This window comes from Streptomyces sp. NBC_01803, assembly GCF_035917415.1.
Classification (GTDB): domain Bacteria; phylum Actinomycetota; class Actinomycetes; order Streptomycetales; family Streptomycetaceae; genus Streptomyces.
In genome coordinates this window covers 111,464-225,890 of sequence record NZ_CP109073.1, presented here as the reverse complement: position 1 = coordinate 225,890, position 114,427 = coordinate 111,464, and the positions used below count along the sequence as shown (strand labels likewise).

The window sequence follows — 114,427 nt, the reverse complement described above, 5'->3', positions numbered from 1 at the left end:
CGCCGCCGAGCGCGTCATCGAGCTGCTGCCGGACATCGGAGCGGCGGCACGGGAGAACCGCGGCTTCCTGCGCCGCGCCACCGCCGCCGTCGCCCGGCGCGGGATACGCCAGATCATCGACATCGGCACCGGGATACCGACCTCGCCCAACACCCACGAGGTGGCCCGGTCGGTCGACCCCGATGTGCGGGTGACGTACGTCGACAACGACCCGATCGTCAGCGCCTACGCCGGCGCCAAGCTGGTCAACGACGGCGGCGCGGCGTTCGCCCTCGCCGATCTGCGCGATCCCGCGTCGATTCTCGGCCACCCCGCCGTCACGCGGCTGATCGACTTCGGCGAGCCGGTGGCGCTGATGCTCGTGGCCACCCTGCACTTCATCGAGGACGCCGACGACCCGGCGGGCCTCGTCGCCGCCCTCACCAAGCCGCTGTCGCCCGGGAGCTGTCTGGTGCTCAGCCACGGCACTCCGGACTTCCACGACGCCGCCCAGTTGCGCGCCGTCAGCGACGTGTACCGGGACGCCACCGCCTCGCTCACGCTGCGACCGCGTGCCCAGGTGCTGGAGTTCTTCACCGGGTTCGACCTCATCGACCCGCCCGGTCTGGTGCAGCCGCCGTTCTGGCAGCCGGAGACGCCCGTGCCGGACGACCCGGTGCTGCGCGGGCTCGGGTTCTACTGCGGGGTCGGGGTGAAGCGCTGACCTTCGGACAGCCCATGGGACAAGTGGGGCGAACGGGTGCGCCCGGGATGGCGGCGTCACCTCGGGCGGCGCGGGTCGTTGCGGTTCATGACCGTCCCCCCGCTGACCCTCCCTGGGAGGTGCCATGAAAGTGCGCCGTTCGCTGGCGGTGGCCGCCACCGCGGCCGTCGCGGTCGGCGTGTCCGCCCTCGGACCCACCCCGGCCTCGGCACAGGAGACCTCCGGCGCCGCCGTCGAGTACGTCGCCCTGGGCGATTCGTACTCGGCCGGTGTCGGCGCCGGCGGCTACGACAGCGCCAGCGGTGACTGCAAGCGCAGCGCCGCCGCGTACCCGGAGCTGTGGGCCGAGGCCAACGCCCCCGCGTCCTTCGACTTCACCGCCTGCTTCGCCGCCCGGACCACCGATGTCATCGACAGCCAGCTCGGCCCGCTGGACGCGGACACCACTCTCGTCACCCTCAGCGTCGGCGGCAACGACATCGGCTTCGCCGACACCATGGAGACCTGCGTGCTCCAGGGCACCAGCGCCTGCCTGTCGGCCGTCGCCGCCGCCGACTCGGCCGTCACCGACACCCTGCCCGGCCGGCTCGACACCGTCTACGACGCCATCCGGGCCGAGGCCCCCGCCGCCCGTGTCGTGGTGTTCGGCTACCCCCGCCTGTACGAGCTGGGCGGAAGCTGCTCGACGGGCCTCAGCGAGGAGTCCCGGGCCGCCCTCAACGACGCCTCGGACCACCTCAACGACGTCACCGCCCAGCGGGCCGCCGACCACGGCTTCACCTATGCGGACGTGCGGCCGACGTTCACCGGGCACGAGATCTGCTCGGGCGACGAGTGGCTGCACAGCGTCAACTGGCTCTCCCCCTCCGAGTCCTACCACCCGACCGCCGAGGGCCAGTCCGGCGGCTACTACCCGGTGCTGGCGGACCTGGTCTGACGGTCAGTCCCCCTCCGCGCCACCGTTCCCGGCGGCCCGGCCGTCGCTCCGTCGCCCCGCGCGGCGGCCAGGGCGGCGGCCGGGTCCGTCTCCGCGGGACCCGCCGGCCACCACCGTCCGCCCGTCCTGCGGAAGGGCCACCAGCGGCCGTCCGCGTCGCAGCGGAGCTGGACCGCCTCGCCCACGACCGTCCAGCGGGCGCCGGAGCGACGCAGCACCGGCCGGGACTCCTCGCCGGACCAGGCCGTGGCGAGCAGGTCGGCGGCCCGCGCGGGCGCGTCCCCGGCCGTGTCCTCCAGCGCGGCCAGCGCTGCCCGGCCGCCGCACTCCCAGGCCCGCACGGCGACACGCAGATCGCGCGCGGGGCGCCCGCAGCCCTCGGCCAGCCGCCCGGCCACACGCTCCGGGGGACGGCCGGCGGCCATCCGCACCGCGTCTTCCCACCGGCCGAGCGGGACAGGCACCGGGGCGGTGGCGTGGCCCGGGGCGAGGGCCTCGGCGAGCAGCCGCCTGGCCCGGAGGGCGGTGTCCGCGACCAGGAACTCCAGCGCCGCGGTGTCCAGTCCGTCCGCCGGTCCGGCGCCGCCGGACAGCGCGGGCCCGGTGCCCGGCTCGGCCACGGCGGGCGGCGGGAACGGCAGCGGCGGGAGCGTCCCGGCGCGTGCGTAGGCGTCGACAGCGCGCACTCCGGCGGGCAGTGGTGGGTGCCCGGGGCGCTCACGCCCCGGCTCCGCGCGGGCGGCGCTGCGCCGTTGCAGCTCGTCGGTCAGCTCGCGCTCCGCGCGCCCGCGCAGCAGCAGCAACAAGAACGGATCGGCGTCCAGCAGCCGGGCCACCTGGTAGCACAGCGCGGCGGTGTGCGCGCAGTGGTCCCACTCGCCGCACTCGCAGGACGGCTCCAGGTCGCCGATGCCCGGCAGCAGGTCGACGCCGGCCGCCGCCGCGTCCTCGACCAGACGCGCGGGCATGTCCCGGTCCAGCAGCGCCGCGAGGTGCCCGGCCTCGCCGGCGACGGTGTTCAGCAGCCGGTCCCACTCCGGCCCGGTCAGCCGCCGCAGCAGCACGTCGGCGCGGTGCCCCGTGCCGTCGGCGGCCCGGACCACGGCGGTGAGCCGCCCCGGCCGGACGGAGACGGCGCCGACCGCTCCCGCCCGGGCGTGCCGCCGCCCCTGCCGGATCCGGTCGCCGTCCAGCGCGGCGTCCTCCAGCGCCTTCAGCCACCGCTGTCCCCACCAGGTGGCCGCGAACCCGCGCCCGCGCGCGGGTGGCAGGGCGGCGAGGACCAGCTCATCGTTCCCCGTTGCACGGTTCATCGCTCGCTCCCCGGACGGTCGGCGCCGCGCAGGGCCACGAGGTCGGCGAGCTCGGTGTCGGACAGCTCGCTCAGGGCGGCCTCGCCGGCGCCGAGCACCGACTCGGCCAGGGCGCGTTTCCGCTCCAGCAGGGCGGCGACGCGGTCCTCGATCGTGCCCTCGGCGATCAGTCGGTGCACCTGCACGGGCCGGTCCTGGCCAATCCGGTAGGCGCGGTCGGTGGCCTGCGCCTCGACGGCCGGGTTCCACCAGCGGTCGAAGTGCACGACGTGCTCGGCGCGGGTGAGGTTGAGACCGGTGCCCGCCGCCTTGAGCGACAGCAGGAAGACCGGGACCTCACCGGCCGAGAAGCTCCGGACCATCTCCTCCCGGCGCGGCACCGGCGTGCCGCCGTGCAGCAGCAGGCCGGGCACCCCGCGCGCGGTCAGATGCCGCTCCAGCAGGCGGGCCATCCGGACGTACTGGGTGAAGACCAGCACGCTCGCGCCCTCGGCCAGGATCGAGTCCAGCAGCTCGTCGAACAGCTCCAGCTTCCCCGAACGCCCCGGCAGCCGGGGATCGTCCTCCTTGAGGAACTGCGCCGGGTGGTTGCAGATCTGCTTCAGCGAGGTCAGCAGCTTGACCACCAGGCCACGCCGGGCGAAGCCGGCGGTGCCCGAGACGGCGTCGAGACCCTCGCGGACCACCGCTTCGTAGAGCCCGGCCTGCTCGGCGGTCAGGGCGACGGGGCGGTCGGTCTCGGTCTTCGGCGGCAGCTCGGGCGCGATGCCCGGATCGGATTTGCGGCGGCGCAGCAGGAACGGCCGGATCAGGCGCGCGAGCCGCTCGGCGGCGCCGGGGTCGGCACCGGACTCGACGGCGTCCGCGAAGCGGGAGCGGAACGTGCCGAGGCGGCCCAGCAGGCCGGGGGTGGTCCAGTCGAGGATGGCCCACAGCTCGGAGAGGTTGTTCTCCACCGGGGTACCGGTCAGGGCGACCCGGGCGCGGCCGGGGATGGCGCGCAGCCGCCGGGCCGTCGCGGAGAAGGGGTTCTTGACGTGCTGCGCCTCGTCGGCCACGACCAGGGACCAGGCGGCGGCCCCGGCGAGGCGGTCGGCGTCGACGCGCATCGTGCCGTAGGTGGTGACCACGACCTCGTCGCCGGCCAGGCCGGTCAGGTCGCGGGCCGCGCCGTGGTAGCGGCGTACGGGCGTGCCGGGGGCGAACGCGGCGAACTCCCGTTGCCAGTTGCCCAGGAGTGATGCCGGGCAGACGACCAGCGTGGGTCCGGCGGTGGCGGGGTCGAGCTGCCGGTGCAGGTGGAGGGCGATGAGCGTGATGGTCTTGCCCAGGCCCATGTCGTCGGCGAGGCAGCCGCCGAGTCCGAGCGAGGTCATGCGGTGCAGCCAGTTCAGTCCGCGCAGCTGGTAGTCGCGCAGGGTAGCGGTGAGCGCGGCGGGCTGCGGCACGGGCTCAGGGCCGGCCTGTTCGGGATCGGTGAGCCGGTCGCGCAACGCGCGCAGCCGGCCGGAGACGGCCACCTCCACCAGTTCGCCGTCCACCTCGGCGGTGCCGGTGAGGGCGGCGCCGAGCCCGTCCAGGGCGCCGATTCGGCGGTCCCGCCGGTCGAGGGCGCGGCGCACCTCCTCGGGCGCCACCAGCACCCACTGGTCGCGCAGCCGCACCACGGGCCGTCCGGCCTCGGCGAGCCGGTCGAGCTCCTCGCGGGTGAGCTCCGTGTCGCCCACCGCGAAGCGCCAGTCGAACGCGAACAGCGCGCCGGGGGTCAGGAGGGACGGCAACGCGGACTCCGGCCGGGCCCCGGGAGCCTCTCCGTCCGGTGTCCCGTCCCCGCCGACGACCGCGCGGGCGGTGAGGCCGCGGACCAGGTGGCGCGGCCAGTGCACCTGGACGCCGGCCGCCGCCAGCGCCCGGGTGACCGGTGCGCCGAGGAGACTGGAGACGTCCTCGTCGGCGAGGTCGACGGCGTCCGGCACGGCGGCCGACAGCAGCGGCGTCAGCGGCTCCCAGGCGGCGGCGGCGCGGCGCAGCGTCAGCAGCGCGTCGGTGCGGGCGCGCGGCCCGAACGCGCCGACCGCCGGCGAGGTGCCCGCCCACACCTCGGCGGCGTCCGCGACGGCGGTCGGGTCGCTGAGGCTGTGGAGCTGGACCACCGCGCGGAACCTCGGTCCCGTCGCCCCGGTGACGCCGTCCGTCCCGGGCCCGGCCGGGTCCGCCTCGACGCGCAGCGACAGACGGACGCCCGCGTCGTGCCCGGCGGCCACCCCCTCGGCCCAGGGGCGCTGCGCGGGCAGGCGGCGCGGGGCCCGGTCGGCCCAGGCCGGGCCGCCCGCGGCGAGCGCGGCGGCGGGGGTGCGCGGCAGCGTGTCGGCGACCGCGTCGAGGAACGCGCGCAGCAGCGTCTCGGGCCGGGGGAGCAACAGACCGCCGTCGTCGGCCGGTTCGGGCAGCGGAACGGCGTGGGCGTGCGGCGGCATCGCGGCGGCCAGCTCCCGCAGCCGTCCGGCGTCGGCGGCGTCCAGCGGGCCGAGCCGCCAGGCGTCGTGGTCGGTCGTGGTCAGGCCCGGCAACAGCCGTCCGCGAGCTGCCAGTTGAAGGGCGAGCACGGCGGCGGCGCCCCAGCAGGCCGCCGCGCCCCCGGCGTCCGCGGCACGGGCCCTGGTCAGCACGGGCAGGGCGTCGCGCATCGGCAGTACGACGGCCGGGACCGTGCGGGCCCGTACCGAGCCGTCCGGCTCGGGGAGCGCCACGGTCAGCTCCTCGCCGGGCAGTTGGCCCGCCGCCGGCCGGGAGCCGTCGGGGTGCCAGAAGGCGACCCGGGAGGCGCGGGGCGGATCGGCGGGCAGGAAGACGGCGGCGCAGCCGGTGAGGGCGGATGTCTGGGCGGGGGTGGCCGGGCTCGCTGTCACGCGCTGACCGTCTCCTCAAATTTGACTAGCGGCGGTGCGACGGCCGAGGGTACCTCACGCTCCCGCGATCCGGAAACGGCCGCCGGGGACCGGGGCGGTCCCCGGCCCGACAGGGGGGCTGGGTACACCCCCGGGCCGGGTGCTGCGGCCATGGTGCGGGCGGGGCTGCCGTTCCTACGGTGGACGGGCGCCGCCCACCGACGATTCCCGGAGACGAGATGCCCTCAGCCGCCACCGCGCCCGCCGCCCCACCGCGCCCCCCGACCGGGCCGGGTGACGAGTTCGCCCCGCTGCTGCGGCAGGTCAAGGGGCAGGACCTGCTCGCCCGGCGCACCGGCTGGTACGCCGCGGGCCTCACCGTCAACGCCCTGGTCCTGGCGGCCCTCGCGCTCGCCGTGCTCGTGGTCGGCGATTCCTGGTGGACCGTGGCGCTCGCCGCGCCGCTCGCGCTCTTCTCCACCCGCACCGCGTTCTTCGGGCACGACGCCGGCCACGCGCAGATAGCCGCGACGCGCCGGACCAACCGCCTGATCGGGCTGGCGCACGGCAACCTGCTGCTCGGCATGAGCTCCGCCTGGTGGAACGACAAGCACAACCGGCACCACGCCAACCCCAACCACCTGGACAAGGACCCGGACGTCGGGGAGGGCGTCATGGTGTGGACCCAGGCACAGGCGGCGAAGCGCGCCGGTCTCGCCCGTCTGCTCACGCGCCATCAGGCGTGGCTGTTCTTCCCGCTGCTGCTCCTGGAGGGCTTCGCACTGAAGGTCGCCAGCGCGCGGATGGTGCTCTCGCCCTCGGGCTGGGAGCGGAACGGGCGGGCGCGGCTCGTGGAGGGGCTGCTGATCGCGGCGCACTTCTCGGGGTACGCGCTGCTGCTGGGCACGGCCATGAGTCCCGGGAAGGCCGTGGTGTTCGCGCTCGTCCACCATGCCCTGTTCGGGCTCCACCTCGGATCCGTCTTCGCCCCCAACCACAAGGGGATGGAGATGCCGGACGCGGCCGGGACGCGCTGGGGACACCTCAGGCGCCAGGTGCTGACCTCGCGCAACGTGCGCGGCGGCCCGGTCACCGACTGGTTGATGGGCGGGCTCAACTACCAGATAGAGCACCACCTCTTCCCGAGCATGCCGCGCCCGCACCTGCGGCTGGCCCGCCCGCTGGTCCGGCAGTACCTGCGCGAGGCGGGGCTGCCCTACACCGAGACCGGGCTGGTGGACTCCTACCGGCAGGCCCTGCGCCACATGCATGAGGTGGGCGCCCCGCTGCGGAAGCCCGTCGGAGCCGGCGCCGGGGTCAGCCCGCCGCGGTCCTGAGCGTCAGCTCCTCCAGCCCGGCCAGCAGGCCGGGCAGTTCGGGCCCGCGGCCCACCGGCAGGATCTCCCGGGGCGCGTCGTCCAGCAGCACGAACGCGATGTCGTCGGCGCGGGCCACCAGGCTCCAGCCGGGGCCGTCCACCCGCAGCGTGCGCGCATCGCCCGCGGTCGAGGCGACGGCCGCCCGGACCCGGCCGGGCGGGGGTGGGGAGGCCAGATAGCCGCGCAGCTCCTCCAGGACGTGGCGGACGCCGTCGTTCGGTCGCTCGCCGGGAGCGACGAACGTCACCTCGTCGGCGACCTGTTCCCGCCAGCGCGTCCACTGCCGCGCTATCTCGTCCGCCCCCAGGCGTCGTTGGGCCGGGCCCCACTGCCGGGGGTCGGGCGGGGCGAGCGGGGCGGGCCCGGCGCCGCCGGGCTCCGCCTCGGGGTCGTGCGGGGCGGGCAGTCCGGGCGCGGCCACGGCGAGGGCCAGCGGCCAGCCGGGCAGCACGGCGGCGATGGTCCGTTCGTCCGGGCACACGTCGTAGGTCATGCCGCAGTCCCAGGCGGCTATCGCGCAGGCGGTCAGGGCCACGTCCTCGGTCGCCACCGTCCAGCGGGCGCCGGTGTCGTCCTGGCCGAAGAGAAGACCGTAGCCCTCGGGACCGGGCGGGAGTGAGAGGGCCTCGCAGGCCGCCGGATAGTCGTCGCCCAGCACCCCGGGGAAACGTTCCGGCGTGAGCAACACGGCTGTGAGTACGAAGAGTTCGTCCTCCGTGCCGGCCTCTTCCGCCTCCGTCGTGCTCAACGAGAGCCTCCCTGCTCGACCCGGTGCCATGGCTGACCAGAGCAAAAGGTACCGTCCCTTCGGGATAGCGGTACCGCACAGGTGGTTGCCGACAGCCTCTTACTGGGGAAGGCTGACACAGCAGTCGCCTTACGAGAAGGGGGAGCTGGGGATGGCACTGAGCACCACGCTGGACTGGCTGCTGGACGATCTGGCGCAACGGCTGCCGCGTGTGCGGCACGTTCTGCTGCTGTCCAGCGACGGGCTGGTCACCTCCGTGAGCCGGGGCCTGAAGCGGAGCAGCGCCGAGCACCTGGCGGCGGTCTCCTCCGGCCTGCACAGTCTCGCCAAGGGAGTGGGGGAGCACTTCCAGTGCGGCGATGTCCGGCAGACGATGATCGAGTTCGACGACGGCGTGCTGTTCGTCACGGCCGCCGGGGACGGTAGCTGTCTGTGCGTCCTGGCGGGACCGGACGCGGACATCGGGCAGGTGGGCTACGAGATGACCCTGCTGGTGAACAAGGTGGGCGAACATATGGGGCTCGCCGCGCGGGAGAACACGTCCTGAGCGGGCGGCCGGGCGCTCCCGGACGCGTTCCGTAGGGCTGTTGATCACAGAGGGTTGCCATGGGTGACGTTCCGTGGCTATGCTGATTACGCAAAGTGATCGCATCATCACGGAAGGAAGCCGTCATGCCTGTGCGCGACACCGCGGACCGACTGACCACCACCCTCGCCGTCACCGCCACCGGCGCCACGACCGCCGCCACCGGCGCCACCGGCCCCACCGGCGCCACGACCGCCGTCACCGCCACGGACGCCACGGACGCCATCACGTCGGACACCGCTGCCGTGCCCGTGCGCCGTGCGGCCAAGGAGCTGGGCCTCGGGCCCCGGGAGTTCGGCGACGCCGTGCGGCTGGACCACATCCCCACGGTCGCCACTGGCGTCCCGTGGCAGCGGAGTGTTCCGCGCGCCGCGCTCGACCGACTGCGCGCGGATCGGCGCTTCCCGGAGCAGGTGCGCGACCTGGCCCTGATGGTCAACGCGACCGGCGGCGCCGAGCTGTTGGGCATCGCGCCCTCGCGCTTCTCCCGGCTCGCGCGCGGCGGGCTGCTGGCCCCGGTCGACCTCCATGTGAACCGTCACCGGGTGGTCGTCTGGCGGTATGCCGCCGCCGAGCTGCGCGCGTTCGCGGCGGAGAGAGCCGAGCTGCTCACCGGCCCGGCGCCGGAGGGGCTGCGCCGGGCGCTGCGCGGCGGGGAGGACTGGCGCCCGCGCCGCTGGCGCAGGCGCCGCGCCGACCTGCTGACCCGTCAGGCCGAGGGCCCCTGGCAGCGGGCCGCGGCGCTCGCCGCCGTCCTGGAGCCGCCGACGCTTGCCGCCGACGTGCCGGACGCGCGGGAGCGGGCCCTTTTGCTCCGGCTGCGCCCGCCGCTGGCCGGCGTCCGCTCCGGCGGCCCGCGATGGGACATCGTCGCGCCGCTGCTGACGGCGACCGACCCCGACGAGGCCCGGTGGTATCGCGCCGAGCTGTCCACCGCCCTGATCCGGGCACGGGCCGCCGCGCCGGTGGCCGAGGGGTGAGCGCGGCCTTCAGAGCTGGCCCACGTCCATGACCTTGATCACCGCGCGGCCCTCCGCGTCCGAGGCGGTCAGGTCCACCTCGGCCGAGATGCCCCAGTCGTGGTCGCCCGCCGGATCGGCGAAGGTCTGCCGGACCCGCCACAGCCCGTCCTCGGGCCGCTCCTCGATGGACAGCAGCCGCGGGCCCCTGGCGTCGGGCCCGGTGCCCAGCTCGTCGTATTCCTCCCAGTAGGCGTCGAGGGCGGCGGCCCAGGCGTCGGCGTCCCAGCCGGACTCGCCGTCCAGCTCGCCGAGCTCGCCGGTCCGGTCCAGCGCCGCCAGCTCCACCCGGCGGAAGAGCGCGTTGCGCACCAGCACCCGGAAGGCCCGGGCGTTGGCGGTGACGGGGCGCACCTGGTCGGCGCGGTCCTGAGCCTCGGTGGCGTCCTCGGTCTCGGGGTTGGCCAGCTGCTCCCACTCGTCGAGCAGGCTGGAGTCCACCTGCCGCACCAGCTCGCCGAGCCAGGCGGTGATGTCCTGGAAGTCCTCGGACTTCAGGTCGTCCGGCACGGTGTGCTCCAGCGCCTTGTAGGCGCCCGCCAGATAGCGCAGCACGATGCCCTCGGTGCGGGCGAGCTCGTAGTGGGAGACGAGCTCGGAGAAGGTCATCGCGCGTTCGTACATGTCGCGGACGACGGATTTGGGGGAGAGCGGATGATCACCCACCCAGGGGTGGCTCTTGCGGTAGACACCGAAGGCGTGGAAGAGGAGGTCGTCCAGCGGGCGCGGATAGGTGATGTCCATCAGCCGCTCCATCCGCTCCTCGTACTCGACGCCTTCGGCCTTCATCGCCGCCACGGCCTCGCCGCGAGCCTTGTTCTGCTGGGCGGCCAGGATCTGCCGCGGGTCGTCCAGCGTGGACTCCACCACGGAGACCATGTCCAGCGCGTAGGAAGGGGACTCGGGATCGAGCAGCTCGAACGCGGCCAGGGCGAACGTGGACAGCGGCTGGTTGAGCGCGAAGTCGGCCTGGAGGTCCACCGTCAGCCGCACGGTGCGGCCCTGCGGGTCGGGGGTGTCCAGCCGCTCGACGATCCCGCCGTCCAGCAGCGAGCGGTAGATCGCGATGGCGCGCCGGATGTGCCGGAGCTGCTGCCTGCGCGGCTCGTGGTTGTCCTCCAGCAGCCGCCGCATGGCCCGGAACGGGTCGCCGGGCCGGGCGATGACGGCCAGCAGCATCGCGTGGGTGACGCGGAAGCGGGAGGTCAGCGGCTCCGGCTCGGCGGCGATCAGCCGCTGGAAGGTCTCCTCGCCCCAGTTGACGAAGCCCTCCGGCGGCTTCTTGCGGACCACCTTCCGGCGCTTCTTGGGGTCCTCCCCGGCCTTCGCCAGCGCCTTCTCGTTCTCCACCACGTGCTCGGGCGCCTGCGCCACCACGAAGCCGGACGTGTCGTACCCGGCCCGCCCGGCCCGCCCGGCGATCTGGTGGAACTCGCGGGCCCGCAGCACCCGCACCCGGCTCCCGTCGTACTTGGTGAGGGCGGTGAACAGCACGGTCCTGATCGGGACGTTCACCCCCACGCCGAGCGTGTCGGTCCCGCAGATGACCTTCAGCAGCCCGGCCTGGGCCAGCTTCTCCACCAGCCGGCGGTACTTGGGCAGCATCCCGGCGTGGTGCACCCCGATGCCGTGCCGGACGTAGCGGGAGAGACTCCGGCCGAACTTGGTGGTGAAGCGGAAGTTGCCGATCAGGGCGGCGATCTCGTCCTTCTCGGCGCGGCTGCACATGTTGATGCTCATCAGCGCCTGCGCCCGCTCCACCGCCTGCGCCTGGGTGAAGTGGACGATGTACACGGGCGACTGACGGGTCTCCAGCAGCTCGGCCAGGGTCTCGGTGAGCGCGCTCGTGCGGTATTCATAGCTCAGCGGCACCGGACGGGTGGCCGAGCGCACCACCGCGGTCGTCCGCCCGGTGCGCCGCGTCAGGTCCTCCTGGAACCGCGTCATGTCGCCGAGCGTCGCGGACATGAGGACGAACTGCGCTCGGGGCAGCTCCAGCAGCGGGATCTGCCATGCCCAGCCCCGGTCGGGCTCGGCGTAGAAATGGAACTCGTCCATGACGACCTGGCCGATGTCGGCGTCCGCGCCGTCCCGCAGCGCGATCGAGGCGAGCACCTCGGCGGTGCAGCAGATGACCGGCGCGTCCGCGTTGACCGAGGCGTCCCCGGTCAGCATGCCGACGTTCTCGGTGCCGAGGAGCTTGCACAGGTCGAAGAACTTCTCGGACACCAGGGCCTTGATCGGCGCGGTGTAGAAGGTGACCTCGTCCCGGGCCAGCGCGGCGAAGTGGGCGCCCGCCGCCACCAGCGACTTGCCGGAGCCGGTCGGCGTGGACAGGATGACGTTCGCCCCCGAGACCACCTCGATCAGGGCCTCTTCCTGCGCGGGGTAGAGGGAGATCCCCCGCTCGCCGGCCCACGACGAGAAAGCGTCGAAAAGGGCGTCGGGATCACTGGTCGCAGGCATCTGATCGATAAGGGTCACTGGTCCATACTGCCCGCATCCGCGCTCCCGGGGGGAACCGGCCGCCCGGCCGAAGATCACGGGGCACTACGCTGTGCCGCCGACGGGGAGCACGACATGAGAAGAAGGGGCGGGGGCCATGATGGGACCGGCGCACTCACTGTCCGGGGCGATGGCATGGCTGGGGGTGGGCGCGGCGACCGCCGCGGCGGGCCACGGAATGCCCTGGCCGGTGCTCGTGGTGGGCACGTTGATCTGTGCGGGGGCCGCGCTCGCTCCCGATCTCGACCAGAAGTCCGCGACGATCTCCCGGGCCTTCGGCCCGGTGTCCAAGCTGCTGGCCGCGGTGATCGACAAGCTGTCGGAGTTCGTCTACAACGCGACGCGGGCCAAGGGGGAGCGGCGCCGCACCGGCGGTCACCGCACCCTGACCCACACGTGGATATGGGCGGTGCTGCTCGGGGCGGGCTTCTCGTTCGCCGCGATCACCTGGGGCCGGTGGGCGGTGCTCGTCACGCTCTTCGTGCACGTGGTCCTCGCCGTGGAGGGGCTGCTGTGGCGGATGGCGCGGGTCTCCAGCGACGTCCTGGTGTGGCTGCTGGGCGCGACGAGCGCCTGGCTGCTGGCGGCGGTGCTGGACGAGCCGGGGAACGGCTCGGACTGGCTCTTCGACGGCGAGCCCTACCTGTGGCTGGGGCTGCCGATCGTGCTGGGCTCCATCGTCCACACGCTCGGCGACGCGCTGACCGTCTCCGGCTGTCCGATGCTGTGGCCGCTGCCGATCGCGGGCAAGCGCTGGTATCCGATCGGCACCCCGGAGTTCATGCGGTTCCGGGCCGGTGCCTGGGTGGAGAACAAGGTGTTGATGCCGGCCTTCATGGTGATCGGCGCGGCCAGCGGCGTGGGGGCCGTCGTCCTGACGGCCTGACGGCCCCCGCCGCCCCGGCCGGGTCAGCCGTGCCAGGAGCGCCACAGCGCCGCGTAGGCGCCGTCGGCCGCCACCAGCTCGTCGTGGCTGCCGAGTTCGCTGATGCGGCCGTCCTCGACGACCGCGATCACGTCGGCGTCGTGCGCGGTGTGCAGCCGGTGCGCGATCGCTATCACGGTGCGGCCCTCCAGCACCCGCGCCAGCGAGCGCTCCAGGTGCCGGGCGGCCCTGGGGTCCAGCAGCGAGGTCGCCTCGTCGAGCACGAGCGTGTGCGGATCGGCCAGCACCAGACGGGCCAGCGCGATCTGCTGCGCCTGCGCGGGGGAGACGCTCAGCCCGCCCGAGCCGACCTCGCTGTCGAGGCCGTCCGGCAGCTCGCGCGCCCACCCGTCGGCGTCCACGGCCGCCAGCGCCGCCCACAGTTCGGCGTCCGTGGCGTCGGCGCGGGCCAGCAGCAGGTTGTCGCGGAGCGGTCCGACGAACACGTGATGCTCCTGGTTGACCAGGGCCACCTGCTCCCGGATCCGCTCGGCCGTCATCCCGGCCAGCCGGGCCCCGCCGAGCGTCACCTCACCGGTGCGCGGGGCGTAGATCCCGGCCAGCAGGCGGCCGAGCGTGGACTTGCCCGCTCCCGAGGGCCCGACCAGCGCCACCCTGGTGCCCGGCGGCACGTCGAGGGACACCCCGTGCAGCACGTCCGTGCCGGGCCGGTAGCCGAAGCGCACCCGCTCGGCGGTCAGTTCGCGGCCGTCCGGGGACACGGACTCGTCGCCCCCGCCGTCCTCGACCTCGCGCACCCCGACCAGCCGGGCCAGCGACACCTGGGCGACCTGGAGCTCGTCCATCCAGCGCAGGATCATGCCGACCGGCTCGATCATCATCTGGGCCAGCACGGCGCCCGTGGTCAGCCGGCCGATGTCGAGCCAGCCCTCCAGCACGAAGACGCCGCCCAGGAGCAGCACGCCGCTGACGATCATCGCGTGGTACACGTTGATCGCCGGGATGAGCACCGAGCGCAGCCACAGCGTGTAGCGCTCCCAGACCGTCCACTCCTTCACCCGGCGCTCGGAGAGCTCGATGCGGTGGCGCTGGAGGCGGTGGGCCTCGATGGTCCGGCCGGCGTCCACCGTCTCGGCCAGCGCGGCGGCGACCGCGGCGTACCCGGCGGACTCCGAGCGGTACCCGGCGGGCGCCCGCCGGAAGTACCACACGCACACCACCAGCAGCAGGGGCGACGAGAGCAGCACGGCGAGGCCCAGCGGCGGCGCCGTCACCACGATGCCGCCCAGCAGCAGCCCCGCCCACACCACGGCGATGGACATTTCCGGCACGGCTTCGCGCATCGCCTTGGACAGTCGGTCGACGTCCGTGTTGATCCGGGCCAGCAGGTCGCCGGTGCCCGCCCGCTCCAGCACGCCCGGCGGCAGCCCGACCGACCTGACCAGGAAGTCCTCCCGCAGGTCCGCCAGCATCCGCTCGCCCAGCACGGCGCCGCGCAGCCGGACCAGGCGCACGAAGACCGCCTGCACGGCGAGTGCCGCGGCGAACAGGGCGACGGTCCGTCCCAGCGCCGGGTCCCGGTCGCCGTCGGCGAGGTCCTGGACGACCCCGCCGAGCAGGTAGGGCCCCACCATGGAGGCCACGACGGCGACGGTGTTGACCGCCACGAGCCCGATCAGCGCGCGTTGGTGACGGCGCAGCAGGTCCCGCACATAGGTCCGGACGGTGGTGCGGCCGGCCACCGGCAGCGTGGTCGCGTGCTCGTCGGAGGCCGGGTCGTACTCGGGGGGACTGACGCCGATCATGCGTTCTCCTCGGCAAGCGGTGCGGGTTCGGTCTCGCGGGTGACGACCGCCCGGTACGCGGGGGTGGTGCGCAGCAGTTCGCGGTGCGTCCCAGTGGCGGTCACCGCGCCGTCGCGCACGAAGGCCACCTGGTCCGCGCGGTCGAGCAGCAGGGGGCTGGAGGTGAAGACCACGGTGGTGCGTCCGGAGCGCAGGGCGCGCAGCCCCTCCGCGATCCGGGCCTCGGTGTGCGAGTCGACCGCGGACGTCGGCTCGTCCAGCACCAGCACCTCCGGGTCGGTGATCAGCGAGCGGGCCAGCGCCAGCCGCTGCCGCTGCCCGCCCGAGAGCGAGCGGCCCCGCTCGGTGATCCGGGTGCGCATCGGGTCGCCGCTGCCGTCGGCGGACGCCAGCGCCAGCGCCGCCAGCACGTCGTAGCACTGGGCGGTCCGCAGTGCCTCGTCGGCCGGGACCCGGTTCGAGGCGGGCACGTCCAGCAGCTCCCGCAGCGTGCCGGACAGCAGCACCGGGTCCTTGTCCTGCACCAGCACCGCCGTGCGGGCGGCGGCCAGCGGGACCTCGTTCAGCGGGATGCCGCCGAGCCGGGCCGAGGGCTCGTCCCCGCCGCGCAGGGGGTGCCCGCCGAGCCGGTCGGCCAGCCGCTCGGCGACGTTGGGGTTGCCGCACACCACCGCTGTCAGCCGCCCCGCCGGGGCGTGCAGTCCGGTCGCCGGATCCCGCAGGTCGCCGGCGAGCGGCTCGTCCAGCGCGGTCACGGTCGGCCGGTCCGGGCCCTCGCGGCGCAGCCCCAGCACCCGGACGGCCCGTTTGGCCGAGGGCCGCGAGAAGGTGAACGCCATGGCCGTCTCCTGGAACAGCCGCAGCGGGAACATCAGGAAGCTCACCGCGCCGTAGACGGTGACCAGTTCACCGGCCGAGAGCTCGCCGTCGAGGGCCAGGCCGACCCCCTGCCAGACCACCGCGATCAGCAGCAGCCCCGGCATCACCACCTGGAGGGCGTCGATCAGCGACCACATCCGGGCGTTGTGCACGGACGCGGCGCGCACCTCCTGGGAGGCGCGCCGGTACCGGTCGAGGAACAGCTCCTCGCCGCCGATGCCGCGCAGCACCCGCAGTCCGGCGACGGTGTCGGAGGCCAGCTCGGTGGCCCGCCCGGACTTGGCGCGCTCCACGTCGGCCCGCCGGGTCGCGGCGGGTAGCAGGGGCCAGACGCTCAGCGCGACGGCGACGATCCCGGCGAGCACGATCAGGCCCAGCCGGGGTTCGTAGACGATCAGTCCGGTGCAGACGCCGAGCGTGACCACGACGGCGGCGGCGAACCGGGAGAACGACTCGACGAACCAGCCGATCTTCTCCACATCACCGGTGGAGACCTTGACCACCTCGCCGGCGGCCACCCGCTGGGTGAGGACGCCGCCGAGTTCGGCGGTGCGGCGCGCGAGGAGCTGCTGCACGCGGGCGGCGGCGAGGATCCAGTTGGTCACCGCCGCGCGGTGCAGCATCGTGTCGGCGACGGCCATGACGACGGTGATGGCGAGCATGAGCAGGCCGGTGAGGGCCAGCCGTCGGCCGGAGCCGTCGGTCACGGCGTCGATGGACAGTCCCATGGTGACCGGCAGCCCCGCCATCGCGGCCATGTGCAGGGTGCCCCAGCTCATCGCCTTGATCTGGCCGCCGAGCTGCCGGCGGAAGAGCCAGATCAGGAATCGGAATCCGGACCGTACGTCGGGGTCGCCGGGGTCGGAATGCGGAAGGTCGCGAATCTGCATGACATCCCAGAGTCGGTGCGGTGGGAATCGGGCAACCTCGCAAGAGTCACGGTCAGTAGAGTCGAATATCAACAGATTTTCGGCTCGCTCGAACGGAATCCGTCACCCCGCGCCCGCGCCCGCGCCGCACGGGCCCGGCGGTTCGCGTCAGGACTCCCGGGCCGCCGCGCCGATCCGGGCGGCCTCCCCGGGCGCCAGCCCGGCCAGCCGCAGCGCTCCGTCCGCGACGGCCTCCGACAGCGCGGGGACGCTCGGCCCGACGCCCTCCCGCCGGGCCAGGATGACGCTCTCCACCAGGCCGAACACCAGGCCGGCGCGCGTTACCAGCTCCTCCTCGCCCAGCGCGGCGCCGGGTCCAGTGGCCGCGAGCAGCAGCCGGTAGGCGTCCTTGAGCGCGGTCCGCATCCGGTGGAACCCGGCGAACCGCGCGTCACCGGCCTCCGGCAGCAGATAGAGCGCGCCGAGGTTGTACGGCCCCGAGGCGAGCAGGGCCGCGTCGGCGCGGCACAGCAGCCACAGGCGCGCCTCCGCCGAAGGCTCCCCCCGCGCCAGGATCGCCGTCGCCATGTCGAGCGACGGTGCCACCGTGCTCTCCAGCAGCGCCGCGAGCAGGTCCTCCTTGCTGCCGAAGTAGTGATACATCGACGCCTGTCGCATACCCGCGCGCTCCGCGATGGCCCGCGTCGAGGTGGCCGCGTATCCCCGGGAGACGAAGAGCTCGGACGCGGCCTGGAGCAGCTCCTCACGCGGGGTCAGACCGGTCTCGGGGCGGCGGTCGGCGCGGGGGCGGCCCACGCGGCGCTTGGTGGTCGGCACGCCTGCGATCGTCGCACAGACCCGGCATGGCCGGCCCCGGACCGGGGTGAGCACACCGTAACGGCCGGGAAATGGCCGGGATATGCCGTAGAACCCGCCCGCACCTAATTTCTGCCGCCTGACAGAAATGGACCTCTGGGGAAGGCAGCGCAATGATCATCTTCGGGGTGGGCCTCAGCGTCCTCGTCGTCATGCTCATCGGACTGATCGCGTCACGCAAGGTCGAAGGGGACAGCGCCCGTTACCTGGTGGCCGGGCGCACCCTCGGCATACCGCTCGTCGCCGCGGGCCTGATGGGCCAGGCGGTCGACAGCAACGCGACACTGGGGAACACCGACCTCACCTTCGGCGGAGGCTTCTGGGCCGGTGCCACCCTGCCGCTGGGCCTGGCCCTGTGCCTCCTGCTCACCGGCGCGTTCTTCGCGAAGCCGATGCACCGCGCGAAGCTGACCACCCTGCCCGACTTCTACCGGCGCCGGTTCGGCCGGGGCGTCGAGGTCACCTCCTCCTACCTGATGATCGGGGCCTACGTCATCCTGCTGGCCGGGAACCTGGTCGCCGGCGGATTCCTCTTCGAGCGGTTCCTCGGCACGTCCTTCACGGCGGGCGTGCTGCTGATCGTGGGGATCGTGCTGACCTACACCATCACCGGCGGCATGTTCGCCGACGCCTACACGGCCGTCGTCCAGCTCGCCATCACCCTGACCGGCACCGCCGCCCTGTTCCTGTGGGTCGCCGTGCGCTACGGCATCAGCATTCCGGACGGCATGGGCCCCTTCGACTGGGCGCAGCTCACCTCCGCCGACAGCGGCGCCACGATCAACTGGGCCACGCTGGTCGCTCTCGGCATCGGCGACATCGTGGCCATCGACTTCATGCAGCGCATCTTCTCCGCCCGCTCGCCGGAGATCGCCCAGCGGGCCTGCTACCTCGGGGCCGCGGGCACCGTGCTCGTCGGCGTCCCGTTCTCCCTCGTCGCGCTCTCGTCGATCGACATCCTCGGCGCCTCCGCGGGTGACGGCCCCGCCCTGTTCACCCTCCTGGACGACGTCGCGCCCACCGGCCTGGCCGTCCTGGTGCTCTCCGCGATCGTCGCCGCCTCGTGCAACACGGCCAACGGCGCCATCCTGGGCACCGGCGCGGTCGCCGCCCGCAACATCGCCGGCATCCGCGCCACCGAGCCGCTCACCCCCGGCGGCCCCGACCCGCTGCTGCGCGCCACCCGGCTGGCCACGCTGCCGGTGGTCGCGCTCGCCGTGCTCCTCGCGCTGCGCGTCCCGCAGACCGGCATCCTGCTGACCCTGGCCTTCGACGTGATGCTGGCCGGCCTCGTCGTGCCGTTCGTGCTCGGCCTGTTCTGGAGACGCGGCACGGCCGCCGCCGCGACAGCCGCCATCGTCGTCGGCAGCGCCGTCCGGCTGACGCTCTTCGTCCTCACCCCGACCATCTACGGCGCCGACAACAACCTGCTGCATGTCTCCAACGATGTGTTCACCGCCGAGTTCGACGGCTGGCCCACCTTCCTGGCCGCCGCCGCGTCCCTGCTCGCCTACCTCGTGGTGGCCCTCCTGCGCCGCCCCGGGCCCCTGGCCGCCCCGGCCCCCGAGGAGCGCGGCACCCGGCCCGAGCCCGCCGCGCTCTGACCTCGGCCGGGGTCCGTGGGGCTCCGGCAACACCGGCGAAACCACGGCGCAATCTCCCCGACCTCCTCCCATCCTAATTTCTGTCGTGCGACAGAAATCTGCCACGCGACGACCCGCTGGAGGACCCCATGACCACACCGGCACCCGCATCCGGCCCGCCCGGCGCCGCGTCCCCCGCCGGGTCCGCCACCGCCACCACCTACGCCGCCCGCGACCACGCCCGCACCCAGGCCGGCACCCGCGTCACCGCCATGCCGACCGTGCCCGCCACCGACTGGCCCACCCCGCCGCCCGGCGTCCCCACCGCCGACGTGCGCTGGGCCGAGACCATCGGCGGCGGCAACCACAGCCAGCGCGTCCTGGCCCGCGGCACCGCCCTGCGCCTCACCGACCCGGACGGCGACGCCTGCGCCAACCTGCTGCTCCACGTCGCGGACCGGCCCTGGGAACGGCTCAACGTCGCGGACACCGTCAAGGTGCAGTGGAACGCCTACCTCGGCGCCCACCAGCTGCTCCTCTCCGACCAGGGCCGCGTCCTCGCCTCCGTCACCGCCGACAGCTCCCGGACCCACGACGCGCTGTGCGGCGCCTCCACCCTCGCCCGCAACACCGCCCGCTACGGCGACGGCGCCGCCCACGGCCCCAGCCCGGCCGGCCGTGAGCTCCTCAAACTCGCCGCCGCCCGCCACGACCTCGGCCCGCGCGACCTGCCGCCCGCCCTCACCCTGTTCAAGGGCGTCCGCGTCCGCCCGGACGGCTCGCTGGAGTGGACCGGCTCGGCCGGCCCCGGCGCCTTTGTCACGCTGCGCGCCGAGCTGCCCCTCATCGTGCTGATCGCCAACGCCGCCCACCCCCTCGACCCGCGTCCCGCCTACACCTGTGCTCCGTTGGAGGTGCTCGCCTGGCGCGACCGCCCCACCGCCCCCGGCGACCCGCTGTGGGAGGCCACGCCCGAGGGCCGCCGCGCGTTCCTCAACACCGCCGACCACCTCGCCGCCAGGGGAGCCGCATGACCGCGCCCGCGCCCAGCACAGCGACCGCCACGGCTACCGTCACCGTCACCGACGTCACCGTGCCCGCCCGCGCGCCCTGGTCCGCCGTCCTGCGCCGGGGCCAGTCGCTGACCATCACCGACCTCGGCGGCAACCAGGCCGTCGACTTCCTCGTCTACGACGCCCACGACACCGCCGTCCGCTACAGCGCGCCCGACACCATCCAGGCCCAGGGCAACCTCTTCCTCACCACCGGCACCGTCCTGATGTCCAGCGAGCACACCCCGCTCATGACCATCACCGACGACACCTGTGGCCGGCACGACACCGTCGGCGGCGCCTGCAGCCGCGAGTCCAACACCCTCCGCTACGGCCACCACACCTGGGGCCAGCACGCCTGCGTCGACAACTTCCTCGCCGAGGGCGCCCGCCACGGCCTCGGCAAGCGGGACCTGGTCAGCAACATCAACTGGTTCATGAACGTGCCCGTCGAGCCCGACGGCACCCTCGGCATCGTGGACGGCATCTCCGCCCCCGGCCTGCGCGTCACTCTCCGCGCCGAGACCGACGTCCTGGTCCTCGTCTCCAACTGCCCGCAGATCAACAACCCCTGTAACGGCTTCGACCCCACCCCCGTTCGGATGGTCATCACCGAGGGCGGGCGCGGATGACGTTCGACACCCTGCTGGTCGCCAACCGCGGTGAGATAGCCGTCCGCGTCATCTCCACCGCCAAGGCCCTCGGTCTGCGCACCGTCGCCGTCCACTCCGAGGCCGACCGCCCCGCCCCCCACGTCCGCCTGGCCGACACCGCCCACCTCATCGGCCCGGCCCCCGCCGCCGACAGCTATCTGCGCGCCGACCGCATCCTCGCCGCCGCGGCCGCCACCGGCGCCGGAGCCGTCCACCCCGGCTACGGATTCCTCTCCGAGGACGCCGCGTTCGCCCGTGCCGTCACCGACGCCGGCCTGACGTTCATCGGCCCCGCCCCCGAGCATCTGGAGCTCTTCGGCACCAAGCACACCGCTCGCGCCGCCGCCAAGGCCGCCGGGGTGCCGCTGCTGCCCGGCACCGGCCTCCTCCCCGACGTCGCCGCCGCTCTCGCCGCCGCCGACACCATCGGCTACCCGGTCATGCTCAAGGCGACCGGAGGCGGTGGCGGCATCGGCATGCGCGCCTGCCACACCCCCGCCGAGCTGACCGGCGCCTGGGACGCCGTGCTGCGCACCGCCACCACCGGCTTCGGCAACGGCGGCCTCTTCCTCGAACGGCTCGTGACCAGTGCCCGCCACCTGGAGGTCCAGGTCTTCGGCGACGGCCGGGGCGAGGTCGTCGCCCTCGGAGACCGCGACTGCACCCTCCAGCGGCGCAACCAGAAGGTCGTCGAGGAGGCCCCCGCCCCCGGCCTGCCCGACGATGTCCGCGCCACGATCCGCGACGCCGCCGTCCGCCTGTGCTCCTCGGTCGGCTACCGCTCGGCCGGCACCGTCGAGTTCATCCACGACACCGTCCGCGGCGACGTGTCATTCCTGGAGGTCAATACCCGCCTCCAGGTCGAACACCCGGTCACCGAGGCGGTGTACGGCGTCGACCTCGTCGCCTGGATGATCCGGCTCGCCCAGGGCGACACCTCGATGACGCGCACCCCGCCCGCACCCGCCGGCCACGCCGTCGAGGCCCGCGTCTACGCCGAGGACCCCGCGCACGGCCACCGGCCCAGCTCCGGCCTCCTCACCCGCGTCGACCTGCCCGCCGGCGCCCGCGTCGACACCTGGATCGAGACCGGCACCGAAGTCACCGCCCACTACGACCCCCTGCTCGCCAAGGTCGTCACCCACGGCCGCGACCGCGAAGAAGCCCTCGAACGCCTCGCCGACGCGCTGCGCGAGATCCGCGTGGACGGCATCGAGACCAACCTCGGGCTGCTCCGCGCCGCCGTCGCCCACCCGCCCTTCCGGAAGACCGGCCACACCACCGCGACCCTCGCGGACATCACCGACCCCACCCCCCGCGTCGACGTGCTGCGCGCCGGCACCCTGACCACCGTGCAGGACTGGCCCGGCCGCACCGGACACTGGAGCGTCGGCGTGCCACCGTCCGGACCGATGGACGACCTGTCCTTCCGCCTCGGCAACAGCGCCGTGGGCAACACCGAGGGCGCCCCCGGCCTGGAGTGCACCGCGGAGGGCCCGGCGCTGCGCTTCACCGGCGCCGCCACCGTCTGCGTCACCGGCGCGCCCGCCGAGGTCACCGTGGACGGCGCGGCCGTTCCGCAGTGGGAGCCGCTCCACCTCGCCGACGGCGCCGTGCTCGCCGTCGGCGCGCCGCGCGCGGCCGGCCTGCGCACCTACGTCCTGGTCCGCGGCGGACTCGACGTCCCCGGTTTCCTGGGCAGCGCCGCCACCTTCACCCTCGGCCGGTTCGGCGGCCATGGCGGACGCGCCCTGCGGACCGGCGACGTCCTGCGCCCCCGGCCCCTGCCGCCCGGCGACCGGCCCGGGCCCGCGCCCGTCCCGGCCGCGTCCCGGCCGGGGTTCACCCGGGCCTGGCGGATCGGCGTGACCGAAGGGCCGCACGCGGCACCGGAGTTCTTCACACCCGAGGACATCGAGGAGTTCTACGCCGCCTCCTGGGAGGTCCACTTCAACTCCGCCCGCACCGGCGTCCGGCTCACCGGCCCCAAGCCCCGCTGGGCCCGCACCGACGGCGGCGAGGCCGGCCTGCACCCCTCCAACATCCACGACACTCCCTACTCGGTCGGCGCCGTCGACTACACCGGGGACCTGCCCATCCTGCTCGGCCCCGACGGCCCCAGCCTGGGCGGCTTCGTCTGCCCCGCCACCGTCGTCGTCGGGCAGCGCTGGAAGCTCGGCCAGCTCCGCCCCGGCGACACCGTCCGCTTCGTGCCGCTGGCCCCGGGCGACGCCCCCGCCCTGCGCCGCGCCCCGGCCGCCGCGCCGCGCGCCTCCCGGCCCCAGGTGACCGACGGCGGCGTGCTCGCCCGCCGCCCCGGCGACGCCGCCGCCCCGGCCGTCACCTACCGGCGCTCCGGCGACGACAACGTGCTCGTGGAGTATGGCGAGATGCGGCTCGACCTCGGCCTGCGGATGCGCGTGCACGCGCTGGGCGAACGCCTCGCCGCCGCGTGCGTCCCCGGCGTCGCGGACCTCACCCCCGGCATCCGCTCCCTGCAGATCCGCACCGACCCCGATGTGCTGCCCACCACCCGCCTGCTGGACGTGCTGGCCGGGATCGAGGCCGACCTGCCCGCCACCACCGACCTGGCCGTCCCCAGCCGCACCGTCCGGCTCCCGCTCTCCTGGGACGACCCGGCCACCCGCGAGGCGATCGAACGGTATGTCAACGGCGTGCGCGACGACGCCCCCTGGTGCCCGTGGAACATCGAGTTCATCCGCCGGATCAACGGCCTCGACTCGGTGGACGACGTCCACCGCACCGTGTTCGACGCCGACTACATGGTCCTCGGACTGGGCGACGTCTACCTCGGCGCCCCCGTGGCCACCCCGCTCGACCCCAGGCACCGGCTCGTCACCACCAAGTACAACCCGGCCAGGACCTGGACCCCCGAGAACGCGGTCGGCATCGGCGGCGCCTACCTGTGCGTCTACGGTATGGAGGGCCCCGGCGGCTACCAGTTCGTCGGCCGCACCGTGCAGGTGTGGAGCGGCTGGCAGCAGCGCGGCCCGTTCGCCGCCGGAACGCCCTGGCTGCTGCGCTTCTTCGACCGCGTCCGCTGGTACCCGGTGAGCGCCGGGGAACTGCTGGAGATGCGGGCCGACATGGCCGCCGGACGGCTGGAACTCGACATCGAGGACGGTGAGTTCCGCTATGCCGATCACCAGCGTTTCCTCGCCCGCGAGGCGGCCTCGATCGAGGACTTCCAACGCCGCCAGACCGCCGCGTTCGACGCCGAGCGCCGCGCCTGGCAGGTGGCGGGCGAGTTCGACCGGCCGACCGCCGAACCCGCCGCCCCGGCCCCGCCCGTCACCGTCACCGCGCCCCCCGGCGGCGCGGTGGTCGAGGCACCGTGCACGGCCGCCGTCTGGCGGGTGGACACCCGCCCCGGCGACCGCGTGACGGAGGGCCAGCCGCTGCTGGCCCTGGAGGCCATGAAGATGGAGACCACCGTGCACGCCCCCATGGCCGGGGAGATCCTGAAGATCCTGGTCGCCCCCGGCGACCTGGTGGAAGCGGGCACCCCGATCGCCGTTCTCGCCGCCGGGAGCGGCGGCCGGGCCTGAACGGGAGCGGCGGCGGGCGGGGCCGCCACTCGGAGCCGACCCGTGCGGTGCGGCCGGGGTCGGCGACCCGGGGGCAGCGGCCCCGGGTCAGCGGCCCAGGGCCGCCATCGCCGCGTTGTGGCCGGCGACGCCGCTCACCCCGCCGCCGCGCACCGCGCCCGCGCCGCACAGCAGGACGTTCGCGTGCCCGGTCGCCACGCCCCACCGGTCCGCCGCCGCGTCGTCGCCGTCCGTGAACGGGAAGGCCAGATCCCGGTGGAAGATGTGACCGCCGGGCAGCCGCAGCTCCCGCTCCAGGTCCAGCGGCGTCTTCGCCTCCACGCACGGTCGGCCGTCCGCGTCCAGCGCGAGGCAGTCGGCGATGGGCTCCGCCAGATGCGCGTCCAGCGCCGCGAGCGTGGACTCCAGCAGCGCGCCGCGCGCCGCGTCGTTGTCGCGGGCGAACAGCCGGGCGGGGGTGTGGAGCCCGAAGAGGGTGAGCGTCTGGTACCCGCGCGCGGCCAGCCCGGGGGAGAGGATCGAGGCGTCGGTGAGCGAATGGCAGTAGACCTCGCTCGGCGGCGTGCGCGGCGGCTCCCCGGCCGCCGCCTGCCGGTAGGCGTCCTCCAACTGGCCGTATCCCTCCGCGATGTGGAACGTCCCGGCGAACGCCTCACGCGGGTCGGTGTCCGGATCGCGCAGCGCCGGCAGCCGCCGCAGGAGCATGTTCACCTTGAACTGCGCCCCCTCCGCCGGCGTCGGCGCCGGCTCGCCGAGCAGCTCGGCCAGCGCCTGCGGCGAGGCGTTCACCAGCACCTGCCCGGCCTCGACCACCCCCTCCGCGTCGGCCGTGCGGAAGGACACCTCGGCCCACCGCCCGTCCGTGGCCACGGACATCACCTCGTGTCCGGTGGCGATCTCCGCGCCGGCCGCGCGCGCCGCGTCCGCCAGCGCGCCGGTCACCGCGCCCATGCCGCCGACCGGCACGTCCCAGTCACCGGTGCACTGGCCGATGACGTGGTAGAGGAAGCAGCGGTTCTGCCGCAGGGACGGGTCGTGGGCGGCGGCGAAGGTGCCGATGAGCCCGTCCGTGAGGACCACCCCGCGCACCAGGTCGTCGTCGAACGCGGCCTCCACCGCCTCGCCCAGCGGCCGTTCGAACAGCGCCTCCCAGGCCGCGTCCTCACCGATCCGGTCCCGCAGCGCGGCCCGCGTCGGCAGCGGCTCGGTGAGGGTCGGGAAGACGCGGCCCGCCACCCGCCGCGTCATCGCGTAGAACTGGAGCCACGCCGCGTACTCCCGGTCCGAGCCGGTGAGCCGCGCGAACGCCGCCCGCGTTCGGCTCTCCCCGCCGCCGACGAGCAGCCCGGTCGGCCGCCCGCCGCGCTCGACGGGCGTGTAGGAGGAGAACAGCCGCTTGCGCAGCGACAGCCGCAGCCCCAGATCCTCGACGATCCGCTCCGGCAGCAGGCTGACGAGATAGGCGTACCGGGAGAGCCGGGCCGGCACCCCGGGGAACGCGGCGTCGGACACGGCCGCGCCGCCCGTGCGGCCCAGGCGCTCCAGGACGAGGGTCCGGCGACCGGCGCGGGCGAGGTAGGCGGCGGCGACCAGACCGTTGTGGCCGCCGCCGACGATCACGGCGTCGTACGAGGCGAGGGCGGGCATTCTCCCTTCGTAACACGCCCGTCCGCTCCCGGCCAGTGCGCCACCGCCCGGGCCGGTTCCCCGGCCCCCGCCGAGCCGGTGGCGAGCCGGTCCGGCGCCGATCGGCGCCGATCGGCGCCGGACCGGCTCGCCGTAAGCTGGTCGGTTGTCAGCCCTCACCGGGTCTTACGCCCCATCGAAGGAGCCCATGCCGTACGACATATCCCGCTGGACCCCGCGTCCCGACGATCCGGCCACCGAACGGCAGCCCGCCGAGATCCGCCGCATCCTCCGCCTCTTCCGCCCCTACCGCGGCCGGCTCGCCCTCGTCGGCCTGCTGGTCGGCGCCTCCTCCCTGGTCGCGGTCGCCTCCCCGTTCCTGCTCCGCGAGATCATCGACGTGGCGCTGCCCGAGGAGCGCACCGGACTGCTGGCGCTGCTCGCGCTCGGCATGGTCGTCACCGCCGTCACCAGCAGTGTCTTCGGGGTGCTGCAGACCCTGATCTCCACCACGGTCGGCCAGCAGGTGATGCACGACCTGCGGACGGCCGTCTACGGCAAGCTCCAGCAGATGCCGCTGGCGTTCTTCACCAGGACCCGCACCGGCGAGGTCCAGTCCCGCATCGCCAACGACATCGGCGGCATGCAGGCCACCGTCACCTCGACCGCCACCTCGCTGGTCTCCAACCTCACCGCCGTCGTCGCGACCATGGTGGCGATGCTCGCCCTAGACTGGCGGCTCACCCTCGTCTCGCTCGCGCTCCTGCCGTTCTTCGTCTGGATCGCCCGCCGGGTCGGCCGGGAGCGCAAGCGGATCACCACCCAGCGGCAGAAGCAGATGGCCGTGATGGCCGCCATGGTCACCGAATCACTGTCCGTCAGCGGCATCCTGCTGGGCCGCACGATGGGCCGGGCCGAGGCACTCACCCGCGAGTTCGCCGCCGAATCCGAGCAGTTGGTCGGCCTTGAGGTGCGCGCCAGCATGGCGGGCCGGTGGCGGATGGCCACCATCGGCATGATCATGGCCGCGATCCCGTCGCTGCTCTACTGGTCGGCCGGATTCATGCTCGAACTCGGCGGGACGCCGCCGTCGATCGGCACGCTCGTCGCGTTCGTCAGCCTCCAGCAGGGGCTGCTGCGCCCCGCTGTGTCGCTGCTGTCGACCGGCGTGGACATCCAGGCGTCGCTCGCGCTCTTCCAGCGCATCTTCGAGTACCTCGACCTGCGGGTCGACATCACCGAGCGCCCCGACCCGGTCGAGCTGGACCGGGCGCGCGGGGAAATCCGGTTCGAGACGGTCTCCTTCACCTACGACCCGGCCGCCACGCCGACCCTGACCGGCATCGACCTGACGATCCCGGCGGGCGGCTCGCTCGCCGTCGTGGGATCGACCGGCGCCGGCAAGAGCACGCTCGGCTATCTGGTGCCACGCCTCTACGACGTTACCGAGGGTCGCGTCACGCTCGACGGCGTCGACGTCCGCGACCTCGGCTTCGCCTCCCTCGCCAGGGCGATCGGCGTGGTCTCCCAGGAGACCTACCTCTTCCACGCCTCGGTCGCCGACAACCTGCGTTTCGCCAAGCCGGAGGCCACCCGGGCGGAGATCGAGGCGGCTGCCAGGACCGCGCAGATCCACGACCACATCGCCTCCCTGCCCGATGGCTACGACACGGTGGTGGGGGAGCGGGGCTACCGCTTCTCGGGCGGCGAGAAGCAGCGGCTGGCCATCGCCCGGACGATCCTGCGCGATCCGCCCGTCCTCGTGCTCGACGAGGCCACCAGCGCCCTGGACACCCGGACCGAACGGGCCGTGCAGCGGGCGATCGACGCGCTGGCGGCCGGGCGGACCACCCTCACCATCGCCCACCGGCTCTCCACCATCCGCGACGCCGACCAGATCGTCGTCCTGGAGGGGGGCCGCATCGCGGAGCGCGGCAGTCACGACGAGCTCATGGCCCTCGACGGCCGGTACGCCGCCCTCGTGCGGCGCGACGCCGAGGTCCAGGAAGCGGTGGAAGCGGCCCCCTGACCCGCTCACGCGGGCGGCGCGGGGGCGCCCTTCCGGCCTAAAAACTGTCCGAACGATCGTGCTATCATCTCGCCACGTCACCGACGACCGAGAGAGAGCCGGACATGGACCTCAAGGCTGGACTCGTCCGCACCGCACTCAACGGCACCGCCCGCGTCGCGCCCCGGCTGGCCGGCCGGTGGGCGATCGACCTCTTCTCGAACCCCAGGTCAAGAGTCGCCGTCAAGCCCGCCGAGGAGCCGGTCATGCGGCGGGCCGAGCGCGGGGAGCTCACGGTCAACGGCAAGACCGTCGCCGTCTACCGGTGGGGCACCGGCGAGCGGCCCGTGCTGCTCATGCACGGCTGGATGTCCCGCGCCTCCCGGTGGAGCCCGCTGGTCCACGCGCTCACCGAGCGCGGCTACAGCCCGGTGGCCTTCGACGGCCCCGGCCACGGGGAGTCGGGCGGCCGGGGCAGCGACGTGGTCGAGTTCCGGGACATCGCCCGGCGGCTCCAGGCCGAGCACGGCACGTTCACCGCGCTGATCGGCCACTCGATCGGCGGCCTGTCCGCGTTCTTCGCGCTGCACGGCGGGGTCGCCGCGGACCGGCTGGTCTCCCTCGCGGCCCCCGCCGACTTCGACTACCTCGTCCAGGGCTTCCGGGCCGGGGCCGGCCTCGGGCCGTGGGCCGCCGCCGAGCTCCGGCGCCGCATCGAGCACGAGCTGTTCCCCGGGGAGACGGACGCGTGGGCCCGCCTGTCCGCCACCTACCGGCCGACCCGGCTCACCCTGCCGATCATGATCGTCCACGACGAGAGCGACGACGTGATCGGCCGCGACCAGTCCGACCGCGTGATCGCCGCCTTCGGCGGGCAGGCCGACCTGCTCGTCACCAAGGGCCTGGGACACCGCCGCGTCCTCGCCGACCCCCAGGTCATCGAGGCGGTCCTGGACTTCGCCTCAGCCACCGACCCGGTCGGCTAGGGCCGGCGGCTCGGCCGCCGTCGCCCGCAGCCGGGCGGCGATCGCGACCGCCGCCCGGTCGTAGCCGGCGTCGTCCCGGTGCAGCGTCGAGTCGGCGTTGGCGGTCTCCATGAGGGCCTTGAGCTCGAAGGCGAGCTGCGGCACGTCCAGGTCGGCGCGCAGGTCGCCGGCGCTCCTGGCCTCGTCCAGCACCTGGCAGATGTAGGTGAGCCACTCGGTGCGGGCGAGGGCGACCGCGTCGTGCACCGGCCCGCCGCGCCCGCCGAACTCCGCGGCGACCACCGTGAAGAAGCACCCGCCCGGGAACACCCGCGAGCGCGAGTACGCCAGGAAGCCTTCGCACAGCCGCCGCACGCGCCCGAGGCCGGGTGGGATCCGCTCGGCGGGCCGGATGACGTGCTCCCGGAAGACGGCCTTGGCGGCCCGGATGGTCGCGAGCTGCATCTGCTCCTTGGAGCCGAAGAGCGCGAACACCCCGCTCTTGCTCAGCCCCAGCTCGGTCGCGACGCGGCCGATCGACAGGCCCTCCAGTCCCTCGACCGAGGCGATGGCCATGGTCCGGCCCAGCACCAGCCGCCGGGTCTGGTTCCCCCGCTCGACCCGTCCGTCCGTCCGCGCTCCGGCCACCTCGCCGCCCTTCCGCCAGCAGGCCCCCATCGTACTGAAGCCCGAACCGGCCGGCCCCGTCCGCGCGGACCGCCCAACGGCGGCGGCTCGACGGAGCTCGCTCAACGAAGCCGGCCGGCGCTCGCCAGCTCGTCGAAGACCGCGTGGTCCACGGGCGCCGTCCGGTGCCGGTCGGCCAGCGACAGCCAGGCGATCTCCTCGATCTCGCTGCTGGCGACCGGCGTTCCCCGGTGCCGCGCCGTATAGCAGGCCATCCGCACCAGGGTGCCCTCGGGATGCCCGTCGGCCCGCGCGGTGTAGGTGCCCAGATGCGCCACCGTCTCCGGGAGCAGCGTCACCGCCAGTTCCTCCCGCACCTCGCGCAGCAGGGCCTCCAGGTCGCTCTCGCCCTCGTTCCGCTTGCCGCCGGGGATGTAGAACAGGTCCCGGCCCCGGGAGCGCGCCGCGAGGATCCGCCCGCCGTCCAGATGCACCCACGCCACGGTGTCGATGAGCCGCGTCATGTCGTCGCCTTCCTCCCCAGCCCGCCGGTCGCGGGGGTGACCTCTCGCCCCCGGAACCGGACGATGATGTCATGGGTGTCAGGGAGGGTGCGATGGAGAACCCGGAGGATCCCGGCCGGTGGCGCGCGGGCCGCGGCCCGTTGTGGCTGCATCCGGACGACGACCTGGCGCCGAACCGGCCGGGCGAGACCCTGCTCGGCGAGCTGGCCGCCCGCCCGGTCGGCCGGCTGTGGCGCGTCCGTGACCGGCTGCTGCTGAGATCGGCCGAGGCCGCCGCGCTGCGGGCCGCCCTGGACGCCGAGGAACGCGTCGGCGACCGGCTCGATCTGCTGGCCGGCGTGGGCTGGCGGGTGCTGCACTCGGTCCCGCTGCCCGGCGAGGCGGCGGATCTCTCGCACCTGGCGATCGGCCCGGCGGGCGTGCTCTGTCTGCGCTCCGTGGGCCACCGCCGGGCGCGGCTGGAGGTGGGCGAGGACGCGGTGCGCATCGACGGCCGGCGCGCGGAGCCGCACGTGCGCCGCTGCCGCCGGGACGCGCGGCGCGCCGCCCACGCCCTCGGCCGGGGCTGCGGGTTTCCGGTCGCGGTCCGTCCGGTGCTGGTCTGCGTCGGGGCGGCGAGCGTCACGGTGTCGCCCGCGCTGCGGGACGTGGAGGTGCTGCGGGAGAGCGACCTCGACGGTCTGGCCGCGCGCGGCGGGGTCCTCAAGCCGGACGCCGTCGAGGCCGTCCACGGCGTCGCCCGCGACCGCCGCACCTGGCGGTGGGCGTGACCCGGCGGCGGGCGGTCAGCGCACCGACGGCCTGATCACGGGCTCCGGCTCGGGCGGGAAGACGCAGAACTCGTTGCCCTCCGGATCGGCCAGGACGTCCCAGTCGATCTCGTCGTCCCGGCGGCGCAGCACCGTCGCGCCCAGGGCCAGCAGCCGCTCGGTGTCGCCCCGGAGGTCGAGATGCATCCGGTTCTTCGCGGTCTTGCGCTCGGGCACCGGGTTGATCCAGATCAGCGGACCGAGCCCGGCCGGGTCGTGGATCGGCACCGGCCAGTGCCCGGGAATGTCCTGCTCCGGCCCCCGGTGGCGGCGTTCGTAGCCGAGCGCCGCGCACCACCAGTCGGCGAGCGCCTGATGATCGTTGGCGTCCAGCGCGAGGTCCTTGAATCGTGCGGGTGGCATGGCGGGAGCCTAACGCCGGGGTGGCGCCGAAGGCCGGTGCGCGGCGCCGAGGGCGTGGCAGGAGACCGGGGTGGCGGCGCCGGAAGCCGGAACCGCACGGGCTCCGGCCCGGCGAACCCGGTCCGTTCCGGCGCCGCGAGCGTGTCGCGGCCGGGGCGGCGAGCGGTCCATGAGCCGGGGCCGGGGCCGGGGCCGGACGGCCGCGGCCAGGAGCCGCCGCGCCGGCCGCCCCGGCTCAGTCCGCGACCCCGGCCTGGGCCGTCACCTTCTCCGGCCTGATCCGCACCAGCAGCTCGCCCGGGACGCCGTTGCGCGCGCCGTACCGCTCGGCGAGGTCGGGGCCCATGTACCGGGCGGCGATCCTGGTGGCCCAGATCCGCAGCGCCTGCGGGTCCTCGCTCAGCGTCGCGCGTCCTCGCACGACGACGAAGGCGAACGGGGGGCGGTCGTCGTCGACGCAGAGCGCGACCCGTCCGTCCCGCGCGAGATTTCGGCCCTTCGCGCTCGTCGCCGCGGTGGTGAGGACGATGTCGTCCCCGTCGAGGATGAACCAGATGGGGGCGAGGTGCGGCCCGCCGTCGGCCCGCACGGTCGACAGCTTGCCCGTCCTGGTGCCCGCCGCAAGAAACGCTCGCCACTCATCCGCGGCCATCGTGTGTGCCATGCGCCTATCCTGCGTCATTCGCCGTGGGCGGGCCAGCGAGCCGGCAGGCCGTGCGGGTGCGCGGACGCCAGCAGCCGCTCCGGCGCGGTCCCCGAGCGGACCGAGAGCCAGAAGCCGGGGCGTCCGGACACCTCGCGCGGCTCGAAGGAAATGGCGGCGAAGCGCGCGTCGGGCGTGGCCGAGGCGGCGAGCCGGGCGATCTCCCGCTCCACCCCCGCCCATTCCTCCCGGGGCACGTACTGCCGCATGACGGAGTGCCAGACCACGGTGAGCGTCCCGGGCTCGACCCGCACCTCGGAGAGGAACTCCGCCGCCCCCGCCGCCTCGATCGTCGCCGGCACCTTGGCCGCGATGCGCAGCGCGCCGTCCAGCCGCTCCATCCGCTCGGACTGGTCGGGCCAGACGTACGCCCGCAGGGCCAGCGAACCGTCCGCCGACAGCGGGTCGATGGGGGAGGGGTCGCAGCCCCGCCGCTCCACGATCCGCAGCGCCTGGTGCCGGGCCGCGCCCGCGCGCAGCCAGTCCGGCACCGGCCCGTCCCACGCGCCGGCCAGCCGCACCGAGGAGTCCGCCGGGCCCCAGGCGAAGTCGCCGGACGTGTAACGGAACTGCTCCGCCCGCAGGTTCAGCCCCGCGCTCGATCCCAGCTCGAACAGGCGCACCGGGAGCTGCGCGGAGGGCACGGTGTCCAGCAGACCGGCCAGCAGCAGGTTGGAACGGCCCACCTCGTTGGTCTGCGGCGGGCGGGTCAGCCAGTCGCGGATCCACCCCGGCTCGTCCGCCACGGCCGCGCGGAAGGCGGGCCAGGCCGCGTCCGGGTGCTCCGGCGCGTAGGAGCCGCCGGTGCTCGGATAGTGGGCGGCGAGCCCGGGAGCCCGCCCGGTCAGTGCCAGGGCGTGGACGGCCCCCAGGAAGCGCAGTGGCAGCGCGTCGTCGGCCGTGGCGTCCTCATACCCCGCTATCGCGACGGCGCAGGGCCCGCCGTCACGGATGTCCTGCGCCGCCCTGGCCAGCAGTGCCGCGTAGAGCGGCGAGCCGAGCCGGACACAGGCCCCGGCCTGCTGGACGAAGACCTGGGCAACATGTTCACGGGGCATTAGTACTCCTCACTAATGACTGCCCAAGATCATGGGGCCCGGTGGGGCCGGAGCGGAAGACCTGTCGGCCGATTGCGCCCCATCGATATCAGACCGCAGGACAATCCGTGCCCCATTTGGGAGTGATCATGACAGGTTGACGTGGCGCTCGGGTGTCCGGCTGGCATCATGACCGCCATGACGGCCATCACACGGGTGCGCGGCGACATCACCGGACAGCTGGTCGACGCGGTGGTCAACGCCGCCAACTCCTCGCTGCTCGGCGGCGGGGGCGTCGACGGGGCCATCCACCGCGCGGGCGGCCCGGAGATCCTGGCCGAGTGCCGCGCCCTGCGCGCCGCGCGGTACGGCCGCGGCCTGCCGACCGGGCAGGCGGTCGCCACCACCGCGGGACGGCTGCCCGCCCGCTGGGTGATCCACACCGTCGGCCCCGTGTACAGCCCGGACGAGGACAGGTCCGCGCTGCTCGCCTCCTGCTACCGCGAGTCGCTGCGGGTCGCCGCCGGGCTCGGCGCCGCGACCGTCGCGTTCCCGGCCGTCTCCACCGGCGTCTACGGCTGGCCGCTGCCGGACGCCGCCCGCATCGCCGTGGACGCGGTCCGGGCCGCCGCGGCCGACGGGCCGTTCACCGAGCTGCGCTTCGTCCTCTTCGACGAGACGGCCGACCGGGCCTTCGCGGCGGCCGGGGTTTGACAGGACGTCATGACATCATGACCGCTGCACCCGTCCCCGGCACCCGAGGAGCCTCCCGGTGAATTACGCCGCCGCCGCCGACCGTTACGACACCATGCAGTACCGGCGCTGCGGGCGCAGCGGGGTCCTGCTGCCGGCCGTGTCGCTCGGCCTGTGGCACAACTTCGGCGACACCACCCCGCTGGCCACCCAGCGCGCCGTCCTGCGCCGCGCCTTCGACCGGGGCGTCACCCACATCGACCTCGCCAACAACTACGGCCCGCCGTACGGCTCCGCCGAGACCAACTTCGGGACCCTCCTCGCCCAGGACTTCCGCCCCTACCGGGACGAGCTGTTCATCGCCACCAAGGCCGGGTACGACATGTGGCCCGGCCCCTACGGCGAGTTCGGCTCCCGTAAGTACCTGCTGGCCAGCCTCGACCAGTCGTTGCGCCGGATGGGCCTGGAGTACGTCGACGTCTTCTACTCCCACCGCTTCGACCCCGACACGCCGCTGGAGGAGACGCTCGGCGCCCTCGACGCCGCCGTCCGGCAGGGCAAGGCCCTCTACGCGGGCGTCTCCAACTACCCGGCCGAGCAGCACCGCCGCGCCGTGGAGATCCTGCGCCGCATGGGCACGCCGCTGCTCATCCACCAGTCCCCGTACAGCATTCTCAACCGCACCGTCGAGGACGGCGTCCTGGACGTGGTGGGTGAGAGCGGCACCAGCCTCATCGCCTTCTCGCCCCTCGCCCAGGGGCTGCTGACCAACCGCTATCTCTCCGGCGAGGTGCCCGCCGGGTCGCGGATGGCCATCGGGCACTTCCTCAAGCGCGACGCGCTCAGCGACGACGTCCTCGGCCTGCTCCGCGCGCTCCACGACATCGCCGCCCGGCGCGGGCAGTCCCTCGCCCAGCTCGCGCTGTCCTGGGTGCTGCGCGACCCGCGCGTGGTCTCCGTCCTCATCGGCGCCTCCAGTGTCGACCAGCTCGACCAGAACCTGGCCGCCGTCGCCGCCGAGCCGCTGTCACCCGAGGACGTCGCCGAGATCGACCGCCTCACGTCGGCAGCCGTGTCGGGCTGACGGCCGCCGCCGGATCGCCCGGCCGGGGACGCCCACGGCCCGCCGCCCGCACCGCCGAGCCGCCGCCGGTCCGCGCCCGGCCGAAGGAAGTCAGCGCGACGCCGCCGACCAGCGGCACGGCGGCGAGCCACCGCGCCGCCGAGATCCCCTCGCCCAGCAGCACGGCCGCCGACGACATCCCGAAGACCGGCACCAGCGGGGAGAACGGCGCCACCAGGGAGGCGTCCTCACGCGCCGCACCCGATAGCCTTCAGGCGCCGAACCGAGCAGCGTGGGTCCCACGCCACGTACGCGAGGGCGCCCAGTCCGCTCAGTCCGGGCCGCGCAGCGCCTCCCCGTCGGCGCGCGGGCCGTCGACGGCCCGGGACAGCGCGGCCGGCGTGCCCGGCCCGGATCAGCGGATGCGTGGCCCCGGCGGCGATCCCCGGCAGCAGTCGGGGCCACCACTCGGCCGGCACCTCGCGCCACGGCCGCTTCGGCCAGCCGCTCCCCGAAGTACGCGGCCCGGTCGCCGAGATACCGGGGGTCGCCCCGAGCCGCCGCCACTTCTCCCCGGTGATCCGCGCGTAGGACGCGGGCCGCTTCTCCAGCCGGACCCGGTAGCCGTCCAGCCAGCGGGGCACCCTTGCCCCTGTTCATGGCGGATCAGGGCCTCCACGGTCATGGGAGCGTGGTTGGTCAGCCAGCCCCGGGACTCGGGTCCCGTGGCGCGCGGCCGGACCAGTGCCTCGTCGTGCGTGCCGTCGTCGCGCGTGCCCCGACGCCAGGCGCGCCACGCGGCCCCGGTAACCGACCGCGGACGCGGCTGGCCGGCCCGTTCGGCCTGGGCCCCCCGGCGGATAGGGTGGCCCCGCCCCGGGAACGGCTGTGGTGAGGAGTGGGCTCGATGACGGAGCTGAGGGTGGCGGCGGCGGTCGGCGAGGCGTTTCCCGACGTGGCGGTCGCCGCCGTGGTGGCCGAGGGCGTGCGGGGCGAGGAGTCCTGGCCCGGGACCGAACGGCTGCTGGCCGCGCTGGAGGCCGACGCGGCGGCCGGTGACTGGACGGCGCCCGCCGAGACCGACCCGCTGCTGGCCTCGTGGCAGACCGTGTACCGGGCCTTCGGCACCAACCCGCGCCGGTTCCGGCCCAGCATGGACGCCCTCGCCCGGCGGCTGGCCAGGTCGGGGCGGCTGCCCCGCGTCAGCGCGGCCGTCGACACCTACAACGTGGTCTCCGCGGCCCACCACATCCCGGCGGGCGCGTTCGACCTGACCGCCGTCCGGGGCGACATCGAGCTGCGATTCGCCGCGCCCGGCGACGCGTTCACCCCGCTCGGCGAGCCGGATACCGTCGAGGACGCTCGCCCGGGCGAGGTGGTCTACGCCGACGCGGGGGGCGTCCTCACCCGGCACTGGAACCACCGCGACAGCGACCGCACCAAGGTCATGCCTGGCTCGCGGGACGTGGTCTTCCTGCTGGAGGCGGTCGACCCCGACACCGGCCGGAAGGTCCTGGAGCAGGCCGCCGACCGGCTGGCCGAACTGCTCGCACCGCGCTGCGCCCGTCTCGCCCAGCACCTCCTGACCACGGAACACCCCACCGCGCGCCTTTGTTGACGGCGTTACGGGCGCCGCCCCAGCAAGGCCACCAGCCGGTCCTGCGGCGGGGCCGCGTCGGCGACCGGCACCGGCGGATCGAAGATACCCACCTCCTGCCAGCCGTCGATCTGCGACTCGACGAACCCGAGCTCGGACTGGACCAGCTCGCCGTCCAGCCCGTCGTCCGCGCCGATCCCGTGCGCCAGATCCCAGGCGTGGACGGTGAGGTCCAGGGTCATCTGCCGCAGGTAGTCCGTCGCGGGCGTCAGCCCGGAGCTGGTGTGCACCGGCGCGTCCAGCGTGCCCGGCCGGTGGAACGCCCCGCGCGAGGCGGCCGCGGCGGCGGCCCAGGCGCCCGCCGGGTCGTCGCCCAGCACATCGCCGTCGAACCGGTCGCCCACCTCGTCGAGCGACGCCCCGCGCAGCAGCCAGGGAGCCCAGAGCTGCTCACCGGTCACATGGCCGACGAGATCCCGTACCGACCACTCGGTACAGGGCGTCGGCGCGTCCCACTGGTCGTCCCTCACCCGCTGCACCCGCCGGCCGAACTCGTCCATCGCCCGGTCGAAGCTGTCGAGCAGTTCCATGCGGTATCCCACCAAATCCGTCGAACTCGTTGAATCCGTTACATAGAGACCAGAATCACCTCCAGCGTACGCGGGCCGTGCACGCCCTCAACGCGGGAGAGTTCGATGTCGCTGGTCGCCGAGGGGCCGGAGATCCAGGTCAGTGGCCGGCTCGGGACCAGACGCTCCAGTGCCCCGGGCACGGAGCCGACCACCTGATCGGGCACCCGGACGACGCAGACGTGATGGTCCGGCACCAGAGTGACGCGCCGCCGCCCCTGGCCGGGCCCGCCGTCCAGGACGATCGTGCCCGTCTCGGCGATGGCCACCGCGCAGCCGGTGACGACGCTGTCGACGGCGTCGAGGTCGTGCGGCGTCTGCCCGGCCGAGTCGGGCACCCGCTCCACCCCGTCGGCCGCCGACAGCCACCCGGCCGGCAGCCCGGCGGGCACCACCACCGTGCGGGTGCCGCGCGCGGCCAGCAGCCGCGCGATCAGCGCGGGCAGGCCCGCCCCGTCCGTGCGCCGCACCACCGCCCGGTAGTCCATGAGACGCTCCGCCAGTGTCTCCACCGGGTCGGCGGGGGAGTGGCCGCGCAGATAGTCCCGGGGCACCGGGACATCGGCGGGCGTCTCCCCGGCGGGCACGTCGGCCAGCGCCCGCCGCACGCGGCGCAGCACTTCCTCCCGGCCGCTCACCGCCCGCTCCCCTCGCCGCGCGAGCGCCGCCACCAGTCACGGAACGGTTCCGCCGGGACCGGCGGCAGGTCCCGCGTGTCCGTCCACGCGCGACCGGGACCCGGCAGCCGCCGCCGGGGCGCCAGGCGGCGGGTGCGCGCGGCCAGCCGCTGCCCGGCCCGCAGCACGCCCGGATGGTCGAACACCCAGCGCGCGGCGCGCATCGCGGCCCGCTCGGCGGCGTGGCCCCCGGCGGGCCGGATGACGGTCCGCGTGCCGCGCACGGTGACCTCCCCGCCCCGCACCACGCGCTCGCGCAGATGGACCAGGACTTCCGGGATGTCGATGGCCACCGGGCAGACCTCGTAGCACGCCCCGCACAACGAGGAGGCGTACGGCAGCGAGGCGTCCAGCTCGCTGGTCACGCCGCGCAACTGCGGGGTGAGGATGGCCCCGATCGGCCCGGGGTACGCCGACCCGTAGGCGTGCCCGCCGGCCCGCTCGTACACCGGGCAGACGTTCAGACAGGCCGAGCAGCGGATGCAGCGCAGCGCCTGACGGCCCACCGTGTCGGCGAGCGCGTCGCTGCGGCCGTTGTCCAGCAGCACCAGGTGGAACGCGCGCGGGCCGTCCTCGTCCGTGGTGCCCGTCCACATCGAGGTGTAGGGGTTCATCCGCTCGGCGGTGGAGGAGCGCGGCAGGAGCTGGAGGAAGATCTCCAGGTCCCGCCAGGTCGGCACCACCTTCTCGATGCCGACCACGGAGATCAGCGTCTCGGGCAGGGTCAGGCACATCCGTCCGTTCCCCTCGGACTCGACCACGACCATGGTGCCGGTCTCGGCCACCATGAAGTTGGCCCCCGAGACGCCGACCTTCGCGTCGAGGAACTTGCGGCGCAGATGCAGCCTGGCCGCCTCGGCGAGGTCGGCCGGGTCGTCCGTCAGCCCCTCGGGCGCGGGTCGCCCCCGGTCGGCCATCCGGTCGCGGAAGATGTCCCGGATCTCGCCCCGGTTGCGGTGGATGGCGGGGACCAGGATGTGGGACGGCAGGTCGTCGCCCAACTGCACGATGAGCTCGGCCAGATCGGTCTCGTCGGCCCGGATCCCGGCCTCGGCCAGCGCCGCGTTCAGCCCGATTTCCTGCGTCACCATGGACTTGACCTTGACGACCTCCCGCTCGCCGGTCGCCAGGACCAGCGCGGTCACGATCCGGTTGGCCTCCGCCGCGTCGGCCGCCCAGTGGACGTGCCCGCCCGCCGCGGTGACGGCGCGCTCCAGCCGCTCCAGATAGTGGTCGAGGTGACGCAACGTCCGGTCCTTGACGGCCGCCCCCGCCGCGCGCAGCTCCGGCCAGTCCGGCAGCTCGGCCACCGCGCGGGCGCGCTTGTCGCGGATCGTGTGCGTGGCATGCCGCAGATTCCCCCGCAACCGCGCGTCCCCGACGGCCTCCGCCGCGGCCACGGGAAAGGCGGGCATCCCCAGATAGGTCCCGTCGCTCACCAGGGCTCCTTCTCCGTGCTCGCCAGGATCTCCGCGAGGTGGACCGGGCGGACCGTCGAGCCGAGGCGGGAGAGCGTGCCGCCGATGTGCGTCTGGCAGGAGTTGTCCACCGTGCAGACCGCCGCCGCGCCCGTACCGATGATGTGCCGCGCCTTGTCCGCGCCCATGGCCGCCGACACCGCCGCGTTCTTCACGGCGAACGTTCCCCCGAAGCCGCAACACTCCTCCGCGCCCGGCAGATCGACCAGCTCCAGCCCCCGCACCGCCCGCAGCAGACGGCGCGGCCGGTCGCCCAGCCCGAGCGCGCGCAGCCCGTGGCACGTCGGGTGGTACGTGACGGTGTGCGGGTAGGAGGCGCCGACGTCCGTCACCCCCAGCACGTCCACCAGGAATTCCGTCAGCTCCAGCGTCCGGGGCGCCACCGCTGCCACGGCCCCGGCCAGTCCGCCGCCGCGTCCCTCCGCCGCCGCCCGCGCGCCGATCCGCGGGTAGTTGTCCCGCACCATCGCCGCGCACGAGCCGGACGGCGTCACCACGTGGTCGTAGCCCGCGAAAGCCCGCGCGAACCGGCGCACCAGCGGTTCGGTCTCGTGCCGGTAGCCGGTGTTGTACTGCGGCTGCCCGCAGCACGACTGGTCCATGGGGAACTCCACCCGCACGCCCAGCCGCTCCAGCAGCGCGACGACCGCCCGGCCGGTGCGCGGATAGAGCGCGTCGTTGACGCAGGTGATGAACAGCGCGACCCGCATCCATGAGTCCTTTCGCCGTGGGCGGGGCGGTGCCGCCCCCGGGGGCTCATGGTGCCGCAGCGGCCGGAACGACGCGAGGGCGGCGCCGGCCGCCGACCGACGGCCCCGGCCGCTTTCAACGGCCGTCCCGCGAGTGTCCGCTGTTGTCGGGTGTACTTGTCCGTTCGCTGTGATCGGTTGTTGTCGCTGCTGTGTTCGGCCAGGAGTGCGAATCCCTGCCGGTCGACCGGTGTGGCGGTGGCGGAGAGGATGACGACGCTGGTGCTGGTGCCGCGGTCGAGTCCGAGCCAGGACCGGAAGCCGCCGGTGTCGCCGTTGCACCAGGCGATCGGTCGGCCCTTCCTGTGGAGCGTGATCCACGCGGCGCCGATCTGGGCGCCCGTGCCGAACGGGGCGATCGGATCGAGTGCGGCGACCCCGGGGGGCACTGCCGTCGAGTACTGCTGCTGTGAAGCGGGCCGAGCAGCCGGCCGGGGGGACGGGGTGGATCATGGAGTCATGTCTGACACCTTCACCACACGAGTGATCGACATCGCGACCGGGGCCGAGGAGCGGGTGTACAACCTGACCGGGGAGTGCGCGCGGTTTCTCCAGGACGTCGCGCCCGGCCGGGACGGGCTGCTGAGTGTGTTTGTCCCGCATGCGACCGCCGGGATCGCTCTCCTCGAAACGGGCGCCGGCAGCGACGATGACCTCCTCACGGCGCTGCGTGACCTGCTTCCCGCCGACGACCGCTGGCGGCACCGGCACGGCAGCCCGGGGCACGGCCGCGACCACGTGCTGCCCGCGTTCGTCCCGCCGCACGCCACCCTGCCGGTCGTCGGCGGCGGGCTCCAGCTCGGCACCTGGCAGTCCGTCTGCCTGGTGGACACCAACATTTCCAACGTCAACCGCCAGGTGCGCCTGAGCTTCCTCGGCTGAAGCCGCCGCATCTCTCTCCCCCGCTCGCACGCGGCCGAAACCCGCTCGGCGGCGGGTGGCGCGGCTCATCTCCCAGACAGCGCCCTTCACCCGTGCGGTCCCGGGCGGGACGGGCGCGGCCATCTCCCCCTCACCGACAATCCTCGGCTATGGCCGATCTCGTCCTGGACGGCACGAGCGCGCGGGTGTCCTGACACACGGCCATCACCCCGGCGCCGGGTCCGGGCGAGCCCGCGCCGCGTGCTCACTCCCCTGGCGGTGACCGGATGGCGCCGGTCGCCACGGCCTGCTCGAATGAGGGCACGGACCGTCGTTCCAGGTGCGTGCGGGAAGCCGCCCTCCGCGTGGGCGCGGGCGACGGCGTGCGCGGCAGTGAGGATGAGCGCCGATGAATCGACCCGCCGGCCCACGGGAGGCGGACAGCGCCTTTCTCCCTCCGGGAGCCGCCGCGTCGGCGGCGGTGGACGCGCGGGGCGTCGTCACGGCGTGGAGCCAGGGCGCCGAGGAACTGCTGGGCTACCGGGCGGAGGAGGTCGTCGGGCGCCCTGCCGCCGGAATGCTCGCCGACGATGTCTCGGCCCCGGCGCGCAGATGCCTCGCCGGGCCGTGGGGATGGAGCGGCGATCTGGCTCTGCGGCACCGGGACGGCGGCGCTGTTCTGCGGACCAGCGTGCGGGCGTTCCCCTTCCTCGACCGCGCGGGTGACCTCCAGTGGTTTCTGGTGGCGGCCCCGGAGGACTCCGCGATGGTGGAGTGGGCCATTGCCGACTCGCCGCTCACGCTGGCGATCTATGACCTCGACGCGCGAATCCTGCGGATGAACGCCGCGACCCGGCGGCTGCTGGGCGTGGCGGGCGAAGAGGTGCTCGGTCAGCCGGTGGGCGAGGTGTACGAGCGGGCTTTGGCCGGCCGGGAGCCGTCGGCCTCCGCCTTCTCCGATTCGGTGGTGGCGGAAGTGCTGCGGGTGGGCCGGACCGGCGAAACGCTCCGTTACGAGGTGTCCGCCCCGACCCCCGGCGACCCCCGGAGGACCACCTGGGCGGTCAACATGTCCCCGGTGCGGGACGCGGCCGGGCGGGTGCGGGGCGTGTTCACCGCGGGGTCCGACATCACGGAGCAGTTTCTCGCCCGTGAGCGGCTGGCGCTGCTGAACGAGGCGAGCACCCGTATCGGAACCACGCTCGATGTCATGCGGACGGCTCAGGAACTGGCGGATGTCATGATTCCCCGGCTCGCCGATTTCGTGAGCGTCGACCTGATCGAAGTGAAGGAGAACGGCGGCGAAGCGCCCGGGGCGCCACACAGTCGCCCAGTCGGCCCCCTGACCCTGCGCCGGGTGGCCCACCAGTCTGTCCTCGAAGGCATCCCCGAGGTGGTCGTGCCGCTGGGCGAGGTGGACACCTATCCGGAGTATTCGCCGCCCGCTCGGTGCCTGGCCTCCGACGAGCCGGTGCTCAGCGGGCTGGACGATCCCGGCTTCGTCCGGTGGGTGAGGGAGTTCCCCCCGCGCGGCGAGCGCGTGCGCACCCACGGGTTCCACTCGCTGATCGCTGTGCCGCTGCGCGCCCGCGGCACCACCCTCGGGGTGGCCGTACTCGTCCGCAGCCGTCCGGAGGCGTTCGAGCGGGATGATCTGCTGCTGGCCGAGGAGCTCTCTGCCCGTGCGGCGGTCAGCGTGGACAACGCCCGGCGCTACACCCGGGAGCACACCACCGCGCTGACGCTGCAGCGCAGCCTCCTGCCCCGGCGGCTGCCCCGCCCGGCGGCCGTCGAGGTCGCCTCCCGCTATCTGCCCACGGCCACCCAGGCGGGCATCGGCGGCGACTGGTTCGACGTCATCCCGCTCTCCGGCACGCGCGTGGCCTTCGTCGTCGGCGACGTGGTCGGCCATGGCATCCACGCGTCCGCCACCATGGGGCGGCTGCGCACCGCCGTGCGCACCCTCGCCGATGTCGATCTGCGCCCCGACGAGCTGCTCACCCACCTCGACGATCTGGTCGCCCGCCTCGACGAAAACGACGCCGTCGACCCGATGGGCAGCACCACCGGGGGCTTCGGCGCGACCTGTCTGTACGCGGTCTACGACCCGGTCTCGGGGCACTGCGTTCTCGCCAGTGCGGGGCACCCGCTGCCCGTGGTCATAGCCCCGGGCGGCGATGTCCGGTTCGTCGAGGTGTCCCCGGGACCACCGCTGGGCGTGGGCGGCCTGCCCTTCGAAGCCGCCGAAGTAGCGCTGCCCGAGGGCGGCCTGATCGCCCTGTACACCGACGGCCTCGTGGAGTCCCACGAACGCGGCTTCGACGAGGGCCTCCGGCTGCTGGCCGGCGTGCTGGCCGGGTCCACGGGAACGCTGGAGGAGACCTGTGATCACGTCATCAGGTCGATGCTGCCCGACCGCCCGCAGGACGACGCCGCCCTGCTGATCGCGCGGACTCGCGTGCTGGACACCGAGCACGTCGCCACCCTGGACCTGGAGCCCGATCCGTCCCAGGTCGCCTACGCCCGCGAGGCGGCGACGGGCAAACTGGAGTCGTGGGAGCTGGGGGAGGCCGCCTTCATCACCGAGCTGGTCGTGAGCGAGCTGGTGACCAACGCGATCCGGCACGGGAGCCCACCCATCCAGCTCCGGCTGATCCGCGGGGAGACCTCGATCATCTGCGAGGTGTCGGACACCAGCAGCACCGCACCCCATATGCGGCGCGCGCGAACCCTCGACGAGGGGGGCCGCGGCCTGCTGCTGGTCGCCCAGCTCACCCAGCGGTGGGGCTCTCGGCAGACCGCGTCGGGCAAGATCATCTGGGCCGAGCAGGACCTCGCCGCCGACGCGACCGGGGCCTGGCTGGGGGGCTGACCTCAGGTCTGCTCCCCAGGGTGACGCGGGCGGGGGGCTCAGGGACCCGGCCAGACGGCCGAGGCATCGTCGCGGCCGGGTTCCGGCAGTCGCAGCGGACGCACCGGCAGCGGGCGGGTGATCCCGTCCGTCGTCGCGCTCCAGGCCACCGGACGGCCCGAGTAGCACAGGGCGGTCAGGACGAACACCCCGTCCGCGTAGACCTCCACGTACTCGCCGACGGTCAGGACGCGCAGCCGCCGGGGCGGTCGTGGGAGGAGGGCACCGGCCAGGGAGGGCCCCCTCGGTCCGGTCACCCAGACGCGGGCGCCGTCGCATCCCACCGTCACCGCCGGATCGTCTCCCTCGGCGCGCAGGACGACACCGAGCCGCCCGGTGACCTCGATGTCGGCGACGCCGTGCGCGACCGGGCGGCCCTCCAACGGCTCTTCCAGCCAGCGGTCCAGGCCGCTCCACCACTCCATCCGGGGCGCGGCGCCACCGGCCGCCAGCACCTTCGGCTGGGCCAGCATTCCCCGGCCCGGCGCACCGGTGTCCCGCAGGCCCGCCCGCCGGGGCGTCGTGTGCAGCACCACGCGTTCCCCGCCGGGAGCGGTGACGATCCGGGGGGCGTAGACACCTGGCGGTGACAGGGGGCCCAGTGGCTCCCAGGGGCCGCGCAGCCGGGGAGCCGTCCAGGTCTCGATGGAGCCGCCGCCGATGCCGCCGACGCTCCCGAGCAGCAGCCAGCCGTCGCCGAGCCGTTCCAGCACCGGGCACTCCAACTGGGCGGCCCGCCCCGGCGAGAGCGGCGGCGGGTGGGTGTCCCAGTGCGCCAGGTCGCGGGAGGTGGCGAGGGCGACGCAGCCCGCGCGTTCCACGGGCCGGGAGGCGTCACTCGCGCAGACGACCATGGCCCAGTGGCCTCCGCCGTCGTCGTCGGGGACGACGAACGGATCGCGCCAGCCCATGCCGTCACCCGTCCGGTACCAGCGCGGATCGGCCCGTGACACCGGCTCACCGCCGTGCCGCCGCCAGCTGGTCCCGTCCCGCAGCTCCGAGTGCGCCAGTCCGATGGCCTGTTCGGGCCAGCCGCCCGCGGTGACGCCCGCGACGCCCGTATACAGCATCGCCAGGCCGGCCCCGTACTCGAAGGGGTGCATGGTCCAGACGGCCGACCCGTCGAAGCGGCCCGGCGGCCCGACGCCGAACACCGCGCCCCTCGGTTCCCATCCGACGAGGTCGCTGGAGGTCGCCCTGCCATAGGACGTCTCCATGCGCACGGGATCGAACTGTTCGGTCCACGGGCCCTGCAGGTGCAGCACCGTGTAGCGGCTCCCGGGGCCGGAGAGCAGGGCGAAGTCGTTCAGGCACAGACCGGGCGGTGCGTAGCGCACAGGCCACCTCCTGATGACAACACTGTCCGCGAAAGCCGCGAACATGAACATATCTGTGTCTACTATGACGCTCGCGGCACACCATCAGGAGGTAGGACATCGGACGGCGGCGGATGACAGGGGGGCCGCGGCTTCGAGCCGCGCTCGCCGGCTCAGCGCTCATGGTGTCCTGGGTGGCTGTCACGGCGTGCTGGGCCGGAGCGGGCGAGGTCCCGCGCAGCGCGGCCGGGAGCGGTACCGGCGACATCTCCGTCTGGGCCCACCAGGGAACGGTTCCCGAGAACGAGGCGCTGATCGGCATCGTGGCGGACTTCAACCGCTCACAGGACAAGGTGCGCGCGCGCCTGCGGCTCACCCCGCCGGCCGACTACACCGGGACCGTCCTGATCACGGAGCCCGCAGATCTGCCCGACGTGCTGGAATTCGACGGCCCGACGATGGCGAGCCTCGTCGCCAACGGAAAGCTCACCGCCATCACCCCCTACGTCTCGTCCGGGACGGTCGACAACGCCACCGACACCATCCGGGCCCAGGGCATGGCGGGCGGCGAGCTGTACGGGCTCGGCATGTACGACTCGGGCCTGGGCGTCTACGGCGACAAGAGCCAGTTGGACGCGGCGGGCGTCGACTACCCGCGGGGGCTCGACGACGCCTGGAGCGCGGAGGAGTTCACCGACGCGCTGGGGACGCTGGCGGCCAGGGACGACGACGGCCAGGTCCTGGACATCCGGGAGAACGACGGTCTGGGCACCGAATGGGGCACCTTCGGATTCTCGCCCGTCCTCTGGTCCGCCGGCGGCGGTCTGCTCGCCGGGGACCACGCGGCAGGCGTCCTGGACACGCGCGAGACGGCGGCCGCGTTCGAGAGGTTCCAGGAGTGGAAGCGTTACGTCCATCCCAATCCCGACGGCACCGCCCTGCAGGAGCGAGAGGTCGCCCTGAGCTGGGCCGGCCACTGGGTGTACGGCGACTACGCGGCATCCCTCGGCTCCGACCTCGTGGTCATGCCGCTCCCGGACTTCGGCAACGGGGTCAAGACCGGTCAGGGCTCCTGGGCGTGGGGCATCGGCGCCAACACCAAGAACGGCACGGCGGCCGGCGCCTTCCTCGACTACCTGCTCGGCGACGAGCGCGTCGCCAGGATGACGGAAGCCAACACGGCACCCCCCGGAACGCGGTCGGCCCTCGCCGCGAGCCCGCTGTACGGGGACGGCGGGCCACTACGGCTGTTCGCCGAGCAGCTCGACAGGCCCTGCGGGGACAGGGACATCACCCCGTCCTGCGTGGCCGTCACCCGGCCGGTGACGCCGGGCTACCCGGTGATCACCTCGGAGTTCAGCCAGGCACTGACCAAGATCTACGGAGGGGACGATCCACGGGACCGGTTGTCCGGCGCGGCCCGCGCCATCGACCGGTCCTACGCCGACAACGACGGTTACGAGCTGCCATGAGCAGGCCGGGCCGTATCCGCGCGCAGGGACCGCTCATGGCCCTGCCGGCCCTGGCGGGCCTGTTGGTCTTCGTGGGCGTACCGTTCCTCTACTCCATCGCGCTGTCCTTCTACGAGGTGCGCCTCGGCTCCCCCGAGGCTCCCTCGTTCACCGGGCTCGAACATTACCGGCGGCTGTTCTCCCATCCGGACATCTCGCCGCCCTTCCGGCGCGCGCTCCTGAACAACCTCACCTTCGCGGTCGTCGTCGTCCCCCTGCAGACGGGCCTCGCCCTCGCCCTCGCCGTTCTGCTCAACCGGAGGCTGCGGGGCATGGGCGTTCTCCGCGCCCTGTTCTTCCTCCCGGTCGTCCTCCCCATGGCGCTCGTCGCCGTTCTCTGGAGACCGTTCCTCTCCCGTGGCGAGGACGGCATCATCAACGCCGCGCTGTCGCACCTGACTCCCGGAAGCTGGGAGGCACACGACTGGCTGGGCTCGGCGACCACCGCCATGGCGTCGGTCATCGTGCTGTCCGTGTGGCAGGGCGTCGGCTTCCAGATGCTGATCTTCCTCGCCGGGCTCCACCAGATCCCCGACGAGCGGTACGAGGCCGCGATGGTCGACCGGGCCGGCCCCTGGCAGCGGTTCCGTCATGTGACACTGCCCGGCCTGCGCACCACCGTCGTCTTCGTCGCGCTGCTGACATCGGTGCTCGCCTTCCGGGTCTTCGACCAGGTCTACATCCTGATCCGGGGCGGCGGGCTCAACGAGGAAGCCACCCACACCGTGATGTATCAGGCGGTCACCACGGCCTTCGACCAGAACAACACCGGCATGGCCTCGGCGATCACCGTCGTCTTCTTCCTCATCGTGCTCGCGCTGACGCTGCTGCAACGCGGCCTCGTCAGGACACGCGAGGAGAAGTCATGAGCCGGCCGCCGCGGCGCCGCCGGGCCGCCCGGCTGCTGCTGATCCCGCTGTGCCTGCTGTACAGCATCCCCCTGATCTATCTGTTGATCGGCAGCCTCAAACCCCCGGACGAGGTGCTGCACGGACTCTCCGGCTTCGTGCCCACCAGCCTGACGTTCGACAACTACCGGGCGGTGTTCGACAGCCTTTCCACGTCGAGCACTGGCTACTTCTGGCAATTCGCGGCGGTGTCGCTGACCGTGTCGGCGATGGTCGTGGCCGGCGGGCTGCTGGTGAACTCCATGGCCGCGTACGCCCTGTCCCGGCTGCGCTGGCCGGGCAGGCGCGCCGCGCTGGCGGCCGTCCTGCTGCTGATGCTGGTGCCGTTCGAATCGGTGGCCGTGCCCTTGCTCTATCTGTTCAGTGACCACCGGGACACCCTCTACATCCTCGTCCTGCCCTTCATCGCGAACGCCTTCTCCATCTACCAGTTCCACACCTACTTCCGCGCGATTCCGCGCAGCGTCGAGGAGTCGGCCGTGATCGACGGCGCGGGCCCCTGGCGGACGCTGTTCGGAATCGTCTACCCGATGAGCAAGCCCGTGTTCGCGTCGGTGGCGATCCTGACCTTCCTGGTCTCCTGGGGCTCCTTCCTCTGGCCGGTGCTGATGATCTCGGATCCCTCGCTCCGGCCGCTGCCGCTGGAGATGACCGTCTTCCAGGCCCAGCAGCCCCCGGACTGGGGCCAGATCCTCGCGTTCGGCGTGCTGCTGATCCTGCCGGTCCTGCTGGTGTTCCTCCTCTTCCAGCGCTGGGTCGTCCGCGGCGTGGTCACCTCGGTTCCCCGGAGCTGACGCCCACCAGGCCCCGTCAGGCGCCGCGTCCCGTTGGTCGCGCGGGATCCCCGCCCGTACCGGGGTGTCGCGCGCGGAGACCGGCTCGTCCAGCGCCGGCCGCCGGGGCTCGCGGGCTGGCGGGGCCGGGCGGTGCCGACGCGCCGGTACGGTCCGTTCGGCAGTGCGTCCGGCAGTGCGTCCGGCAGCCGGGTGCCCGACGAGGCGTCGTACGCCCCTCCCGTCGCACACCCGCCCCTTGTCATCGGGTTCTCGGGCGTCCACCCGAGCAACCCGGTGAGGCGTCCCACCGCCGGGAACCCGCAGTCGCGAGCCCCTGGGGGACCCACCGGCCGGCTGCTCGCTCCCCGGTGTTCGCGCCAGGACAGCAAGGTCGACGACCAGCGATCCGGCGGACGGGCGCCGTCGGCCACGTCGACGAGTACCCTTTCCGCGATGACCACGACGACGGCTCACCGGCCGTCGAATCCGCCTGATCAAGACGGGCACGGCCCCTCATTCCGCGCCTGGGCCGCATGGGGGAACGTCAACCGGCGGCGGCGTTCCGCCCGGCGGCGTTCCGCCCGGCGGCGTTCCGCCCGGCGGCGGTCCCCGGCGAGGAGTTGAGCGCCAGGGGCCGCCTCACGTTCCTAGGGAAGCGGCGAGACCAGCAGGAATCGCTTGCCGCGGCTGGCCCGGTAAGCCAGCGCCTCCCAGCCCCGCTCCGCCAATCCGGCCGCGCAGCGGGCGAGCCGGTCCTCGACACCCGCCCGCGCCGCCCCCACGGCACGCCACTCCACCCGCACCCGGTCCTTCTCATCCGACTCGGTGACCCGGTACCCCTCCGACATGAGACGGCCCGTCCGGTCCACCGCACACGGAGGGAGACCGGCGACCTCCAACGCCAGGGACACCGCCCACACCATCCGCTCCCGCTCCCACGGAGCGGGCCTTCCCGGATCGTCCCCGCCGCCGGCGGTCCCGAAGACACGGCGGATGTCCACGGCGCCGGCCCACGCCCGGGCGACGACGGCCGCCCGCGCGCCGGGATCTCCCCAGGGCCACCCCGGCTGATCGCCGGGCGCCGCCGTGAAGACTCCCGCCTCGCCGGGCGGTGCAGCGGTCCCGGTCTCCCGGCCCGCGTCCGCGAGCCGGTCACGCGCCACACGTCCGGCCTCGGTCAGATAGGTCCCGCCCAACTGCCCGTGAACCACCGCGAGGCCCCTGGCCACCAGCCTTCCGCGATCCCGCTCCGGCCCGTCCAGGCGCCCGGTGACCGGGTCCGACGACAGAATCAGACGCCGCTGCCCGGCCGGCAGATCCGAAGGGTGCGCGTGCTCCACCACCGGTCCCTTCCCCCGGCGCCGAAGCACCGGAACATCGCTTCACAAAGCCGCGCCGTCCGGCGCCGTCGGCCCTCAGGACCTCAGACGGATCAGGTCGATGCGGGACCGCAGCCCCAGCTTCCGGTAGACCTGCCGGAGATGGAAGCCGACCGTGTGCGGCGAGACGAAGAGCTGGCCGGCCACCTGGCGGTTCGTCAGTCCGCCCGCGACCAGCTCGGCCACCTGCCGTTCCGCCTTGGTCAGGCTGTCCCAGCCGGAGACCGGGCGCGGCGTGTGCGTCCAGTGCCGGCGCCTGACCCCGAGGTGGCGCAGCTCCCGGCGGACCCGGGCGCCGTCCCGCTCGCCGCCGAGGGTGCCGTAGACGTGCAGTGACCGCTCCAACTCGGCCACCGCTCCCTCGCGGTCGCCGCGGGCGAGCAGCAGCCGTGCCCGGTCCTCCGCCGCGCCGGCCTGGGCCCACGGGTCCGCGTGCAGCGGGCCGAACCGCGCCAGAGCGGCGGCGTCCCCGTCGAGCACGGCACGGGCGTGGGCCGCCGCGGTCCGCAGCGCGGGCAGCTCCCGGCCGCGTTCCCGCAGCGACTCCGCGGTCGCCACGGCGGTGCGGGCGACGTCCGGGCGGCCCGCGTCCAGCGCCCAGCGGACGCAGCGGGCGGTGGCCGACGGGTCCTCCAGCAGCAGCGCCCGCCGTGCCCGGGGGCACGCCCACACCTCCGCCAGGCTCTCCAGGGCCGCCGCGGGACCGCCCCTGGCACCGGCTATCTCGGCGGTGAGCAGGGCGCGCATGGCCCGCCAGGGGTGGGCGGCGTCGGGCGGGAAGTCCTGGGCGAGGACGTCGAGATGCTCCCCGGCCTCACTCAGCCGGCCGCGCCGCAGTGCCACCAGGGCGCGGACGCGCCAGGCGTGCGGCGCGAGCAGGGGCAGGCAGACGCCACGGCCCCCGGCGAGCCCGGCCCGCGCGTCCTCGTCGGCCTCGTCGAGGCGCCCGCGCGCCAGGTGCACCGGGGCCCGCAGGATGGCGGCGACGGCCGGCGCGCCCGCCTCGGCGGAGGTCCGCGCGGCGGCCTGGGCGACGGCGAGCGCCTCGTCGAGCTCGCCGGTGCCGGTGAGGAACGAGGCGAGGAACCACCGCGGGTCGAGAACCCGGACGGCTCCGGTGGCCGGGTCCAGCTCACCGGCCTCCCGCAGCAACGCGATCGCCCGGCCGGGCTCGCCGTCGCCCCAGAGGCGGAGGGCGTCCACGGTCAGCGCGGCGGCCCGCACGACGGCCGGCCGACCACCCTTCGGACCGGTGTCCCCGGCAGGCCCGTCCTCCCCGGCGGGCCCGGCGCCCCCGGCAGGTCCGTCCTCCCCGGTCAGGCACCGGGCGGTCAGCAGGCAGATCTCCGCGCGCTCCCCGTGCCCGGAGCCGTCCGGGGCGACGGCCAGGGCCTCCCACGCGGCCCGGCCCGCCTCGTGCGGCCGGCCCGCCAGCAGCAGCGCGACCGACAGCCATGAACGGAACGCGGCGGGTCCGTCGCCGCCCTCCGCCGCCGGCCCCCGGGCGGACGCGGCGAGCCGGGCCTCGGCCTCCCGCGCGGTGAGCAGCGCCCGGTCGGCGGCTCCCGCCCGTACCAGCCCCTCCACGGCGGTGGCGGCGAAGCCGAGCCACCCATCCTGATCCGGCGCGAGGAGCCCCATGCCGCGCGATGCGAGCGACGCGGCGGTGGCCGGCTCCGCGACGAGCAGGCGGTCGGCCGCGTGCGCGATGATCCGCACCGCCTCCATGTCCCCGGGCTGGGCGATGTGCGCGACATGCAGCGCGGCGGCCTCGACGCCGTCCGGGCGGGCCAGCAGCATGGCCGCCGCCTGGCGGTGCAGCAGCGCGCACATCGGCGGTGGCACCGAGTCCAGGACCGCCCGCCACAGCGCCTCGCTGCGGAAGGCGAAGTCCGTCGCGCCGCAGCTCACCAGCCCGCAGGCGATCGCCTCGTCCAAGGCGGCCAGCAGATCCGGCGGGGACTCCCCGAGCAGCGTCGCCAGGTCGGTCGGGGTGAACGACGAGCCCAGGACCGCCGCCAGCTTCAGCGCCTTGACGGTGAACGGGGACAGCGTCCGCAGCCGCTCGCGCACCAGCACGGCGAAGCACGCGGGCACCGGCGCGGGCGCGCGCACGCCGTCCGCCGGGGCGGTGAGCGGGGCGGCGGGGGACCGCAGCCGGGCGACGCCGTCCGCGACGCGCACCTCGCCGCCCTCGATCAGGCCCCGGACCAGGTCGATCACGGCGCGCGGCGTGGGGCCGACGCTCTCCGCCAGGGTGACGATCGACGGATCGGGCACGGCGCCCAGGTGGTCGGCGACCACGTCGGCCACCGCCTGGCCGGTCAGCGGACCCGGATCCGGCAGGCGCTCCAGCGGCAGCCCGCCGAGGCTGATCTCGCGCACGCCCCGCCGCGCGGCGCCCGGGTCGGTGCCGGAGGCGAGGATCCACAGCACGGGGTGCCCCTGCGACTGCGCGATCAGATCGCCCAGCGCCGCCAGGACCGGCGGCTCGGCCAGATGGAGGTCGTCGAGCACCACCAGGGCCTGCCCCCGCTCCAGGGCGGCGCGCAGCCGGGAGCGCAGCTCCTTCTCGTTGTCGAACGCGCCGAGCCGGTGGACCAGTGCGTCGAGCGCGGTGGGAACGGCTCCGAGAAGCGCGTCGGAGGTGGTGACGACGCCGCTGACGACGGCGAAGCCGTACCGGACGGCGATACCGATCGATTCGATGAGCAGCCGGGTCTTGCCCGCCCCGGCCGGGGTCTCCAGCGTGAGGACCCTGCTCTGTCCGGTCCGGGTCACGGTGTGCAGGCCCGCGGTGATCCGGCCCACGTGGGCCTCCCGGCCGCGCAGCGGACGCAACGGCGCCCGTCGCTGTATTCCGCCTACCTTGGAATTGCCCCGATCATATGTTTTCGAACCGTTCACCCAGGCCCCTTCACGCTTTGTGGGACTCGCGGACTCGGTGAATGGTGAGTTTATCCAACGCCTCAGGGGCCGGGCAATATGGCCTGAGTGCGGGGAGCGCTCCGATGGGTCGGGGAATTCCTGCCGCTTTATGGTCGGCGCCTTTTCCTTTTCCGCCGCCTCTGTTTTCCTTGAGATATCCCTATCGTATGGTGAGGTGGGAAAAGGACGTCCCGCAGCCGCCACGCCGCCGCCAGCGGGAGCCGGAGAGCGCCGCGCGTCGCCAGCGCCGCGTGCGTCGCGTCCGCGCACCACATCCCGAGCACCAGCGACGCGACCAGCACCGCCGGCTCCCGCCCGCCCGCCAGCGCGAGCCACAGGCACCCGGCCGCCGCCGTTCCCGGCACCACCAGCGCCGCCGCCAGGGGCCGCAGATGGTGCACCAGCAGACCCGAGACGGCGACCACGTCCGCCGTCGCCAGCCGCGCCGGCCCCCGCGTCGCGTCGCCGTCCAGCCGGTCGGCCGGCATCGTCAGTGTGCGGGCCGCGACCCGGTACGCCAGCCGGCGCGCCAGCTCCACTCCCGTCGCCCGCGCCCGACCGGCGGCGTACCGCGACGCGGCGGCGTGGCCCGCGGCGACCGCGAGCAGCGCGCACAGCCACGGCCGCGCCCCCGCGCCGTCCGCCGTCAGCAGCCGTGTCAGCGCCGCGGTCGCCACGATGGGCGCGGCGGCGTGCAGCACCGCGCAGCCGGCCGCGGCGGTCACCGCCCGGCCGGTGCCCGGTCCGCGCAGCAGGCGGAGCGCACCGCCCACCCGGCGCCGCGCCACGCGCGGTGGCGGCCCCGGCCCCGGCTCGCGGCCCGGGCCGGCCCACGCCGACGCGCAGCCGCCGACGACCGGGGCGAGCACCAGGAAGACCGGCAGCTCCGCGCCCGGCGTCCCCAGCACGGCACCCGAGGCGAGGACCACGGCGATCAGCGTCACCGGCGAGAGGGCGGTCTCGGCCAGCCACCCGACCGTGACCACCCGGCGGGTCCTGGCCTCGAATACCTCGTGGAAGCGGTCCACGGCCGCCAGGTGCGCGGCCGTGGCCGCCTCCGCCCGGTCGGGCGGCCCGGCGGCCGTCACCGCGTCGGCCAGCCGCCCGAGGCCGGCGGCGACCGCCGCCAGCTCCCGCCCGGCCGCCCGTGTCCCGGCCGCGCGCAGGCCCGCGGCGCGCCGTTCGGCCCACGCGCCGACCGCCACCGGCGCCGCCGTGACCACCGCGAGCGCCTGGTCCGTCCACAGCAGACACCCCAGCGCCGCCCCGCCCGTGACCGCCGCCGCGGCCCGCCCGGCACTGCCCGCCGCACGGCGGGCCCCGGCACCGGACCCCGTACCGGCGCCGAGCGGCAGCAGCCGGACGGCCAGGACGGCCGCCGCCGCGCCCGCCACCCACCACGCCGCGCCGGAGCCGGGCCCGCGCCCGTCCAGCAGGACGCGCGCCAGCCAGACGGTGCCGATCGGCGGCGTGAGCCGGACCAGCGCGGACAGCGTCCCGCCGGCCGGCCGTGACAGTGACGCGAGGCCCATGACGAGGTATCCCAGCGTCCCCGGCACGGACGTCGGGAGGCGCGCGCGAGAACCTGCGCGCCCGTGCGGGATGCGTGCCCGCCGCGCGGCCCGGGAAGTCGCCGCCGCCCCGCCGAACCCCTGTTCCGGCACCGCCCGCACGCGATGTGCGCCCGGGCCCCGGCCCCAAGAATCGAAGAACGGTGAGCACCGTGCCGGAAAGGGGGGACGCCGCGTGAACGGATCGGGAGTGAGGCCGTCGCCCGGCGGCGGTGGGAGCGCCGTCGCGGTGCTGGGCGCGGGCATCAGCGGACTGGTCGCGGCCTGGGAGCTGGAACGGCTCGGCCACGACGTGGTGGTGCTGGAGGCCGACACGCGGATCGGCGGACGGGTGTTCACCCACCGCTTCGCCGGCTCCGGCGGGCCGCGGGCGGAGCTGGGGGCCATGCGTATCTCCCCGGATCACGCCATGACCCTGCGGTACATCGAGCGGCTGGGCCTGCGCTCCCGGCTGCGGCCCTTCGCGAACATCCTCAGCGACCCGAACAATCAACTGCGCCTCGGGCGCCGCCTGCTGCGGGTGCGGGACGCGGCCGGACCGCTGGCCCGGGAGACCGAGGTACGCGCCGGGGGCGGGCCGCACCGACCCGACGCGCTGCTGTTCACGGGCTGGCTGCACGCCATGGTGCGCGCGCTGGGCCCCGCCGAACTGCGCGTCGTGGTGCGGCGTGACCTCGGGAAGCTCCTCGCGGTGGCTGGCCGGTTCGACCTCGTGCCGTTCGTCGAGGGGGGCCGGGCCGACGTCGGCGCCGCGCTGAGCGCCCATCCGGAGCTGCGGGCGGCCTGCGACCCGCGTCTGGAAGGCTTCCTGGACGACCTGCTGCGGGAGTCGGGGCGCGGCATGGTGCGGCTGGCCGGCGGCATGTCCCAGCTGACCGACGGCATCGCCGCCCGGCTGCGCCGCCCGGTGCGCACCGGGCACGAGGTCACCGGGATCGACGTGCGCCCGGACGGAGTGCGGGTGAGGCTCGGCGGCCGGCTGGCCCCGGCCGCCGTCACCTACCCCGTCGTGCTGTGCACCATCCCGTTCTCCGTGCTGCGTCGGCTGCCCCTGACCGGCGTCACCGACGACAAGCTGGAGGTCATACGGACACTGGACTACGGCTCGGCCACCAAGGTGGCCCTGCACTGCCGGACGGCGTTCTGGACCGACGAGGGCATCACGGGCGGCGGATCGGCTCCCGGCGGTCGCGTCCGGCAGACGTACTACCCCCCGGCCGACGGCGACCCCGCCGCCGGGGCCGCGCTGCTCGGGAGCTACACGATCGCCGAGGACGCCGACGTCCTCGGCCGCATGCCCAGCGCCCGGCGGCACGCGACCGTCCTCGGTGAGCTGCGGGATCTCCATCCCCAGCTCGGGCCGCCGCCCGCCGTCCGGGAGATCGTCAGCGTGGCCTGGGGGGAACGGCCCTGGTACCGGGGGTGCGCGGCCCGCCGCTGGGGGCTCACCGAGGCGGGCCGCGCCCGCGAGGCGGAACGGACGGCGCGCCCCGAGGGCCGGCTCTTCTTCGCGGGCGAGCACTGCTCCGCGACCCCGGCCTGGATCGACGCCGGAATCGAGACGGCCCTCGACGCGGTGACCCGGATCGACACCTTCACCCGGCGCGGCGGCGTGCCGGGCGACGCGGGAGTGCCCGCATGAGCGTCTTCGACCTGCCGCGCCTCCACTTCGCGGGCACCGCCGTCACGCGCCTGCCCACCGGCCCCCGCTCCGGGCTGCTCGATCTGGCCACCAACCGGCCCATCGCCGGCCCGGCGCCGTTCCCGGTGCACCGGCCCGCCGAGGAGTACCACGCCTACCTCGACCGGCGGGGCGTCAAGGGCTGGAACTTCGGCGGCAACGGCCACTTCTGGGTGGACGCCACCGTCGTCGCCACCGAGACCGAGCCCGGGCGTGCCGACACCACCGACCCCGTCGTCGGCAGGGCCGTGGACCTGTGGGGCCACTACAACGAGTACCTCGCCACCACCGCCAACCGCGCCCGCGTCTTCGACGTCGACCCGGCGTCCAACTGGACCACCACCGTGATGGTCGGCCAGCTCGCCCTGGGTCGCCTGGGCCGCTCGCACGACGTCGGCTACCTCGCCATCGGCGACGTGCGCGACGTGTCGCCACCCCGGTGGCAGAACCCGCGGTACGTCCTGGAGACCGGCGACCATCCGCTGAGCCGGGAGCTGACGCGCTCGGTCGTCCACCAGTTCGTCGTGGACGCGGACGACCGGCTCCGCTGGACGGCCGCCGCCGCGGGCTCCCCGGCGGTGTCCGCGCTGCGCGACGCGGTCGAGGGCGGCGGATACGGCGGAGTACTCGTGCGCTTCGCCCTGTTCAACATGGCCACGCCGGCCCGCGACAGCGCTCCCGACCGGTGGCAGCTGCGCGGCACCGTCGCGCCCTGGCGGCCCCCCGAACCGCGCACCTGCCCCACCGGCCGCCTTCTCACCGCCCGCGAGGGGCGCCGGGCCGGCCGCCGTTCGCCGCTGCACAACCTCACCGTGCGCCTCGCGGACGGACGCGCGACGGCCGACATGGTCACCGCGCTGCCCGTCGTCAGCCGCGCCCCCGTTCCCGACCCGCGCACCCCCGGCGGCGCGCTCCACCTGCTCGGCCCCCGCCTCGATCTCGGCGACCTGGAGCTGCGCACCGCCTCCGGGCGCCTCCTCGCCGTCTTCCCCCGCGACGCCTACCTCGGCGCCGCCTACGAACGGACCGGCGGCGTCCTCACCGCGCCCCGCGCCGACGGCCGCGCCGACGACCCGGACGAGGCGCTGAGACTGGCGGCCCGCGACGGCACGGTGCTGCTGGCCGAGGAGGAGATCACCGTCCTGACCGACCGGGCGAGCCTCTTCCTCGAACACCCCAACCCCCGAACGGGTGACGACCACGCCGTCGACATCACCGTTCGCTCCTTCGTCCGCGGCCGGCCCGCCGCCGTCGACGGCATCGAGGTCCACCAGTTCTGCAATCCGCGCGCCCTGCCGCTGGACCCCCGGGCCACCGCGCCCGGCGCGCGGGCCGCCGCCATCCGCGTCGTCGGCTTCGGCCGCGCCGCGCGCCCAGGCGGCCCGCCGGAGGAGCTGAGCGCCACCGCCGTCCTGGCCACCGACGTGTCGGGGCACGGTCGGCTGACCGTCGGGGGAGTGCGGGCCGGTGCCGCGCACATCCTGCTGCTGCCGCCCGGCACCCCGCTGCCGTGCGATCCCGACGCGCCCGGCTCGGCCGCCGCGGGCTATGACAACGACGACCGGCTCGGCTACTGGTCCGCGGCCGGCTTGCTGTCCGCGCGCGTCCTGCCCGACCACTGGTACCTGGCCGACGTCCCCCCGGAGCAGGTCACCTTCGACCTCGTCCACCAGGAGGTCCTCGCCTACTTCGAGCTGATGTACCCGTTCATGAAGGCCGAGGTCATGAGCCTGGCGGATCCCGCCAAGGTCGCTACCCACGCCCGGATCATCTGGCTCATGTGCGACCCGCGGCACAAGGACAAGACCTTCTACATGCCCTCCACCCGCGACCTGACCGCGCCGCAGGCCGACCTGCTGCTGACGTACGCGCGCCGCGTGGAAGGAGCCCGCCAGACACCGCCCCCGCCGCCGGCCGCGCCGCCCCGGCCCGCGCCCCTCACCACCCGCGACGCCCTGTGCGCGGCGCTGCGCCAGGCGGCCACCATCGAGCTCGCCGTCATGCTCCAGTACCTCTACGCCGTCTGGTCGATCCCCACCCACTCCGCCGCCCGCCAGTACGTCGAACGCGGCACGTGGACCCCGGAGCAGGCCCGCCTGCTGTGCGGCGACGGCCCGCACGCCCTCGACGGGGGACTGCGCGGCAGCCTGCTCGGCGTCGCCCGCGAGGAGATGACCCACTTCCTGGTCATCAACAACATCCTCATGGCCACCGGCGAGCCCTTCCACCTGCCCGACATCGACTTCACCACCGCCGGGCACCTGCTGCCCGTCCCCCTCGACCTGTGCCTGGAGGGCTTCGGCCGGGGCAGCCTCCAGCGGTTCATCGCCCTGGAACGGCCCCACCACCTGACCGGCCACGCGCCCGGCCCGGCCGGCCCCGGCGCGCCGCCGTTCGCCTACGGCTCCCTCAGCGAGCTGTACGCGGCGATCCGCGCCGCCGTCCAGACCGTCGACGGCGTCTTCCTGGTCGACCGGGGCCGCGGCGGCGGCGAACACCACCTCTTCATGCGCGAAACGCTCAACGTCACCCATCCCGACTACCAACTGGAGGTCGACGACGTGTCCAGCGCCGTCTTCGCCATCGACTTCGTCACCGAACACGGCGAGGGCAACGTCATCGACGCGCCGCTGCCCTCCGACTCGCACTACGACACGTTCCTGCGGGTGGCCGAGGCGCTCGCCGCCGAGCACGCCGTCGGGCCGGGCGGACGGCGCGTTCCCTGGGAGCCCGCTTATCCCGTCCCCCGCAACCCCACGCTGCGCCCCGGCCACCCGGGTGCCGAGCTGGTCACCGACCCGGAGGCGCGCGCCGCGATCGACCTGTTCAACCGCTCGTACGCGCTGACCATGCGGCTGATGGTCCAGCACTTCGGCCTCAGCCCCGACAAGAGCCTGCGCCGCTCCCGGCTGATGAACGCCGCCCTGGACCTCATGACGGGCGTGCTGCGCCCGCTCGGCGAACACATCGTCACACTGCCCTCCGGACGCCCCGGCAGGACCGCGGGACCGTCCTTCGAGATGGGCGGCGATCCCGTCCCCATCCCCCGCGCCGACGTCGCCGCGCGGTGGATCGCCGCCCGCTGCGCCGAACTCGCGGACAGTGCCGAGAAGATCCCCCGGCTCGCCGAGTCGGTGCCGGGAATGCTGCGCCTGTTCGCCGACCAGTTCACGACCATGGACCCCCGGGAGCTGTGACCGATGCCGAAGCCGGATCCCGAGGACTTCCACCGGGCCCTCACCGCCAGCATCGAGGACCCCTACCCCGTCTACCGCCGCTACCGCGACGCCGGCGCCCTGCACCGCGTGCTGCGTCCCGGCAGCGGACGCGAGCCCGAGTGGCTGGTCCTGCGCTACGAGGAGGCCGCCGCCGTGCTGGCCGGGCGCGGCTTCGGCCGCCGGGCGTCGGTCGCCGGCGTCGGTCCCGAGACGTCGGTGGGGATCGTGCCGCCCCGGTACCGGGTGCTCAGCGCGCTCGTGGACAACTGGCTGGTCTTCATGGACCCGCCGCGCCACACCAGGCTGCGCGCCGTCGTGGCCGAGTGCCTGGCCGCCCGGATGCGCTCGGGCACGCGCGCGCGCGTGCGGGAAATCGTCCGGCGGCTGGTGGACCGGCTCGCGGCCGAGCCCACCGTCGACCTGGTCGAGCGGTACGCGGCGCTCATCCCCGTGCTGACGATGCTGGAGCTGCTCGGCGTGCCGTCCGGGGACCAGGACTGGCTGCGCGAGCGGGCGGCCGTGTTCCAGCGGGCCACCACCTTCCGGCCCGGACCGCGCGAACCGCGCCTGGTGGCCGCCGAGGAGGCCGCGCGCGCCCTGGCGGAGTACTTCCGCGCAGCCCTGGCCGAGCGCCGCGCCACACCGGGGAACGATCTGCTCTCCGCGCTGCTCGCCGAGCTCTGGGACGACGACCTGGCCGCCGAGGACGTTCTCATCGGCACCTGTGTGCACCTGCTCCTCGGCGGCCACGAGGCGACGACGACCGCGCTGTCCAAGTCCGCGCTGCTGCTCCTGCGGCAGCCCGGCGTGCTGGCCACGCTGCGCTCGCGCCCGGAGCTGGTCCCGGCGGCGGTCGACGAGTTCATCCGCTACGACTCGCCCGCGCAGATGGTGACCCGGTGGGCCTACCAGGACGAGACCGTCGGCGGCCACCGCATCCGGCGCGGCGACAAGGTCACCGTCGTGCTGGGAGCCGCCAACCGCGACCCGGACCGGTTCGAGCAGCCCGACACCGTACGGTTCGACCGGGACGGCCACCGGCACTGCGGATTCGGCATGGGGGCCCACTACTGCCTCGGCTCGGCCCTCGGACGGATCGAGGTCGAGGCCGGCGTCGAGGGGCTGCTGACGATGCTCCCCGGACTGCGGCTGGCCGACGACGCCGTGCCGTACCGCCAGGACCTGGTGTTTCACGGACCGCGCCGGCTGGCCACGACTCGGCGGGAGTGACTCGGCGGGGCGCGGTCGGCCGCTGGCTCAGCCCGCCGCGTCCGGCCGTGCCGCCGCGCCGGCCGGCGGCGACCACGACCGGAACTCCCGCAGGCCGTACACCAGCGGCAGTCCGGTGGCGAGATCCACCCCGGTCACCGCGCACGACGACCACATGGTCGCCCACGGCGAACCGGCGGCTGACCCGGCACTCGGCGAACGCGAACGCGTCCCGGTGCGGAAGGGGAAGACCGGACGGCGGCCGGGGCCGCCACGGCACCTCCGTGAACCGGTCGCCGGACGGTGTGGCGAACACCGTGGCGGCGTGCCGCGCGTCCGCCCGCAGCAGGTTGACCGCGAACCGGCCGCCGGCCAGGACCGCCCTCAACGTGCGGCCGTCGGCGCGCAGACAGCACAGCAGCGTCGGGGGCGTCAGCGTGACGCTGGACAGCGACGAGCAGGTCGCCCCCCACGGGCGGCCCTCCGGATCGCGCGCCGTCACCACCGACACCCCGGTCGGGAATCTGCTCATCAGCTCCCGGAACCGGTCCGCCGTCACCGGTCCGCCCGCCGTCCCGCACTCGTCCCGCGGTTCCATCACTGGGTGATCTCCCTTCGGCGGGCGGCTACTCGCCGTGCAGCGCGCGGAGGTACTCCACGGTCGTCGGCAAGTCGCGTGCCATGTCCCGCTGCTTGCGCCTGATCTCGGCGAACAGCCGCCCGGACTCCTGTACGGCGTCCGGCCGGTGCGCGAGGGACGGCAGCGGGGCGTCCGGCACCACGCCGAGGCCCGCGAATATGCAGTAGTAGTTGCTGTTGTTCCAGAAATTGCGGAACTCCGCGTCGAAGTTGTTGTAGTACGTCGAGACGTCGACCACGGGCTGATTGATCGGAAGGCCGGCCCGGTACATCGCCAGCTTCTCCTGGATCTGCGGGGCGAGCGTCAGCTCCTTGTTCGCGCGCCAGAACTCGGTGTCCATCCGGGGCGGCAGATGGAAATGCGCCTGGATGAAGTCCCGGGTGTCGTCGAACATGACCTCGATCTCGCTGTTGAACCGGTCGATCAGGACCTGGTTGAAGCTCTTGTCGGGGAAGTGCCTCACCAATTGGTAGATGGCCGCGGTGATGAAGTAGATCCCGGTCGACTCCAGCGGCTCCAGGAAACACGACGACAGGCCGATGCTGACGCAATTGCGCACCCAGGCACGGCGGTTGCGCCCCACCCGGAACCTGATGTGGTTCAGCGGCGTGCGCTCCGGGTCGAGCCCCCACAGTCGGCAGAAGTCCTCCGTCGCCCGGTCCCGTCCGGCGAAGCGGCTGGAGTAGACGTACCCGGTGCCGAACCGTCCCAGCATCGGGATCTTCCACGTCCAGCCGGATTCCATGGCGATCGCCGAGGTGAACGGCTCCACGCCCTCGTCGTCGTCGTGCGGCACCGCGGTCGCCACGGCGCTGTCGCACAGCAGGTGGTCGCTCATGTCGAGGAACGGCTCGCCCAGCGCCTTGTTGATGAGCAGCCCGCGGAACCCGGAGCAGTCGACGAACAGATCCGCCTCGTACCGCTCGCCGCTGCGTGCCAGCAGGGCCGTGACGAAACCCCGGCCGTCCTGCTCGACGTCCAGCATCTCGTCCTGGACGTGCCGGACCCCGAGGTCCCGCGTCGCCAGCCGCCGCAGGAAGTCCGCCACCAGATTGGCGTCGAAGTGCCAGGCGTACGAGGTGGCCGGCCGCCCGTCCGGCCAGCACGGCGACTTGAGCGCGTCCATCACCCCCGGCTCCCAGTAACAGGAGTACTCGAAGGGCTCGTCGATCTGGCCGTGGTGACGCAGATAGGCCCAGTAATGCGACAACGGCAGCCGGTCGTGCTCCGGCAGCAGCCCGAACAGGTGGTAGAAGTAGTCCGGCCTGCCGTCGCCGGCCGTCCTCGGCAGCGCCTCCCCGGGACCGCCGGTCCGCCAGTTGACGAACTTGATCCCGAGCTTGAAGCTGGCGTTGCACTCCGGCATCCAGTCCCGCTCGCCGAGGCCGAGGAAGTCGAAGAAGACCGTCTGCAGGTTCGGGACCGTCGCCTCGCCCACCCCGATCCTCGGGACGGCGGGCGCCTCCACGACGGAGATCGAGGCCGTGTCCCCCAGCGCCTTCGCGAGATACGAGGCGGTCATCCACCCCGCCGTGCCGCCGCCGAGAATGACGATCTTCTCGATCCTGTTGTCCATCTGGTTTTTTCCCCGCTTTCCGTCAAGGAGCGCTTCTCGCCGGCCGGATGGCGCGCCCCGCCGGGCGCGAAGACATAATTCCCGTGCGGTCCGGATCGCCGTCGGACACGGAATTCGGAAAGAGCCCGTGATATCCCGGCAGCGGATTCTCAGGGTAGGCGCGGGGCGTCCCGGCCGGTAGGCGTGACGGGAAGCGACCGGCAGAACCCACGCGCCCGCGCGGGCTGCGGGTCCGCCGCCCCGGCGATCCGCTCCCGGCCCCCCGCGGAACCTGCGCGAATCCCTCTCCCGGCGCGTGATATTAGGCCCCGCCGACGCCGCCGATACTCGTGGAAACATCGCATCCAGCGTGCCCCGGAGAGGGTGGCCAGTGGCAGGAAGAACAGTGCGCACCGACGTCCTGGTCGTCGGCGGGGGACCGGTCGGTCTGTCGCTCGGGCTGGATCTGGCCTACCGGGGCGTGGATTTTCTCCTGCTGGAGGCCACCGACGGCCGGGTCGACCATCCCCGCGTGAGCAGCGTCGGCGCGCGGTCCATGGAGATCTTCCGCCGGTGGGGGGCGGCGGAGCGCATCCGCACCGCACCCTGGCCGGCGGACCACTCCCTCGACATCGCCTGGGTGACCGCCGTCGGCGGTCACGAGATCCACCGCCAGCGCTTCGGCACCGTCGCGACCCGGCCCGCGCCGGAGCACTCGCCCGAGATCGAGCGGAACTGTCCCCAGCACTGGCTGCACCCCCTGCTGCTCGACGCGCTCGGCGCCGCCGAGCCGGACGGCCCGGTCCGGCTCCGGTGGCGGCTGCTGGACTTCATGCCGCACGCCGACCGGGTCGTCGCCACCGTCCGGGACGAGACGACCGGACAGTCCGTCACGGTCGTCTCGGCGTACCTCGTGGCCTGCGACGGGGCCCGTTCCCCGATCCGCAAGGCATGTGGGGTGCCCATCGTCAGCCACCACCCCACCCAGGTCTTCCGCAACATCCTCTTCCGCGCGCCCCGGCTGCGAGCCGCGCTCGGCCCGGCCGAGCCGCTCGTGTTCTTCCTGACCACGCCCACGTCGCTCCGGTTCCCCCTGCGGGCCATGGACGGGGAGGCGCTCTACCGGCTCACCGTCCCCCGGGGCCACGGCGGCGACCTCCCGGCCGAGGCGTACCTCCGCGCGGCCCTGGCGGTCGACACCCCCTTCGAGATCCTCTCCGACACGCCCTGGCACCTGACACAGCGGGTCGCGGAGTCCTACCGGATCGGCCGGGTGCTGCTCGTCGGCGACGCGGCGCACTCGGTCTCGCCCTCCGGCGGCCTCGGGATGAACACCGGGATCGGCGACGCGGCCGACCTCGGCTGGAAGCTCGCCGCCGTGCTGGCCGGCTGGGGCGGGGAACGTCTGCTGGACAGCTACGAGGCGGAACGCAAGCCGGTGGCCGAGGCGAGTCTGCGCAAGTCCCACGAGGACCTCCGGCGCACCCTGAACCACCAGCTGCCCCCGGAGATCGTCCAGGACGGCCCGGCGGGCGACCGAGCCCGCGAAGCACTGTCCGCGCAGCTGCTGAGGGCGGGCATCCAGCGGGAGTTCGACGCGCCGGCCAGCCACTTCGCCTACCGCTACCGGTCGGACCTGGTGCTGCCCGACCCCACCGAGGAGGACACCGAGCGCTGGTCTGACAGCCCGCTGCCGGGCGGGCGGGCGCCGCACGCGTGGCTCGGTCCCGGCCGCTCGACACTCGACCTGTTCGGCGAGGGCTTCGCGCTGCTGTGCGCCGGGCCGTCCGCCGACGCGCGGGCCGGCGCCGAACGGCTGCGGCGCGCGTTCGCCGCCCGCGCGGTGCCCCTGACGGTGACGGAGATCCACGACGCGCCGGCGGCACGGCTCCTGCGGCGGCCGTACGTCCTGGTCCGCCCGGACGGCCACGTCGCCTGGCGGGGCACCGAACCGCCGCACGACCTCGACGCCCTGGCCGACCGGGTCCGGGGCGCCGCACGGCCGGACCGGGAAACGAACTGAGAAGGCGGGGTGTTCACGATGATCAAGACGGTCACCATCGTCGGCGGCGGAACGGCCGGCTGGATGACAGCCGCGTATCTCAAGGCGGCCTTCGCCGACCGCCTCGACGTCACGCTGGTGGAGTCCCCCTCGGTCGGCCGGATCGGCGTCGGGGAGGCGACTTTCAGCACCGTCCGGCACTTCTTCGACTATCTCGGCCTGGACGAGAGCACCTGGCTGCCCCGCTGCGACGGCAGTTACAAGCTGGGCATCCGCTTCGAGAACTGGGACCGCGCGGGCAGCTACTTCTACCACCCCTTCGAACGGCTCCGGAAGGTCGACGGCTTCTCGCTGGGGGAGTGGTGGCTGAAGATCGGGGACCACACCCGGCCCTTCGACCGCCAGTGCTTCATCACGCCCGCGCTGTGCGACGCCAAGCGCTCGCCCCGCAGGCTCGACGGCACCCTCTTCGCCGTCGGTCTGGACGGATCGCTGGGCCGCTCCAGCCTCGCCGAGCAGCGCGCCCAGTTCCCCTACGCCTACCACTTCGACGCCGACAAGGTGGCCCGGTTCCTCGCCGGCTACAGCAAGGAGCGCGGCGCCCACCACGTCGTGGACGACGTGGTGCACACCGCCCTCGACGAACGCGGTTGGATCAGCCACGTGGTCACCCGCGGCGGCGCCCGCCTGGCCGCCGACCTGTTCGTCGACTGCACCGGCTTCCGGGGCGCGCTGATCAACAAGCTGCTCGGCGAGCCCTTCCTGTCGTTCCGGGACGTGCTGCCCAACAACCGCGCCGTCGCCCTCCGGGTACCCCGCGCGGACGTCACCGACATGAACCCCTACACCACCGCCACCGCGATGGACGCCGGATGGATATGGACCATCCCGCTCTACCACCGCGACGGCCTCGGCTACGTCTACTCCGACGCCTTCTGCTCGCCCGACGAGGCCGAACGGACCCTGCGCGCCCGCGCCGGGGACACGCGGGGGGACCTGGACGTCAACCACATCACCATGCGCGTCGGCCGCTGCCGCGACTCCTGGGTGCGGAACTGCGTCGCCATCGGCCTGTCCAGCGCCTTCGTGGAGCCGCTGGAGTCCACCGGTATCTTCTTCATCCAGCACGGCATCGAGCAGCTGGTCAAACACCTCCCCGACCGGGACTTCAGCCCCGGGCTGCGACAGGCGTACAACCGCCGGATCGCGCAGGCGGTGGATGGCGTCAAGGAGTTCCTCGTCCTGCACTACCGGGCCGCCGGGCGGCAGGACAACGACTACTGGCGGGCCGCCCGTGGCCGCGAGGTGCCCGAGGGCCTCGCCGAGCGGCTGGCGCAGGCACGGCCGCATCTGCTGGACGACGAGGCGGTCTTCCCGTACTACCACGGCTTCGAGCCGTACTCGTGGAACACCATGCTCCTCGGCCTGGCCGGCCTCCCGGCCGTCCCGCGCCCGGCGCTGCACCATATCGACCCGGCGCGCGCCCACGAGGAGTTCGCGCGGCTGCGCGCCGAGGCCGCCACCGTGGTGCGGGAGCTGCCGAGCTGCCACGAGTACCTGCGCCGCCTCAACAGCGCCTGACCGGCCGGGCCGCCCCGAAGGCTGTCCCGTCATCCCGGCCCCGTCCTGCCGACGCCCGTCTTGCCCCGGGTGCGGCTTCCGCCTTCAACCGGCGAACTCGCGCGAATCGGTCGCGTCGGTCGCTCAAGCGGGCCGAGGAACGGGGCCGGCGGATCGCGGGACAGCCTTCAGGTCCCGGACTTGCCGGACTTGCGGAACTTGCCGGGCGCCCCGGCGCGGGCCGTCAGCAGGCGGTCCAGACACGCCGTCAGCCGGCGCGGCGGCCCGGCCGCCGGCCAGGCGCCGGCCCAGGCGACGTGGCCGTCCGGCCGGAGCAGCACCAGCCGGGCCCGGCGCGCCCCGTACGCCGCGTGCGCGGCGGCCTCGGCCCGGGGAATCACCCGCACCGGCACTCCGGCGGTGTACCGGCCCGCCAGGGCCGCGCCGAGCGCGGCGGCGTCCGGACGCCGCCCGGCCGGTGCCGGCCGCGTGCCCTCGAACGCCAGCAGCAGGAAACCGCCCGGCCGCAGCAGGTCCAGCAGGCCGCCGCCGGGCGCGGCCAGCGGCGCGTGCGGCGCCCGGTCGCCCGGCCGCAGCGGGCCCCGGCCCCGGCCGGCCGCCACGGCGGGGCTGCCCCGGTACCCGATCCAGGTCTGCGACAGTGTCCGGAAAACGGTCCGGCGCACCGCCGACCACCGGGACGCCACGGAGATCAGCCGCATCGCGACATGGCCGCGCAGCCACATCGCCACCGGGTTGGCGGTGGTTTCCACCCGGAAGCCCCGGTCCGTGTTCCGGGTGATCGCGCGGGCCACCGGACGGCGTTCGGCCTCGTAGCTGTCGAGCAGCCCGGGCGGCGCCTCACCGCGTTCGACCAGCGCCAGCTTCCAGCCCAGGTTCGCCGCGTCGCCGACCCCCAGGTTCAGCCCCTGGCCGCCCGCCGGGTTGTGCACGTGCGCGGCGTCGCCGACGAGGAACACCCCCCCGGCGGCGAACCGGTCGGCGATCCGGCTGTGGAACCGGAACAGCGAGGCCCAGATCACCTCGTCCAGCGTTCCGGTCGCCTCGAAGTAGCCGTCGAACCACCGCCGCAGCTCCTGGGCGTCGAGCCGCTGATAGGGGTCGTGCGAGACCTGGCCCCCGGCGCCGCCGGGCGCCAGGCCGGGCGGCACGGCCCCGAAGAGCCGGTAGCGGCCGGGGGAGATCGGCAGCACCCCGACGAAGCCGCCGCGCGTGAGGGTGAGCCGCAGCCGGGGCGGCGGCGGGTCCGCCGCGAACGTCACGTCGGCCAGCAGGCCGCGCTGCGGATAGGTGCCGCCGATGAACCCGATCCCCAGGCACCGCCGCGTGGTGCTCCCGGCGCCGTCGGCGGCCACCACCCAGCGGACCCGCAGCGTCTCGCCACCGCCCAGGCGCACCTCGACGCCGTCCCCGGCCGGGGCCACGTTCTCCACCGGCCGCCCCCACTCGACCGGTACGCCCCGCGCGGCCAGCGCCGCCGTCAGGATCCGCTCGGTCTCCGACTGCGCCACGGACAGCGCGCACGGAAACCGCGTCCGCCCCTCCACGCCACCGCCGGCCAGCGGCAGATGCGCCGTCGGGCGGCGCCGCTCGCGCACCTCGACCCGCGTGATCGGCACCCCGCTCGCCAGCGCCTCGTCGGCCAGCCCGAACCGGTCGAGCACCTCCAGGGTCCGCGCGTGCACGATCGTCGCCCGCGACTGCTCGGCCGGGGCCGGACCCGCCCTGCGGTCGACCACCCGCGCCCGCACGCCGTGCCGCGCCAGCTCCAGAGCCGTCACCAGCCCGCTCGGGCCGGCGCCGACGACCAGCACCCCCGCCTCCGACCGCGCCCCGGCCGCTCCTGTCTCCACGACACCTCCCACCGCGTCTCCCGCGCCTCCATCCTCCGGCCGGCGACCCACCCCCCACATCACGCGGCCGCACGGCGGGCGGGCGGCCGGCGGACGCGCCGCGGCCCGCGCCACGCGGACGCGCCCGGGACGCCATCCCCTGCGGGCGCGTAGGTTTTCCGGCCCCGCCCCGGAGCGCTCTGTCGCCGAATGCGCGGTGGCGTTAGCGTGAGAACGCTTTCGTGCGAACGGAAGGGGAGTGAAGCATGGCCGCAGCGCGATCGGGTGCGCCCACCATCACCGATTTGTTCGACGAGATCGCCGAATTGTACGAGGAATTCAGCGGCACTCTGGATTCCGCCGAAAACCCGCTCAGTGAATGGATGGCGGCCCATCTCCCGAAGGGCCGGCGCGCGCTGGACATCGGCTGCGGCGCCGGCCGCTACACCGTCATGCTCGCCGCCCTCTACGACGAGGTCGTCGGCGCCGACGCCGCCCCCGCCATGATCGACATCGCCCGGCGCGACCGGTCCCGGTCCAACGTGGACTACCAGGTCCGCGACGCCTTCGACTTGACGCCCGCCAAGGACGGCCTCTTCGACGTGGTGTTCGGTTTCAGCAGCGTCTTCCTCATGGGCGAGCCGCGGGTGATCCTGCCCCACCTCGCCGCCCTCGTCGCGCCCGGCGGGGCGTTCGTCGTCTTCGAGCCCGAACGCCCCGCCGACTATGGCCAGGAGAACTGGCGGATCAATTTCGCCTTCACGGTCGCCAGGACCGCGTACGAGGTGACCGGGCGGCTGGAGAGCTCCATCAACGTGCTCCGCCTCTTCAGTCACCGTAACTGGACCGAGATCAGCGAACGGACCGCCCCGATGAACGGCCGGGAATTCCGGCGGGAATACACCGCGGCCCTGCCCGGGAGCACGTTCATGGAGCACGTCTTCCCCGGGCTGCTCACCGCCTACTGGCAGCGGCCGGCCCGCTGACCGAAGCCCCCGACCAGGTAGGGAGACACACGTGTTGACGAACCACCACGGACCGGCCGACGACACCACCCGCCCGCAACGGGACACCGCGCCGCTGTTCAGCGAGCTCGCCGGGCCCTACGAACGCTTCACCCGGGTCCTGGACGAGCCCGGCGGCCGGCTCGCCCGTTGGCTGGAGGCGTACCTCCCCGGCGGCGGCCGGGCGCTGGACGCCGGCTGCGGCACCGGCCGGTGGAGCGTCGCCCTGGCCGAACGGTACGACGAGGTGCTGGCCATCGACGCGGCGCCCGCGATGATCGAGATCGCCGAGCGCGAACGGTCGGGCCCCACCATCCGCTATCAGGTCCGCGACATCCGGAGCCTGACCCCGGAGGACGACGGGCTCTTCGACGCCGTCGTGGTCTTCAGCTGCCTCGTCCACGTCGGGGAGCCGGCCCCGCTGCTGGAGCTGCTGCGGCGTGTCGTGGCGCCCGGCGGCGTCCTCCTCATCATCGAGCCCCAGCGTCCGCCCACCTGGGGCAGCGAGGGCTGGCAGGCCGACTTCGCGTTCGGCCAGGCCCGCGCCCTCTACGACCGGACCGGCGACGTGACCGACGCCACCGCCGCCCTGGCGGCGATCCTCAGCCCCTCCTGGCTGCGGATCAGCGAGATCAGCGTGCCGATGACGGCCGACCGGTTCGCCGAGGAGTACACCGCGGCCCTGCCCGGCGCCGTCGTCGAGCGCAGCGGCGGCGAGTTCGGCGTCTTCACCGTCGCCTGGCGGGCCCCCGCCGCGGGTTGACGCCGCCGCCCGAGAGCCCCGGCCCGCACGCGCCCCTGGAGAGCCATGGAACCGCAGGACACGACCGCGACCGTCTGCGTGGTGGGCGCCGGACCGGCCGGCGCGATGCTGGCGCTGCTGCTGGCCCGCTCCGGCGTCGACGTCGTGCTGCTGGAGAAGCACGCCGACTTCCTCCGCGACTTCCGCGGCGACACCGTGCACCCCTCCACCCTCGAAATCCTTGACGAACTCGGGCTCGCCGGACGCTTCCACGAGCTGCCGCACCGGAAGCTGGAGACCATGGGCCTCGTCCAGGACGGCCGGCCCATGCTGATCGCCGACTTCCGCGCCCTCGGCCTTCGCTTCCCCTACGTCGTCTTCGTGCCGCAGTGGGACTTCCTCAACCTCATCACGGCCGAGGCGGCCCGCTACCCCGGCTTCCGGCTGTGGACGCGTGCCGAGGTCACCGGACTGCTGCGCGCGGACGGCCGCGCCGTCGGCGTGCGCTGCCGCACCCCGGACGGCGAGCGCACGGTGCGTGCCGCGCTCGTCGTCGCCGCCGACGGCAGGAAGTCGGTGCTGCGTGCCGCCGCCGGACTGCGGCCCCGGGACCGCGGCGTGCGGATGGACGTGCTGATGTTCCGCGTCTCCCGGCGGGACGACGACCCCGACGAACGGCTCACGGTGCGGATCGGGAACGGCCGCGTCTTCGTCATCGTCGACCGCGGCACCTACTGGCAGGTCTCCTACGAGATGAGCGCGGGCGGGTACGACCGGCTGCGCCGCGAGGGCGTCGGCCGGCTCCGGCGGGACCTGGCCGAGCTGGTGCCCTTCCTGGCCGACCGGACGACCGAGGTCACCGGCCTGGAGGAGCTGCCGCTGCTCCAGGTCCGGGTCGACCGGCTGCGTCGCTGGTACGCCCCGGGGCTGCTGTTCATCGGCGACGCCGCGCACGCCATGTCACCGGCCGGCGGCTACGGCGTCAACCTCGCCGTCCAGGACGCGACCGCCGCCGCGAACCTGCTGGCCGGCCCGCTGCTCGAAGCCCGGCGCACCGGCCGCCCGCCGGACGACCGGGCACTGGCCCGGGTGCAGCGCAGGCGTCAGGTGCCGACCGTGCTGACCCAGGAGTTCCAGCGGCTCTTCCACCGCGTCGCCGTCGACCGGGCGCTGCGGGGCGACCGCGTGATGGGTGGCGCCGGCCGGCTCAGCTCCACGTTCGAGCGGTGGCCGTTCCTGCTGCGGCTGCTGAGCCGGATGACGGGCGTCGGCCTGCGGCCCGAGCACGTCCGCACCCCGGACGCGGGGGAGCGGGACGGCGGCTAGACCGGTGCCGGCCGCACCGTCCCGGTCGGGGTTGGCACCACTTCCGGGGGCGGCTTGACCGGTGCCGGCCGCACCGTCCCGGTCGGGGTTGGCACCACTTCCGGGGGCGGCTTGACCGGTGCTTGCCGCATCGCCCCGGTCGGGGTTGGCACCACTTCCGGGGGCGGCTTGACCGGTGCTTGCCGCATCGCCCCGGTCGGGGTCGGCATCACTTCCGGGGGCGGCTAGACCGGTGCCCGCCACACCGCCCCGGTCAGGGTCGGCACCACCTCCGGGGCGAACTCCACACCGGGGACGACACCCTCGTAGGCTCGGCGGAACGCGCCGAGCGTGGGCGGGACGAGTCCCGCGCTCATCTCCCGCCACGCCGGGTGGAGCATGTACCGCAGCGCGGCGACCGCGTCCTCGGTGTCGCCCGACAGCCGGTAGACGGTGTGCGCCACCTCGAACGGGTGGAACGTCTGCCGTGTCTCGTCGTCCGGCACGGGCGCGTCGTCGGGCCGCGTCACGTCCAGGACGACGAGCCGGCCGCCGGGCGCCACCAGGGGCCGCAGGAGGGGCAGCACGGCCTCGGCCGGGCCCATCGCGAAGAGGCTGTTCATGGCGAACACGGCGTCGAAGACCCCGTCGCGTTCGGGGGACAGCTCGCGTACGTCGCGCCGCTCGTAGCGGACGTTCGGCGGGTTGTCCTTGCTCCTGGCCACCCGGAGCATGTCCGCGGAGATGTCCACCCCGACGACCTCCCGGTAACGGTCGGCGACCAGGCGGCAGTTGCGGCCGTTCCCGCATCCCACGTCCAGCGCCCGCCCCCCGCCGACCAGATGCGTCAGCAGCCAGTCCCGTGCCGGGTTGCCCTCCCGGTCCATCGCCCCGATGAACCGGTCGTAGAGCACGGCGAGTTGGTCGAAGGGCGGCCGGGAGTCGGTGGAGTTGGCGGTGACCATGCTGTCTCCGGTGACCATGCTGTCTCCGTCCTGCGGTGCGGCGGGAACGCTTCGCACTGTACGGTCCGGAGCGCGCCGACGGCAGCCGGTCGGACGGCGGGCGTGGGGAAACCGCGCGACCGCGTGGTACGGGCGCCACGAGCCCGCCCGGCCGGCCGGACACCCGGGGGTATGGGACCCGGCCCGATCGGGGGATCGGGGGATCAGCGGATCATCGTGCCGTGCGGGCGCTCGGGGGAGATGCCGACCGCGTTCATGTAGGCGGAGAGGACCAGCTTGCCCACGGCCGGGTACGCGCCCAGCGGCTCGGCCGCCGGACAGCCCGCCTCCTTGGACCCCGCGGCCAGCAGCCCCGCCGGGATCTCGGGACCGATCAGGCAGGGCGCCAGCGCGAGTTGCCGCGAGCCCGCGTTCGTCAGCCGCCCGGCCGTCTCCGCCACCGAGCCCTCCCTGTCCAGCGCGGCGGCCAGCACCGGCACGGCTAGCCGGGCGGAGAGCAGCATGCCGGTGATCCCGGCCGCCTGCACGGCCTCCTCGCCACCCACGGTGGCGAGCACGATGCCGTCGGCCGCCGTGGCCACGGTGAACAGCCGGGCCCGGTCGGCCCGTGCCAGGCCGGCCTCCGACAGCCGCACGTGGACGGCCTCGGCGAGCAGCGGGTGCGGCCCGAGCACGTCCGTCAGCCCGGCTCCCGTGCCGCTGCCCAGCACGGCCTGCCGTATGGTCCGCAGATGGACGCTGTCCGGGCCGGCCAGCAGCGGCACCACGACCGGCACCGGCACCGGCACCTCGCCCGCGCCGCGCTTCGCGCCCTTCGCGGCGGCCCGCGCCAGCACCTCGTGGAGCGCGGGGAACTCCTGGTCCACGCCCTCGACATAACCGACCCGCGCGTCGAGACCGGGCAGCTCCGACCGCGCGATGCTCAGCACTTCCTCGGCCAGGCCACGGCTCTCCGACGACGGGTCACCCGGCACGGCGAGCACCAGCGTGGGCGCGCCCTCGGGGGCGCTCACGGGCTCCGGACGGCGGTGCCTTCCGGACTGGCGGGGACGTGGCATTCGTACGGGCAGACCCGATCCTGGCCCAGTGGGGGAGCTCATGTCGCCGCATGTTAATGCCTTGATGTGCTTGGCTGTTCGTCCGGGGGAATCCAGTCCGAATCTGTCCCGAAATATCCCGCGCGCTCGTGTTAAACGCCGGTTGACGTCTTTACCCGACCTGTCCACCGGAACGCGGATCAATCCGGGCGGCAACCCGCAGAAGGTATGGATCGGACGGCAGCCGCGGTCCCCCGTGGGGCAGCGCGGCGGCGATACGCAGCGCGCCGTCGAGCGGATCGCCGGCCGCGGACACCACGACGGCGTGTGGCAGCCGCCGCTCCAGCTCCGCCCGCAGCGGCCCGATGAGTGGCTCGCCGATCCTGAACAGCCCGCCGGTGAGGGCCACTTCGCCGCCCGCCCCCGGCGGGCAGACGGCGGCGGCCGTGACGGCGATCTCGCCGGCCGCGGCCCGCAGGATGCCCGCGGCGACCGGATCGGCCGCCTCCCCGGCGGCACACCGGGCCACCTCGGGCGCGAACGAGGCCAGCACGGCGGAACGGTCGGCGCGCGGGTACAGCCGCCCCGGCAGCCCCGCCACCGGGCCGAACGACTCCACGGCCCGGGTCAGCAGCGGCAGCGAGCCGCCCTCGCGCCCGTCGTGGGCGCGCAACGCCGCCTCCAGACCGGCCCGGCCGATCCAGGCGCCGCCGCCGCAGTCGCCCAGCAGATGGCCCCAGCCGTCCGCCCGCCGCCAGGCGCGCAGATCGGTGCCCAGCGCGATCACCCCGGTGCCCGCGGCCACCACGACACCCGGCCGTTCCCCCAGCGCCCCGGCGTACCCGGTCACGGCGTCGGCGGCCAGCGCCACCCCGCGCGTCCCCAGCTCCGCCGCCAGGGCACCCGGCAGCTCGGCCCGCACCCGGTCGCCGAGCGTGGCCATGCCCGCCGCGCCCACGCACACCGCCACGACCGGCTGATCCGCCGCCCCGGCGGCCGTCAGCAGCGTCCGGGCGGCGGGCAGCAGCATGTCCAGCAAGTGCCCGGCGTCGATGCCGGAACTCCCGGTGCGCACCGGCTCCCTCGCCGACACCCTCCCGTGCGGCACGGGTACGCCGCCCGCGCCCGCGCGGCCGAGCGCGACCCGCAGCCCCGAGCCGCCGGAGTCCACGCCGAGCACCCAGAGGCGCGACGCCGCGGACGCGACCGTCACGGCAGCTTCCAGTCCACGGGCGCGGCACCCTGCTCCAGCAGGAGCGCGTTGGCCCGGCTGAAGGGCCGGGAGCCGAAGAAGCCGCGGTCGGCCGACATCGGCGACGGGTGCGCGGACTCGACGCTCGGCACCCGGCCGAGCATCGGCCGCAGCCCGCGCGCGTCGCGGCCCCACAGGATCGCCACCAGCGGCTTGCCCCGGGCGGCCAGCGCCCGGATCGCCTGTTCGGTGACCTCCTCCCAGCCCTTCCCCCGGTGCGCGGCGGGCCGACGCGGGGCCGTGGTCAGGGCGCGGTTGAGCAGCAGTACCCCCTGCTCGGTCCAGGGCGTCAGGTCGCCGGTGGACGGGCGGGGCGGCCCCAGGTCGGCGGCGAGCTCACGGAAGATGTTCTCCAGGCTGCCGGGCAGCGGGCTCACCTCGGGCGCGACCGAGAAGCTCAGGCCGACGGCGTGGCCGGGCGTCGGGTATGGGTCCTGACCCACGATCAGGACTCTGACCTCGTCGAACGGCTGCTGGAAGGCCCGCAGGACGTGGGGTCCGGCCGGGAGGTAGGTGCGCCCGGCGGCGATCTCCGAGCGCAGGAAGGCGCCCATCGCGGTGATCCGGCCGGCGACGGGGGCCAGAGCCGTGGCCCAGCCCGGTTCGACGATCTCGTTCAATGGTCGTGCTGACACGGTCCGTCACCCTACTGGCCGCGCCGCCCTCCGGCGTACCGATCCGGCGATCCGGCGCCCCGACCGGTCGTCAGAAGGCCCGCAGATACTGGTCGGGGACGCCGGTCGGCGCCACCCCCAGCTCCCGGGCCGCCCGCCGCGCCCACGAGGGCTCGCGCAGCAGCTGGCGGCCGAGCAGCACCGCGTCCGGCCTCGCCGTTCTCCACGATCTTGGCCGCGTAGTGCGCGAAGTGCCAGTCGGTGGCCACCCCGGTGTCCGGCCCCGAGGCCGGCGCCGAATACTGGCACATGGGCGCCATCCAGACGCGGTTGGGGACGGTCGGCGACCGCAGGGTGCTGGGTTCGAACAGCGCGCTCACGCGGGGCTCCTCATCCGGCACGGGCCATGACGGAAAGATTAGTACGAGAGGCATCGTACTATGGTGGGGTCGTGCCACGACGGCTCTCGTAGAATCGGTCCCATGGCACCCCCCTCCACCACCACCGTGGCAGGCCGCGACCTCGCCCATCCCGCACGGGAGGAGATCCGGCTGGAGCAGGTGCTGCACGCCCTCGCCGACCCGCTGCGGCTCGCGGTGGTGCGCACCCTGGCGGCGTCACCGGACGAGCTGTCCTGCTCGGTGTTCGAGCTGCCGGTCAGCAAGTCGACCTCCACCCACCACTTCCGCGTGCTGCGTGAGAGCGGCGTCATCGCGCAGGTCTACCGCGGCACGGCGAAGATGAACGCCCTGCGCCGCGCCGACCTCGACGCGATCTTCCCCGGCCTGCTCGACGGCGTCCTGGCCGCCGCGGCCGTGGAGGCCGAGCGCCTCACCACCGATTGAGCCCTGCCGTCGGCGCGCGGCGGCGCCGGTGGGGGGCACGGGCCCCGTCCGCCGGGCGCCGTCCGGTCCGGCGCCGTGAGCCGCGTCCGGCGGCGTCATCGGCCCCGGCGGCATCCGGTCCCGCCCGGCGATCCGCCGGGCCGGGTCACCGCCCCGCGCGCCCCGCGCCGCCCGGGGCGTCGCCCGGCCGCGCGGGGTCCCCGGTCCGGCCGTCAGGCCCGGTCACGCCCTCACGCCCCGCGCGCGGCGGTCAGCAGTCCGGCCCAGTCGGGGATCTTCACCGTGCCGCGCGACAGCGTCCGGCCCAGCGCCGTCTCGGCGGCCTCGATGCCCAGCCAGCCTCGCCACGCGACGGGCGTGAGCCCGGCCGCCGCCAGCCCCGACAGCGGGTCTTCCGCTGCCACCTGACGCCGCGCCAACTCGGGCACGTCGGCCAGCACCGAGCCGGCCGTCTCCTTGGCGCACGGCCGGTTGGTGCCGATGACCCCCGTCGGTCCGCGCTTGATCCAGCCCGCGACATACTCGCCGAGCGACGCCGCACCGTCCCGCAGCACCCGCCCCCCGGCGTGCGGCACCGTGCCGCCCACCGGATCGAACGGCAGCCCCGGCAGCGGAACGCCCCGGTAGCCCACCGAACGCAGCACCAGGCCCGCGTCGATGTCCATCAGCTCGCCCGTGCCCGTCACGCCGCCCGAGGCGTCCGGCGCCGTCCGCTCGAACCGCACGCCCCGCACCGCGCCCCGGCCGTCGTCCAGGATCTCCACCGGGCGCAGGAAGAAACGCAGATGGATGCGGCGCGCGGCGGTCCCGGCGGGCGCTTCGGCCCAGCCCCGCAGCGCCGCGACGTTCCGCCGCGCGGTCGCCGACAGGCCGGCCGGATCGGCGTACCCGGGGTCGGCGGCCAACTCCTCCGCGCGCACCACGACGTCCGCGCCGGGCAGCGTACCCAGCTCCCGCAGCTCCTTGGTGGTGCACTTCGCCTGGGACGGCCCGCGCCGGGCCACCATGTGGACGTCGGTGACGGCGCTGGCGGCGAGCGCGTCCAGCGGGCCCTGCGGGATGTCGGTGGCGCGCAGCTCCTCCACGCCCCGCGCCAGCACCCGGGCCACGTCCACCGCGACATTGCCCGCGCCGATGACCACGGCGCCGCGCCCGCCCAGCGGGAAGCCCTGGCCGATCGCGTCCGGATGGGCGCTGTACCAGGACACGAAGTCGGTGGCCGAGCAGCTGCCCGCGAGATCCTCGCCGGGAATGCCGAGCCGCCGGTCGCGGGCGGCGCCCACGCAGTAGATCACCGCGTGGTAGAGGCCGCGCAGCTCCCGGGCGGAGATCCCGCCCTCGCCCACCGGCACGTTGCCCAGGAACCGGACGTCCGGCCGTTCCAGCACCTGACGCAGGTTGTTCTGCAGGGACTTGATCTTCTCGTGGTCGGGCGCCACGCCGTAGCGCACCAGCCCGTAAGGGCAGGGCAGCCGGTCGAGCACGTCCACCGCCAGGGGGACCGGCCAAGCGGCCCGCTGGTCGAGCAGGGACTGAGCGGTGTACACCCCGCTCGGCCCGGATCCGACAACCGCGATGCGAAGCACGTGAGACTCCTAGGGCCGCCGAGGAGGGACGGACTCTCAGCATCGCACCGAACGACGCGGCGCGGGAGTGCGCTGTCGGGGTGCTGTCCGCGCCGGCCGTGCGCGCCGCCCGGCGCCGCCGGGGGCCGGGCGGTCTAGGTTGCCTCCGTGGTGAAGAGTAGCTTTTCCGGCTTTCCGGGCGGCCATCAGTCGAACGGCCCCAGTCCGGTGTGGCCCGTGTGGGAGCTCCGGGGCCACGGATCCGCCGCCCCTCCCACGGCCGGTGACGGTCTGCCGCCGTGGTTCAGCGTCGGCCTCGTCTTCGCCGACGGCACCCGCATCGAGCTGCTCGCGCAGGTACGGGAAGGGCGGGTGCTCATCGAGGACATGCGCGCCGACCCGCCGCTGCCGGTGGACGGGTTCGGCACCCTGCCCGACTGGCTCGCGGAGCCGCTGCGCGGGGCCTGCAAGGTCGTCACCGGCCAGTACGGGGGAGCGGCGGCCTCTCCGGCCGCCGAGCCGTCCCCGACCCCCGCCGAGCGCGCCGAGCAACCCGAACGGGCGGATGACCAGGGCGAGTCCACGCCGGCCGCCCAGCCGCCCCGGCACCGCGCCGGGCGCCGGCGCTCCGGCGGCCGGGACGGCCGCCGCACCGCCGCCGAGGCGTATCTGGCCGCCCAGCGCGAGGGCACCGACCCGGTGCTCGCCGTCATGTGCGCCACGGGCCGCAGCCGCCGCCGGTCCCTCAAACTGATCGCCGCCGCCCGCGACAAGGGCTACCTGACGCCCCGCCACGTCCGCCGCTAGCGGGACCGCCCGGCCTGGCGCAGCTCCTCCATCCGGCCGATCTCGACCGACTGGGCCGCGATCATGTCGTTGGCCATCTGCTGCACCGTCACGTCCCCCGCGCCCGTCAGCACCTCCGCCGCCATCGTCACCGCCCCCTCGTGGTGGGCGATCATCAGGTCCAGGAACAGCGCGTCGAACTCCTCGCCCCTGGCGGCGGACAGCTCCGCCAGCTGCTCCTCGGTCGCCATCCCCGGCATCTCGCCGCCGTCGTGCGTCCCGTGCCCGCCGTCGTCCGCCGCCGCGCCCGCGTTGCGGGTCAGCCAGGCGTTCATCGCGTCGATCTCCGGGCCCTGCTCGGCCGTGACGCGCTCCGACAGGCGCAGCACCGCCTCGTCCTCGGCGTGCCGCCCGGCCAGCTCCGTCATGACGAGCGCCTGTCCGTGGTGCTCGGCCATCATCCGCATGAACGCGAAATCCTCGGCGGTCGGCTCGCCCTCGCGGGCCCCCCTCTCGGCGGCCTCCTCGGGGGAGAGCGTCTCGGCCGCCTCGCCGGGGGCGCCCGGGGCGATGACGGGGGGTGTGCGGTCGGCGCCCGCGCCGTCGTCCGAGCCGGACGCGCCCGTGCAGCCGCCGACCAGAGCCAGGGCCGCCAGGGCGGCGAGGGCGGTGCCGGTCCTGAGGCGGCGGCGGTCCGTCAACGTTTCTCCTCGGTGGTCCGCGGTGCTCTGCCGAGATGTCAGCGATATTACTTACTTTGATATGCACATGTGAGGGTCGATACTGAGGGGGCCTTGCAACGGGCAACGTCGCACGGGCGTAAGCGAATTCGACGGAGGACGCGGTGACATCGTTGCACAGCCCACCCACACGGCGCAGGCGGCTCGGCGCGTTCACGTTCGCAGCCGCTCTGCTGGCCACCGCCTGCCTGACCGGCCCGGCGCTGGCCGCGCCCGACCCGGGCGACGGCGAGCCGGGCGCCGGGGACGTCTCGCGGGCCGAACGCGCCGACACCCTGGCCGCCATCGAGAGCGGCGCCATCCCCGGGGTGAACGAGATAGCCCACAGCGCCAACGTCACCCCCGTTGCCGGCGTCCCGCACTCGGCCGCGCTCGCCGGGCTCAACTCCGACCTCGCCTTCCAGGGCGACTACGCCTTCGCGGGGAACTACGACGGTTTCGTCGTCTACGACATCAGCCGCCCCTCCTCGCCCGAGATCGTCACCCAGGTCCTCTGCCCGGGCGGCCAGGGCGATGTCGCCGTCTCCGGGGACCTGCTCATCCTGTCCGTCGACTCCTCGCGCAGCGACGACTCCTGCCGGAGCAGCTCCCTGCCGGCGACCGAGAAGGAGGCATGGGAGGGCATCCGCGTCTTCGACATCAGCGACGTGCGCCACCCCGAGTACGTGGCCGCCGTGGAGACGCCCTGCGGTTCGCACACCCACACCCTGGTGCCCGAGCGCCGCAGCGTCTACGTCTACGTCTCCTCGTACTCCCCGAGGGCGACCTACCCGGACTGCCAGCCCCCGCACGACGGCATCTCCGTCGTCGAGGTGCCGCGCGCCGACCCCGAGCGGGCCGCGCTCTCCTCCTTCGACATCGTCTTCCCCGAAGGCGGCTTCCCGGGCGACGCGGACAGCTCCGCCACCACCGGCTGCCACGACATCACGGCCTATCCCGAGCTGGACCTGGCCGCGGGCGCCTGCATGGGCGACGGTGTCCTCTTCGACATCTCCGACCCGGCCCGCCCGGCCGTCATCGACCAGGTGCGGGACGCCGACAACTTCGCCTTCTGGCACTCGGCCACCTTCAGCCAGGATGGCGAGAAGGTCGTCTTCACCGACGAACTCGGCGGCGGCGTGGGCGCGATGTGCGACGAGGCGACCGGCGACGAGTTCGGCGCCAACGGGATCTACCACATCACCGGCCACGGCGATGACCGGCGGCTCACGTTCCGGAGCTACTACAAGATCCCCCGGCACCAGGCGGACACCGAGAACTGCGTCGCCCACAACGGCTCGCTGATCCCCGCCGCCGGCCGCGACATCATGGTCCAGGCGTGGTACCAGGGCGGCGTCTCGATCTGGGACTTCACCGACTCGGCGCACCCGCGCGAGATCGGCTACTTCGAGCGCGGGCCGGTCTCGGCGGATGTCCTCACCTTCGGCGGCTCCTGGTCGGCCTACTACTACAACGGCTACATCTACTCCAACGACCAGGCCGGCTTCGACGTGCTGCGGATCGACGACCGCCGGACCAACAGCGCCCGCGCGGTGACCCTGGACGAGCTGAACGTCCAGACCCAGCCCGTCTACCGCTGAGGAGTCGCGAACTGACGCGGTGTCCCGCCGGACGGCTCGTCGCCCGGTGGGACACCGAGCTCCCACGCGAGTCCGTAGCGGCTGAAGAGCTCCTGGCGCAGCCGCCCCGGCGGCATCGGCGCCCCGGGCAGGAGCTGGGCCACCACCGCGCCCATCAGCAGTGCCCGCAGCAGCGTGTAGTCCGTGTCCGGATCGGGCGAGCCGTACCGCGCCATCGTCTCCCGCAGCACGGCCGCCAGCCGCTGCTGCTCGACGCACTGGATGAAGCCCTCCTGTTGCAGCAGCCCCGCCATGTGCGCGCGCATCAGCGTCGGACGGTCCCGGGCGAGCCCGAGGATCGCGTCGATGGCACGGGCCAGCAGCTCCTCCCCGGCCCGCGCGCCCGTCGGCCGCGGCGACCGGTCCAGCGCCTCCGCGAGCGTCAGATGCATCAGCCGGTGCACGGCGGACTGCAGGAGCTGGCGCTTGCCGGGGAAGTAATAGGAGATCAGGCCGCGGGCCGAGCCCGCCCGGTCGGCGATGTCCCCCAGCGTCGTCGCGTCGAAGCCCCGCTCGGCGACGAGCTCGACGGTAGCCTCGAGCAACCTTTGCCGAGAGCGTCGGCGCATTTCTTCATTGACCGAAGCGCTGCGAGGGGACATGCTGGACTCCCGTTGACTGGCTCTCAGTCAATATACTCAGCGGGACCCCGGACAGCCGCCCCGGTCGGCGGAGTCCTGTCCGGCGTCGGCGACGGTATCGGGCGGCGCGGGGGACCGCCCGATACCGTCGCGGGCGCCGTGCCCGGGCGTGTCGCGGGCGAACGGGAAGAACGGGAAGAACGGGGAAGAAGCCGGACGGGCCTAAGAACCGGACGGGCCCGGCAGGCGCCGGTCAGCGGCCGAGCGCGGTCAGTCCCGGCGCGAAAGTGACCAGCAGCGGCACGGCGGGCACCAGCGTCGCGGCGGCGGTCAGCCGCAGGCGGCGCGGGACGGACAGCCGCGGCGCGGGAGTCAGCAGCCGGTGCACCCGGTGCGGCACGTGGGCGTGGTGGGCGTGGCAGGCGAAGACGCCGCGGTCCTCGTTGAGCCCGACCAGGGCCAGCGCGGTGGTGAGCCGGCCGAAGCTCCGGGAGGCCACGTCGTCGGCGGCCAGCTCGACCAGGCGGTGCACCTGGTGCCGGAACGCGGCGAAGACCGGCACCCGGGGGAAGCCGTTGGCCAGCGCGCCGGAACAGTGCAGCAGCCAGTGGTGCCGGGCCCGGACATGGCCCTGCTCGTGGGCGATGACGGCGTCGAGCTGGCGCCCGTTCAGCCGGCGGAGCGCCGCCGTGGTGATCACCAGACGCGGCGCGGGTCCGCCCAGCAGCCAGGCGTCCGGACGTTCGTCCTCCAGCACGATCAGCCGGTCGCCCGCGTCGGCCGCCTCCCAGGGCAGCCGCGGTGAGCGCGACAGCAGCCCGGCGTGCTTGCGGCGGCGGGCCGCCCGCGCCGCCCGCACCTCGCGGGTGAGCATCACGGCCGTCCAGACGCCGCCGCAGGCCAGCAGCACCGCCACGGCGGCGGCCCAGCGCCGCTCGCCGAGCTGCAGCCCGTACGCCTCGGTCACCTGACTCGGCGCCGGCCCGAAGACCTGGCCGCGCACCTCGTGCCAGGCCGCGGCACCGGTCAGCGCCATGGCCAGCACGCAGCACAGCAGCACCGCCACGACGACGCACTGCCACACCCACAGGGCCAGCACCGGCTCCCGGTCCGGCCAGGAGACCCGGGCCAGCACGCGCGGCGCCGCGGCCGCGGTCAGCCCGCCGAGCACGAGCAGCGTGATGGCGATCACCATGCCGTCAGCCTAGAACCCAGCCCTCCCACCCGGAACCGCGCACGAACACACGTGACGCACGCCTCACAGGGCCAGCAGCGTCGCGAACATCCCGACCGACAGCGCGAGTCGGCAGGCCGCCGCCAGCTCCGGCGCCGCGCAGTGCGACCCCGCGGCCGGACCCCGGACCGGGACCGGGCCGGGCGTCCCGCCGGCCGCGGTCGGCAGCAGGCGCGGCCCGGTCCGCAGCGTGTAGAGGGCGAAGTAGGCCAGCAGCACCCCGGTCACCAACGGCACCCCGCCCGGCGCGTGCCCGGCGTGCCCGCCCGGGGCGGCGGCCATCGCCACCGCCATGTACACCATGGCCAGGCTCTCCACCACGTGGTGCGCCTGATGCGCCGCGCCCGCCCGCAGCAGCGCGGCCGACCACAGCGCCGTCGCCGCGAACAGCACCGCGAACCCGGCCGGCGGCGGCGTCGCGGGCAGCGCGGCCGGGGGTACGGCCATCAGCGCCATGCCGAAGCCCATCGCCGCCTCGATCCCCGCCGCGTGCCGCGCCCCCGCCGGGCCCGCGCGCATCCGCGCCAGACTGAAGGCGCCCGTGCCGCCGCACAGCGCCACCACCAGCCAGCCCACCAGCTCCGGTCCGTGCACCGCCCACCTCCCGTTCGTCCCGCCGCGTGAGGATGCCCGTCCCCGTGGGCAGGCAGGGGAGGCGCACGAGGGCGCGCGGAAGCGCGGGCGGGCGCCGTTACGATGCCCGGGTGACGACGACCACGGACCCGACCTTCCGCACGGCCGCCGAGGCCGACATCCCGGCCCTGGTGGCGCTGGTGGAGTCGGCGTACCGGGGCGAGGCCAGCCGGACCGGCTGGACCACCGAGGCCGACCTGCTGGACGGCCGGCGCACCGACGCCGCCGGTGTCCGCGAGGTCCTTGGCGACCCCGGTGGTCGGCTGATCGTGGCCGAGCTGAACGGGGACCTGGTCGCCTGCTGCCACGTGGCGCGTCGCGACGGGCCGCGGCCGGGGGAGTCCGCCGCGTACTTCGGGATGTTCGCCGTCCGTCCGGTCCTGCAGGGCGCCGGCCTCGGCCGGCGGGTGCTGGCCGAGGCCGAGCGGCTGGCGCGCGCGGAGTGGGACGCCCGCGAGATGCGGATGCTGGTGATCTCCGCGCGGGCGGACCTGATCGCCTGGTACGGGCGCCGCGGTTACACCCGCACCGGCCGGACCAGTCCCTTCCCGTACGGCGACGAGCGCTTCGGTATCCCGCGCCGACCGGATCTGGAGTTCGAGCTGCTGGTCAAGCCGCTGTCCTGACCGCGCGCACGATCCGCGGCACGTCGGTCACCACCCCGTCCAGCCCGAGCGCGCGGGCGCGGGCCAGCTCCGCCGCGTCGTTCACCGTCCAGGCGATGACCCGCACGCCCGCCGCGCGGCACCGCCCGACCACGTCCGGGTCCAGGTGCGCCAGCTCGCAGGAGACCATGTCCGCGCCCAGCGCCGCCGCCCGCTCCGGCGCGGTCGCGGTGGAGCGGCCGGTGACCAGCGCCACGGGCAGGCCGGGCAGCCGTTCGCGGATCTCCCGCAGGGCCTCCTCGTGAAAGGAGATCGCCCGCACGCGGCCGTGCAGCCGGCCGTGCCCGACGGCCAGGGCGAGACTCCGGGCGGCGGCCGGGTCCTTGATCTCGGCCTGCAACGGGGCCGCCACCGCGGCCACGACCTCGGTGAACAGCGGGACGCGCTCGCCCCGGCCCGCGTCGAGGCCGCGCAGCTCGGCCAGGGTGAGGTCGGCGACCCGCCCGGAGCCGTCGGTGGTGCGCTCGACCTCGGCGTCGTGGATCACCACCAGCTCGCCGTCCTTGCTCAGACGCAGGTCCAGCTCGACGGCGTCCACACCCGCGCGCTCGGCCCGGCGGAAGGACCGGAGGGTGTTCTCCGGCTCCACGCCCATCAGTCCGCGGTGTCCCACGGTCAGCAGCGGCATGGCGCCACCCTAGCCACGCCCGGTGGCCGGGAGCTGAACCCGTCCTGTCCGGAGTTGATCGGAGGATCCGCGCCGGATACCGTGCTCATACGAGAAGTTCTACTGTTGAGGAGGGGCAGTGACGGAAAGATTGGCGTCCATCACCCCGGTTGGCGGCGAATCTCCCACCGGGCGCGTCATCGCCCACCGGGCCTGGACGACGCTCAAGCGCGCCGTGGAGAGCATCCGCCCCGCCCAGTCGAAGGACGGCTCCATCGACTTCACCGCCGACGGGGCGCCCACCCGCGACCGGATCGCCCGGCAGCTCGACCGCGTCGTGTCCGCCGTGCGCGAGCTGGCCCCTCTGCTCCCGCACGACGCCGCCTACCACGAGGCGCTCGTCGCCGACCTGCGCCGCTGGGCCGACGACGGCTTCGGCGTCCCCGACTTCCTCGACTCGCTGCTCGCCTTCCGGCCCGCCGCCGACCGCACCGACGGCCGCCAGCACCTCGTCGTCTTCCCCATGTACACGCAGAACGGCAACCCGGACCGGAACCTGGAGGCCGTCGTGCTGCGCGTGGTGTGGCCCGACTGGCTGGCCGAGCTGGAGCGCACCCGCTACGACAACCCGATGTTCCTCGGCATCACCTTCGAGGACTTCACGGCCGGGTACGACACCAACTCCGCCGTCCTGTTCCCCGAGACCATCGCCGTCCGCCAGGCCCCCGAGCGCTTCACCTGGGGCGGCATCTTCTGCGACCGCGAGGCCGCCCGCTTCCGCCGCGTCGTCGACGCCGCCCGCGAGGTCACCAGCCTGCGCCTGCCCGACGACGCGGCGGACCTGCTCGGCGACCAGGAGCGCTGCCAGCAGACGTTCGTGCTCTGGGACATGATCCACGACCGTACCCACAGCCACGGCGACCTGCCGTTCGACCCGTTCATGATCAAGCAGCGCCAGCCGTTCTGGATGTACGGCCTGGAGGAGCTGCGCTGCGACCTGACCGCCTTCCACGAGGCGGTCCGCCTGGAGGCCGACGGCCACCCCCAGGGCCGCGACGTCCAGTACGCCGTGCTGCTGGACCGGCTGTTCCGCTTCCCCGTGACCGGCGCGCGCGTCCGCAACTACGACGGTCTCGGCGGCCAGCTCCTGTTCGCCTACCTCCACCAGCACGACGCCCTGCGCTGGACCGACAACCGGCTCGGCGTCGACTGGGACCACGCCCGCGAGGTCACCGTCCGGCTGCGCGAGGAGATCGAGACCCTCTACCGCAAGGGCATCGACCGGCCCAAGCTCGTCCACTGGCTCAAGGCGTACGACCTCGTCTCCGCCTACCTCGCCCCGCACCCCGGCTCCCGCTGGGCCCAGGGTCCCGACGCCCTCGACCTGAGCCTGCCGCCCCGCAAGCTCGTCGACGAGGTGCTGCCCGACGAGTTCCCGCTGAGTCTGTTCTACGAGGCCCTGGCCAAGAAGCTCCGCGGCGTCGTCGAGTCCACCCGCGGCATCACCGCGGCCGGCCCCGTCACCAGGGTGGCGTGATCTCCGTCATGCCGCGCGGCATGATGGACCCCAGGAGGAGGCGATGACGATGAGCACCATCCCATCCATGCCCGAGGACGCCGACGGCGGGGGCCCGCTGGAGGGCGCGGTCGTCGCCGTGGCCGGCGCCGGCGGCCCGGCCGGCCACGCGACGCTGCTGCGGCTCGCCCAGGCCGGCGCCACCGTGGTGGCCTCCGACGCCGACGCCCAGCGGCTGGCCGAGGGCGTCGACGCCGCCCGCTTCGCCCACGGCGGCGCGACCGTCATGGGGGACACCGTCGACCTCCTCGACCCGGGCGCCACCCGCGAGTGGGCGGCCAAGACCGAGCAGGACCTCGGCCGCGTCGACGGCCTGGTCCACCTCGTCGGCGGCTGGCGCGGCGCCACGTCCTTCGCGGCCACCGACCTCGCCGACTGGGACCTCCTGCACGACCTGCTGATCCGCACCGTCCAGCACACCTCCCTCGCCTTCGAGGGGCCACTGGCCCGCTCCGGCAACGGCCGGTACGTGCTGATCAGCGCCGCCGGCGCGACCCGCCCCACCGCCGGGAACGCCGCCTACGCAGCCGCCAAGGCCGCCGCCGAGGCGTGGACGCTCGCCCTCGCCGACGCCTTCAGCAAGTCGGGACCGGCCGACCGCCCGCCCGCCGCCGCCACCGTCCTCGTCGTCAAGGCCCTGGTCGGCGACGCGATGCGGCGGGAGCGCCCGGAGGCCACGTTCCCCGGCTTCACCGACGTCCACGACCTGGCCGACGAGATCCGCCGGCTCTGGCACAGGCCCACCGCCGAAGTGAACGGAACCCGCCTGTGGCTCACCCCCCAGCCGTGACCACCGACGCCCGCCGCCGCCACGACCCGGCCGTGCGCGGCTTCGCCAGCGACAACTACGCCGGGGCGTACCCGGAGATCCTGGCCGCCCTCGCGCTGGCGAACGGCGGCCACCAGACCTCCTACGGCGACGACGACTACACCGCGCACCTGCGGGACGTCTTCCGCGCCCACTTCGGGCCCACCGCCGAGGTCTACCCGGTCTTCAACGGCACCGGCGCCAACGTCGTCTCCCTCCAGGCCCTCACCGACCGGTGGGGCGCCGTGATCACCACGACCACCGCCCACATCCACACCGACGAGGGCGGCGCTCCGGAGCGGGTCGGCGCCCTCAAGCTGCTGACCGTGCCCACCGCGCACGGCAAGCTCACCCCCGAGCTGGTCGCCCGCGAGGCGTTCGGCCGGGACGACGAGCACCGCGCCACGCCCCAGGTCGTCTCCCTCACCCAGAGCACCGAGCTCGGCACCCTCTACACCCCCGAGGAGATCCGCGCCGTCACCGACTTCGCCCATGAGCGCGGCATGACGGTCCACCTCGACGGAGCCCGGATCGCCAACGCCGCCGCCGCCCTCGGCCTGCCGCTGCGCGCCTTCACCACCGACGCAGGCGTCGACGTGGTGTCGTTCGGCGGGACGAAGAACGGCCTGCTCTTCGGCGAGGCCGTCGTCGTCCTCACCCCCGGCGCGGTCCGCGCCATGCGCCACATCCGCAAGTTCTCCATGCAGCTCGCCAGCAAGATGCGCTTCGTCTCCGTGCAGTTCGAGGCACTGCTCGCCGGCGAGCTGTGGCTGCGCGGCGCCCGGCACGCCAACGCCATGGCCCGGCGCCTGGCCGACGGCGTCCGCGAGGTGCCCGGCGTCACCGTCCTCCACCCCGTCCAGGCCAACGCGGTCTTCGCCCGCCTCCCGCGCGACGTCAGCGAGCGGCTGCGCAAGCGGTACCGCTTCTACTACTGGGACGAGGCCGCCGGGGACGTCCGCTGGATGTGTTCCTTCGACACCACCGAGGAGGACGTCGACGGCTTTCTCGCCGTGCTCCGCGCCGAGACGGCCCGCTGACCCCGCCCTCCGGCGCGCGCCCGTTCAGCTCGTCGACGTCCTGGAGGGCGGCGGGGCCGTGCCACCGAGGTGGGCCGGCAGCCACCAGGCGTCCTCCTGGTCCTGCGGCTTGACCGGGTAGGCCTGCTGCGCCGACTCCAGGAGCTCCTGCACCCGCCCGCGCACCCGGCGGGTCAGGGCCAGCGCGGGCTCGGACGGATCGGCCGCGATCGGCTCGCCCACCCGGATGGTGATCGGGAGGTGATGGCGCCCCATGTCCCGCTCGTGGCCCTTGGTCCACAGCCGCTGGGTGCCCCACAGGGCCACCGGCAGCACCGGCACCCCGGCCTGCTGCGCCATCCGCACCGCGCCCGTCTTGAACTTGTCCAGCGTGAAGGACTCCGAGATCGTCCCCTCCGGGAAGACGCCCACGATCTCCCCCGAGCGCAGCGCCCGCACCGCCGGCTCGAACGCCTGCATGCCCGCGGCGCGGTCCACCGGGATGTGCTTCATCGCCCGCATGAGCGGTCCGGACACCCGGTGCCGGAAGACCGACTCCTTGGCCATGAACCGCACCAGCCGCTTGGCGGGCCGACAGGCGAACCCGGCGAAGACGAAGTCGAGATAGCCGATGTGGTTGCTGACCAGCACGGCGCCGCCCCGGCGCGGCACGTGTTCGCTGCCGGCGATGTCGAAGCGCAGATCGAGCGCCTTGAACATCGTCCGGGCGACGCCGATGACCGGCGGGTAGACAAGCTCTGCCATGCGAGAGGCCCCTCTTCCGTGCGGCGAACCTACGCCTCCGTAACTTTCGGTGCCGCCTGATCGTGCCCGAAAGCCGCCGCGAGCGCTAGTTGAGCGCCCGGCGGAGGAGCAGATACGCCTCACATCCCAGGCAGTAGCCGAAGGCGGCGTTGAGGAAGGCGGCGGCCAGCGCGCACGCCGTCGCCGCCATGCCCAGCGCCTGCGGCCCCGCCACGTAGCCGATCAGGCCCGCCAGCGCGAAGCCGAGCCCCACGGCCTGCGCGAAGCGCGGCGGGCCCGCGTCCTCGGTCTCCCGGACCGGCCCCAGCCGCGGCAGCACGACCACCCGGAAGAGCACCCCGTACGGCGCGTACCGCGTCCCGAGCGCCGCGCCCAGGCCGAACACCACCGTCTGGGCCGCCAGCAGCCACGCGCTTCCCGTGATCAGCACCGCCGCGAGCACCACCGTGGTGACGGCCGCGCCGAACCGCGGCCCCCTGACATCTATGCGCATGCCCCCAGCATCGCGCACCCCGCCGCCGGGGGGGCCGGGAATGAACCGCGCGCCCGGCGCGCTGTCGCACCCGATGACCGGACTCGTGGTGTGTGTGGCGGTGCTCGCGGTGGCGGGCGCCTTCGGGCTGTGGCGCCGGAGGCGTGACGGGAGGCTGGGGATGAGGGACCGGGACGGCGGCCGGCGGCTGGACGCCGCGGTGATCGGCGCCGAGCGGCTGGGACGGCGGGCCACCCTGGTGCAGTTCTCCACCGCGTTCTGCCAGCCCTGCCGGGCAACCCGCCGGACCCTGTCCGAGGTGGCGGAGATGGTGGAGGGCGTGGTCCACGTCGAGATCGACGCCGAGGCCCGCCTCGACCTCGTGCGTGAGCTGGGCATCGTCCGCACCCCGACCGTCCTGGTCCTGGACGCCGCCGGTACGGTCGTACGCAGGGCTTCGGGACAGCCACGCCGGGCGGACGTCTTCGCGGCCCTGGGAGCTGCCGTCCCCGGGTGAGTTTCTGTGTGTTCGCGCAAGAATCGGTCCGACAATGTGTACGTAGGCAACGTCACAGTGGGACATGCTTGCTTGCGAGGGCTACCCTGGGTGTACTGGCAAGTAACTATCCGGGTGATCTTCCGAGTACCCAGTGTGCGGACCGATAGCAGTAGGAGAGCCGGCGTGAGTCTGAGGATCGTTGTCTGTGTGAAGTACGTGCCTGACGCCACGGGTGACCGGCACTTCGCGGAGGACCTGACCACGGACCGGGAGGCCGTGGACGGGCTGCTGTCGGAGCTGGACGAATATGCCGTGGAGCAGGCGCTCCGGATCGCCGAGGACGCGGACGACGCGGAGGTCACCGTCGTGACCGTCGGCCCGGAGGACGCCACCGACGCGCTGCGCAAGGCCCTGTCGATGGGCGCCGACAAGGGTGTGCACGTCGAGGACGACGACTTGCACGGCACCGACGTCATCGGCACCTCGCTGGTGCTGGCCAAGGCCATCGAGAAGACCGGCTACGACCTGGTGGTCTGCGGCATGGCCTCGACCGACGGCGGCATGGGCGTGCTGCCGGCGATCCTGGCCGAGCGGCTGGGCGTGCCGCAGGTGACCTTCCTGACGGAGGTGTCGGTCGCCGACGGCACGGTCTCCGGCCGCCGCGAGGGCGACGCCGCCACCGAGCAGGTCGAGGCCGCGCTGCCGGCCGTGGTCTCGGTCACCGACCGCTCGGGCGAGGCCCGTTACCCCTCCTTCAAGGGGATCATGGCCGCCAAGAAGAAGCCGGTGGAGACGCTGGATCTGGAGGACCTGGAGCTGGAGGCCGAGCAGGTCGGCCTGGAGGGTGCCTTCACCAAGGTGCTGTCGGCCACCGAGCGCCCGGCGCGCACGGCGGGCGAGATCGTCACCGACGAGGGCGAGGGCGCCAAGCTGCTGGCCGCCTTCCTCGCGGAGCGCAAGTTCATCTGACCGCCCGCCCGCCGGGCCCGGTCCCTCATGTCCCCACCGTCAGTTCGTCTCGCTGGAGAGCACGATTCCCATGGCTGAAATTCTTGTTTACGTCGACCACGCGGACGGTGCCGTCCGCAAGCCCACGCTGGAGCTGCTGACCCTCGCCCGCCGCCTCGGCGACCCGGTCGCGGTGTACCTGGGCGCGGGCGTCGAGGGCGCCGCGGCGGCGCTGGCCGAGTACGGCGCCGTGAAGGTGCTGGCGGCCGACGCCCCGGAGTTCGGGGACTACCTGGTCGTCCCCAAGGTGGACGCCCTGGGGGCCGCCGTCGAGGCGGTCTCTCCGGCCGTCGTCCTGGTGCCCTCCTCCGCCGAGGGCAAGGAGATCGCCGCCCGCCTCGCGGTGCGGCTGGGCTCCGGCCTGATCACCGACGCGATCGACCTGACCGCCGGTGACGACGGCGCGCCCGTCGCCACCCAGTCCGTGTTCGCCGCCGCGTTCACCACCACTTCCTCGGTCACCACCGGCACCCCGGTGATCACCGTCAAGCCCAACTCCACCGCCCCGGAGGCCGCCCCGGCCGCCGGCACGGTCGAGCAGCTGCCGGTGACGTTCGGCGAGCTGGCCACCGGCACCAGGGTCGTCTCCCGCAGCGAGCGCGAGTCCACCGGCCGCCCGGACCTGACCGAGGCCGCCATCGTGGTCTCCGGCGGCCGTGGCGTGAACGGCGCGGAGAACTTCGCGATCATCGAGGCCCTCGCCGACTCGCTCGGCGCGGCCGTCGGCGCCTCCCGCGCCGCCGTGGACGCCGGCTGGTACCCGCACAGCAACCAGGTCGGCCAGACCGGCAAGACCGTCTCGCCGCAGCTCTACGTCGCGGCGGGCATCTCCGGCGCCATCCAGCACCGGGCCGGCATGCAGACCTCGAAGACCATCGTGGCCATCAACAAGGACGAAGAGGCCCCGATCTTCGAGCTGGTCGACTACGGCATCGTCGGCGACCTGTTCGACGTCGTCCCCGCCCTCACCGACGAGGTCAAGGCCCGCAAGGGCTGATCCCGGCACGGGACCGCCCAAGCACGGCACCGGCCGCGCCCGCGCTCAGCAGCGGGCGCGGCCGGTGCCGTGTTGTGTTCCGCCGGGACGCCGGATACCTTCGTGCGACAGATATCTTCAACGATCTGTTGAAGTCGAGTGAGGCGGAGGAAGCCGCATGACGCCGGGCGAACGAGTGACGACCACGCTGGCGGCGGCCGTGACCACCGGCATCGGCGCCTCGCTCGCCGCCGTCGACGCCGACCTCGCCCGCCGCTATCCCGGTGCCCCCCACACCCGCCGACCGGTCCACACCGTCTATGTGCCGGCCGACCGCCTCACCGCGGACACCGTCCGCTCCTGGGGCACCGAGGCCCTGGCCCTCCTCAGCGAACACGCCCCCGACGCCGCCTCGTTCGGCACCGTCCTCGGCATGCCCGAGGCCCTCGCCGGTCCCGTCCGCGCCCGCGTCCTGGCCAAGCTGGAGCGCGAGCCCGTCGAGGACCTCCGTGTCGACTTCGAGGACGGCTATGGCCCGCGCCCGGACGCCGAGGAGGACGCCGCCGCCGCCCGCGCCGCCCGCCTGATCGCCCGCGCCCACGCCGAGGGCACCGCCCCGCCGTTCACGGGCCTGCGCGTCAAGTGCATGGAGGCCGCCGTCCGCGACCGCGGCATCCGCACCCTCGACATCTTCCTCACCACTCTGCTGGCGGCCGGCCCCTTGCCCGCCGGCCTGCGGATCACCCTGCCCAAGGTCAGCTACGCCGAGCAGGTCGCCGCGATGGCCCGGCTGTGCGAGGAGTTCGAGAAGGCGGCGGGCCTGCCCCCGGGCCGGCTCGGCTTCGAGATCCAGATCGAGACCACCCAGGCCATCCTCGGCCCCGACGGCCGGGCCACCGTCGCCCGCATGATCGACGCCGCCGGCGGCCGGGCCACCGCCCTCCACTACGGCACCTTCGACTACAGCGCCGCCTGCGAGGTCAGCGCCGCCCACCAGGCCCCGGACCACCCGGCCGCCGACCACGCCAAGGCGGTCATGCAGGTCGCGGCGGCGGGCACCGGCGTCCTGCTCTCCGACGGCTCCACCAACGTCCTGCCCGTCGGCCCCACCGCCCGTGTCCACGACGCCTGGCGCCTCCACCACGGCCTGGTGCGCCGCTCCCTGGCCCGCGCCTACTACCAGGGCTGGGACATGCACCCCGGCCACCTCCCCACCCGGTACGCGGCCGTCTACGCCTTCTACCGCGAGGGTCTGGACCACGCGGCGGCCCGGCTCGCCGCCTACGCGGGCGGCGCCGACGCCACCGGCGGCGCGGTGCTCGACGAGCCCGCCACCGCCCGCGCGCTCAGCGGCTTTCTGCTGCGCGGCATCGACTGCGGCGCCCTCGATGTCGCCGAGGTGACCGGCGCGACCGCCCTGGACCGCTCCCGGCTCGAAGCCCTGGCCGGCCGCCCCGCCCCGGACGCCGGCGCCTGACCCGTGCCCCCGGCCGGCCCGCCCCCCGGCGCCCGCACGTTTTTGGCCGGGGGTCCAGCGGGCAACTGACTCACGGGCGAACAAGGAGGGGGACCGTGATCATCTGGCTGAACGGGGCGCCCGGCGCGGGCAAGACCACCGCCGCCCGCGAGTTGCTCCACCTGCTGCCCGGCAGCGCGCTCTTCGATCCGGAGCTGGTCGGCGCCGGGCTGCGGGCCATGCTCCCCGGCGAGCGGCTGGCCGGCGTGGAGGACATGCGGGAGCTGCCCTCCTGGCGCCGACTGGTCGTGGACACCGCCGCCGCGCTGCTGTCCGAGGTGCGCGGCCCGCTGATCGCCCCGATGACCCTGGTCCGCCAGGAGCACCGCGACGAGATCTTCGGCGGCCTGGCGGCGCGCCGGATTCCCGTGCAGCACCTCCTGCTGCATGTTGACGAAACGTTCCTCCGCCTCCGTGTCGAACGCCGCGCCGCGGTGGAGGGCGACGCCGTGCGCCGTCGCTGCCTGAGCCGGCTGCCCCGCTACCGCGCGGCCCTGCCGTGGCTCACCACCGACGCCCACGCCGTCGACGCCTCCCGCCTGACGCCCCGGCAGACCGCCGAACTGCTCGCCGAGCGCGTCCGGCGCGGCGACGGCACCTGCCGCATCGTGCAGACCCCGCCGCCCGCCGCCGAAACCCTCGCCGCCGGGGTGCTCTTCTTCGACGACCGGGACCGCGTGTTGCTCGTCGACCCCACCTACAAGCCGGGCTGGGAGTTCCCCGGCGGCGTCGTCGAGCCGGGGGAGGCGCCCGCCCGCGCGGCCGTCCGGGAGGTGGCCGAGGAGCTCGGCCTGCGGCTGGAGCGCGATCCCGCGCTGCTCGTCGTGGACTGGGAGCCGCCCCGCCCGCCCCTTTTCGGCGGCCTGCGGCTCCTCTTCGACGGCGGTCGTCTGGGCGACGACCGGCTCGCCGACATCCTGCTGCCCGGCGCCGAACTGCGCGGCTGGCGCTTCGCCGCCGAGGACGAGGCGGAACGGCTGCTGTCGCCCGGCCGGTTCGCCCGGCTGCGCTGGGCGCTGCGGGCCCGCGCCCAGGGCCGGCCGCTCAATCTGGAGGCGGGGGTCCCGGTCGGCGCCTGACGGCCGCCGCCGAATCGCGCGGCGCCCGGCCCCGATCTAGCGTGTCCGGTGATGGCCCCGGACAGGGGGAGGATCTCCCCGAAGCGGTGACCGCGATGCGCGAGCCCGAGTACATACCGGACTACCACCCCTACGACGACGATGACGCCGACGAGGCCCCGGGCTGGGGCGCCCGGGCCGCCTACGCGGCGATCGCGGGAGTCATGGCCCTCGGCGTCACCGTCATGGCCGCGGACGACGACGGGCCATCGGCGCCGCCCCAGCCGGAGAGCGCCCGGCAGGAGCCGGCCGAGGCCGACCAGCCGTCGCCCGGATCGCAGGCCCAGCCGCTGCCCCCCGCCGTACCGACCTGGGTGTCGATCCCGTCCATCGCCGTCGAGGCCCCGCTGACCAACGTCGGGCTCGACCCCGAGGGCTGGATGGAGGCGCCACCGCAGGAGATCCAGAACCTGGCGGGCTGGTACGAGGGGGCCGCCGCGCCCGGCACCCCGGGCACCGCGGTCATCGTCGGCCACGTGGACAACGCGGCGGGCCCCGCGGTCTTCTACGGCCTGGGCGCGGTGCGGCTGGGCGACTCCGTGGAGGTCATCCGCGAGGACGGGGTCGCCGTCCGGTTCGAGATCTACGACATCGCCGTCTACGCCAAGGGCAACCTGCCGGAGTCCGTCTACCACGACACCGGCCAGGCCGAGCTGCGGATCATCACCTGCGGTGGCAGCTTCGAACAGGGCTCCGGCTACACGGACAACGTGGTGGTCTTCGCGCGGATGACGAGCGCGAGCTGACGGGAACGGCCCCCCTCATTAACCCATTTGACCCGTTCGGCGGGTTATGCGACCTCCCTTCTGGTTGAGTCGCTGTGCGGGGTGACGCGCGACTGCGACAGAGGAGCCTTCTCATGAGCACACTGCGTACCGCACTGGCCGCCACGGGGCTGGGTGCGATGGTCCTCGGGGCGAGCGCACCGGCCGCGCTCGCCGCGGGCGGACAGGGGCCGGCCCGGCCGCCCGGCCAGGCGACGAATCCCTCCTTCGGCTTCAGCGTCTCGCCGGCGTCCGTCCGGCCCGGCGGCTCGGTCGACCTGACCGTCACCAACTGCACCGGATCCGAGGCGACCGCCGAGTCGTCGGTCTTCGACAAGATCACCCTCGGCATGCCGGGCGCGTTGCAGAGCGCCAGGACCACCGTCGACGCCGACGCCCGCGTCGGCGCCCGTTACGACGTGACGTTCACCTGCGGCTCCCAGACCGGTACCGCCGCCCTCACCATCGCCTCCGCCACCACCACGCCCAGCCCGACGGCCACCGGGACCACGCAGCCGACGGCGAGTTCCACCGCGACGTCCACCGCGACATCCACCGCGACATCCACGGTGCTGCCCACGCGCGGCGCCCAAGCCGGCGTCGGCGGCACCCAGCCGGAGGGCGACACCATGCTGCTGGCGGGCGGCGGACTCACCGCGGTCGCCGTCGCGGCCGGCCTGATCCTCGCCCGCCGCCGCGCGGGCCGCCACCGCTGACCCGACCCGGCGGCGCCCCACCACACACCGCCCGGGGTCCGGGGGAGGGGGCGTCGCCGGTCAGCCCTGCCGGGCCGCCGCGTAGCGCCGCAGGAACAGCGCCTCGGTGACCGACATCCGTTCCAGCTCCTCGGGCGAGACACTCTCGTCCACCGCGTGGATGCGGGCCGCGGGCTCGCTCAGCCCGATCAGCAGGATCTCGGCGTCCGGGTAGAGCCCGGCGAGCGTGTTCGTCAGCGGTATCGAGCCGCCCTGGCCCACCACGGCCATCTCCGCGCCGTCGTACGCCTCGCGCATCGCCCCGGCCATCGCGGTGTAGGCGGGGCTGGCGGTGTCGGCGCGGAACGGCTGGCCCTCGCCCGCCACTTCGGCCGTGACCCGCGCCCCCCACGGCGCCCGGGACCGCAGGTGGTCCGCCAGCAGCCGGCCCGCCGCCCCCGCCTCGACGCCGGGCGGCACCCGCAGGCTCACCAGGGCCCGCGCGCTCGCCTGCACCGACGGCGTGGCCCCGACGACGGGCGGGCAGTCGATGCCGAGCACCGTCGCGGACGGCCGCGCCCACACCCGGTCCGCGACGGTGCCGGAGCCGATTAGCCGCACCCCGTCCAGCACCCCGGCGTCCTCGCGGAACACCTCGTCGGGGTAGGCGGCGCCCTCCCAGACGCCGTCCGCGGCCAGCCCGTCGACCGTCGTGGAGCCGTCCTCCGCGTGCAGCGAGCCCAGCACGCGCACCAGCGCCGCCAAGGCGTCGGGCGCGACCCCGCCGAACGCCCCGGAGTGCAGGTTGCCCGCCAGGGTGTCCACCTGGACGCGGACCAGCACCATGCCGCGCAGCATCGCGGTCACCGTGGGCTGCCCGGCCCGGGCGTTCCCGGCGTCGCCGATCACCACGGCGTCGGCCGCCAGCAGACCGGGGTGCGCCTCGGCGTAGCGCTCCAGCCCGCCGGTGCCCTGCTCCTCGGAGCCCTCCACGATCACCTTCACGCCCACCGGCACACCACCGGTCTCCCGCAGGGCGCGCAGCGCCAGCAAGTGCATCAGCACACCGCCCTTGCAGTCGGCCGCGCCGCGTCCGTACCAGCGCCCGTCCCGTGCGGTCAGCTCGAACGGCGGGGAGGTCCAGGCCGCTTCGTCCAGCGGCGGCTGCACGTCGTAGTGCGCGTACAGCAGGACGGTGGGCGCGCCCTCGGGCCCGGGCAGGTGGCCGTAGACGGACGCGGTCCCGTCCGGGGTGTCCAGCGGGGCGACATCCGCGAAGCCCTCGGCGCGCAGCGCGGCGGCGACCCACTCCGCCGCGGCCCGGCACTCCTCGGGTGGGAACTGCGCGGGGTCCGCGACGGAACGGAAGGCCACCAGCTCGGCCAGCTCGGTCCGCGCCCGGGGCATGAGCGCCCCGACGGCGGCGGCGATCGCGGCGTGCTCGGTGCTGTGTCCCATGGAACGCTCCTCAACGCCCGCGCGCTCCCCCGCGCGTGGACGACGTGGTGGATGACGTGTGTGCGAAGGGCAGTGGTGTGACGATCATCGTATAGCCGGGTGATGCGCCTGGGGCGCCGTAGGATGCCGGGCGGTGGACGAAGACCACGGGACGCGACGGGGAGCGACGACACATCGTGAGCAGCGAGAACGGAGCCGGGTCCGGAATGGTGTGGGATGTCGTCGTGGTGGGGGCCGGCCCCGGCGGAGCGTCGGCCGCCCGCGCCGCCGCCGAGGCCGGCCGGCGGGTGCTGCTGCTGGAGAAGGCGGAGCTGCCGCGCTACAAGACCTGCGGCGGCGGCATCATAGGCCCCTCGCGCGACGCGCTGCCCCCCGGCTTCGAACTGCCGCTGCGGGACCGCGTGCACGCCGTGACGTTCTCGCTCAACGGCAGGCTGGCGCGCACCCGGCGCTCCAAGCGGATGCTGTTCGGGCTGGTCAACCGCCCCGAGTTCGACCAGCGCCTGGTCGAGGCCGCGGTGAAGGCCGGCGCCGAGCTGCGCACCGGCACCACGGTCTCGCGCGTCGAGCAGCACGGCCCGGCCGTTCCCGACCGGCGCACGGTGGCGGTCGTGCTGGCCGGCGGCGAGACGCTGCTGGCCCGCGCCGTGGTCGGCGCCGACGGCAGCGCCAGCCGCATAGGGGCCCACGTCGGCGTCCGCCTCGGGCAGGTGGATCTCGGCCTGGAGGCGGAGATCCCGGTACCGCCCGGGGTCGCCGCCGAGTGGAAGGGTCGCGCCCTGATCGACTGGGGACCGCTGCCCGGCTCCTACGGCTGGGTCTTCCCCAAGGGCGACACCCTCACCGTCGGCGTGATCTCCGCGCGCGGGGACGGCGCCGCGACCAAGCGGTACCTGGAGGAGCTCGTCTCCCGCCTGGGCCTGTCCGGGTTCGAGCCCGCCATCTCCTCCGGCCATCTCACCCGCTGCCGCACCGACGACTCGCCGCTCTCCCGGGGCCGGGTCCTGGTCTGCGGCGACGCGGCCGGCCTGCTGGAGCCGTGGACCCGCGAGGGCATCTCCTTCGCCCTGCGCTCCGGCCGGCTCGCCGGGCAGTGGGCGGTCCGCATCGCGGAGGCGGCCGACGCCGTCGACGCCCGCCGCCAGGCCCTGAACTACACCTTCGCCGTCAAGTCGGGCCTGGGCGTGGAGATGGGCGTCGGCCGTCGCCTGCTGGCCGCGTTCTCCCACCGCCCCGGGCTCCTGCACGCCACCCTCGTCGGCGTCCGCCCCGCCTGGGCGCTCTTCGCGCGGATCACCCGCGGCTCGACCACGCTCGCCGGGATCGTGCGTACCCACCCGGTGGCCCGCCGCACCCTCGCCGCCCTGGACCGCACCCTCGCCCGGGACCAGGGCGCCGCCCCCGGCTCCCCCGACCGGGCGGGGTCCTGACCTCCGGCGTACTCCCGCGGGAGCAGACGGATGACCGCCGTCGGCTGACGCCCGGCCGCCGGCCGGGCACGAGCGTTGCCGGCATGACCGCACTTCCCACGGGACCGGGCACCGTCCCGCAGGATCCCCGCCGGCGACGGTGGCTCGCCGTCCAGCCCCCGGCGGCCCGGCTCCCGTGGCGCTCCACCGGCGCGGTCCTGTTCATCCAGCTCGTCGGCTCCCAGCTCGCCGGGCACAACCAGTCCGGCCGGGGTCTCCTTCGACGTCTTCGCCCGCCGAACAGGCCGCCGACGCCGGCCTGCGGGTGACCACCGCCACCGAGGGCACCCGGCCCCGCCTATCACCGAGCGCCGACCTCGCCGCCAGTTACTCGCGGGTAACATTCAGATGCCGGAGGTCTCCCGCCACAGTCCGGCCACCGCCGCGTCCCCCGTGACGGCCAGTACGCCCTCGTACGGCAGCCGGTTCCACAGCGCCGGATACAGCTCGGCGGCCCGCCCGCTGATCTCGCACTCCGCCACCCCGGCCGCCCCCGCCACCTCCGGCCGGCTCACCCGGGGCGGCTCGGTGGAGATCAGCACCGTCCACACCGCGCCCGGCTCGTCCGTCGCCCGGACCGCCAGCGTGCGCGGGCGCTCGCTCCGCACCCGGCTGCGGAACCTGGTGTGGAAGCCGGCCAGCAGCTCGTCCACGCCGTCCACCGCCACCCCCGGCGCGAACGGCGACAGCGGCTCCCCGGCGGCGAGTTCGGCGTCGACGCGGTGGATGGCCGTCTCATGCGCCTGCCGTCGCGCCCAGAAGTGCCGGGGCGTCGGCGAGCCGTTCAGGAACGTCCAGCACTCCATGTCCTCCGGAGCCCGCTCCAGCACGTCCAGCAGCTCCCGGTGCCCCGCCCGGAACCACGCGGCGAGCTCGCCGTCCGGCACCGCCTCCGTGCCGCGCGGCGTACGCGCGGACAGCCGCTCGGCCACGTTCCGGGCCGCCCAGCGGTGCACGTGCCCCTGATGCGTGAGCAGGTCCCGGACGGCCCAGCCGGGACAGCTCGGCACGGGAGCGTCCCAGCCCGCCCGCTCCGCCGCGGCTGTCAGCAGGTCCCCTTCGCGCTCCAGCGCGGCCAGCAGATCTGTGGTCCTCACCGGCGGATTGTGTCAGCCGATGAGGACCGCGCCGCACCCCGCGCGGGCCGCCCTCCACCGCCCCGGAGGTCCGGCGGCGGGCCGCGCGGCGCGGACAAGAACCGCCCTGCATTTGTTCCCTGCTGACACAAAGCAAGAATAGGGACGTGACCCACACACACACCAGGCTGGAGCGCGGCCGGAACGCCCTCGGCCCCGCGCTGGAACTCGTCCACACGGGCCGCGCCCCGACCCGCTCCGTGCTCACCACCGAGCTGGGCGTCACCCGGGCCACCGCGGGGGCCGTCGCCACCGAGCTCCAGACCCTCGGCCTCATCACCGTGGACTCCCGCCCCAGCGCCGCCTCCGGCAGCCAGGGCCGCCCGTCCCACCGCCTGGCCGTCGCCGACGACGGGCCGGTCGTCCTCGCCGCCCAGGTGCACGCCGACGGCTTCCGCGCCGCCCTGGTCGGGCTCGGCGGCCGGATCGTCGCCACCGCCGCCGGCCGCGTGACCGTCGACGCCGACCCCGCGCAGGTCCTCGGCGAGGTCGTCGCCGCCGGTGTCGGTCTGCTGCGCGACAGCGGACGGCGTTGCGTCGGCGCCGGCCTGGCCGTCCCCTCCTCCGTCGCCGAGCCCGAGGGCACCGCCCTCAACCCGCTCCACCTCGCCTGGCCGGCCGGCGCCCCCGTCCGCGACATCTTCACCCGCTGCCTCGCCGACGCCGGCGTCGAGGTGACCGGCTTCTGCGGCAACGACGTCAACCTCGCCGCCCTCGCCGAACACCGCCACGGCGCTGGTCGCGGCGCCCAGCACCTCCTGTGCGTCGCCACCGGGCACCGCGGCGTCGGCGGCGCCCTCGTCCTCGACGGCAGGCTCCACACCGGCAGCGCCGGCCTGGCCCTCGAAGTCGGCCACCTCACCGTCGACCCTCAGGGCCGCCCCTGCCACTGCGGCGGACGCGGCTGCCTCGACGTCGAGGCCGACCCCCTCGCCCTCCTCGACGCGGCCGACCGCGTCCCCGACCCCGACGGCTCCCTGCTGGCCCAGGCCGCCGACGTCGTCCGCGCCGCCTACACGCCCGACGCCGCCTCCCGGGACGCCGCCGCGCGCACCGCCGTCGCCACCGTCATCGACCGCCTCGGCCTCGGCCTCGCCGGCCTGGTCAACATCTTCAACCCCGACCGCATCATCCTCGGCGGCCTGCACCGCCGCCTCCTCGAAGCCGACCCGGCACGGCTGAGCGCCGTCGTCGAGGAACGCAGCCTGTGGGGGAGGAGCGGCAGCGTGCCCATCCTGGCCTGCTCCCTGGACCACAACAGCCTCGTCGGCGCGGCCGAGCTCGCCTGGCAGCCCGTCCTGGACGACCCGCTCGCCGCCCTCGCCGGCTGACCCGGCACCTCAGCCCCCGCCGCCCGCCGCGGCCGGCTCCCCCCGACCCGCCACCCGGGCCGGCAGCAGCGCCAGCACCGCCCGCCGCAACGTCTCGTCCGTCGCCTCGTCACCCGGATCGGGCGTCGCCGGCACCTGCAACCGGTACACCGGCCCCGCCCCCAGCCGCGCGAACCCGCGCCCCGGCGGTGTCGCCACCGTCACCGAACCGCCCGGCGCCGCCCCCAGCACCGTCTCCACCTGACCCGCCGTCACCGCGCCCAGCACCACGCGCGCCCGCGCGCACGCCAGTACCGCCCCGCCCAGTCCCGCCAGCCCCTCGAAATGCTCCGCCAGCGCCACCGTCACCCGCACCGCCCGCCCGAACCGCAGCGGCACCTCCAGCAGCCGCACCGGATCCCGCAGCCCCTCGATCCGCGCCAGATGACCCAGCAGCGCCGGCCGGTCCACCACGATCCACAACGGCCGCGGCACCGTCCGCCCCTCACCGCCCGCCAGCAGCCGCCGCTCGGTCTCCCGCGCCGCCCACTCCAGGGCCGCCACCGCCGCGCCCGGCGCCGACTCCACCGCCACCACCCCCGCCCGCCCCGCGAAGCACCCGAACTCGGCCGCCCCGCCGCCCTCCACCACCAGCACATCCCCGTGCTCCAGCGCCTGCAACGCCACCGACCGCAGCAGCGACGTCGCCCCGGCCCCCGGCACCCCCACCACCAGCAGATGCGGCTCCGCCGACCGCGGGCCCGTCCGCCACATCACCGGACAGGCGTCCAGCAGCTCCCCGTACTCCGGCCCCCCGAGCACGGGCACCGTACGGTCCACCGCCCCCGCGTCCGTGAACCCCAGGACCGTCTCGCCGGGCGAGGTGACGAACCGCTGCGCGCGGATCTCCGCCGGCAACGGCTCCAGCGCCGCCATCGCCAGCTCGTTGCGCTCCTCGTCCCAGCGGAAGCCGAACTCCCGCCCCCGCCCCGCCTTGGCCGCCAGCAGCCGCTCCACCCGCGCCCGGCACTCCGGGTCCCCGTCCGGGAAGAACGCCGGATACGTCAGCACCAGCCGTTCGATCCGCCCGTCCGCCCCGAACGCCACCGACGGGAAACTCCGCCGCCAGTCCCCACCCCGCTCGTACAGCGGCTCCGGCGACGTGTCCCCGGCCGCCGAGAAGTACGGCACCAGCGCCTCGTAGAGCAGCCCGAGCCGCTCCCCGGCCGCCGACTGGACCGCCGACCGCCCGCGCGCCCGCCGCTCCCCGTGCCAGCCCGCCCCGCCCGCCGCCGCCAGCACCGCACCGGCCGCCAGCCACGGCCCGTACGGCAGCAGCGCCACCAGCAGCCCGGCCGCCAGCACGAGCAGCAGCACCGGACCCCGGTGGTCGCGGGGCAGCGCGCGCCAGCGGCGGCCGGCCGCCGTCGCCAGCGACCCCAGCCCCCGCACCACGACCAGCAGCGGACGCACGGCGTCCAGCCGGATCACGCCGACTCCTCCGGCCCGCCGCCGGCTACAGGGTGATCCCGCCCAGCAGGTTCGCCAGGCTCGCCCCCCCGGCCTCGATGCTCGGCGCCGCCGCCGTGCCCGCCAGATAGAACCCGAACAGCGAGCACACCACGGCGTGCGACAGCTTCAGTCCGTCCTTGCGGAAGAACAGGAAGACGATGACACCGAGCAGGACGACTCCCGAGACGGACAAGATCATGAGCACTCCCGATGCGGACGCGGATGCGGACGGGGCCGAACGGCATTCACCGTAAGCACTCTAATGCTCGCACTGAGTGAGCGAGAGCTGGCGGGCGCATATGGGGGAGGCGCCGCCCGGCCCTCCCCAACTGCCGCGAAGCACCCCGCACAAGGGGCGATGCGGTTCGGACCGGCCCGCGACCTGGATAGGCTGGACCCTGGCCGATGGCGAGGAGGAACAAGGACGATGGCAGAGAGCGCGCAGCCACTGTCGGCGCGGGCCAAGCTCGCCGTGACGGCGGGCAAGGCGGCGGCGGCCGTATCACGGGCGGCGGGCCGCGGCAGCGGATCGGTGATCGGGGGCCGGGTGGCCCTCAAGCTCGACCCGGATCTCCTCGCCCGACTCGCCGGGCACCTGGACGTGGTCCTGGTCTCCGCGACCAACGGCAAGACCACCACGACCCGGCTGATCGCGGAAGCCCTGCGCGCCGGCGGCGAGGTCGTCTCCAACGCCCTGGGCGCCAACATGCCGGCCGGCATCACCTCCGCCCTCTCCGACGGCTCCAAGGCCCGCTACGGCGTCCTGGAGGTCGACGAGAAGTATCTGGCCGGGGTCGCCCGCGACGTCTCCCCGAAGGCGATCGCCCTGCTCAACCTCTCCCGGGACCAGCTCGACCGCGCCGCCGAGACCCGCATGCTCGCCGAGCGCTGGCGCGAGGGCCTCCAGGGCAGCAAGGCCACCGTCATCGCCAACGCCGACGACCCCCTCGTCGTCTGGGCGGCATCCTCCAGTCCCAACGTCGTCTGGGTCGCCGCCGGCCAGGAGTGGAAGGACGACGCCTGGTCCTGCCCCTCCTGCGGCGGCGTGCTCCACCGCCCCGACGACGTCTCCTGGCGCTGCGCCGAATGCGGCTTCGGCCGCCCCTCGCCCACCTGGGTGCTCTCCGGGGACACCGTCCTCGACCCGCACGGCTCCCCGTGGCCGATCCGCCTCCAGCTCCCCGGCCGTGCCAACCGCGCCAACGCCGCCACCGCCGCCGCCGTGGCCGCCACCTTCGGCATCCACCCGCAGGTCGCCCTGGAGCGGATGCAGTCGGTCGCCGCTGTCGCCGGCCGGTACGACATCGTCGGGTACCAGGGCCGCGACATCCGCCTGCTGCTCGCCAAGAACCCCGCCGGCTGGCTGGAGACGTTCGCCCTGATCGACCCGCCGCCCACGCCCGTGATCCTCTCCGTCAACGCTCGCGGCGCCGACGGCACGGACACCTCCTGGCTGTGGGACGTCGACTACACCCGGCTGGCCGGACACCCGATCGCCGTCATCGGCGACCGCCGCCTCGACCTCGCCGTCCGCCTTGAGGTCGCCGGCGTCGGCTTCCGCGTCTGCGACACCCTCCAGGAGGCCGTGGGGCAGTTGCCTCCCGGCCGTATCGAGGCCATCGCGAACTACACCGCCTTCCAGGACCTGCGCCGCGTCGTGGGCAACTGACCGGTATCCGGCCGGCACCTCCCCGCAGAGCACCAGCACCAGCACCCCGAGCACTCCAGCAAAGGACGGCACCACAATGAGCAGCTCCGGCCTGCGCGTGGTCTGGGTCTACCCGGACCTGCTGAGCACCTACGGCGACCAGGGCAACGTCCTGGTGGTCGAGCGCCGCGCCCGGCAGCGCGGCCTGACCGTCGAGCGCGTCGACGTCCGCTCCGACCAGCCCGTCCCCACCTCCGGCGACATCTACCTCATCGGCGGCGGCGAGGACCGCCCCCAGCGGCTGGCGGCCGAGCGGCTGCGCCGCGACGGCGGCCTCACCCGGGCCGCCGAGAACGGCGCGATCATCTTCTCGGTCTGCGCCGGGTACCAGATCATCGGCCACGAGTTCATCAACGACCTCGGCCAGCGCGAGCCCGGCCTCGGCCTCCTCGACGTGACCAGCGTCCGCGGCGGGGGAGAGCGCTGCGTCGGCGATGTCCTCGCCGACGTCGACGAGAGGCTCGGCCTCCCGCAGCTCACCGGCTTCGAGAACCACCAGGGCGTCACCCGGCTCGGCCCCGGCGTCCGCCCGTTCGCCCGGGTGCGCCTCGGCAACGGGAACGGCACCGGCGACGGCACCGAGGGCGCCTGGGCCGGCACGGTCTTCGGCACCTACATGCACGGCCCCGTCCTCGCCCGCAATCCGCAGATCGCCGACCTGCTGCTGCGGGTGACCCTGGACGTCACCGCCCTCCCGCCGGTGGACGACCGCTGGTACGACGCCCTGCGCGCCGAGCGGATCGCCGCCGCCACCCAGCCCGCCTGACACCCCCGCGAAGGGCGTCCCTATCGTAGGGACGGCGGAACCGGCACGAATCGGGAGCACACCGGATGGGTCACCACGGTCACGGCGGCACGGACCTGCCGCCCTTCACGCTGGCGCGCGCCCTGGAGTTCAGCCCCGACACCGTCTTCCTGTCCAGCTGCCTCCTCGTCCTCGCCCTCTACGCCTGGGGCGTGGTCCGGCTGCGCCGCCGCGGCGACGCCTGGGGGGTCGGGCGCACCGTGGCGTTCGCGCTCGGCGTCGTCTCCATCGCCGCCGTCACCTGCACCGCGCTGAACGACTACGGCATGGTCCTGTTCAGTGCCCACATGACGCAGCACATGGTCATCAGCATGGTCTCGCCGATCCTGCTCCTGCTCGGCGCCCCCGCGACCCTGCTGCTGCGCGCCCTCCCCCCGGCGGGCCGGGGCCGGCGCGGGCCGCGCGAGCTGGTGGTGGCCGTGCTGCACAGCCGCTACACCCGCGTGGTGACCAGCCCGCTCTTCACGATCCCCCTGTTCGTGGCCAGCCTCTACGGGCTGTACTTCACGCCGCTCTTCGACTTCCTGATGGGCTCCCGGGCCGGGCACGTGGCGATGATGCTGCACTTCCTCGCCGTCGGCCTGGTCTTCTTCTGGCCCATCATGGGCGTCGACCCCGGCCCGCACCGGCCCGGCTACCTGATGCGGATGCTGGAGCTGTTCGCGACCATGCCGTTCCACGCCTTCTTCGGCATCGCGCTGATGATGGGCTCCGAGCCGATGGTCGACACGTTCGCCGCCCCGGCCGCCTCGCTGTCGGTGGACGCCGTGTCGGACCAGTCCGCGGCCGGCGGCATGGCCTGGGCGTTCAGCGAGATCCCGACCGTCGTGGTGCTCATCGCGCTCGTCATCCAGTGGTACATGTCCGAGCAGCGCACCACTCGCCGCCTGGACCGGGTCGCGGACCGCGACGGCGACCGGGAGCTCGTCGCCTACAACGCCTACCTGGCGTCGCTCCAGTCCCGCGGCGGCTGAGACGACCTGTTTCCGGCCTTGGATCAGCCGACGGCCCGCGCGTAGCCGAGGTAGGTGACGACGGGCGGGCCGCCGGGCGTGAGCACCATGTCGACCAGCGGCGGGATCTCCTCATCCGTGATCCGGCCGCGCCGGCGGGCCAGGGTGGCCGTGACAAGACCCCGGACGCTCCGCGGTGTGAACGCGCACACGTCCTCGCCGCGCAGACCGTGCCGCCCCAGCGCCTCGGCCAGCTCGGCCGGTGGGCGCAGCCGTTCCGCCGCGTAACGGCCCGGGGGCATGATGCGGGTCGCGGGGAAGCGCTGGAAGGCGCCGAGGTAGATCAGCCGGGAGACCCAGGTGCGGTTGACCGTGTCGTACAGCAGTAGCCCGCCGGGCGCCAGCACCCGGGCCGCCTCCCGCACCACCCGGTCGAGGTGGGGGGTGATCTCGAAGGTGTCGGCACCGTAGACGAGGTCGAACTCCCCGTCCCCGAAGGGCAGTCGCTCGGGGGAGGCGGTCGCGTGCGCGAGATCCGCCCCGGCCGCCCGGTCGGCCTCCCGGGCCAGCGCGGTCGCGGCCCCGGACGGGTCGACGGCGGTGACCCGCAGCCCGAGCCCCGCCAGCCCGCGCGCCAGGAGGCCGCGCCCGCTCCCGACGACCAGCGTTCGGATCCCGGGCGCGGGCGGCGTCAGCGCGGCCAGGGTGTCCGCGACATACCGCAGCCGCACCGCCTGGAACGTCACGGCCCGGATGTGCCGTCCGTCGACCGTGCCGGGCGCGGCCGAGTCGAGCGCGAGGCGCGGGGGATGAGCCATCGTCGTTCTCCGTCCCACGAAGGATGAGTTCCTTGAGGGAACCTACCATCTGAGTTGCCTCGGGGAACCACGGGTAGGGTCGTGCCATGACCAGGATCCCGCTCACCGACGTGGCCTGCTCCATCGCCCGTGCCACCGACCTGTTCGGCGACGCCTGGACCGCGCTGATCATGCGTGACGTTCTCACCGGCATCACCCGGTTCGAGGACCTCGCCCGCGACCTGGGCATCTCCCGCAAGGTCCTGGCCGCCCGGCTCGCCCGGCTCGTCGAGGAGGACGTCCTCGTCCGCGAGCCCTACCAGCGGCACCCGCCCCGCGACCACTACCGGGCCACTGACAAGGGCAAGGAGCTGTACCCCGTCCTGCTCGCCCTCATGAACTGGGGCGACCGCTGGTACGCCGACCCGGCCGGCCCCCCCGCCCGAGTCCACCACCTCGCCTGCGGCCGGGACACCACCGCCGTCCCCGCCTGCGCCCACTGCGGAGAGCCGCTCACCGTGGACAACACCACCCAGCTCCCCGGCCCCGGCGGCCGGACCGGTCCGGGCACCCACGTCCTCGGCCCCCTCCTCGCCGCCCGCATCCCCGACTGACCCGCACCATGTCGGGCCGGGCCGCCGGGCCGGCGGCCGTCGGCGGCGCGTACCTCCCCGCGGGCGCCACGCCCACGCCCACGCCCGCGTCGGCCCCGCACGCCCGGTGGCCCCGAAGGTCCCGCCTCCCGGTCGTTCTATGGGCGTTTTGCGGCCGGGACCGTCCCCGGCGTTGATGCCGTTGTTCCCCATTTGGCATCCTCAGCTCGGCGGCGGCCACGGCCGCAGCACGAGACGGTCAGTGGTCAGGTCGGAACTGATCAGCGGAAGAGAAGACACGCGACACTCCTGGTGGTCCGAAACGACCTGGGCCGTTCACCACCCTCGCGCGACCCGGGCATGAGCATGCTGATGAGGCGCCTGACGGGCCATAGTCATCAACCTCCCCTGCCGCCGCGGTCGTCGCGGGATCGGACCAAGCCCCCCTGCTAGGTGAGCAGGGCCAAGAGGAAGACCGCCGCCACGACCACCACGATGACCAGAAGGATGACGAGGGGGACCACCACCCACCCTCTGCCGGTGGTGGGCGGCACCACCGGGGGGCCGGCTTCGGACGTGCTTCCCTCGGCCGGCGGTGTCTCCCCCGGCGGCACACCGCCGCCGGGTTCGAGACCGGGGCTGGAGCGGGGGTCCGGGTCGGGACTCGGATGGTTCATGGGCGCCGAGTACCCGCCTCGCCCCGACTTACCACGCGCCACCGGCCCGGCCCGGTAAGGGGTCGGGCCGGACCCCCGGTGCCGCTGGAGGAGGGCACGGGGGCGGCGAGTGCCGCGCCGCGCCCCCGCGCGGGTCGCGGTCAGTACGGTGTTCCCCCTCATGGGCGCCACCTTCGCCACCCAGGCCGCCCGGGTGCCGGCGCGCGGGACCGGCTGGGGCTGTCGGCCGGCGGCCTGGCGGTGGCGTCGGCGGACCTGGGCGTGGGGACGTTCGCCGCGCTTCCGCTGGTGGGAGGGCTGGTGGCCCGGCTGGGCAGCCGGCCCGTGCTCGCCGGCGGCGCCACCGTGGACGTCGGTGGCCTGCTCCTGCTCCCGGCCGCTGCTCACCGCCGTCCTGTCCGCGTTCGCCCGCGGCGACACCCGCGTGGACGTGGCCAGGAACACCCCAAGGCGTGACGGTGGAACGCGCCTGTGGACGGGGGGGTGCGGGGCGCGGCCTGCACGCGGTGTTCACCCTGGGCGGGCTCACGCGGGCTGCCGATACGGCGTGCCGGCGCACGTCACGGCCATCGGCGGGTTCGGCACCACGCCGGGCGGGGGAACGGGACCGGCCTCCCAGGCCCTCGGCGGCATCGCACGGGAGGACCCGTTCGAGGCCGCCGGTCCGGCCGGCGCGCCGCGAGGGCCTGCCCGGACCGGTCAAAGGACGCGGGGGCGGGCCGTTGTCTCACCCGGCCGGGTGAGACAACGGCCGCGCGGCGCCGCGCCCGTCCGGCCTCTCCCGCAGGCTGATGCTGTCGGCGCGCCCGCGCCCCTACGCCCAGGAGACGGCCATGGCCATGGACCTGCTCGCTCACCTCCTCCGGCAGCTCGGCCCGGAGAACCGGCGGTGGCTGGAGAGCCAGCCCCGGGACAAGCAACAGGTCATCGCCGAGCAGTGGCGGGCGACGGAGGGCAGGGGATCCTCCCTCCTCAGCTCGATCGACCTCGCCCCGGACCTGGTGGACGAGGGGGCCTCCGCCAACGCCTTCATTCAGGAGGTGCGCGACACCGAGAACTGGTGACGTCTGCCTCCGACGCCTGCCAGTCGTGTCGTGACGCTCCCCGGGCCCGTGATCGAGGCGGCGATCGCCCAGATCCTCGTCCGGGTGACGACGGGACGTGCGTCGGCGGCCTGATCGCTGTGCGGTCCGGGCGTGCGGTGCCGTTGCCCCGTGCCCCGTGCCCCGTCCCGGGACGGGGGAGCGCTTGTACCGTCGCCGGGTGCTCGCGGGGTCGGCCATCGCGGTCGGCTCGCCGTACAACCTGCCGTTGGCCGTCCAGAAGGCGTTCGAGCGTGTGGGCCCGGCCGCGGAGCCCCGCCCGGTCACGTCGGGCCGCGGCCGGTGAGAGGATCGCCCGCGCCCACACCGGGGCCTGCTACCGGAGGCGACACGGGCACGCGCCCGGTGAGAAGCCCGCACCCGCCCGGCCCGGTCCGAGGTCGCGCTGCCGCCGTCCGGAGCGTCACGACCGGCGGTCGGCCGCAGCCCGCCGCAGCCCGCCGGAGTCGTTGGTGCGGTGCCGTCGCGTCACCGCTTGCCGGTCCGGCGGTTGATGGCGACGATCCGGCATGCTTCCCGGCTGCTCACGCCTGGTCCATGAGCCGGAAGGATTCCTCCCGCTCACGGACCAGCTGCTTGCGTCCCCGCGACGCGCGGATCTTGCGGATCTCGAAGGCCATCGTGTCCCCGGAAGACGGGTGTTGCGATGACCGCTGGAACTCAAGCTGTCCGGTGGGGGTGGCGGGGGGCTTTACGATCTTGGGCAGGGGCACCGGGTCCGCCGTCGCCGGTGTCCCCCGGTGGACAGGATACCGGCGGGCGGCGGGAGAGCAGGACGGTATGACGATGCCCGGCCCGGGCGCGCGGCTGTACGGCGACCTGGCCCGCTGGTGGCCGCTGATCTCGCCGGTCGAGGTGTACGAGGAGGACGCCGGGATCGCCGCCGAGCTGTTCGCGCTGGCCGGGCGTCCCGTGCGGGAGGTGCTGGAACTGGGCAGCGGCGGCGGGCACCTGGCCTCCCACCTGCGGCCGCGGTACACGATGACGCTCGTCGACCTCTCCCCGCAGATGCTCGCCGTCTCCCGTGAACTCAACCCGGGCGTCGAGCACTTGCCGGGCGACATGCGCGACCTGCGGCTGGGCCGCGCGTTCGACGCGGTGCTGGTGCACGACGCCATCGACTACATGACCACGCCACGAGACCTGTCCGCCGCGTTCCGCACGGCCTTCGAGCACTGCCGTCCCGGCGGTGTCGCCGTGTTCTTCCCCGACCACGTCGCCGACACGTTCGAGCCGTTGACCGACTGCGGGGGCAGTGACGCGGACGACGGCGGCGGTGCCCGCTACCTTGAGTGGAGCCTGCCGCCCGAGCCCGGGGCGACCACGGTGCGCACGGAATACACCTTCACCCTCAGGGAGGCCGACGGAACCGTCCGCGCCGCGCACGAGACACACGTCACCGGCCTGTTCCCGGTCGCCGACTGGCAGCGTCTGCTGGGCGCGGCCGGTTTCCGGGTCACCACGGTGCGGGAGAACGGCGGACGCGAACGCACCATGTTCGCCGGCCACCGGCCGGCGCCGTGACCCCCCGCCGGCATCACCGTCCGCACCTCCCGGCGCCGGAACCCGTTCGCGCCGCGGCCGGCAGGCGGGGCGACCCGCCACGGCGCCCGTGGACGCGCGGCTCGCCGTGCCGCCGCTGCGGGAGAAGGGGACACGAAGGCCCTGAGGATCGCCCGTGCCGGGGTGTCGTCGAGCCGGACGGGGATCAGCGTGTCCTTCGCGGCGAGGATCGCCGGCCATTCCTGGTGGTGAACCGTCACCGTTCGACGTATGCCTCGGAGAACAGGGCGAGCATCCGGCTTCGTTCGAGGGCGTGGTAAGCCACCTTGTCGAACGCCCTGAGGCTGCAGCGGCGTGATCAACCTCAGTCAGCTTGTGAACTGAGCACGTTGATAGGTTCAGTTCGGCAGTGATCACGACTGAGGGAGTGGAACGTGACCGGTGCGACCAACCTGCGTCAGACGCTGCGGGACATTGAGGTCTTTGCCGGCGAGCTTCCCGGGTTTGACCCATCGAGGGCGCCGGAAACGCCGTTCGAGCTGTTCACCGAGTGGTTGTTCAAGGCGTTGAGCGCCGGGGTGAAGGAGCCGCATGCCATGACACTGGCCACGGCGGACGCCAGCGGTGACCCGACCGCCCGCGTACTCATCCTCAAAGACGTGAGCCCCGAGGGCTGGCAGTTCGCTTCGGACGCGAGCAGCCTCAAAGGCCGTGACCTCGCCGCCCGCCCCTATGCGGCGCTGACCTTCTACTGGGCACCGCTCGCCCGCCAGGTCCGGGTGCGCGGACCGGTCGTGCGCGAGACCCCGGAACTGTGCGCTGCGGACTTCCTCTCCCGCGGTGCGGGGGCACGGGCGGAAGCCCTGCTCGGTCGGCAATCGCAACCGCTCGCGGACCTGGCCGAGAGGGACACGCAGGTGGAGGCGTCGCTCACGCGGATCAAGAGTGAGCCGGACCTCGTGGCGCCAGGTTGGACGCTTTACTCGTTGCGCCCGGAGTCGGTGGAGTTCTGGCAGGGCGACAAACAGCGTCGCCACACCCGGCTCGTCTACCTGTCTTCACCAGACGGGTGGACCAAGCAGATGCTGTGGCCTTGATGCCGATTCGATCCACGGTTATTGACAATTGTTCCCCGGCAACGAGGCAACGAGCCGTCGGTAAAAAGTGGCTCAGCGCCTCGGCCTCTCTCCACGTCGGTCACGGTGCATGCGTTGGATCGTCGAGTTGGCTTGTCTTCCGGGTAAACACGCGGACTGAGTGACACCAGGACTTCGTTTGTTCCGGGAGAGCCTCTCTCGAACCTGTCAGCCAGTGGGCGCGCTTTGCGGGAGGCCGGCCCGCGAGTAACGGTTCGACGGGTCCCAGGCGTGAGATCGGCTGGGCAGGCGGTCGCCGTAAACGCTGTGGGTGTCGGCGACCAGGTCCGGCCGAGGTCCCGGTCACTGTGCCGGTTTGGACAGGCGTTCGCATTCGGTGGCCTGGTAGCGGTAAGACTCGGTACCGGTCTGGATGAGGGTGCAGCGGAAGGTGATCCGGTCGGCGATGGCCGCGCAGAGCCTGGGATCGGCGAAGATCTTGTCCCACTCGGCGAACGGGGAGTTGGTGGCCACCGCGGTCGCCTTGCACTCCTCGCGCTCGGTGAAAATCTGGAACAGCAGCCGGGCGCCCTTCGCCGTCCAGATGCAGATGTTGGTCGAGGACGGGACGCCGTGCACCCTTTCAGGTGTCGGTTTTCCCGTCCCCGACACCTTGTACCGCTCAGCCGAAACCCGCTCGGAGACCGCCGGATCCAACCGACGGTCATGACGAATCCGCTCAAAAATCCACTCACGCGACCTGTACATCCACGGGCTCCTGAGAGCAATTGTCAAGATCTGTGGATCGCTGAAGTTACGGCCTGAGAACAGATCCGGGCGGCGCGATCAGACTGCTCGTCGAGTTGCGCGCAGCACGACGTCGTCGACGTGGTGGGTGCTGGCCGCGCCGGGGGGCCGCGGCCGGGTCTCGTGGATCTCGACCTGCCAGGTGTCGGGGTCGGCGGTGAGCGCGGCGGAGACCTCGTCGACCCCGACGAACGCCTTCGGGTCGTACATCCGGGTCTGGGTCGCCACGTCCACCGGCTCGCGCAGGGGGGTGAGGTCGTGGTGCACGACCAGGAGCGTGCCGCCGGGGGCGACGGCGTCGAGCAGGCTGCGCAGACCGCGCTGGTCAGGCGTGCGCTTGAACGAGCCGTACTGCAGCGAGACCAGGTCGAAGGTCTCGGTGCCAAAGGGGGCGGGATCGTTGGCGTCGCTGCGCACGAGGTCGACGCTGAGCCCGCGGCGCTCAGCCTCGGAGCGCACCCGGGCGAGCGCGTTGCCGGAGATGTCGGTGGCGGTCACCTTCCAGCCGCGCTCGGCCAGCCAGAGGGCGTCGGCGCCCTCGCCGGCTCCGACGTCGAGCGCCCGGCCCGGGGCCAGGTGGGTGACCTCGTGGACGAGCGTGCCGTTGGGGTTGACGCTCCACGCTCGATCGGGTCCGCCGTAGCGGTGGTCCCAGTCGGCCTCCTCGCCCGAGGGCCGGGCGGTGTCGCGCAGGTCCTCCTCGGCGAGGCTGAAGGCGATCATGGCGGCGACCTGGCTGCCCTGGGCGGCCGACGGCAGTACTTGAAGGCTCGGGTCGGTGACGTTGCCGGCCGCGTAGATCCCGGGTACGGCGGTCTCGCCGCGCGGGTCGACCGCGAGGACGTCGCCGGCGCCGGTCGGGTGCGGGGTGGTGGTGAGCCCGACCCCGGCCAACACGTCAGCGCGGGCATGGAACCGCGAGCCGACCACGACGGCGTCGGCCTCGAGGACGCGACCGTCGCCGATCTCGACCCCGGAAACCTCGCCGCCCGGCCCGGTGAGGACCCGCCTGACCTCGTTGCGCTCGATGATGATGCCGGAGGCAGCTAGGGCGTCGACGACTCCCTCGTCGAGCCCGGTCGGGTCGTGCAGTACGACGGTCAGCCGGTCGGTCAGGTGCCGGAACAGCGGGGTCGGGTGGAGGCCCAGGGGGTGGGTGACGATCTGCACCAGGCGCTGGTCGCGCACCTCGAAGCCGTGGCAGAACGGGCAGTGGACCACGCCTCGACCCCACTGCTCGGCCACGCCGTCGATCGCAGGGATCTCGTCGGACAGGCCGGTCGCGGCGAGGACGCGGCGGGCCACCAGCGCGTGCCCGCCGGTGAGGTCGAGCCGGAACCTGCCGTCGTCGCGACGGTGCATCCCCACGACCCGGCCGGAGAGCACCTCCCCGCCGTACGTGCGCACCTCCTCGCGCCCGACCAAGGTCAGCTCCCCGGGCGTGACCCCCTCGTGCCCCAGGTAGCCGTGCATGTGAGCGGCCGGGGCGTTGCGCGGGGTGCCGTCGTCGACCACGACGACGTTGCGCCGCTGGCGGGAGATCTGCAGGGCAGCGGCGAGACCGGCGGCCGAGCCGCCGATCACGGCGACGTCGCAGTGGCGCTCCAAGGTGGGGTGCTGGGTGTGCTCGGGGTGGGCTGAGTGCTGGCTCTGCACGGGGTGCTCGCTCATGGGTACGACGGTACGGCGCGCGACGTTCTCAGCAAAGGGCCTTGCGCAATTCGCAAGGCGTGCCAGGATGGAGGTGTGAACGGAGTCGCCGATGTCGAGGCCCTGGCGCGGTCGCGCCTGCGCAGCATGCGCACCACCCTGGGGTACTCCCTCGACGAGCTGGCCAAGCGCACCAACCTCAGCCCGTCGACCATCAGTCGCGTCGAGACCGGCAAGCGCACGCTGAGTCTCGACGTGCTCATTCCGCTGGCCAACGCCCTCCAAGTAAGTCTCGACGTGCTCTTCGAGGCGCCCACCGACGACGACGTCGTCATCCGTCCGGTTGCGCACAGCAGCGGCACGCGGACGACGTGGCTGCTGAGCCGTCCGGACGGGCGCACGGTCGCGATGAAGATGCGCCTCGAGCCGTCCGACGCGCCGCCGAGCCAACGGGTGCACCCGGGCCACGACTGGTTCCTCGTGCTCGAGGGGCGCGTGCGACTGTGGCTGGGCGAGCGGCAGATCGACGTCGAGGCGGGAGAGGCGGCGGAGTTCGCGACGATGGTCCCGCACGCGATCACCGCCCCGGACGGTCCGGCCGAGCTGATCATGGTCTTCGACCGCGACGGACAGCGCGCGCACGTGCACCAGTGAGCGCGCACGCGACCCCGGTGCGAGAAGAAACCTGTGCGAAACGACTGGCAGTTCGAACGAAGGACGACCGTTCCCTCATCCGTCGCGGACGTGTGGGCACGCGTGGTGACGCCGGAGCGGCGGATCACC

Annotated in this window: 99 protein-coding genes and 4 pseudogenes (2 of these 103 cut by a window edge); 55 read left to right on the top strand and 48 right to left on the bottom strand. The window is 74.3% G+C overall.

The window, feature by feature from the left end; all coding sequences use genetic code 11:
• A protein-coding gene (locus OIE51_RS01070; RefSeq protein WP_326594794.1) for an SAM-dependent methyltransferase crosses the window boundary here: on the top strand, positions 1–703 show its 3' portion. It extends 122 nt beyond the left edge of the window; only the last 703 of its 825 coding nucleotides appear in the window; the start codon falls outside the window, past its left edge; it ends in the stop codon at positions 701–703.
• Positions 704–827: 124 nt separating this feature from the next.
• Complete coding sequence (locus tag OIE51_RS01065) at positions 828–1,640, top strand: SGNH/GDSL hydrolase family protein (protein ID WP_326594793.1); 813 nt, start codon at positions 828–830, stop codon at positions 1,638–1,640.
• Here OIE51_RS01065 and OIE51_RS01060 read toward each other — a convergent pair.
• Together OIE51_RS01060 and OIE51_RS01055 are read right to left on the bottom strand one after the other, a co-directional pair.
• Positions 1,613–2,953 carry an SWF or SNF family helicase gene (locus tag OIE51_RS01060; protein ID WP_326594792.1) on the bottom strand — a complete coding sequence of 447 codons (1,341 nt, stop codon included), beginning with the start codon at positions 2,951–2,953 and terminating at the stop codon, positions 1,613–1,615. The two genes, OIE51_RS01065 and OIE51_RS01060, sit on opposite strands and share 28 nt — an antisense overlap.
• Entirely contained in the window at positions 2,950–5,862 is a 2,913-nt protein-coding gene (locus OIE51_RS01055) for a DEAD/DEAH box helicase (RefSeq protein WP_326594791.1), read from the bottom strand. Before OIE51_RS01055 ends, OIE51_RS01060 begins: the two co-directional genes overlap by 4 nt.
• Positions 5,863–6,080: 218 nt before the next feature.
• Here OIE51_RS01055 and OIE51_RS01050 point away from each other — a divergent pair, with 218 nt between their 5' ends.
• The gene (locus OIE51_RS01050; protein WP_326594790.1) at positions 6,081–7,178 is read left to right on the top strand and encodes a fatty acid desaturase family protein; all 1,098 of its coding nucleotides are present in this window, start codon (positions 6,081–6,083) and stop codon (positions 7,176–7,178) included.
• Here the strand turns inward: OIE51_RS01050 and OIE51_RS01045 are convergent.
• On the bottom strand, positions 7,159–7,998 hold the full coding sequence (locus OIE51_RS01045) for a hypothetical protein (protein WP_442811836.1): 840 nt from the start codon (positions 7,996–7,998) through the stop codon (positions 7,159–7,161). The two genes, OIE51_RS01050 and OIE51_RS01045, sit on opposite strands and share 20 nt — an antisense overlap.
• 121 nt (positions 7,999–8,119) lie before the next feature.
• Here OIE51_RS01045 and OIE51_RS01040 point away from each other — a divergent pair, with 121 nt between their 5' ends.
• Complete coding sequence (locus tag OIE51_RS01040; protein ID WP_326594788.1) at positions 8,120–8,515, top strand: roadblock/LC7 domain-containing protein; 396 nt, start codon at positions 8,120–8,122, stop codon at positions 8,513–8,515.
• A gap of 125 nt (positions 8,516–8,640) precedes the next feature.
• Positions 8,641–9,534 (top strand): DUF6397 family protein, encoded by an 894-nt coding sequence (locus OIE51_RS01035; RefSeq protein ID WP_326594787.1) that lies wholly within the window; start codon positions 8,641–8,643, stop codon positions 9,532–9,534.
• 9 nt (positions 9,535–9,543) lie between these two features.
• Here OIE51_RS01035 and OIE51_RS01030 read toward each other — a convergent pair whose 3' ends face one another.
• Positions 9,544–12,057, bottom strand: coding sequence for a DEAD/DEAH box helicase (locus OIE51_RS01030; protein WP_326594786.1), 2,514 nt, complete (start codon positions 12,055–12,057; stop codon positions 9,544–9,546).
• Between the two features lie 118 nt (positions 12,058–12,175).
• On the opposite strand from OIE51_RS01030, the gene OIE51_RS01025 reads away from it, so the two are divergent.
• Complete coding sequence (locus OIE51_RS01025) at positions 12,176–12,964, top strand: metal-dependent hydrolase (protein WP_326594785.1); 789 nt, start codon at positions 12,176–12,178, stop codon at positions 12,962–12,964.
• Between the two features lie 23 nt (positions 12,965–12,987).
• Here OIE51_RS01025 and OIE51_RS01020 read toward each other — a convergent pair whose 3' ends face one another.
• The 3 genes from OIE51_RS01020 to OIE51_RS01010 form a co-directional block, all read right to left on the bottom strand.
• Positions 12,988–14,769 (bottom strand): ABC transporter ATP-binding protein, encoded by a 1,782-nt coding sequence (locus OIE51_RS01020; RefSeq protein WP_326594784.1) that lies wholly within the window; start codon positions 14,767–14,769, stop codon positions 12,988–12,990.
• Positions 14,766–16,538, bottom strand: a complete 1,773-nt coding sequence (locus OIE51_RS01015) for an ABC transporter ATP-binding protein (protein WP_326594783.1) — start codon at positions 16,536–16,538, stop codon at positions 14,766–14,768. Before OIE51_RS01015 ends, OIE51_RS01020 begins: the two co-directional genes overlap by 4 nt.
• A gap of 147 nt (positions 16,539–16,685) precedes the next feature.
• The gene (locus OIE51_RS01010) at positions 16,686–17,354 is read right to left on the bottom strand and encodes a TetR/AcrR family transcriptional regulator (RefSeq protein WP_326594782.1); all 669 of its coding nucleotides are present in this window, start codon (positions 17,352–17,354) and stop codon (positions 16,686–16,688) included.
• 152 nt (positions 17,355–17,506) lie between these two features.
• Here OIE51_RS01010 and OIE51_RS01005 point away from each other — a divergent pair, with 152 nt between their 5' ends.
• The 4 genes from OIE51_RS01005 (at position 17,507) to uca (ending at position 24,250) form a co-directional block, all read left to right on the top strand.
• Positions 17,507–18,997 (top strand): sodium:solute symporter family protein, encoded by a 1,491-nt coding sequence (locus tag OIE51_RS01005; RefSeq protein ID WP_326594781.1) that lies wholly within the window; start codon positions 17,507–17,509, stop codon positions 18,995–18,997.
• Between the two features lie 128 nt (positions 18,998–19,125).
• Complete coding sequence (locus tag OIE51_RS01000) at positions 19,126–20,010, top strand: urea amidolyase associated protein UAAP1 (RefSeq protein ID WP_326594780.1); 885 nt, start codon at positions 19,126–19,128, stop codon at positions 20,008–20,010.
• On the top strand, positions 20,007–20,660 hold the full coding sequence (locus tag OIE51_RS00995) for an urea amidolyase associated protein UAAP2 (protein ID WP_326594779.1): 654 nt from the start codon (positions 20,007–20,009) through the stop codon (positions 20,658–20,660). Before OIE51_RS01000 ends, OIE51_RS00995 begins: the two co-directional genes overlap by 4 nt.
• Positions 20,657–24,250 (top strand): urea carboxylase, encoded by a 3,594-nt coding sequence (gene uca, locus OIE51_RS00990; RefSeq protein WP_326594778.1) that lies wholly within the window; start codon positions 20,657–20,659, stop codon positions 24,248–24,250. Before OIE51_RS00995 ends, uca begins: the two co-directional genes overlap by 4 nt.
• Before the next feature lie 87 nt (positions 24,251–24,337).
• Here uca and OIE51_RS00985 read toward each other — a convergent pair whose 3' ends face one another.
• Positions 24,338–25,897 carry a phytoene desaturase family protein gene (locus OIE51_RS00985; protein ID WP_326594777.1) on the bottom strand — a complete coding sequence of 520 codons (1,560 nt, stop codon included), beginning with the start codon at positions 25,895–25,897 and terminating at the stop codon, positions 24,338–24,340.
• 187 nt (positions 25,898–26,084) lie between these two features.
• On the opposite strand from OIE51_RS00985, the gene OIE51_RS00980 reads away from it, so the two are divergent.
• Both OIE51_RS00980 and OIE51_RS00975 read left to right on the top strand, forming a co-directional pair.
• Entirely contained in the window at positions 26,085–27,905 is a 1,821-nt protein-coding gene (locus OIE51_RS00980; RefSeq protein ID WP_326594776.1) for an ABC transporter ATP-binding protein, read from the top strand.
• Between the two features lie 104 nt (positions 27,906–28,009).
• Positions 28,010–28,870, top strand: coding sequence for an alpha/beta hydrolase (locus tag OIE51_RS00975; RefSeq protein WP_326594775.1), 861 nt, complete (start codon positions 28,010–28,012; stop codon positions 28,868–28,870).
• Here the strand turns inward: OIE51_RS00975 and OIE51_RS00970 are convergent.
• A complete protein-coding gene (locus OIE51_RS00970; protein ID WP_326594774.1) occupies positions 28,847–29,497 on the bottom strand; it encodes a TetR/AcrR family transcriptional regulator in 651 nt (216 codons plus the stop codon). The genes OIE51_RS00975 and OIE51_RS00970 overlap by 24 nt on opposite strands.
• Positions 29,498–29,598: 101 nt before the next feature.
• On the bottom strand, positions 29,599–30,000 hold the full coding sequence (locus tag OIE51_RS00965; RefSeq protein WP_326594773.1) for an NUDIX hydrolase: 402 nt from the start codon (positions 29,998–30,000) through the stop codon (positions 29,599–29,601).
• A 71-nt stretch (positions 30,001–30,071) separates the two neighbouring features.
• On the opposite strand from OIE51_RS00965, the gene OIE51_RS00960 reads away from it, so the two are divergent.
• Complete coding sequence (locus OIE51_RS00960) at positions 30,072–30,770, top strand: NERD domain-containing protein (RefSeq protein ID WP_326594771.1); 699 nt, start codon at positions 30,072–30,074, stop codon at positions 30,768–30,770.
• A 15-nt stretch (positions 30,771–30,785) separates the two neighbouring features.
• On the opposite strand, the gene OIE51_RS00955 is transcribed toward OIE51_RS00960, so the two are convergent.
• The 3 genes from OIE51_RS00955 to OIE51_RS00945 all read right to left on the bottom strand — a co-directional run bounded on the left by OIE51_RS00955 (position 30,786) and on the right by OIE51_RS00945 (position 32,933).
• Entirely contained in the window at positions 30,786–31,172 is a 387-nt protein-coding gene (locus tag OIE51_RS00955) for a VOC family protein (RefSeq protein ID WP_326594770.1), read from the bottom strand.
• A gap of 235 nt (positions 31,173–31,407) precedes the next feature.
• Complete coding sequence (locus OIE51_RS00950; RefSeq protein ID WP_326594768.1) at positions 31,408–31,836, bottom strand: PPOX class F420-dependent oxidoreductase; 429 nt, start codon at positions 31,834–31,836, stop codon at positions 31,408–31,410.
• 14 nt (positions 31,837–31,850) lie between these two features.
• Positions 31,851–32,933, bottom strand: coding sequence for a DUF2332 domain-containing protein (locus OIE51_RS00945; protein WP_326594766.1), 1,083 nt, complete (start codon positions 32,931–32,933; stop codon positions 31,851–31,853).
• A gap of 177 nt (positions 32,934–33,110) precedes the next feature.
• Here OIE51_RS00945 and OIE51_RS00940 point away from each other — a divergent pair, with 177 nt between their 5' ends.
• A complete protein-coding gene (locus tag OIE51_RS00940; RefSeq protein ID WP_326594765.1) occupies positions 33,111–33,626 on the top strand; it encodes an O-acetyl-ADP-ribose deacetylase in 516 nt (171 codons plus the stop codon).
• A gap of 58 nt (positions 33,627–33,684) precedes the next feature.
• Positions 33,685–34,689 (top strand): aldo/keto reductase, encoded by a 1,005-nt coding sequence (locus OIE51_RS00935; protein WP_326594764.1) that lies wholly within the window; start codon positions 33,685–33,687, stop codon positions 34,687–34,689.
• On the opposite strand, the gene OIE51_RS00930 is transcribed toward OIE51_RS00935, so the two are convergent.
• Positions 34,664–34,903 (bottom strand): hypothetical protein, encoded by a 240-nt coding sequence (locus tag OIE51_RS00930; RefSeq protein WP_326594763.1) that lies wholly within the window; start codon positions 34,901–34,903, stop codon positions 34,664–34,666. The genes OIE51_RS00935 and OIE51_RS00930 overlap by 26 nt on opposite strands.
• 672 nt (positions 34,904–35,575) lie before the next feature.
• Here OIE51_RS00930 and OIE51_RS00925 point away from each other — a divergent pair.
• The gene (locus tag OIE51_RS00925; RefSeq protein WP_326594762.1) at positions 35,576–36,286 is read left to right on the top strand and encodes a B3/B4 domain-containing protein; all 711 of its coding nucleotides are present in this window, start codon (positions 35,576–35,578) and stop codon (positions 36,284–36,286) included.
• A 5-nt stretch (positions 36,287–36,291) separates the two neighbouring features.
• Here OIE51_RS00925 and OIE51_RS00920 read toward each other — a convergent pair whose 3' ends face one another.
• From OIE51_RS00920 to OIE51_RS00905, 4 genes are read right to left on the bottom strand one after another with little or no spacing between them, the layout of a single operon-like run.
• Positions 36,292–36,855: a TIGR03086 family metal-binding protein gene (locus OIE51_RS00920; protein ID WP_326594761.1), complete on the bottom strand. Its 564-nt coding sequence runs from the start codon at positions 36,853–36,855 to the stop codon at positions 36,292–36,294.
• 38 nt (positions 36,856–36,893) lie between these two features.
• Positions 36,894–37,532: a LutC/YkgG family protein gene (locus OIE51_RS00915; RefSeq protein ID WP_326594760.1), complete on the bottom strand. Its 639-nt coding sequence runs from the start codon at positions 37,530–37,532 to the stop codon at positions 36,894–36,896.
• Complete coding sequence (locus OIE51_RS00910) at positions 37,529–38,986, bottom strand: lactate utilization protein B (protein ID WP_326600450.1); 1,458 nt, start codon at positions 38,984–38,986, stop codon at positions 37,529–37,531. The genes OIE51_RS00915 and OIE51_RS00910 overlap by 4 nt, the downstream gene beginning before the upstream one ends.
• Before the next feature lie 20 nt (positions 38,987–39,006).
• Positions 39,007–39,759: a (Fe-S)-binding protein gene (locus OIE51_RS00905; protein WP_326594758.1), complete on the bottom strand. Its 753-nt coding sequence runs from the start codon at positions 39,757–39,759 to the stop codon at positions 39,007–39,009.
• Between the two features lie 498 nt (positions 39,760–40,257).
• Here OIE51_RS00905 and OIE51_RS00900 point away from each other — a divergent pair, with 498 nt between their 5' ends.
• Both OIE51_RS00900 and OIE51_RS00895 read left to right on the top strand, forming a co-directional pair.
• A complete protein-coding gene (locus OIE51_RS00900) occupies positions 40,258–40,680 on the top strand; it encodes a YjbQ family protein (RefSeq protein WP_326594756.1) in 423 nt (140 codons plus the stop codon).
• Positions 40,681–41,068: 388 nt separating this feature from the next.
• On the top strand, positions 41,069–43,531 hold the full coding sequence (locus tag OIE51_RS00895; RefSeq protein ID WP_326594754.1) for a SpoIIE family protein phosphatase: 2,463 nt from the start codon (positions 41,069–41,071) through the stop codon (positions 43,529–43,531).
• Positions 43,532–43,569: 38 nt separating this feature from the next.
• Here OIE51_RS00895 and OIE51_RS00890 read toward each other — a convergent pair whose 3' ends face one another.
• Entirely contained in the window at positions 43,570–44,907 is a 1,338-nt protein-coding gene (locus OIE51_RS00890; protein WP_326594752.1) for a mucin-1, read from the bottom strand.
• 173 nt (positions 44,908–45,080) lie between these two features.
• Here OIE51_RS00890 and OIE51_RS00885 point away from each other — a divergent pair, with 173 nt between their 5' ends.
• The 3 genes from OIE51_RS00885 to OIE51_RS00875 are packed head-to-tail and all read left to right on the top strand — an operon-like array spanning position 45,081 to position 48,099.
• Positions 45,081–46,358, top strand: a complete 1,278-nt coding sequence (locus OIE51_RS00885) for an extracellular solute-binding protein (RefSeq protein ID WP_326594751.1) — start codon at positions 45,081–45,083, stop codon at positions 46,356–46,358.
• A complete protein-coding gene (locus tag OIE51_RS00880; protein ID WP_326594749.1) occupies positions 46,355–47,266 on the top strand; it encodes a carbohydrate ABC transporter permease in 912 nt (303 codons plus the stop codon). Before OIE51_RS00885 ends, OIE51_RS00880 begins: the two co-directional genes overlap by 4 nt.
• Entirely contained in the window at positions 47,263–48,099 is an 837-nt protein-coding gene (locus OIE51_RS00875; protein ID WP_326594748.1) for a carbohydrate ABC transporter permease, read from the top strand. The genes OIE51_RS00880 and OIE51_RS00875 overlap by 4 nt, the downstream gene beginning before the upstream one ends.
• Positions 48,100–48,728: 629 nt before the next feature.
• Here OIE51_RS00875 and OIE51_RS00870 read toward each other — a convergent pair.
• The 3 genes from OIE51_RS00870 to OIE51_RS00860 all read right to left on the bottom strand — a co-directional run bounded on the left by OIE51_RS00870 (position 48,729) and on the right by OIE51_RS00860 (position 53,920).
• Positions 48,729–49,421, bottom strand: coding sequence for a hypothetical protein (locus OIE51_RS00870; protein ID WP_326594746.1), 693 nt, complete (start codon positions 49,419–49,421; stop codon positions 48,729–48,731).
• 75 nt (positions 49,422–49,496) lie between these two features.
• Positions 49,497–52,271, bottom strand: coding sequence for a helix-turn-helix transcriptional regulator (locus OIE51_RS00865; RefSeq protein WP_326594744.1), 2,775 nt, complete (start codon positions 52,269–52,271; stop codon positions 49,497–49,499).
• A 224-nt stretch (positions 52,272–52,495) separates the two neighbouring features.
• Positions 52,496–53,920 carry a hypothetical protein gene (locus OIE51_RS00860; protein ID WP_326594743.1) on the bottom strand — a complete coding sequence of 475 codons (1,425 nt, stop codon included), beginning with the start codon at positions 53,918–53,920 and terminating at the stop codon, positions 52,496–52,498.
• A gap of 229 nt (positions 53,921–54,149) precedes the next feature.
• On the opposite strand from OIE51_RS00860, the gene OIE51_RS00855 reads away from it, so the two are divergent.
• The 3 genes from OIE51_RS00855 to OIE51_RS00845 are packed head-to-tail and all read left to right on the top strand — an operon-like array spanning position 54,150 to position 60,088.
• On the top strand, positions 54,150–55,601 hold the full coding sequence (locus OIE51_RS00855) for a flavin monoamine oxidase family protein (protein WP_326594740.1): 1,452 nt from the start codon (positions 54,150–54,152) through the stop codon (positions 55,599–55,601).
• Entirely contained in the window at positions 55,598–58,837 is a 3,240-nt protein-coding gene (locus OIE51_RS00850; protein ID WP_326594739.1) for a ferritin-like domain-containing protein, read from the top strand. The genes OIE51_RS00855 and OIE51_RS00850 overlap by 4 nt, the downstream gene beginning before the upstream one ends.
• Before the next feature lie 3 nt (positions 58,838–58,840).
• Positions 58,841–60,088 (top strand): cytochrome P450, encoded by a 1,248-nt coding sequence (locus tag OIE51_RS00845; protein WP_326594738.1) that lies wholly within the window; start codon positions 58,841–58,843, stop codon positions 60,086–60,088.
• Positions 60,089–60,290: 202 nt separating this feature from the next.
• Here OIE51_RS00845 and OIE51_RS00840 read toward each other — a convergent pair.
• Together OIE51_RS00840 and OIE51_RS00835 are read right to left on the bottom strand one after the other, a co-directional pair.
• Positions 60,291–60,599 (bottom strand): annotated as a pseudogene (locus tag OIE51_RS00840) (flavin reductase family protein); the annotation flags it as partial.
• 94 nt (positions 60,600–60,693) lie between these two features.
• Entirely contained in the window at positions 60,694–62,283 is a 1,590-nt protein-coding gene (locus tag OIE51_RS00835) for a tryptophan halogenase family protein (protein ID WP_326594736.1), read from the bottom strand.
• 385 nt (positions 62,284–62,668) lie between these two features.
• Between OIE51_RS00835 and OIE51_RS00830 the strand changes: the two genes are divergently transcribed.
• Positions 62,669–64,285, top strand: coding sequence for an FAD-dependent monooxygenase (locus tag OIE51_RS00830; RefSeq protein WP_326594735.1), 1,617 nt, complete (start codon positions 62,669–62,671; stop codon positions 64,283–64,285).
• A gap of 18 nt (positions 64,286–64,303) precedes the next feature.
• Positions 64,304–65,845, top strand: a complete 1,542-nt coding sequence (locus OIE51_RS00825) for a tryptophan halogenase family protein (protein WP_326594734.1) — start codon at positions 64,304–64,306, stop codon at positions 65,843–65,845.
• A gap of 167 nt (positions 65,846–66,012) precedes the next feature.
• Here the strand turns inward: OIE51_RS00825 and OIE51_RS00820 are convergent, their stop codons facing one another.
• On the bottom strand, positions 66,013–67,698 hold the full coding sequence (locus OIE51_RS00820; RefSeq protein WP_326594733.1) for an FAD-dependent monooxygenase: 1,686 nt from the start codon (positions 67,696–67,698) through the stop codon (positions 66,013–66,015).
• A 245-nt stretch (positions 67,699–67,943) separates the two neighbouring features.
• Here OIE51_RS00820 and OIE51_RS00815 point away from each other — a divergent pair, with 245 nt between their 5' ends.
• The 3 genes from OIE51_RS00815 to OIE51_RS00805 are packed head-to-tail and all read left to right on the top strand — an operon-like array spanning position 67,944 to position 70,749.
• Positions 67,944–68,663 carry a class I SAM-dependent methyltransferase gene (locus OIE51_RS00815; RefSeq protein ID WP_326594730.1) on the top strand — a complete coding sequence of 240 codons (720 nt, stop codon included), beginning with the start codon at positions 67,944–67,946 and terminating at the stop codon, positions 68,661–68,663.
• 31 nt (positions 68,664–68,694) lie between these two features.
• Positions 68,695–69,444, top strand: a complete 750-nt coding sequence (locus tag OIE51_RS00810) for a class I SAM-dependent methyltransferase (RefSeq protein WP_326594729.1) — start codon at positions 68,695–68,697, stop codon at positions 69,442–69,444.
• 45 nt (positions 69,445–69,489) lie between these two features.
• Positions 69,490–70,749, top strand: coding sequence for an FAD-dependent oxidoreductase (locus tag OIE51_RS00805; protein WP_326594728.1), 1,260 nt, complete (start codon positions 69,490–69,492; stop codon positions 70,747–70,749).
• Between the two features lie 224 nt (positions 70,750–70,973).
• On the opposite strand, the gene OIE51_RS00800 is transcribed toward OIE51_RS00805, so the two are convergent.
• The 5 genes and pseudogenes from OIE51_RS00800 to OIE51_RS00780 all read right to left on the bottom strand — a co-directional run.
• On the bottom strand, positions 70,974–71,711 hold the full coding sequence (locus tag OIE51_RS00800; RefSeq protein ID WP_326594726.1) for a class I SAM-dependent methyltransferase: 738 nt from the start codon (positions 71,709–71,711) through the stop codon (positions 70,974–70,976).
• A gap of 185 nt (positions 71,712–71,896) precedes the next feature.
• A complete protein-coding gene (locus OIE51_RS00795) occupies positions 71,897–72,793 on the bottom strand; it encodes a hypothetical protein (protein ID WP_326594724.1) in 897 nt (298 codons plus the stop codon).
• Between the two features lie 109 nt (positions 72,794–72,902).
• Positions 72,903–73,943, bottom strand: coding sequence for an N-acetylglucosamine kinase (locus OIE51_RS00790; protein WP_326594723.1), 1,041 nt, complete (start codon positions 73,941–73,943; stop codon positions 72,903–72,905).
• Positions 73,940–74,617: a uracil-DNA glycosylase gene (locus OIE51_RS00785; RefSeq protein WP_326594722.1), complete on the bottom strand. Its 678-nt coding sequence runs from the start codon at positions 74,615–74,617 to the stop codon at positions 73,940–73,942. Before OIE51_RS00785 ends, OIE51_RS00790 begins: the two co-directional genes overlap by 4 nt.
• 209 nt (positions 74,618–74,826) lie before the next feature.
• A pseudogene (locus OIE51_RS00780) lies at positions 74,827–74,976 on the bottom strand (NADH:flavin oxidoreductase/NADH oxidase); the annotation flags it as partial.
• 102 nt (positions 74,977–75,078) lie between these two features.
• Here OIE51_RS00780 and OIE51_RS00775 point away from each other — a divergent pair.
• Positions 75,079–75,441, top strand: coding sequence for an ArsR/SmtB family transcription factor (locus OIE51_RS00775; protein WP_326594720.1), 363 nt, complete (start codon positions 75,079–75,081; stop codon positions 75,439–75,441).
• Between the two features lie 230 nt (positions 75,442–75,671).
• Here OIE51_RS00775 and OIE51_RS00770 read toward each other — a convergent pair whose 3' ends face one another.
• Complete coding sequence (locus OIE51_RS00770; RefSeq protein WP_326594719.1) at positions 75,672–77,027, bottom strand: FAD-dependent oxidoreductase; 1,356 nt, start codon at positions 77,025–77,027, stop codon at positions 75,672–75,674.
• 216 nt (positions 77,028–77,243) lie between these two features.
• Between OIE51_RS00770 and OIE51_RS00765 the strand changes: the two genes are divergently transcribed.
• Positions 77,244–77,813: a DUF6214 family protein gene (locus tag OIE51_RS00765; protein WP_326594718.1), complete on the top strand. Its 570-nt coding sequence runs from the start codon at positions 77,244–77,246 to the stop codon at positions 77,811–77,813.
• Here OIE51_RS00765 and OIE51_RS00760 read toward each other — a convergent pair.
• A complete protein-coding gene (locus OIE51_RS00760; protein ID WP_326594716.1) occupies positions 77,810–78,493 on the bottom strand; it encodes a DUF305 domain-containing protein in 684 nt (227 codons plus the stop codon). The genes OIE51_RS00765 and OIE51_RS00760 overlap by 4 nt on opposite strands.
• Before the next feature lie 143 nt (positions 78,494–78,636).
• On the opposite strand from OIE51_RS00760, the gene OIE51_RS00755 reads away from it, so the two are divergent.
• Entirely contained in the window at positions 78,637–80,112 is a 1,476-nt protein-coding gene (locus OIE51_RS00755; RefSeq protein ID WP_326594715.1) for an LVIVD repeat-containing protein, read from the top strand.
• Here the strand turns inward: OIE51_RS00755 and OIE51_RS00750 are convergent.
• The 3 genes from OIE51_RS00750 to OIE51_RS00740 form a co-directional block, all read right to left on the bottom strand.
• A complete protein-coding gene (locus OIE51_RS00750) occupies positions 80,103–80,753 on the bottom strand; it encodes a TetR/AcrR family transcriptional regulator (protein ID WP_326594714.1) in 651 nt (216 codons plus the stop codon). The two genes, OIE51_RS00755 and OIE51_RS00750, sit on opposite strands and share 10 nt — an antisense overlap.
• A gap of 232 nt (positions 80,754–80,985) precedes the next feature.
• Entirely contained in the window at positions 80,986–81,927 is a 942-nt protein-coding gene (locus OIE51_RS00745; protein ID WP_326594713.1) for a M56 family metallopeptidase, read from the bottom strand.
• A gap of 63 nt (positions 81,928–81,990) precedes the next feature.
• Entirely contained in the window at positions 81,991–82,560 is a 570-nt protein-coding gene (locus OIE51_RS00740; protein WP_326594712.1) for a DUF5134 domain-containing protein, read from the bottom strand.
• 110 nt (positions 82,561–82,670) lie between these two features.
• On the opposite strand from OIE51_RS00740, the gene OIE51_RS00735 reads away from it, so the two are divergent.
• Entirely contained in the window at positions 82,671–83,225 is a 555-nt protein-coding gene (locus tag OIE51_RS00735; protein WP_326594710.1) for a GNAT family N-acetyltransferase, read from the top strand.
• Here the strand turns inward: OIE51_RS00735 and OIE51_RS00730 are convergent.
• On the bottom strand, positions 83,209–83,892 hold the full coding sequence (locus OIE51_RS00730) for a glycerophosphodiester phosphodiesterase (protein WP_326594708.1): 684 nt from the start codon (positions 83,890–83,892) through the stop codon (positions 83,209–83,211). The two genes, OIE51_RS00735 and OIE51_RS00730, sit on opposite strands and share 17 nt — an antisense overlap.
• Positions 83,893–84,010: 118 nt before the next feature.
• On the opposite strand from OIE51_RS00730, the gene OIE51_RS00725 reads away from it, so the two are divergent.
• The 3 genes from OIE51_RS00725 to OIE51_RS00715 are packed head-to-tail and all read left to right on the top strand — an operon-like array spanning position 84,011 to position 87,295.
• Positions 84,011–85,408, top strand: a complete 1,398-nt coding sequence (locus OIE51_RS00725; RefSeq protein WP_326594706.1) for a DUF6421 family protein — start codon at positions 84,011–84,013, stop codon at positions 85,406–85,408.
• Between the two features lie 49 nt (positions 85,409–85,457).
• On the top strand, positions 85,458–86,237 hold the full coding sequence (locus OIE51_RS00720; protein ID WP_326594704.1) for an SDR family NAD(P)-dependent oxidoreductase: 780 nt from the start codon (positions 85,458–85,460) through the stop codon (positions 86,235–86,237).
• Entirely contained in the window at positions 86,216–87,295 is a 1,080-nt protein-coding gene (locus OIE51_RS00715) for a threonine aldolase family protein (protein WP_326594703.1), read from the top strand. Before OIE51_RS00720 ends, OIE51_RS00715 begins: the two co-directional genes overlap by 22 nt.
• 24 nt (positions 87,296–87,319) lie before the next feature.
• On the opposite strand, the gene OIE51_RS00710 is transcribed toward OIE51_RS00715, so the two are convergent.
• The gene (locus tag OIE51_RS00710; RefSeq protein WP_326594701.1) at positions 87,320–88,039 is read right to left on the bottom strand and encodes a lysophospholipid acyltransferase family protein; all 720 of its coding nucleotides are present in this window, start codon (positions 88,037–88,039) and stop codon (positions 87,320–87,322) included.
• An 85-nt stretch (positions 88,040–88,124) separates the two neighbouring features.
• Positions 88,125–88,532: a DUF4395 domain-containing protein gene (locus OIE51_RS00705; protein ID WP_326594700.1), complete on the bottom strand. Its 408-nt coding sequence runs from the start codon at positions 88,530–88,532 to the stop codon at positions 88,125–88,127.
• A gap of 73 nt (positions 88,533–88,605) precedes the next feature.
• On the opposite strand from OIE51_RS00705, the gene OIE51_RS00700 reads away from it, so the two are divergent.
• From OIE51_RS00700 to OIE51_RS00670, 7 genes are all read left to right on the top strand, one after another.
• The gene (locus OIE51_RS00700) at positions 88,606–89,028 is read left to right on the top strand and encodes a TlpA family protein disulfide reductase (protein ID WP_326600449.1); all 423 of its coding nucleotides are present in this window, start codon (positions 88,606–88,608) and stop codon (positions 89,026–89,028) included.
• 165 nt (positions 89,029–89,193) lie between these two features.
• The gene (locus OIE51_RS00695) at positions 89,194–89,979 is read left to right on the top strand and encodes an electron transfer flavoprotein subunit beta/FixA family protein (protein WP_326594698.1); all 786 of its coding nucleotides are present in this window, start codon (positions 89,194–89,196) and stop codon (positions 89,977–89,979) included.
• Positions 89,980–90,049: 70 nt separating this feature from the next.
• Entirely contained in the window at positions 90,050–91,015 is a 966-nt protein-coding gene (locus OIE51_RS00690) for an electron transfer flavoprotein subunit alpha/FixB family protein (protein ID WP_326594697.1), read from the top strand.
• Positions 91,016–91,172: 157 nt separating this feature from the next.
• Positions 91,173–92,471, top strand: coding sequence for a DUF6986 family protein (locus tag OIE51_RS00685; protein ID WP_326594696.1), 1,299 nt, complete (start codon positions 91,173–91,175; stop codon positions 92,469–92,471).
• A gap of 95 nt (positions 92,472–92,566) precedes the next feature.
• Complete coding sequence (locus OIE51_RS00680) at positions 92,567–93,589, top strand: NUDIX hydrolase (protein ID WP_326594695.1); 1,023 nt, start codon at positions 92,567–92,569, stop codon at positions 93,587–93,589.
• Between the two features lie 95 nt (positions 93,590–93,684).
• Positions 93,685–94,374, top strand: coding sequence for a class F sortase (locus OIE51_RS00675; RefSeq protein ID WP_442812029.1), 690 nt, complete (start codon positions 93,685–93,687; stop codon positions 94,372–94,374).
• Between the two features lie 113 nt (positions 94,375–94,487).
• Complete coding sequence (locus OIE51_RS00670; RefSeq protein WP_326594692.1) at positions 94,488–95,108, top strand: hypothetical protein; 621 nt, start codon at positions 94,488–94,490, stop codon at positions 95,106–95,108.
• A 60-nt stretch (positions 95,109–95,168) separates the two neighbouring features.
• Here the strand turns inward: OIE51_RS00670 and OIE51_RS00665 are convergent, their stop codons facing one another.
• Positions 95,169–96,545, bottom strand: a complete 1,377-nt coding sequence (locus OIE51_RS00665; protein ID WP_326594690.1) for a dipeptidase — start codon at positions 96,543–96,545, stop codon at positions 95,169–95,171.
• Positions 96,546–96,751: 206 nt separating this feature from the next.
• On the opposite strand from OIE51_RS00665, the gene OIE51_RS00660 reads away from it, so the two are divergent.
• Positions 96,752–97,975 carry a geranylgeranyl reductase family protein gene (locus OIE51_RS00660; RefSeq protein ID WP_326600448.1) on the top strand — a complete coding sequence of 408 codons (1,224 nt, stop codon included), beginning with the start codon at positions 96,752–96,754 and terminating at the stop codon, positions 97,973–97,975.
• 83 nt (positions 97,976–98,058) lie between these two features.
• Entirely contained in the window at positions 98,059–98,283 is a 225-nt protein-coding gene (locus OIE51_RS00655) for a hypothetical protein (RefSeq protein ID WP_326594689.1), read from the top strand.
• A 75-nt stretch (positions 98,284–98,358) separates the two neighbouring features.
• On the opposite strand, the gene OIE51_RS00650 is transcribed toward OIE51_RS00655, so the two are convergent.
• Positions 98,359–99,111, bottom strand: coding sequence for a maleylpyruvate isomerase family mycothiol-dependent enzyme (locus OIE51_RS00650; RefSeq protein ID WP_326594688.1), 753 nt, complete (start codon positions 99,109–99,111; stop codon positions 98,359–98,361).
• Between the two features lie 146 nt (positions 99,112–99,257).
• Here OIE51_RS00650 and OIE51_RS00645 point away from each other — a divergent pair, with 146 nt between their 5' ends.
• Positions 99,258–100,481 carry an ROK family protein gene (locus tag OIE51_RS00645; protein ID WP_326594687.1) on the top strand — a complete coding sequence of 408 codons (1,224 nt, stop codon included), beginning with the start codon at positions 99,258–99,260 and terminating at the stop codon, positions 100,479–100,481.
• Between the two features lie 9 nt (positions 100,482–100,490).
• Here OIE51_RS00645 and OIE51_RS00640 read toward each other — a convergent pair whose 3' ends face one another.
• The gene (locus OIE51_RS00640; RefSeq protein WP_326594685.1) at positions 100,491–101,951 is read right to left on the bottom strand and encodes a hypothetical protein; all 1,461 of its coding nucleotides are present in this window, start codon (positions 101,949–101,951) and stop codon (positions 100,491–100,493) included.
• A gap of 25 nt (positions 101,952–101,976) precedes the next feature.
• The gene (locus OIE51_RS00635; RefSeq protein WP_326594683.1) at positions 101,977–102,171 is read right to left on the bottom strand and encodes a hypothetical protein; all 195 of its coding nucleotides are present in this window, start codon (positions 102,169–102,171) and stop codon (positions 101,977–101,979) included.
• A gap of 228 nt (positions 102,172–102,399) precedes the next feature.
• Here OIE51_RS00635 and OIE51_RS00630 point away from each other — a divergent pair, with 228 nt between their 5' ends.
• The 3 genes from OIE51_RS00630 (at position 102,400) to OIE51_RS00620 (ending at position 105,459) form a co-directional block, all read left to right on the top strand.
• Entirely contained in the window at positions 102,400–103,641 is a 1,242-nt protein-coding gene (locus OIE51_RS00630; protein WP_326594682.1) for a MurT ligase domain-containing protein, read from the top strand.
• A 76-nt stretch (positions 103,642–103,717) separates the two neighbouring features.
• On the top strand, positions 103,718–104,446 hold the full coding sequence (locus OIE51_RS00625) for a type 1 glutamine amidotransferase (RefSeq protein ID WP_326594681.1): 729 nt from the start codon (positions 103,718–103,720) through the stop codon (positions 104,444–104,446).
• A gap of 65 nt (positions 104,447–104,511) precedes the next feature.
• A complete protein-coding gene (locus tag OIE51_RS00620; protein WP_326594679.1) occupies positions 104,512–105,459 on the top strand; it encodes a cytochrome c oxidase assembly protein in 948 nt (315 codons plus the stop codon).
• A gap of 23 nt (positions 105,460–105,482) precedes the next feature.
• Here OIE51_RS00620 and OIE51_RS00615 read toward each other — a convergent pair whose 3' ends face one another.
• Positions 105,483–106,256, bottom strand: a complete 774-nt coding sequence (locus OIE51_RS00615; protein WP_326594677.1) for a class I SAM-dependent methyltransferase — start codon at positions 106,254–106,256, stop codon at positions 105,483–105,485.
• Between the two features lie 86 nt (positions 106,257–106,342).
• Here OIE51_RS00615 and OIE51_RS00610 point away from each other — a divergent pair, with 86 nt between their 5' ends.
• Positions 106,343–106,849, top strand: a complete 507-nt coding sequence (locus OIE51_RS00610) for a winged helix-turn-helix transcriptional regulator (RefSeq protein WP_326594675.1) — start codon at positions 106,343–106,345, stop codon at positions 106,847–106,849.
• Positions 106,850–107,277: 428 nt separating this feature from the next.
• Here OIE51_RS00610 and OIE51_RS00605 read toward each other — a convergent pair whose 3' ends face one another.
• Positions 107,278–107,892 carry a DUF6480 family protein gene (locus tag OIE51_RS00605; protein WP_326594673.1) on the bottom strand — a complete coding sequence of 205 codons (615 nt, stop codon included), beginning with the start codon at positions 107,890–107,892 and terminating at the stop codon, positions 107,278–107,280.
• 404 nt (positions 107,893–108,296) lie between these two features.
• On the opposite strand from OIE51_RS00605, the gene OIE51_RS00600 reads away from it, so the two are divergent.
• Positions 108,297–108,569, top strand: a complete 273-nt coding sequence (locus OIE51_RS00600) for a hypothetical protein (protein ID WP_326594671.1) — start codon at positions 108,297–108,299, stop codon at positions 108,567–108,569.
• A 199-nt stretch (positions 108,570–108,768) separates the two neighbouring features.
• Positions 108,769–108,894, top strand: a complete 126-nt coding sequence (locus OIE51_RS00595; protein WP_326594670.1) for a hypothetical protein — start codon at positions 108,769–108,771, stop codon at positions 108,892–108,894.
• 185 nt (positions 108,895–109,079) lie between these two features.
• On the opposite strand, the pseudogene OIE51_RS26790 reads toward OIE51_RS00595, so the two are convergent.
• Positions 109,080–109,228 (bottom strand): annotated as a pseudogene (locus OIE51_RS26790) (IS30 family transposase); the annotation flags it as partial.
• Positions 109,229–109,388: 160 nt separating this feature from the next.
• On the opposite strand from OIE51_RS26790, the gene OIE51_RS00590 reads away from it, so the two are divergent.
• Complete coding sequence (locus OIE51_RS00590) at positions 109,389–110,132, top strand: class I SAM-dependent methyltransferase (protein ID WP_326594668.1); 744 nt, start codon at positions 109,389–109,391, stop codon at positions 110,130–110,132.
• Positions 110,133–110,545: 413 nt separating this feature from the next.
• A complete protein-coding gene (locus OIE51_RS00585) occupies positions 110,546–111,208 on the top strand; it encodes a pyridoxine/pyridoxamine 5'-phosphate oxidase (protein WP_326594666.1) in 663 nt (220 codons plus the stop codon).
• Between the two features lie 342 nt (positions 111,209–111,550).
• On the opposite strand, the gene OIE51_RS00580 is transcribed toward OIE51_RS00585, so the two are convergent.
• Both OIE51_RS00580 and OIE51_RS00575 read right to left on the bottom strand, forming a co-directional pair.
• Positions 111,551–111,826, bottom strand: a complete 276-nt coding sequence (locus OIE51_RS00580) for an ATP-binding protein (protein ID WP_326594664.1) — start codon at positions 111,824–111,826, stop codon at positions 111,551–111,553.
• A gap of 207 nt (positions 111,827–112,033) precedes the next feature.
• Positions 112,034–113,665: a bifunctional NAD(P)/FAD-dependent oxidoreductase/class I SAM-dependent methyltransferase gene (locus OIE51_RS00575; RefSeq protein ID WP_326594662.1), complete on the bottom strand. Its 1,632-nt coding sequence runs from the start codon at positions 113,663–113,665 to the stop codon at positions 112,034–112,036.
• Between the two features lie 75 nt (positions 113,666–113,740).
• Between OIE51_RS00575 and OIE51_RS00570 the strand changes: the two genes are divergently transcribed.
• Positions 113,741–114,298, top strand: coding sequence for a helix-turn-helix domain-containing protein (locus OIE51_RS00570; protein ID WP_326594660.1), 558 nt, complete (start codon positions 113,741–113,743; stop codon positions 114,296–114,298).
• A 119-nt stretch (positions 114,299–114,417) separates the two neighbouring features.
• Here the strand turns inward: OIE51_RS00570 and OIE51_RS00565 are convergent.
• A pseudogene (locus tag OIE51_RS00565) lies at positions 114,418–114,427 on the bottom strand (GNAT family N-acetyltransferase) (its annotated part continues 202 nt past the right edge of the window); the annotation flags it as partial.

Coding starts and splice junctions, on each gene's coding strand:
- OIE51_RS01065 (WP_326594793.1), top strand. CDS start 828: ATGAAAGTGCGCCGTTCGCTGGCGGTGGCCGCCACCGCGGCCGTCGCG.
- OIE51_RS01060 (WP_326594792.1), bottom strand. CDS start 2,953: ATGAACCGTGCAACGGGGAACGATGAGCTGGTCCTCGCCGCCCTGCCA.
- OIE51_RS01050 (WP_326594790.1), top strand. CDS start 6,081: ATGCCCTCAGCCGCCACCGCGCCCGCCGCCCCACCGCGCCCCCCGACC.
- OIE51_RS01045 (WP_442811836.1), bottom strand. CDS start 7,998: ATGGCACCGGGTCGAGCAGGGAGGCTCTCGTTGAGCACGACGGAGGCG.
- OIE51_RS01040 (WP_326594788.1), top strand. CDS start 8,120: ATGGCACTGAGCACCACGCTGGACTGGCTGCTGGACGATCTGGCGCAA.
- OIE51_RS01035 (WP_326594787.1), top strand. CDS start 8,641: ATGCCTGTGCGCGACACCGCGGACCGACTGACCACCACCCTCGCCGTC.
- OIE51_RS01025 (WP_326594785.1), top strand. CDS start 12,176: ATGATGGGACCGGCGCACTCACTGTCCGGGGCGATGGCATGGCTGGGG.
- OIE51_RS01020 (WP_326594784.1), bottom strand. CDS start 14,769: ATGATCGGCGTCAGTCCCCCCGAGTACGACCCGGCCTCCGACGAGCAC.
- OIE51_RS01015 (WP_326594783.1), bottom strand. CDS start 16,538: ATGCAGATTCGCGACCTTCCGCATTCCGACCCCGGCGACCCCGACGTA.
- OIE51_RS01005 (WP_326594781.1), top strand. CDS start 17,507: ATGATCATCTTCGGGGTGGGCCTCAGCGTCCTCGTCGTCATGCTCATC.
- OIE51_RS01000 (WP_326594780.1), top strand. CDS start 19,126: ATGACCACACCGGCACCCGCATCCGGCCCGCCCGGCGCCGCGTCCCCC.
- OIE51_RS00995 (WP_326594779.1), top strand. CDS start 20,007: ATGACCGCGCCCGCGCCCAGCACAGCGACCGCCACGGCTACCGTCACC.
- uca (WP_326594778.1), top strand. CDS start 20,657: ATGACGTTCGACACCCTGCTGGTCGCCAACCGCGGTGAGATAGCCGTC.
- OIE51_RS00985 (WP_326594777.1), bottom strand. CDS start 25,897: ATGCCCGCCCTCGCCTCGTACGACGCCGTGATCGTCGGCGGCGGCCAC.
- OIE51_RS00980 (WP_326594776.1), top strand. CDS start 26,085: ATGCCGTACGACATATCCCGCTGGACCCCGCGTCCCGACGATCCGGCC.
- OIE51_RS00975 (WP_326594775.1), top strand. CDS start 28,010: ATGGACCTCAAGGCTGGACTCGTCCGCACCGCACTCAACGGCACCGCC.
- OIE51_RS00965 (WP_326594773.1), bottom strand. CDS start 30,000: ATGACGCGGCTCATCGACACCGTGGCGTGGGTGCATCTGGACGGCGGG.
- OIE51_RS00960 (WP_326594771.1), top strand. CDS start 30,072: ATGGGTGTCAGGGAGGGTGCGATGGAGAACCCGGAGGATCCCGGCCGG.
- OIE51_RS00955 (WP_326594770.1), bottom strand. CDS start 31,172: ATGCCACCCGCACGATTCAAGGACCTCGCGCTGGACGCCAACGATCAT.
- OIE51_RS00950 (WP_326594768.1), bottom strand. CDS start 31,836: ATGGCACACACGATGGCCGCGGATGAGTGGCGAGCGTTTCTTGCGGCG.
- OIE51_RS00945 (WP_326594766.1), bottom strand. CDS start 32,933: ATGCCCCGTGAACATGTTGCCCAGGTCTTCGTCCAGCAGGCCGGGGCC.
- OIE51_RS00940 (WP_326594765.1), top strand. CDS start 33,111: ATGACGGCCATCACACGGGTGCGCGGCGACATCACCGGACAGCTGGTC.
- OIE51_RS00925 (WP_326594762.1), top strand. CDS start 35,576: ATGACGGAGCTGAGGGTGGCGGCGGCGGTCGGCGAGGCGTTTCCCGAC.
- OIE51_RS00920 (WP_326594761.1), bottom strand. CDS start 36,855: ATGGAACTGCTCGACAGCTTCGACCGGGCGATGGACGAGTTCGGCCGG.
- OIE51_RS00910 (WP_326600450.1), bottom strand. CDS start 38,986: ATGCCCGCCTTTCCCGTGGCCGCGGCGGAGGCCGTCGGGGACGCGCGG.
- OIE51_RS00905 (WP_326594758.1), bottom strand. CDS start 39,759: ATGCGGGTCGCGCTGTTCATCACCTGCGTCAACGACGCGCTCTATCCG.
- OIE51_RS00900 (WP_326594756.1), top strand. CDS start 40,258: ATGTCTGACACCTTCACCACACGAGTGATCGACATCGCGACCGGGGCC.
- OIE51_RS00895 (WP_326594754.1), top strand. CDS start 41,069: ATGAATCGACCCGCCGGCCCACGGGAGGCGGACAGCGCCTTTCTCCCT.
- OIE51_RS00880 (WP_326594749.1), top strand. CDS start 46,355: ATGAGCAGGCCGGGCCGTATCCGCGCGCAGGGACCGCTCATGGCCCTG.
- OIE51_RS00875 (WP_326594748.1), top strand. CDS start 47,263: ATGAGCCGGCCGCCGCGGCGCCGCCGGGCCGCCCGGCTGCTGCTGATC.
- OIE51_RS00860 (WP_326594743.1), bottom strand. CDS start 53,920: ATGGGCCTCGCGTCACTGTCACGGCCGGCCGGCGGGACGCTGTCCGCG.
- OIE51_RS00850 (WP_326594739.1), top strand. CDS start 55,598: ATGAGCGTCTTCGACCTGCCGCGCCTCCACTTCGCGGGCACCGCCGTC.
- OIE51_RS00845 (WP_326594738.1), top strand. CDS start 58,841: ATGCCGAAGCCGGATCCCGAGGACTTCCACCGGGCCCTCACCGCCAGC.
- OIE51_RS00835 (WP_326594736.1), bottom strand. CDS start 62,283: ATGGACAACAGGATCGAGAAGATCGTCATTCTCGGCGGCGGCACGGCG.
- OIE51_RS00825 (WP_326594734.1), top strand. CDS start 64,304: ATGATCAAGACGGTCACCATCGTCGGCGGCGGAACGGCCGGCTGGATG.
- OIE51_RS00815 (WP_326594730.1), top strand. CDS start 67,944: ATGGCCGCAGCGCGATCGGGTGCGCCCACCATCACCGATTTGTTCGAC.
- OIE51_RS00805 (WP_326594728.1), top strand. CDS start 69,490: ATGGAACCGCAGGACACGACCGCGACCGTCTGCGTGGTGGGCGCCGGA.
- OIE51_RS00800 (WP_326594726.1), bottom strand. CDS start 71,711: ATGGTCACCGGAGACAGCATGGTCACCGCCAACTCCACCGACTCCCGG.
- OIE51_RS00795 (WP_326594724.1), bottom strand. CDS start 72,793: ATGAGCTCCCCCACTGGGCCAGGATCGGGTCTGCCCGTACGAATGCCA.
- OIE51_RS00775 (WP_326594720.1), top strand. CDS start 75,079: ATGGCACCCCCCTCCACCACCACCGTGGCAGGCCGCGACCTCGCCCAT.
- OIE51_RS00750 (WP_326594714.1), bottom strand. CDS start 80,753: ATGTCCCCTCGCAGCGCTTCGGTCAATGAAGAAATGCGCCGACGCTCT.
- OIE51_RS00745 (WP_326594713.1), bottom strand. CDS start 81,927: ATGGTGATCGCCATCACGCTGCTCGTGCTCGGCGGGCTGACCGCGGCC.
- OIE51_RS00730 (WP_326594708.1), bottom strand. CDS start 83,892: ATGCCGCTGCTGACCGTGGGACACCGCGGACTGATGGGCGTGGAGCCG.
- OIE51_RS00720 (WP_326594704.1), top strand. CDS start 85,458: ATGAGCACCATCCCATCCATGCCCGAGGACGCCGACGGCGGGGGCCCG.
- OIE51_RS00710 (WP_326594701.1), bottom strand. CDS start 88,039: ATGGCAGAGCTTGTCTACCCGCCGGTCATCGGCGTCGCCCGGACGATG.
- OIE51_RS00705 (WP_326594700.1), bottom strand. CDS start 88,532: ATGCGCATAGATGTCAGGGGGCCGCGGTTCGGCGCGGCCGTCACCACG.
- OIE51_RS00700 (WP_326600449.1), top strand. CDS start 88,606: ATGACCGGACTCGTGGTGTGTGTGGCGGTGCTCGCGGTGGCGGGCGCC.
- OIE51_RS00690 (WP_326594697.1), top strand. CDS start 90,050: ATGGCTGAAATTCTTGTTTACGTCGACCACGCGGACGGTGCCGTCCGC.
- OIE51_RS00685 (WP_326594696.1), top strand. CDS start 91,173: ATGACGCCGGGCGAACGAGTGACGACCACGCTGGCGGCGGCCGTGACC.
- OIE51_RS00675 (WP_442812029.1), top strand. CDS start 93,685: ATGCGCGAGCCCGAGTACATACCGGACTACCACCCCTACGACGACGAT.
- OIE51_RS00670 (WP_326594692.1), top strand. CDS start 94,488: ATGAGCACACTGCGTACCGCACTGGCCGCCACGGGGCTGGGTGCGATG.
- OIE51_RS00665 (WP_326594690.1), bottom strand. CDS start 96,545: ATGGGACACAGCACCGAGCACGCCGCGATCGCCGCCGCCGTCGGGGCG.
- OIE51_RS00660 (WP_326600448.1), top strand. CDS start 96,752: ATGGTGTGGGATGTCGTCGTGGTGGGGGCCGGCCCCGGCGGAGCGTCG.
- OIE51_RS00655 (WP_326594689.1), top strand. CDS start 98,059: ATGACCGCACTTCCCACGGGACCGGGCACCGTCCCGCAGGATCCCCGC.
- OIE51_RS00635 (WP_326594683.1), bottom strand. CDS start 102,171: ATGATCTTGTCCGTCTCGGGAGTCGTCCTGCTCGGTGTCATCGTCTTC.
- OIE51_RS00630 (WP_326594682.1), top strand. CDS start 102,400: ATGGCAGAGAGCGCGCAGCCACTGTCGGCGCGGGCCAAGCTCGCCGTG.
- OIE51_RS00625 (WP_326594681.1), top strand. CDS start 103,718: ATGAGCAGCTCCGGCCTGCGCGTGGTCTGGGTCTACCCGGACCTGCTG.
- OIE51_RS00620 (WP_326594679.1), top strand. CDS start 104,512: ATGGGTCACCACGGTCACGGCGGCACGGACCTGCCGCCCTTCACGCTG.
- OIE51_RS00615 (WP_326594677.1), bottom strand. CDS start 106,256: ATGGCTCATCCCCCGCGCCTCGCGCTCGACTCGGCCGCGCCCGGCACG.
- OIE51_RS00610 (WP_326594675.1), top strand. CDS start 106,343: ATGACCAGGATCCCGCTCACCGACGTGGCCTGCTCCATCGCCCGTGCC.
- OIE51_RS00600 (WP_326594671.1), top strand. CDS start 108,297: ATGCTGTCGGCGCGCCCGCGCCCCTACGCCCAGGAGACGGCCATGGCC.
- OIE51_RS00590 (WP_326594668.1), top strand. CDS start 109,389: ATGACGATGCCCGGCCCGGGCGCGCGGCTGTACGGCGACCTGGCCCGC.
- OIE51_RS00575 (WP_326594662.1), bottom strand. CDS start 113,665: ATGAGCGAGCACCCCGTGCAGAGCCAGCACTCAGCCCACCCCGAGCAC.